This window comes from Aliarcobacter cibarius (assembly GCF_013372265.1).
Lineage (GTDB): Bacteria > Campylobacterota > Campylobacteria > Campylobacterales > Arcobacteraceae > Aliarcobacter > Aliarcobacter cibarius.
Genome location: NZ_CP054051.1, coordinates 403,700 through 519,042, shown reverse-complemented (window position 1 = coordinate 519,042; position 115,343 = coordinate 403,700). Strand labels below are relative to the sequence as shown.

At 27.4% G+C, this 115,343-nt stretch carries 122 protein-coding genes and 3 tRNA genes (2 of these 125 running past the window's edge); 41 read left to right on the top strand and 84 right to left on the bottom strand.

Annotated features, from left to right (window positions below; translation table 11 throughout):
- The 6 genes from pheT to efp all read left to right on the top strand — a co-directional run.
- On the top strand, positions 1–2,303 hold the 3' portion of the coding sequence (gene pheT / locus ACBT_RS02450; protein WP_024775677.1) for a phenylalanine--tRNA ligase subunit beta. Its footprint begins 4 nt before the window's first position; the window shows 2,303 of its 2,307 coding nt (coding positions 5–2,307); its start codon lies beyond the left edge, outside the window; its stop codon occupies positions 2,301–2,303.
- Between the two features lie 15 nt (positions 2,304–2,318).
- Positions 2,319–3,596, top strand: coding sequence for a 3-phosphoshikimate 1-carboxyvinyltransferase (gene aroA, locus ACBT_RS02445; protein WP_024775676.1), 1,278 nt, complete (start codon positions 2,319–2,321; stop codon positions 3,594–3,596).
- A gap of 9 nt (positions 3,597–3,605) precedes the next feature.
- A complete protein-coding gene (locus ACBT_RS02440) occupies positions 3,606–4,442 on the top strand; it encodes a 4-hydroxy-3-methylbut-2-enyl diphosphate reductase (protein ID WP_024775675.1) in 837 nt (278 codons plus the stop codon).
- Between the two features lie 67 nt (positions 4,443–4,509).
- Positions 4,510–6,162: a 30S ribosomal protein S1 gene (locus tag ACBT_RS02435; RefSeq protein WP_024775674.1), complete on the top strand. Its 1,653-nt coding sequence runs from the start codon at positions 4,510–4,512 to the stop codon at positions 6,160–6,162.
- A 14-nt stretch (positions 6,163–6,176) separates the two neighbouring features.
- Positions 6,177–7,763 (top strand): phosphoglycerate dehydrogenase, encoded by a 1,587-nt coding sequence (serA, locus tag ACBT_RS02430; RefSeq protein WP_024775673.1) that lies wholly within the window; start codon positions 6,177–6,179, stop codon positions 7,761–7,763.
- Positions 7,764–7,772: 9 nt separating this feature from the next.
- Positions 7,773–8,333, top strand: a complete 561-nt coding sequence (efp, locus tag ACBT_RS02425) for an elongation factor P (RefSeq protein ID WP_024775672.1) — start codon at positions 7,773–7,775, stop codon at positions 8,331–8,333.
- A gap of 58 nt (positions 8,334–8,391) precedes the next feature.
- Here efp and prfB read toward each other — a convergent pair whose 3' ends face one another.
- From prfB to ACBT_RS02355, 14 genes are all read right to left on the bottom strand, one after another.
- The gene (gene prfB, locus ACBT_RS02420; protein WP_024775671.1) at positions 8,392–9,489 is read right to left on the bottom strand and encodes a peptide chain release factor 2; all 1,098 of its coding nucleotides are present in this window, start codon (positions 9,487–9,489) and stop codon (positions 8,392–8,394) included.
- 78 nt (positions 9,490–9,567) lie between these two features.
- The gene (locus tag ACBT_RS02415) at positions 9,568–10,206 is read right to left on the bottom strand and encodes a c-type cytochrome (protein WP_024775670.1); all 639 of its coding nucleotides are present in this window, start codon (positions 10,204–10,206) and stop codon (positions 9,568–9,570) included.
- Between the two features lie 62 nt (positions 10,207–10,268).
- Entirely contained in the window at positions 10,269–12,620 is a 2,352-nt protein-coding gene (locus tag ACBT_RS02410) for a PD-(D/E)XK nuclease family protein (protein ID WP_024775669.1), read from the bottom strand.
- Entirely contained in the window at positions 12,610–13,170 is a 561-nt protein-coding gene (locus ACBT_RS02405; protein WP_024775668.1) for a hypothetical protein, read from the bottom strand. The genes ACBT_RS02410 and ACBT_RS02405 overlap by 11 nt, the downstream gene beginning before the upstream one ends.
- A gap of 1 nt (position 13,171) precedes the next feature.
- Complete coding sequence (locus ACBT_RS02400) at positions 13,172–13,801, bottom strand: hypothetical protein (protein ID WP_024775667.1); 630 nt, start codon at positions 13,799–13,801, stop codon at positions 13,172–13,174.
- 96 nt (positions 13,802–13,897) lie between these two features.
- The gene (locus tag ACBT_RS02395) at positions 13,898–14,146 is read right to left on the bottom strand and encodes a DUF4006 family protein (protein WP_024775666.1); all 249 of its coding nucleotides are present in this window, start codon (positions 14,144–14,146) and stop codon (positions 13,898–13,900) included.
- Positions 14,146–15,039: a c-type cytochrome gene (locus ACBT_RS02390; RefSeq protein ID WP_024775665.1), complete on the bottom strand. Its 894-nt coding sequence runs from the start codon at positions 15,037–15,039 to the stop codon at positions 14,146–14,148. Before ACBT_RS02390 ends, ACBT_RS02395 begins: the two co-directional genes overlap by 1 nt.
- Before the next feature lies 1 nt (position 15,040).
- Positions 15,041–15,265, bottom strand: a complete 225-nt coding sequence (locus ACBT_RS02385; RefSeq protein WP_024775664.1) for a CcoQ/FixQ family Cbb3-type cytochrome c oxidase assembly chaperone — start codon at positions 15,263–15,265, stop codon at positions 15,041–15,043.
- A 9-nt stretch (positions 15,266–15,274) separates the two neighbouring features.
- Positions 15,275–15,940 carry a cytochrome-c oxidase, cbb3-type subunit II gene (gene ccoO, locus ACBT_RS02380; RefSeq protein WP_024775663.1) on the bottom strand — a complete coding sequence of 222 codons (666 nt, stop codon included), beginning with the start codon at positions 15,938–15,940 and terminating at the stop codon, positions 15,275–15,277.
- A 13-nt stretch (positions 15,941–15,953) separates the two neighbouring features.
- Positions 15,954–17,420: a cytochrome-c oxidase, cbb3-type subunit I gene (ccoN, locus tag ACBT_RS02375; protein ID WP_024775662.1), complete on the bottom strand. Its 1,467-nt coding sequence runs from the start codon at positions 17,418–17,420 to the stop codon at positions 15,954–15,956.
- A 162-nt stretch (positions 17,421–17,582) separates the two neighbouring features.
- A complete protein-coding gene (gene smpB, locus ACBT_RS02370; RefSeq protein ID WP_024775661.1) occupies positions 17,583–18,059 on the bottom strand; it encodes an SsrA-binding protein SmpB in 477 nt (158 codons plus the stop codon).
- Positions 18,056–18,811 (bottom strand): 4-(cytidine 5'-diphospho)-2-C-methyl-D-erythritol kinase, encoded by a 756-nt coding sequence (locus tag ACBT_RS02365; protein WP_024775660.1) that lies wholly within the window; start codon positions 18,809–18,811, stop codon positions 18,056–18,058. Before ACBT_RS02365 ends, smpB begins: the two co-directional genes overlap by 4 nt.
- Entirely contained in the window at positions 18,804–19,670 is an 867-nt protein-coding gene (gene truB / locus ACBT_RS02360) for a tRNA pseudouridine(55) synthase TruB (RefSeq protein ID WP_024775659.1), read from the bottom strand. The genes ACBT_RS02365 and truB overlap by 8 nt, the downstream gene beginning before the upstream one ends.
- A 9-nt stretch (positions 19,671–19,679) precedes the next feature.
- On the bottom strand, positions 19,680–21,734 hold the full coding sequence (locus ACBT_RS02355; RefSeq protein WP_024775658.1) for an ATP-dependent helicase: 2,055 nt from the start codon (positions 21,732–21,734) through the stop codon (positions 19,680–19,682).
- Between the two features lie 115 nt (positions 21,735–21,849).
- Here ACBT_RS02355 and ACBT_RS02350 point away from each other — a divergent pair, with 115 nt between their 5' ends.
- The gene (locus ACBT_RS02350) at positions 21,850–22,746 is read left to right on the top strand and encodes a LysR family transcriptional regulator (protein WP_024775657.1); all 897 of its coding nucleotides are present in this window, start codon (positions 21,850–21,852) and stop codon (positions 22,744–22,746) included.
- 32 nt (positions 22,747–22,778) lie between these two features.
- On the opposite strand, the gene ACBT_RS02345 is transcribed toward ACBT_RS02350, so the two are convergent.
- The 5 genes from ACBT_RS02345 to trxA form a co-directional block, all read right to left on the bottom strand.
- Positions 22,779–23,744, bottom strand: a complete 966-nt coding sequence (locus ACBT_RS02345; protein ID WP_024775656.1) for a TIGR01212 family radical SAM protein — start codon at positions 23,742–23,744, stop codon at positions 22,779–22,781.
- Entirely contained in the window at positions 23,744–25,090 is a 1,347-nt protein-coding gene (gene purF, locus ACBT_RS02340; protein ID WP_024775655.1) for an amidophosphoribosyltransferase, read from the bottom strand. Before purF ends, ACBT_RS02345 begins: the two co-directional genes overlap by 1 nt.
- Positions 25,091–25,103: 13 nt before the next feature.
- The gene (gene dapB / locus ACBT_RS02335; RefSeq protein ID WP_024775654.1) at positions 25,104–25,877 is read right to left on the bottom strand and encodes a 4-hydroxy-tetrahydrodipicolinate reductase; all 774 of its coding nucleotides are present in this window, start codon (positions 25,875–25,877) and stop codon (positions 25,104–25,106) included.
- A 3-nt stretch (positions 25,878–25,880) separates the two neighbouring features.
- Positions 25,881–26,810, bottom strand: a complete 930-nt coding sequence (gene trxB / locus ACBT_RS02330) for a thioredoxin-disulfide reductase (RefSeq protein WP_024775653.1) — start codon at positions 26,808–26,810, stop codon at positions 25,881–25,883.
- Positions 26,811–27,008: 198 nt separating this feature from the next.
- Positions 27,009–27,326, bottom strand: coding sequence for a thioredoxin (gene trxA, locus ACBT_RS02325; RefSeq protein WP_024775652.1), 318 nt, complete (start codon positions 27,324–27,326; stop codon positions 27,009–27,011).
- Positions 27,327–27,513: 187 nt separating this feature from the next.
- On the opposite strand from trxA, the gene alaS reads away from it, so the two are divergent.
- The gene (gene alaS, locus ACBT_RS02320; protein ID WP_024775651.1) at positions 27,514–30,069 is read left to right on the top strand and encodes an alanine--tRNA ligase; all 2,556 of its coding nucleotides are present in this window, start codon (positions 27,514–27,516) and stop codon (positions 30,067–30,069) included.
- A 9-nt stretch (positions 30,070–30,078) separates the two neighbouring features.
- A complete protein-coding gene (locus ACBT_RS02315; protein ID WP_024775650.1) occupies positions 30,079–30,558 on the top strand; it encodes a hypothetical protein in 480 nt (159 codons plus the stop codon).
- Between the two features lie 6 nt (positions 30,559–30,564).
- Here ACBT_RS02315 and ACBT_RS02310 read toward each other — a convergent pair whose 3' ends face one another.
- Positions 30,565–31,281 carry an SIMPL domain-containing protein gene (locus ACBT_RS02310; protein ID WP_024775649.1) on the bottom strand — a complete coding sequence of 239 codons (717 nt, stop codon included), beginning with the start codon at positions 31,279–31,281 and terminating at the stop codon, positions 30,565–30,567.
- A gap of 9 nt (positions 31,282–31,290) precedes the next feature.
- Positions 31,291–31,845: a hypothetical protein gene (locus ACBT_RS02305; RefSeq protein ID WP_024775648.1), complete on the bottom strand. Its 555-nt coding sequence runs from the start codon at positions 31,843–31,845 to the stop codon at positions 31,291–31,293.
- 117 nt (positions 31,846–31,962) lie between these two features.
- Between ACBT_RS02305 and ACBT_RS02300 the strand changes: the two genes are divergently transcribed.
- Both ACBT_RS02300 and ACBT_RS02295 read left to right on the top strand, forming a co-directional pair.
- Positions 31,963–32,556, top strand: a complete 594-nt coding sequence (locus ACBT_RS02300; RefSeq protein ID WP_024775647.1) for an NlpC/P60 family protein — start codon at positions 31,963–31,965, stop codon at positions 32,554–32,556.
- Positions 32,557–32,568: 12 nt separating this feature from the next.
- On the top strand, positions 32,569–33,288 hold the full coding sequence (locus ACBT_RS02295) for a C40 family peptidase (protein WP_084031360.1): 720 nt from the start codon (positions 32,569–32,571) through the stop codon (positions 33,286–33,288).
- Between the two features lie 19 nt (positions 33,289–33,307).
- Here the strand turns inward: ACBT_RS02295 and ACBT_RS02290 are convergent, their stop codons facing one another.
- Entirely contained in the window at positions 33,308–34,588 is a 1,281-nt protein-coding gene (locus ACBT_RS02290) for a hypothetical protein (protein ID WP_024775645.1), read from the bottom strand.
- Between the two features lie 70 nt (positions 34,589–34,658).
- Between ACBT_RS02290 and maf the strand changes: the two genes are divergently transcribed.
- A complete protein-coding gene (gene maf, locus ACBT_RS02285; RefSeq protein ID WP_024775644.1) occupies positions 34,659–35,207 on the top strand; it encodes a septum formation inhibitor Maf in 549 nt (182 codons plus the stop codon).
- 64 nt (positions 35,208–35,271) lie between these two features.
- Here the strand turns inward: maf and ACBT_RS02280 are convergent, their stop codons facing one another.
- The 9 genes from ACBT_RS02280 to gap all read right to left on the bottom strand — a co-directional run bounded on the left by ACBT_RS02280 (position 35,272) and on the right by gap (position 45,497).
- Entirely contained in the window at positions 35,272–36,294 is a 1,023-nt protein-coding gene (locus tag ACBT_RS02280; RefSeq protein ID WP_024775643.1) for a cytochrome-c peroxidase, read from the bottom strand.
- A gap of 123 nt (positions 36,295–36,417) precedes the next feature.
- Complete coding sequence (dxs, locus tag ACBT_RS02275; RefSeq protein WP_024775642.1) at positions 36,418–38,226, bottom strand: 1-deoxy-D-xylulose-5-phosphate synthase; 1,809 nt, start codon at positions 38,224–38,226, stop codon at positions 36,418–36,420.
- Between the two features lie 8 nt (positions 38,227–38,234).
- Complete coding sequence (gene hisC / locus ACBT_RS02270; protein WP_024775641.1) at positions 38,235–39,338, bottom strand: histidinol-phosphate transaminase; 1,104 nt, start codon at positions 39,336–39,338, stop codon at positions 38,235–38,237.
- A gap of 10 nt (positions 39,339–39,348) precedes the next feature.
- A complete protein-coding gene (gene pheA, locus ACBT_RS02265) occupies positions 39,349–40,428 on the bottom strand; it encodes a chorismate mutase (protein WP_024775640.1) in 1,080 nt (359 codons plus the stop codon).
- A gap of 11 nt (positions 40,429–40,439) precedes the next feature.
- Positions 40,440–41,648, bottom strand: coding sequence for a diaminopimelate decarboxylase (lysA, locus tag ACBT_RS02260; protein WP_024775639.1), 1,209 nt, complete (start codon positions 41,646–41,648; stop codon positions 40,440–40,442).
- Between the two features lie 103 nt (positions 41,649–41,751).
- A complete protein-coding gene (gene fabI / locus ACBT_RS02255) occupies positions 41,752–42,576 on the bottom strand; it encodes an enoyl-ACP reductase FabI (RefSeq protein WP_024775638.1) in 825 nt (274 codons plus the stop codon).
- Positions 42,573–43,286 (bottom strand): triose-phosphate isomerase, encoded by a 714-nt coding sequence (locus tag ACBT_RS02250; protein ID WP_024775637.1) that lies wholly within the window; start codon positions 43,284–43,286, stop codon positions 42,573–42,575. The genes fabI and ACBT_RS02250 overlap by 4 nt, the downstream gene beginning before the upstream one ends.
- Positions 43,286–44,488 (bottom strand): phosphoglycerate kinase, encoded by a 1,203-nt coding sequence (locus ACBT_RS02245; RefSeq protein WP_024775636.1) that lies wholly within the window; start codon positions 44,486–44,488, stop codon positions 43,286–43,288. Before ACBT_RS02245 ends, ACBT_RS02250 begins: the two co-directional genes overlap by 1 nt.
- Before the next feature lie 10 nt (positions 44,489–44,498).
- Complete coding sequence (gene gap, locus ACBT_RS02240; protein ID WP_024775635.1) at positions 44,499–45,497, bottom strand: type I glyceraldehyde-3-phosphate dehydrogenase; 999 nt, start codon at positions 45,495–45,497, stop codon at positions 44,499–44,501.
- Between the two features lie 90 nt (positions 45,498–45,587).
- Here gap and nadD point away from each other — a divergent pair, with 90 nt between their 5' ends.
- A complete protein-coding gene (gene nadD, locus ACBT_RS02235) occupies positions 45,588–46,136 on the top strand; it encodes a nicotinate (nicotinamide) nucleotide adenylyltransferase (protein ID WP_024775634.1) in 549 nt (182 codons plus the stop codon).
- Positions 46,129–46,455, top strand: a complete 327-nt coding sequence (gene rsfS / locus ACBT_RS02230) for a ribosome silencing factor (RefSeq protein ID WP_024775633.1) — start codon at positions 46,129–46,131, stop codon at positions 46,453–46,455. Before nadD ends, rsfS begins: the two co-directional genes overlap by 8 nt.
- A 19-nt stretch (positions 46,456–46,474) precedes the next feature.
- Here the strand turns inward: rsfS and argS are convergent, their stop codons facing one another.
- The 10 genes from argS to ACBT_RS02180 all read right to left on the bottom strand — a co-directional run bounded on the left by argS (position 46,475) and on the right by ACBT_RS02180 (position 53,983).
- Positions 46,475–48,064, bottom strand: a complete 1,590-nt coding sequence (gene argS / locus ACBT_RS02225) for an arginine--tRNA ligase (RefSeq protein ID WP_024775632.1) — start codon at positions 48,062–48,064, stop codon at positions 46,475–46,477.
- Between the two features lie 10 nt (positions 48,065–48,074).
- A complete protein-coding gene (gene tatA / locus ACBT_RS02220; RefSeq protein WP_024775631.1) occupies positions 48,075–48,299 on the bottom strand; it encodes a twin-arginine translocase TatA/TatE family subunit in 225 nt (74 codons plus the stop codon).
- A 22-nt stretch (positions 48,300–48,321) separates the two neighbouring features.
- The gene (gene tatA, locus ACBT_RS02215) at positions 48,322–48,543 is read right to left on the bottom strand and encodes a twin-arginine translocase TatA/TatE family subunit (protein WP_024775630.1); all 222 of its coding nucleotides are present in this window, start codon (positions 48,541–48,543) and stop codon (positions 48,322–48,324) included.
- Positions 48,544–48,608: 65 nt separating this feature from the next.
- Positions 48,609–48,995, bottom strand: coding sequence for a fluoride efflux transporter CrcB (gene crcB / locus ACBT_RS02210; protein ID WP_024775629.1), 387 nt, complete (start codon positions 48,993–48,995; stop codon positions 48,609–48,611).
- Entirely contained in the window at positions 48,985–49,671 is a 687-nt protein-coding gene (locus ACBT_RS02205; RefSeq protein WP_024775628.1) for a lysophospholipid acyltransferase family protein, read from the bottom strand. The genes crcB and ACBT_RS02205 overlap by 11 nt, the downstream gene beginning before the upstream one ends.
- Positions 49,658–50,728, bottom strand: coding sequence for a hypothetical protein (locus ACBT_RS02200; RefSeq protein WP_024775627.1), 1,071 nt, complete (start codon positions 50,726–50,728; stop codon positions 49,658–49,660). Before ACBT_RS02200 ends, ACBT_RS02205 begins: the two co-directional genes overlap by 14 nt.
- A gap of 24 nt (positions 50,729–50,752) precedes the next feature.
- The gene (purQ, locus tag ACBT_RS02195) at positions 50,753–51,424 is read right to left on the bottom strand and encodes a phosphoribosylformylglycinamidine synthase I (RefSeq protein WP_024775626.1); all 672 of its coding nucleotides are present in this window, start codon (positions 51,422–51,424) and stop codon (positions 50,753–50,755) included.
- A gap of 1 nt (position 51,425) precedes the next feature.
- A complete protein-coding gene (gene purS, locus ACBT_RS02190) occupies positions 51,426–51,671 on the bottom strand; it encodes a phosphoribosylformylglycinamidine synthase subunit PurS (RefSeq protein WP_024775625.1) in 246 nt (81 codons plus the stop codon).
- 47 nt (positions 51,672–51,718) lie between these two features.
- Positions 51,719–52,672 (bottom strand): phosphoribosylaminoimidazolesuccinocarboxamide synthase, encoded by a 954-nt coding sequence (locus ACBT_RS02185; RefSeq protein ID WP_024775624.1) that lies wholly within the window; start codon positions 52,670–52,672, stop codon positions 51,719–51,721.
- A gap of 12 nt (positions 52,673–52,684) precedes the next feature.
- Positions 52,685–53,983, bottom strand: coding sequence for a S41 family peptidase (locus tag ACBT_RS02180; protein ID WP_034218733.1), 1,299 nt, complete (start codon positions 53,981–53,983; stop codon positions 52,685–52,687).
- 114 nt (positions 53,984–54,097) lie between these two features.
- Here ACBT_RS02180 and ACBT_RS02175 point away from each other — a divergent pair, with 114 nt between their 5' ends.
- Positions 54,098–54,676 (top strand): YfgM family protein, encoded by a 579-nt coding sequence (locus ACBT_RS02175; protein ID WP_024775622.1) that lies wholly within the window; start codon positions 54,098–54,100, stop codon positions 54,674–54,676.
- Positions 54,677–54,684: 8 nt separating this feature from the next.
- Entirely contained in the window at positions 54,685–55,668 is a 984-nt protein-coding gene (locus ACBT_RS02170; protein ID WP_024775621.1) for a hypothetical protein, read from the top strand.
- A gap of 55 nt (positions 55,669–55,723) precedes the next feature.
- Here ACBT_RS02170 and ACBT_RS02165 read toward each other — a convergent pair whose 3' ends face one another.
- Positions 55,724–56,722: a tRNA pseudouridine(13) synthase TruD gene (locus ACBT_RS02165; protein WP_024775620.1), complete on the bottom strand. Its 999-nt coding sequence runs from the start codon at positions 56,720–56,722 to the stop codon at positions 55,724–55,726.
- Complete coding sequence (gene dksA, locus ACBT_RS02160; protein WP_024775619.1) at positions 56,719–57,090, bottom strand: RNA polymerase-binding protein DksA; 372 nt, start codon at positions 57,088–57,090, stop codon at positions 56,719–56,721. Before dksA ends, ACBT_RS02165 begins: the two co-directional genes overlap by 4 nt.
- A 205-nt stretch (positions 57,091–57,295) precedes the next feature.
- Here dksA and ACBT_RS11765 point away from each other — a divergent pair, with 205 nt between their 5' ends.
- The 4 genes from ACBT_RS11765 to ACBT_RS02145 are packed head-to-tail and all read left to right on the top strand — an operon-like array spanning position 57,296 to position 60,146.
- A complete protein-coding gene (locus ACBT_RS11765) occupies positions 57,296–57,430 on the top strand; it encodes a hypothetical protein (RefSeq protein ID WP_266095105.1) in 135 nt (44 codons plus the stop codon).
- On the top strand, positions 57,420–58,517 hold the full coding sequence (locus ACBT_RS02155; RefSeq protein WP_024775618.1) for an ABC transporter permease: 1,098 nt from the start codon (positions 57,420–57,422) through the stop codon (positions 58,515–58,517). Before ACBT_RS11765 ends, ACBT_RS02155 begins: the two co-directional genes overlap by 11 nt.
- Positions 58,514–59,185 carry an ABC transporter ATP-binding protein gene (locus tag ACBT_RS02150; protein WP_024775617.1) on the top strand — a complete coding sequence of 224 codons (672 nt, stop codon included), beginning with the start codon at positions 58,514–58,516 and terminating at the stop codon, positions 59,183–59,185. Before ACBT_RS02155 ends, ACBT_RS02150 begins: the two co-directional genes overlap by 4 nt.
- A complete protein-coding gene (locus tag ACBT_RS02145) occupies positions 59,178–60,146 on the top strand; it encodes a hypothetical protein (protein ID WP_024775616.1) in 969 nt (322 codons plus the stop codon). The genes ACBT_RS02150 and ACBT_RS02145 overlap by 8 nt, the downstream gene beginning before the upstream one ends.
- Positions 60,147–60,172: 26 nt before the next feature.
- On the opposite strand, the gene ACBT_RS02140 is transcribed toward ACBT_RS02145, so the two are convergent.
- The 4 genes from ACBT_RS02140 to ACBT_RS02125 form a co-directional block, all read right to left on the bottom strand.
- Positions 60,173–60,415: a hypothetical protein gene (locus tag ACBT_RS02140; RefSeq protein ID WP_024775615.1), complete on the bottom strand. Its 243-nt coding sequence runs from the start codon at positions 60,413–60,415 to the stop codon at positions 60,173–60,175.
- 113 nt (positions 60,416–60,528) lie between these two features.
- Positions 60,529–60,604, bottom strand: a tRNA-Cys gene (locus tag ACBT_RS02135).
- Positions 60,605–60,644: 40 nt separating this feature from the next.
- A tRNA-Ser gene (locus tag ACBT_RS02130) sits at positions 60,645–60,733 on the bottom strand.
- An 8-nt stretch (positions 60,734–60,741) separates the two neighbouring features.
- Positions 60,742–60,828 (bottom strand) — tRNA-Leu (locus ACBT_RS02125).
- 187 nt (positions 60,829–61,015) lie between these two features.
- Between ACBT_RS02125 and ilvD the strand changes: the two genes are divergently transcribed.
- The 4 genes from ilvD (at position 61,016) to ACBT_RS02105 (ending at position 66,156) form a co-directional block, all read left to right on the top strand.
- Positions 61,016–62,704, top strand: coding sequence for a dihydroxy-acid dehydratase (gene ilvD, locus ACBT_RS02120; protein ID WP_024775614.1), 1,689 nt, complete (start codon positions 61,016–61,018; stop codon positions 62,702–62,704).
- 120 nt (positions 62,705–62,824) lie between these two features.
- Positions 62,825–64,246: a Do family serine endopeptidase gene (locus ACBT_RS02115; RefSeq protein ID WP_024775613.1), complete on the top strand. Its 1,422-nt coding sequence runs from the start codon at positions 62,825–62,827 to the stop codon at positions 64,244–64,246.
- Positions 64,247–64,258: 12 nt separating this feature from the next.
- Complete coding sequence (locus ACBT_RS02110) at positions 64,259–64,936, top strand: response regulator transcription factor (protein ID WP_024775612.1); 678 nt, start codon at positions 64,259–64,261, stop codon at positions 64,934–64,936.
- On the top strand, positions 64,933–66,156 hold the full coding sequence (locus tag ACBT_RS02105) for an ArsS family sensor histidine kinase (protein WP_024775611.1): 1,224 nt from the start codon (positions 64,933–64,935) through the stop codon (positions 66,154–66,156). Before ACBT_RS02110 ends, ACBT_RS02105 begins: the two co-directional genes overlap by 4 nt.
- Here the strand turns inward: ACBT_RS02105 and ACBT_RS02100 are convergent, their stop codons facing one another.
- The 4 genes from ACBT_RS02100 to ACBT_RS02085 all read right to left on the bottom strand — a co-directional run bounded on the left by ACBT_RS02100 (position 66,157) and on the right by ACBT_RS02085 (position 68,517).
- Entirely contained in the window at positions 66,157–66,582 is a 426-nt protein-coding gene (locus ACBT_RS02100; RefSeq protein ID WP_024775610.1) for a hypothetical protein, read from the bottom strand.
- A gap of 17 nt (positions 66,583–66,599) precedes the next feature.
- Positions 66,600–67,286 (bottom strand): SDR family oxidoreductase, encoded by a 687-nt coding sequence (locus ACBT_RS02095; RefSeq protein WP_024775609.1) that lies wholly within the window; start codon positions 67,284–67,286, stop codon positions 66,600–66,602.
- Positions 67,287–67,295: 9 nt separating this feature from the next.
- On the bottom strand, positions 67,296–67,787 hold the full coding sequence (locus ACBT_RS02090) for a transglutaminase domain-containing protein (RefSeq protein WP_169729049.1): 492 nt from the start codon (positions 67,785–67,787) through the stop codon (positions 67,296–67,298).
- A gap of 115 nt (positions 67,788–67,902) precedes the next feature.
- A complete protein-coding gene (locus ACBT_RS02085; protein ID WP_034218724.1) occupies positions 67,903–68,517 on the bottom strand; it encodes a GDSL-type esterase/lipase family protein in 615 nt (204 codons plus the stop codon).
- Between the two features lie 128 nt (positions 68,518–68,645).
- Between ACBT_RS02085 and ACBT_RS02080 the strand changes: the two genes are divergently transcribed.
- The 3 genes from ACBT_RS02080 to ACBT_RS02070 are packed head-to-tail and all read left to right on the top strand — an operon-like array spanning position 68,646 to position 71,188.
- On the top strand, positions 68,646–69,548 hold the full coding sequence (locus tag ACBT_RS02080) for a DASS family sodium-coupled anion symporter (RefSeq protein ID WP_228130314.1): 903 nt from the start codon (positions 68,646–68,648) through the stop codon (positions 69,546–69,548).
- Positions 69,549–69,587: 39 nt separating this feature from the next.
- Positions 69,588–70,637, top strand: coding sequence for an IS630 family transposase (locus ACBT_RS02075; protein WP_151029452.1), 1,050 nt, complete (start codon positions 69,588–69,590; stop codon positions 70,635–70,637).
- Complete coding sequence (locus ACBT_RS02070; RefSeq protein WP_024775774.1) at positions 70,634–71,188, top strand: anion permease; 555 nt, start codon at positions 70,634–70,636, stop codon at positions 71,186–71,188. The genes ACBT_RS02075 and ACBT_RS02070 overlap by 4 nt, the downstream gene beginning before the upstream one ends.
- A 36-nt stretch (positions 71,189–71,224) precedes the next feature.
- On the opposite strand, the gene ACBT_RS02065 is transcribed toward ACBT_RS02070, so the two are convergent.
- From ACBT_RS02065 to ACBT_RS02055, 3 genes are read right to left on the bottom strand one after another with little or no spacing between them, the layout of a single operon-like run.
- Entirely contained in the window at positions 71,225–71,971 is a 747-nt protein-coding gene (locus tag ACBT_RS02065; protein ID WP_024775775.1) for a sulfite exporter TauE/SafE family protein, read from the bottom strand.
- A gap of 40 nt (positions 71,972–72,011) precedes the next feature.
- Positions 72,012–73,793 (bottom strand): protein-disulfide reductase DsbD, encoded by a 1,782-nt coding sequence (gene dsbD / locus ACBT_RS02060; RefSeq protein WP_024775776.1) that lies wholly within the window; start codon positions 73,791–73,793, stop codon positions 72,012–72,014.
- Positions 73,794–73,801: 8 nt separating this feature from the next.
- Positions 73,802–74,164 carry a thioredoxin family protein gene (locus tag ACBT_RS02055; RefSeq protein WP_024775777.1) on the bottom strand — a complete coding sequence of 121 codons (363 nt, stop codon included), beginning with the start codon at positions 74,162–74,164 and terminating at the stop codon, positions 73,802–73,804.
- Positions 74,165–74,297: 133 nt separating this feature from the next.
- On the opposite strand from ACBT_RS02055, the gene ACBT_RS02050 reads away from it, so the two are divergent.
- Entirely contained in the window at positions 74,298–74,660 is a 363-nt protein-coding gene (locus ACBT_RS02050) for a rhodanese-like domain-containing protein (protein WP_024775778.1), read from the top strand.
- A gap of 8 nt (positions 74,661–74,668) precedes the next feature.
- Here the strand turns inward: ACBT_RS02050 and rimK are convergent, their stop codons facing one another.
- The 5 genes from rimK to ACBT_RS02025 all read right to left on the bottom strand — a co-directional run bounded on the left by rimK (position 74,669) and on the right by ACBT_RS02025 (position 79,210).
- On the bottom strand, positions 74,669–75,601 hold the full coding sequence (gene rimK / locus ACBT_RS02045; RefSeq protein ID WP_024775779.1) for a 30S ribosomal protein S6--L-glutamate ligase: 933 nt from the start codon (positions 75,599–75,601) through the stop codon (positions 74,669–74,671).
- Positions 75,602–75,609: 8 nt separating this feature from the next.
- The gene (locus ACBT_RS02040) at positions 75,610–76,023 is read right to left on the bottom strand and encodes an ATP-dependent zinc protease family protein (RefSeq protein ID WP_024775780.1); all 414 of its coding nucleotides are present in this window, start codon (positions 76,021–76,023) and stop codon (positions 75,610–75,612) included.
- A gap of 48 nt (positions 76,024–76,071) precedes the next feature.
- Positions 76,072–76,296: a hypothetical protein gene (locus tag ACBT_RS02035; RefSeq protein WP_024775781.1), complete on the bottom strand. Its 225-nt coding sequence runs from the start codon at positions 76,294–76,296 to the stop codon at positions 76,072–76,074.
- Between the two features lie 61 nt (positions 76,297–76,357).
- Positions 76,358–78,400 carry an EAL domain-containing protein gene (locus ACBT_RS02030; protein WP_024775782.1) on the bottom strand — a complete coding sequence of 681 codons (2,043 nt, stop codon included), beginning with the start codon at positions 78,398–78,400 and terminating at the stop codon, positions 76,358–76,360.
- Between the two features lie 3 nt (positions 78,401–78,403).
- The gene (locus tag ACBT_RS02025; RefSeq protein WP_024775783.1) at positions 78,404–79,210 is read right to left on the bottom strand and encodes a phosphatidylserine decarboxylase; all 807 of its coding nucleotides are present in this window, start codon (positions 79,208–79,210) and stop codon (positions 78,404–78,406) included.
- 113 nt (positions 79,211–79,323) lie between these two features.
- Here ACBT_RS02025 and ACBT_RS02020 point away from each other — a divergent pair, with 113 nt between their 5' ends.
- Positions 79,324–79,566, top strand: coding sequence for a hypothetical protein (locus ACBT_RS02020; protein WP_024775784.1), 243 nt, complete (start codon positions 79,324–79,326; stop codon positions 79,564–79,566).
- Positions 79,567–79,594: 28 nt separating this feature from the next.
- Here ACBT_RS02020 and mltA read toward each other — a convergent pair whose 3' ends face one another.
- The 13 genes from mltA to ACBT_RS01955 all read right to left on the bottom strand — a co-directional run bounded on the left by mltA (position 79,595) and on the right by ACBT_RS01955 (position 93,516).
- On the bottom strand, positions 79,595–80,725 hold the full coding sequence (gene mltA, locus ACBT_RS02015; RefSeq protein ID WP_024775785.1) for a murein transglycosylase A: 1,131 nt from the start codon (positions 80,723–80,725) through the stop codon (positions 79,595–79,597).
- The gene (locus ACBT_RS02010) at positions 80,722–80,877 is read right to left on the bottom strand and encodes a hypothetical protein (RefSeq protein ID WP_157833407.1); all 156 of its coding nucleotides are present in this window, start codon (positions 80,875–80,877) and stop codon (positions 80,722–80,724) included. Before ACBT_RS02010 ends, mltA begins: the two co-directional genes overlap by 4 nt.
- Positions 80,878–81,035: 158 nt before the next feature.
- A complete protein-coding gene (gene dnaK, locus ACBT_RS02005) occupies positions 81,036–82,919 on the bottom strand; it encodes a molecular chaperone DnaK (protein ID WP_024775787.1) in 1,884 nt (627 codons plus the stop codon).
- A gap of 84 nt (positions 82,920–83,003) precedes the next feature.
- Positions 83,004–83,567, bottom strand: a complete 564-nt coding sequence (gene grpE / locus ACBT_RS02000; protein WP_024775788.1) for a nucleotide exchange factor GrpE — start codon at positions 83,565–83,567, stop codon at positions 83,004–83,006.
- Positions 83,568–83,575: 8 nt separating this feature from the next.
- On the bottom strand, positions 83,576–84,367 hold the full coding sequence (locus tag ACBT_RS01995) for a heat-shock regulator (protein ID WP_024775789.1): 792 nt from the start codon (positions 84,365–84,367) through the stop codon (positions 83,576–83,578).
- Between the two features lie 98 nt (positions 84,368–84,465).
- Positions 84,466–85,188, bottom strand: a complete 723-nt coding sequence (gene truA / locus ACBT_RS01990; protein WP_024775790.1) for a tRNA pseudouridine(38-40) synthase TruA — start codon at positions 85,186–85,188, stop codon at positions 84,466–84,468.
- 3 nt (positions 85,189–85,191) lie between these two features.
- Positions 85,192–86,208, bottom strand: coding sequence for an LptF/LptG family permease (locus tag ACBT_RS01985; protein WP_024775791.1), 1,017 nt, complete (start codon positions 86,206–86,208; stop codon positions 85,192–85,194).
- Positions 86,205–86,711, bottom strand: coding sequence for a prepilin peptidase (locus tag ACBT_RS01980; RefSeq protein WP_024775792.1), 507 nt, complete (start codon positions 86,709–86,711; stop codon positions 86,205–86,207). Before ACBT_RS01980 ends, ACBT_RS01985 begins: the two co-directional genes overlap by 4 nt.
- Positions 86,701–87,387, bottom strand: a complete 687-nt coding sequence (locus tag ACBT_RS01975; protein WP_024775793.1) for a di-trans,poly-cis-decaprenylcistransferase — start codon at positions 87,385–87,387, stop codon at positions 86,701–86,703. The genes ACBT_RS01980 and ACBT_RS01975 overlap by 11 nt, the downstream gene beginning before the upstream one ends.
- A complete protein-coding gene (gene coaBC / locus ACBT_RS01970; RefSeq protein WP_024775794.1) occupies positions 87,380–88,600 on the bottom strand; it encodes a bifunctional phosphopantothenoylcysteine decarboxylase/phosphopantothenate--cysteine ligase CoaBC in 1,221 nt (406 codons plus the stop codon). Before coaBC ends, ACBT_RS01975 begins: the two co-directional genes overlap by 8 nt.
- Positions 88,600–89,898, bottom strand: coding sequence for a bifunctional UDP-N-acetylglucosamine diphosphorylase/glucosamine-1-phosphate N-acetyltransferase GlmU (gene glmU, locus ACBT_RS01965; RefSeq protein WP_024775795.1), 1,299 nt, complete (start codon positions 89,896–89,898; stop codon positions 88,600–88,602). Before glmU ends, coaBC begins: the two co-directional genes overlap by 1 nt.
- A 17-nt stretch (positions 89,899–89,915) precedes the next feature.
- Positions 89,916–91,853, bottom strand: a complete 1,938-nt coding sequence (locus ACBT_RS01960; RefSeq protein ID WP_024775796.1) for an ankyrin repeat domain-containing protein — start codon at positions 91,851–91,853, stop codon at positions 89,916–89,918.
- Between the two features lie 49 nt (positions 91,854–91,902).
- Positions 91,903–93,516, bottom strand: coding sequence for a helicase-related protein (locus ACBT_RS01955; protein WP_024775797.1), 1,614 nt, complete (start codon positions 93,514–93,516; stop codon positions 91,903–91,905).
- An 86-nt stretch (positions 93,517–93,602) separates the two neighbouring features.
- Here ACBT_RS01955 and trmA point away from each other — a divergent pair, with 86 nt between their 5' ends.
- Entirely contained in the window at positions 93,603–94,727 is a 1,125-nt protein-coding gene (gene trmA, locus ACBT_RS01950; protein ID WP_024775798.1) for a tRNA (uridine(54)-C5)-methyltransferase TrmA, read from the top strand.
- Between the two features lie 12 nt (positions 94,728–94,739).
- Here the strand turns inward: trmA and mnmG are convergent, their stop codons facing one another.
- Entirely contained in the window at positions 94,740–96,605 is a 1,866-nt protein-coding gene (mnmG, locus tag ACBT_RS01945) for a tRNA uridine-5-carboxymethylaminomethyl(34) synthesis enzyme MnmG (protein WP_024775799.1), read from the bottom strand.
- A 106-nt stretch (positions 96,606–96,711) separates the two neighbouring features.
- Here mnmG and ribE point away from each other — a divergent pair, with 106 nt between their 5' ends.
- Positions 96,712–97,323 carry a riboflavin synthase gene (gene ribE, locus ACBT_RS01940; RefSeq protein WP_024775800.1) on the top strand — a complete coding sequence of 204 codons (612 nt, stop codon included), beginning with the start codon at positions 96,712–96,714 and terminating at the stop codon, positions 97,321–97,323.
- On the opposite strand, the gene mreC is transcribed toward ribE, so the two are convergent.
- From mreC to ACBT_RS01905, 7 genes are read right to left on the bottom strand one after another with little or no spacing between them, the layout of a single operon-like run.
- A complete protein-coding gene (gene mreC / locus ACBT_RS01935) occupies positions 97,313–98,095 on the bottom strand; it encodes a rod shape-determining protein MreC (RefSeq protein ID WP_024775801.1) in 783 nt (260 codons plus the stop codon). The genes ribE and mreC overlap by 11 nt on opposite strands.
- Positions 98,095–99,126 carry a rod shape-determining protein gene (locus ACBT_RS01930; RefSeq protein ID WP_024775802.1) on the bottom strand — a complete coding sequence of 344 codons (1,032 nt, stop codon included), beginning with the start codon at positions 99,124–99,126 and terminating at the stop codon, positions 98,095–98,097. The genes mreC and ACBT_RS01930 overlap by 1 nt, the downstream gene beginning before the upstream one ends.
- Positions 99,127–100,353: an ATP-dependent Clp protease ATP-binding subunit ClpX gene (gene clpX / locus ACBT_RS01925; RefSeq protein ID WP_084031364.1), complete on the bottom strand. Its 1,227-nt coding sequence runs from the start codon at positions 100,351–100,353 to the stop codon at positions 99,127–99,129.
- Positions 100,346–101,149 (bottom strand): acyl-ACP--UDP-N-acetylglucosamine O-acyltransferase, encoded by an 804-nt coding sequence (gene lpxA / locus ACBT_RS01920; RefSeq protein ID WP_024775804.1) that lies wholly within the window; start codon positions 101,147–101,149, stop codon positions 100,346–100,348. The genes clpX and lpxA overlap by 8 nt, the downstream gene beginning before the upstream one ends.
- A gap of 11 nt (positions 101,150–101,160) precedes the next feature.
- Positions 101,161–101,604, bottom strand: coding sequence for a 3-hydroxyacyl-ACP dehydratase FabZ (fabZ, locus tag ACBT_RS01915; protein WP_024775805.1), 444 nt, complete (start codon positions 101,602–101,604; stop codon positions 101,161–101,163).
- A gap of 54 nt (positions 101,605–101,658) precedes the next feature.
- Positions 101,659–102,699 (bottom strand): lipid-A-disaccharide synthase, encoded by a 1,041-nt coding sequence (lpxB, locus tag ACBT_RS01910; protein ID WP_024775806.1) that lies wholly within the window; start codon positions 102,697–102,699, stop codon positions 101,659–101,661.
- A complete protein-coding gene (locus ACBT_RS01905) occupies positions 102,696–103,769 on the bottom strand; it encodes an epoxyqueuosine reductase QueH (protein ID WP_024775807.1) in 1,074 nt (357 codons plus the stop codon). The genes lpxB and ACBT_RS01905 overlap by 4 nt, the downstream gene beginning before the upstream one ends.
- 194 nt (positions 103,770–103,963) lie before the next feature.
- On the opposite strand from ACBT_RS01905, the gene ACBT_RS01900 reads away from it, so the two are divergent.
- On the top strand, positions 103,964–104,239 hold the full coding sequence (locus ACBT_RS01900) for a hypothetical protein (protein WP_024775808.1): 276 nt from the start codon (positions 103,964–103,966) through the stop codon (positions 104,237–104,239).
- 20 nt (positions 104,240–104,259) lie between these two features.
- Here ACBT_RS01900 and ACBT_RS01895 read toward each other — a convergent pair whose 3' ends face one another.
- Positions 104,260–105,459, bottom strand: a complete 1,200-nt coding sequence (locus tag ACBT_RS01895) for an NAD(P)/FAD-dependent oxidoreductase (protein ID WP_024775809.1) — start codon at positions 105,457–105,459, stop codon at positions 104,260–104,262.
- Positions 105,460–105,647: 188 nt separating this feature from the next.
- Between ACBT_RS01895 and nfo the strand changes: the two genes are divergently transcribed.
- On the top strand, positions 105,648–106,493 hold the full coding sequence (gene nfo / locus ACBT_RS01890) for a deoxyribonuclease IV (RefSeq protein WP_024775810.1): 846 nt from the start codon (positions 105,648–105,650) through the stop codon (positions 106,491–106,493).
- A gap of 30 nt (positions 106,494–106,523) precedes the next feature.
- Here nfo and dauA read toward each other — a convergent pair whose 3' ends face one another.
- The 3 genes from dauA to ACBT_RS01875 are packed head-to-tail and all read right to left on the bottom strand — an operon-like array spanning position 106,524 to position 109,444.
- Positions 106,524–108,149: a C4-dicarboxylic acid transporter DauA gene (dauA, locus tag ACBT_RS01885; protein ID WP_024775811.1), complete on the bottom strand. Its 1,626-nt coding sequence runs from the start codon at positions 108,147–108,149 to the stop codon at positions 106,524–106,526.
- Positions 108,150–108,190: 41 nt separating this feature from the next.
- On the bottom strand, positions 108,191–108,832 hold the full coding sequence (locus ACBT_RS01880; protein ID WP_024775812.1) for a tetratricopeptide repeat protein: 642 nt from the start codon (positions 108,830–108,832) through the stop codon (positions 108,191–108,193).
- A complete protein-coding gene (locus tag ACBT_RS01875) occupies positions 108,833–109,444 on the bottom strand; it encodes a tetratricopeptide repeat protein (RefSeq protein ID WP_024775813.1) in 612 nt (203 codons plus the stop codon).
- 119 nt (positions 109,445–109,563) lie between these two features.
- Here ACBT_RS01875 and ACBT_RS01870 point away from each other — a divergent pair, with 119 nt between their 5' ends.
- The 8 genes in view from ACBT_RS01870 to ACBT_RS01835 are tightly spaced (at most 9 nt apart) and all read left to right on the top strand, a layout consistent with a single transcriptional unit that may run on beyond the window.
- Positions 109,564–111,297: an ATP-binding protein gene (locus tag ACBT_RS01870; protein ID WP_024775814.1), complete on the top strand. Its 1,734-nt coding sequence runs from the start codon at positions 109,564–109,566 to the stop codon at positions 111,295–111,297.
- A 9-nt stretch (positions 111,298–111,306) separates the two neighbouring features.
- Positions 111,307–111,696, top strand: a complete 390-nt coding sequence (locus tag ACBT_RS01865) for an NAD(P)H-quinone oxidoreductase subunit 3 (RefSeq protein ID WP_024775815.1) — start codon at positions 111,307–111,309, stop codon at positions 111,694–111,696.
- Entirely contained in the window at positions 111,678–112,187 is a 510-nt protein-coding gene (locus ACBT_RS01860) for a NuoB/complex I 20 kDa subunit family protein (RefSeq protein WP_024775816.1), read from the top strand. Before ACBT_RS01865 ends, ACBT_RS01860 begins: the two co-directional genes overlap by 19 nt.
- Positions 112,184–112,975: an NADH-quinone oxidoreductase subunit C gene (locus ACBT_RS01855; protein WP_024775817.1), complete on the top strand. Its 792-nt coding sequence runs from the start codon at positions 112,184–112,186 to the stop codon at positions 112,973–112,975. The genes ACBT_RS01860 and ACBT_RS01855 overlap by 4 nt, the downstream gene beginning before the upstream one ends.
- A complete protein-coding gene (gene nuoD, locus ACBT_RS01850) occupies positions 112,975–114,201 on the top strand; it encodes an NADH dehydrogenase (quinone) subunit D (protein ID WP_024775818.1) in 1,227 nt (408 codons plus the stop codon). The genes ACBT_RS01855 and nuoD overlap by 1 nt, the downstream gene beginning before the upstream one ends.
- On the top strand, positions 114,198–114,470 hold the full coding sequence (locus ACBT_RS01845) for an NADH-ubiquinone oxidoreductase subunit E family protein (protein WP_024775819.1): 273 nt from the start codon (positions 114,198–114,200) through the stop codon (positions 114,468–114,470). The genes nuoD and ACBT_RS01845 overlap by 4 nt, the downstream gene beginning before the upstream one ends.
- A complete protein-coding gene (locus tag ACBT_RS01840) occupies positions 114,457–115,233 on the top strand; it encodes a hypothetical protein (RefSeq protein WP_024775820.1) in 777 nt (258 codons plus the stop codon). Before ACBT_RS01845 ends, ACBT_RS01840 begins: the two co-directional genes overlap by 14 nt.
- Positions 115,234–115,343 carry the beginning of an NADH-quinone oxidoreductase subunit G gene (locus ACBT_RS01835; protein WP_084031365.1) on the top strand. The gene runs 2,221 nt beyond the window's last position, so 110 of the gene's 2,331 nt are visible here — the first part of the coding sequence; its start codon is at positions 115,234–115,236; the stop codon falls past the right edge of the window.

Here is a 115,343-nt window from a genome sequence, read left to right as displayed (position 1 = left end):
TAATTACAAGAAAATGGTTAGAAGAATTTATAAATATATCGAATATAAGTACAGATGAAATCTGTAAAACTTTAAATAGTATAGGTTTAGAAGTTGATAGTTTAGAAAGAAATACTATTCCTGAAAAAGTAGTTGTTGCAAAAGTTTTAAGTAAAGAAAAACATCCTGATGCTGATAAATTAAATGTTTGCCAAGTTGATATAGGAAATGAAGTTACTCAAATTGTTTGTGGGGCAAGCAATGTAGATGCAGGACAAATTGTTGCTGTTGCAACTATTGGAGCTGTTTTAGGAGAAGATTTTAAAATAAAAGCAGCAAAATTAAGAGGAGTTGAATCTAATGGAATGATTTGTTCTTCAACAGAACTTGGTCTTCCTAAAATAAATGATGGAATTATGATTCTTGATAATTCAATAGGAGAACTCACTTTAGGTAAAGAGTTAAAGGATTATCCTACTTTAAATGATGATATTATAGAAATAGGTCTTACTCCAAATAGAGGTGATTGTTTAAGTATTTTAGGAATTGCGAGAGAACTTAGTGCATTTTATGAAATCCCTTTAAATGAATTAGACAAATATATACATTACAATGAATCAAGTATTGGTCAAAATTTTAAAATAAATTGTGACAATAAAATTAACTCTTCTTTAGTTTTTAAAGCAGCCGATTTATCTGGTTTCAATTTAGATCTAATTAAAAAACTAAGATTATCTACTATAAAAAAATACGAAGAGAATAAAGATATAAAAAATATTTTAAGTTATACTACACACTCTTGTGGTGTTATTTTAAATGCATATCCAAAATCAAAATCTTCTATTTTAGAAATTAAAAAAGATGATAATGGTTTTGATACAATCTATTTTAATTCACAAATTTTAAGTAAACCTTCTGTTTTACAAAATAATTTCGAAGAAGTAGAAAATGAGTTTTTACTTGAAGCATCTTATGTAAATCCAGAGTTAATTTCAAAATTAGTATTTGATAAAAAAATAAAAACTTCAGATGTTTTTTATAAATCTTCAAGAGGAAGTGAACCAAATATTAGCCTTGGATTAGATTATTTGTCAAACCTTATTTCAAAATTGGGTGGAACTTTATATAAAGGTTCTATTGATTATATTGATGATAAAGAAAAGTTATTTGTTGATGCAAATATAAAAAAAATAAATTCTATTATTGGTCAAGAAATTGAAAAAAATGAAATTGAAAAAATTTTAATATCTTTAGGTTTTGAAGTAAAAGAACCAATTGAAGATACACTATCAATAAAAGTTCCATATTATAGACATGATATAAAAAATGTTGCAGATATTACAGAAGAGATAATTAGAATAATTGGTATTGACAATATAAAATCAAAACCTCTTTGTATTGATGAAGTAAATAGAGTAAATAAAACTAGCTTAGATTTACTAAAAAAGAACAAAATTAGATGTAAAGCAGTTGAAAATGGTTTTTTTGAAACTTTAACTTATGTATTTACTTCTAAAGAAAATTTAGTTAAATATGGTTTTAAAACTGTAAAAGAAGATTTGGAAATTGTTAATCCTATTGTAAAAGAATTAAATACATATAGAACTACTTTGTTACTAAATTTAGTCGAAGCTTGTTCAAATAATTTTAAAACAGGTGGAAGAAAAGCTAGTTTCTTCGAAATTGGAACTATTTTTGACGAAAATAGAAAAGAGAGTAAAAAAATTGCATTTATTCATAGTGGTGCTGCTGAACAAGAAGATGTTAGCAATGCTGGTAAGCCAAAAAATATGGATTTTTTCTCTTTTGCTAAAAAAGTTTTAAATACAATTGGTGAGTTTGAATTAGAAACAATGCAAAATATTGATAATAAATTTATACATCCATATCAAAGTGCAAATATAATTATTGATAATAATATTGTAGGATTTATATCAAAACTTCATCCTAGTGTTGCTAATGATTATGATTTAAACGATACATTTGTTGCTCAAATAGATTTTGAAGCAGTTAAAAATGATTTAACAAAAGCTTCTTCATATTCTAAATTTCAAGCTTCAAGAAAAGACCTAAGTATTATAGCTCCTAAAAATCTTGAATTTAAAGAAATTAAAAAAGCTATCAATTCATTAAATATTTCTTTAATTAAACAATTTAATTTAATTGATATTTATAGTGATGAGAAATTAGGAGAGTTTGAAAGTTTAACTATTAGATTTACACTTCAAAGTAATGAAAAAACTTTAGAAGATGAAGATATCAATTTAGTTATCAACTCTATTTTAGATATTTTAAATAAGAAATTAAATATTACATTAAGATAATAAAAAAGGAAAAAAGTGGAAAATTTTAGCATAAAAAAATTATCAAAACCTTTTGATATAACAATAGAAAATATAGCAAGTGATAAATCAATCTCACATAGATGTGCGATGTTTTCACTTTTTTCTAACCAAACATCATATATAAAAAACTATTTAACTGCTGAAGACACTTTAAATACTTTAAAAATAGTTGAACAATTAGGTGCAAAAATTGTAAGAAATGGAAGTGACGTTGAAATAACTCCTATTGACAATTTAGTTGAACCAAATGATATACTTGATTGTGGAAATTCTGGAACTGCTATGAGACTTTTTTGTGGTTTATTAGCAAGTGTAGATGGAAGTTTTGTATTAACTGGTGACAAGTATCTTAGAAGTCGTCCTATGAAAAGAGTTGCAGATCCATTAAGAAGTATTGGAGCAAATATTGATGGAAGAGAAAATGGAAATAAAGCCCCTCTTTTTATAAGAGGAGTAAAAGATTTAACTCCTTTTACTTATATTTCACCTGTAGACTCTGCTCAAGTTAAGTCAGCTATGATTTTAGCCGCATTAAGAGCAAAAGGAATTAGCAAATATAAAGAAAATGAATTAACAAGAGATCATACAGAAAGAATGCTTTGTGGAATGGGAGCCAATATTTTCACAGATAGTGAAGGATTTATAAATATTGAACCACTAAAATCTCATTTAAAACCTTTAAATATAACTGTACCTACAGACCCATCAAGTGGATTTTTCTTTGCTGTTGCAGCCGCTATCTCTAAAAGATCAAGAGTTGTTATTAAAAATGCTTCTTTAAATCCAACAAGAGTTGAAGCCTATATAATACTTCAAAAAATGGGTGCTATTGTAAACTTTATTGAAAAAGAAAATGTATATGAGCCTATTGGAGATATTGAAGTAATTGGAAATGAACTAAATGGCGTTGAAGTAAGTGAAAATATCTCTTGGTTAATAGATGAACTACCTGCTCTTAGTATTGCTATGAGCTTAGCAAAAGGAAAATCTATAGTTAAAAATGCAAAAGAGTTAAGAGTAAAAGAAAGTGACAGAATTAGTGCTGTTGTAAATAATTTAAAACTTTGTGGAGTTAACTACACTGAATTTGAAGATGGGTATGAAATAATAGGTGGAGCATTACATAAAGCTACAATTGATTCTTTTGGAGACCATAGAATTGCTATGAGCTTTTCAATTGCAGGACTTAATTGTGATATGGAAATAAATGACACAGATTGTATAAACTCATCTTTTCCAAACTTCAAAGAAATTTTGGATTCATTATATTAAGGATAAACTTTGAAAATAGAACTTGCTAGTAACTATGGATTTTGTTTTGGAGTAAAAAGAGCCATAGATATTGCACAAAAGTATGAAAATAGTGCAACAATGGGTCCACTAATTCATAATCAAGATGAAATTAATAGACTAAAAAATGATTTTAATGTTGGACTTTATTCAAATTTAAGTGATGTAAAACCAAATGATACTGTAATCATAAGAACTCATGGTATTCCGAAAAATGATTTAAAAGAACTTAGAAAAAGTGCAAAAAAAGTTATAAATGCAACTTGTCCATTTGTTACAACTCCTCAAAATATTGTAAAAAATATGTCTAAAGAGGGCTATTCAATTCTAATTTTTGGAGATTTAGAGCATCCTGAGGTGAAGGGTGTTATGTCTTATGCAGCTGATTTAGAAGATGTTCATGTTGTTTTATCAGTTAAAGATTTAGAAAAAATAATATTTAAAAATAAGAAAATTGCTTGTGTTGCACAAACTACAAAGAAAAAAGAGTGCTATTTGGAAATAATAAATGCTTTAATTCTAAAAAATAAAGAAGTTAGAGTATTTAACACAATATGCGATGCAACTTTTGAAAATCAAGATGCGGCTAGAGAGATTTCAAAAAAAGCTGATGTAATGATTGTAATTGGTGGAAAAAGTTCATCAAATACAAAACAATTACACTCAATTTGTCTAGAAAATTGTAAAGATTCTCACCTAATAGAAAATGAAACTGAACTAGAAAATTCATGGTTTAAAAACAAAGAATTTTGTGGAATAACTGCTGGTGCAAGTACGCCTGATTGGGTTATCCAAAAAGTGATTGATAAAATTGAATCATTCAAATAGAAAATTTAAGCCACATTTTTGTATAATCGTCCAATTTTAAAAAAACTGGTAAACAAGAAGGTATAAAATGCGTATGGATGATATTGATTTAGGTGAAGACTTTGATTTTGAGCAAATGCTTAATGAGTCTTTTGAGCAAGCAGAAAATAATTCTGTAGTTGATGGTGTAATAGTTGAAATTAGTGCTGATAGAGTTTTAGTTGATGTTGGACAAAAAATTGAAGGTTTACTGCCAATATCTGAAATTACAGTTGCTGGAGAAATAAAGTATAAAGTGGGTGATACAATCCCTGTTATGCTTATGGGAAATAGAGGTGAGAGACCTAGTATTTCACATAAAAAAGTTTTACAAAAAGAGAAATTTGATAACTTCATCAAAGCTCATGGAGAAAACTTTGAAGATGTAGTAATTGAAGGTAAAATTGTTGGAATCAAGCAAAGAGGTGGTTTCACAATTGAAGATGCTGATGGTTGTGAATATTTCATGCCACTTGCACAATCTTACATGAAAACTATTGGAGCAATAGGTAAAAACGTTAAAGCTAAAGTTTTAAAAGTAAATAAAAATCAAAACTCAATTATTGTTTCTAGAAAAAAATTAATTGAAGAAGAAAAATCTGTAAAAGATAGTAAGATTTCAGAAATTTTAGAAAACAAATCTACAATAAATGGAACAATCAAAAAAATAACTTCTTATGGAATGTTTGTTGATTTAGGTGGAATTGATGGTTTAGTAAACTACAATGAAATATCATACAAAGGTCCTGTTAATCCTGCAAACTACTACTCTGAAGGAGATACAGTTTCTGTTGTTGTTTTATCATATGATAAAGCAAAACAACATTTAAGTCTTTCTATAAAAGCTGCTTTATCTAATCCTTGGGAAGATATTAAAGATCAATTAGAAGTTGGTGATACAATTACTGTTACTGTTTCTAACTTTGAATCTTATGGTGCATTCGTTGATTTAGGAAATGATATTGAAGGTTTACTACATATTTCTGAATTATCTTGGAATAAAAATATAAAAAATCCAAAAGAGATTTTAAATATTGGTGATGAAATCAATGTTGAAGTAATCGAATTAAATATCGACCAAAAAAGATTAAGAGTATCTTTAAAAAATCTTCAAGAAAAACCATTTACTAAATTTGTAAATGAGCATAAAGTGGGAGATGTTATAAAAGGTAAAATTGCTACTTTAACTGATTTTGGAGCTTTTGTAAGTATTGGAAATGTTGATGGTTTATTGCACAATGAAGAAGCTAGTTGGGAACCAAATGCAAAATGTAAAAACCTATTCAAAAAAGGTGATGAAGTAGAAGTTAAAATAATTAAAATTGATAGAGAAAAAGAAAATATTTCACTTTCTATTAAGGAAATAGCTGAATCTCCTGCTAAAAAATTCCAAGATGCTTATAAACTTGGTGATATTATTACAGGTAATGTAAAAGACATTAAAGATTTTGGTTTATTTATAAAACTTGAAAACAATCTTGATGGATTAATTAGAACTGAAGATTTTGGACCACTAAAAGCTGACGAAGTTAAAATTGGTGATGAAGTTAAAGCTGTGATAATTAATATTGATACTAAAAAAAATAGAGTTAGATTATCAGTTAAAAGATTGGAGCAACAACAAGAAAGAGAGATGTTAAAGTCGGTGAATGATGACTCATCTATGACTTTAGGTGATATTATTAAAGACCAAATAAAATAATTAGGAATATTTTGATGAGTAAACATACAATTGTAGTTTGTGATCATATTCACGAAGCTGGATTAAATATTTTAAAAAACTGTGAAGACATAAATTATGTTTTTGCAGCTGATATTGATAAAGTTAAATTATTAGACGTTATAAAAGATGCTGATGTTGCAATTACAAGATCATCAACAGACGTTGATGAAAAGTTTTTAAATGCAGCTGTTAATTTAAAAGCAATTATTAGAGCTGGTGTAGGTTATGATAATGTTGATATTGATGGTTGTAGTAAAAGAGGAATAATTGCTATGAATGTTCCAACTGCAAACACGATTGCTGCAGTTGAACTTACAATGGCTCATATGCTTTCTTGTATGAGAAAGTTTCCTTATGCTCATAATCAATTAAAAATTGATAGAGTATGGAAAAGAGAAGATTGGTATGGTAATGAACTTTATGGAAAAAAACTAGGTGTTATTGGTTTTGGAAATATTGGTCATAGAGTTGCATTAAGAGCAAAAGCTTTTGAAATGGATGTAATTACATACGATCCTTATATTCCAAGCACTAAAGCTACTGATTTAGGAATCAAATATACAACTAACTTTGATGATATCTTAGCTTGTGATATTATTACTATTCATACACCAAAAAACAAAGAAACAATCGATATGATTAGTTTTGATGAAATTAAAAAAATGAAAGATGGAGTAGTTTTAATAAACTGTGCTAGAGGTGGATTATATAATGAAGAAGCACTAGTAGAAAACTTAAAATCTGGAAAAATTGCAATGGCTGGTATTGACGTATTTAAAAAAGAGCCTGCAATAAACCATCCTTTACTAGATTTACCAAATGTAACTGTAACAGCTCACTTAGGAGCGAATACAAAAGAATCTCAAAAAGAGATATCTATTCAAAGTGCAAATAATGCAATTGAAAGTGCTAGAGGAATTTCATATCCAAATGCTTTAAATCTTCCAATTGATGAAAGTAAAATTCCTACTTTTGTAAAACCATATATTGAACTTACACAAAAAATGGCATTCTTACTAGCTCAAATTAGTAAAAGTGAAATAAGAGCGATTGAAGTTAGTGCAGAAGGTGAATTAGGTGATTATGTAGACTCTTTACAAACTTTTGCAAGTGTTGGAGTACTTAATGTTAGCTCTGGAAACAGTGTAAATTATGTAAATGCAAATTTTATTGCAAAAGAAAAAGGTATTGAATTAAGTACTAAAAGTTCTGCAAATAGTAGCGGTTATAAAAATAAAGTTACGATTAAAATAACAACTCCTAAAGGTGCAAAAACTATTTCAGGTACAGTATTTGGTGAAGATGTACAAAGAATTGTTGAGCTTGATGGTTTCGTTATTGATGTTGAACCAAAAGGTAAAATGATTATTATGAAAAATAAAGATATTCCAGGTGTTGTTGGAAAAGTTGGAAATATCTTAGGAGAAAATAAAATCAATATCTCTGACTTTAGATTAAGTAGAGGAAAAGAAGGAACTGCTTTAGCTGTTATTCTAATTGATGAAAAAGCTAACTCAAAAGTAATTAGTGATCTTGATAGCTTAGAAGCAAGTATAGCTGTTGCTTCTGCAGAAATATAAGGAGTAAATATGGCAATAGGAATGAGTGAATTAAAAAAAGGATTAAAAATCGAAGTAGATGGAATTCCTTATAAAATTACAGAATACCAACATGTAAAACCAGGTAAAGGTGCTGCATTTGTTAGATGTAAAATTAAATCATTTTTAAATGGAAAAGTTATTGAAAAAACTTTTCATGCTGGTGATAAATGTGAAGTTCCAAACTTACAACAAAAACAAATGCAATTCTTATATGATGATGGTGAGTTATTACAATTTATGGACACTTCAACTTATGAGCAAGAAGGTTTGACTTATGAGCAAGTTGGAGATGCTTTTGATTGGATAATTGACGGAATGCAAGTTGACATGATGTATTTCAATGGAAAAGCTATTACAGTTGAGCCTCCAATGGTTGTTGAATTAAAAATTGTTGAAACACCACCAAACTTTAAAGGTGATTCACAAGGTGGAAGAAAGCCTGCAACTTTAGAATCTGGAGCTGTAGTTCAAATTCCATTTCACATTTTAGAAGGTGATGTAATTAGAGTAGATACAAGAACTGGTGAGTACTTAGAAAAAGTAAAATGAGTTTTTGTTTGAAATCTTTTTAAACCCAAATCTTTTTAAGGTTTGGGTTTTTTTATGTCTATTTTGAAGAAGTTGCTATTAAAACATCTTCCATAATTTTTGTAATATCTCCATCAAGTATAGCATCAACATTTGAGTAACCAATATTACTTCTACTATCTTTTACCTGTTGATATGGCTGAAGAACATAAGATCTAATTTGATGCCCCCACCCTATTTCACTTTTATCGCCTGTATCTTTAGAAGCTCTTTGTTTTTCAAGTTCGAATTCATACAATTTAGATTTTAACATCTTAAAAGCACTATCTTTATTTTTGTGTTGACTTCTGTCATTTTGGCATTGAACAACTATTCCTGTAGGAATGTGAGTAATTCTTATAGCACTTTCTGTTTTATTTACGTGCTGTCCACCTGCACCGCTGGCTCTGTATGTATCAATTCTAATGTCTTTATCTTCAATTACAATATCAATATTATCATCAATTTCAGGGCTTACCATAACAGATGTAAATGATGTATGTCTTTTAGCATTTGAATCAAAAGGTGAAATTCTAACAAGTCTATGAATACCATTTTCTGTTTTCATATAACCATAAGCATTTTCACCTCTAATAATAAAACTTACATCTTTTATACCGGCTTCATCACCTGCTTGATAATCAAGTAACTCAACTTTAAAATCATTTCTTTCAGCCCATCTTAAATACATTCTATACAAAATAGAAGCCCAATCCTGTGATTCAGTACCTCCAGCTCCTGGATGAATAGTTACAATAGCATTTAAAGCATCATCTGGATTTGAAAGCATTACTGAAATTTCAGTAGATTTTATTAAATCTTCTAAATCACTAGCTTCTTCATATAAAAGTTCTAATGTATCTTCATCATTTTCACCATAAGCCATTTCATAAAGTTCATTTGTTCCATTTAAAGAATCAAAAGCTTTGTTAAACTTATTTAGTTTTCCTAAAATTCTATTTTTTTCTATTCCTATTTTACTAGCGTTTTCTACATCACTCCAAAAGTTTTGATCTTCTTCAAGTTTAATAATCTCATCTAACCTAGTTTTTAACTCATCTGGTTTTAGAATTCCTTTTATATTGTTTAATTTTGTATTTAATAGTTTTAATAGCTCAGAATACTCGTAAGCGTCCATATTATTCCTTTTGATTTTGAAAGATTTTATAAAAAGAGAGTTTAGATATTTAAATAAAAGGTATATAACCTTTTATTTTTATTGAATACTGTCTAAATAAGCTTTAATACCTTTAATAGTTTTATCATTTAAGAAATTAATATGTGAAGGTCCATAAACAGAGCTTGCTTTTTCTCCAACACCTAATTTATAATCTTTTAAAGCTTCTTCCATCTGTTCAATAGTTAGATCTTTAAGTTTTGAATTACCTTTTCTAACTTCACCTTTTGCTCCATGGCAATTTTGACATTGATTTGTATAGATTCCTTGAGCATCAATTTTTGCTTCTTTAATTTCTTGCTCAACTTTTGCTTTCTCTTCAGCAACTTTTTTTGCTTCAAGCTTAGCCATAATATTTGCTTCCATTTGCTCTTGGCTAATTGAACCACCAGCAACAGCACCACCTGCTACCATAGGAGCAATTTTTGCATGATCAGGAGATTTTAAAATATATATAAAACTCATACCTTTTGGAGTTTGAGTAATTTTAATATCATCTACACTCCATCCCTTTGCTTTCATATCATTTATTGAATACTTTCCAGCACACTCCCCACCATCAAGTGCAATAGATTCAATTGTTGCCATTGAAGAGTGGCTCTCCTTAAAGCACATTGTAGTGCTTGCAAAACTTGATGTTGCTAAAAGTAAAATAGACGAAATAACCGCTTTTTTCAAGATAAAATCCTTTGTTTAAAATACAAAATTTTATCATAAATTTTATTAATAATCTTATAGAGTCATCTATTACAAATAATTTTAAAATTACAATATTCACAAATTGATTTATCATCCGTTTTAACAAAATTTATTTTTGTTTTTGATACTTCTTTAATTTCATCAAATATTGAGCTTAAAAGTTCTAACTTTTTATCTAAAGTAACTTCTTCTTTCAATAAATTATCATATAAAGAAAAATAATATGCTTTTATATTACTTGCTTTATAAAGTTCTTTTGCACCTATATAATAAAATTCCAATTGAAAATCATGACTATTTTCATATGTTTTATCTGTATCAATAGTAAGATTCTTTGATGTTTTATAATCTATTAATTCATAAATATCGTTATTTAAATCTACTCTATCAATAATACCGTTTATAGATATACCATTAAAATTAGTTGCAAATACTTTTTCTAAATCAATAGTTTTGATATTGCTTCTTGTTTCTTCAAACTCTAAAAATTTATAAAGTTTTTCTCTATAAACTTCTAAATCCAAAATCAAAAAAGGATTTGTTTTTTTATATTTCAAAAATAAATTATCTAAATTTTCTACTGTTTTATCTTGGCTTTTAATTAACTCTTCCAATATTTTATGAATTACACTTCCTAACTCAAAATTTTCAGGAATAACCGATATAGAATGTTTTTTGATTTTTAAAATATTTTCTAGATAAAATTTTCTTCTACAATCTAAATATCTTTTCAAGCTACTTGCAGACCATGAAATTTTAGTCAAATCTATATTATCTTCAATAATTTCATCACTATAGTATAAAATATTATTTTTATACAAAATATCTTTATAAGCCTCATCATTTGTTTTTAAATCAATCTTTTTATCAAATAATTCATTTGCAAATCTTGAAATTTGTGAATTTTGTGAATTTACAAAAGATATAAAAACATATTTTGAATTATCTATCAGTCTTTTATAATAGTACTTTTGTAAATTTTCTCTATCAAACTTTGTTGGAAGTTCTGATAAAGATTTTAACTTTGTAGATAAAAACTTATCTTTTGTTGAAATCTTTGGAATATATTCATCATTAAAATCACAAATAATTACCGCATCAAAATTTATTAATCTTGTTTCTAGTACTCCCATTACTGTAATTTTTCCTGAGTTTATATCATCTAAAGTTATTTTTGATAATTTTTGTAAAAATATTTTATAAACATCTTTTAATTTTAATTCAAAATTACATGAGAATAGTACAACTTTTAATTTAAAAATTAATTCATCATATTTTTCAATTAACTCATTATCTATTTCATCATATTTTATATACTCTGCTATTTGTGTGAATTTATCTTCTGAACATTGTTTATTCCAAGATAATTTAATATTTTCTTCAACAAACTCCCTGCTAACTTTTAGAAACTCTAAATTTTCTATGTTTTTTATGTCATCTTCTAATAAAAAATTATATATTACGTTAGCTTTTTGATATAAATTCTTGTTTAAAATATTTTTACCCATGGCAAAATTAAAATATTTTTCATTATCAAAAAGTTCTAACTCTTTTGCAAAATTTTCATCAGGTAATACTACTGCTATATTTTCAGGATTTATCCCCTTATTAGCACAAGAAACAATTGAATGCTTAATATAAGAAATTTGATTTAATCGAGATGCAAAAGCTTTAATATCAATATTTTCATTTATTTTTGTTATTGAATCTGAATACTCTAAAATTTTTTTAGAAAGATTAAATATATATTTATAATTTAGTTTCAAATCTAAATTATAATCTTTAAATATTTGTAATGATTTTTGATTATAGATATTTGAATAAAACTCAATATTTAGATTAACATTTTGAGAAATTTTATTTATAATTTCAAATTCTAATTTTGTAAAATAACCTTCAAAATATATAGTTATATTTTCAAAAAGTTCTACAAAATCTTGATTAATTATATAATTCTCACGTAAATTGACTCTATCAACAAAATTATTAATTTCAAGTAGCTTTTTGTAATTTTCCAGAACTTCATTTAGAATTGATAAATGTTCTAAATAGAATTCATAAGTATCTTTTGTTTTTATATCTTTTATTTCAATATCTTCACTAGATATTTCTAAAAAAAATCTATATATATACTCACTTTGAGATAAAAATTTTGTAAAGTTTGAACTTATACCTAATTTTTTAATATCGACTGTCTTAACAGCTTCACTTAAAAGAAGGGTTCTTTGCTCTTCATCACAATAAATTTTATTTTTGAAGTATATAGATTTTTTTAAGAAATCATCAATTGTCATATAGCTAGGTAAAAGAGTATTTAGACTTTTCTGTTCGTCTAAATAACCCCTTATAGCTCTTTGTGTAGGAAAAATTAAAAGAGTTTTTTTACTTAGCATTTGTTTTTATAAATATAAATCCTGTTTTATCTTCAACTTTAAAACTCCCTGTAATAATCCAGTTTGTTGGTTCAGTTAAATCAAAATTTGTACTATATATATTTTTTTCATTGCTAAAGTTATCATTTTTTAAATTTATATCACTTTCATTAGACATTGTTTTTGTAACAATTAAATCTATATTTGATTCAACTTTTTGATTTGTATTTTTATCTAAAATAAAAACTTTTAATTCATTTTTACCAACATTTAAAATATCTTTATGATTTGAATATTTTTCAATAACTCTTTGTCCATATTTAATATCTTCTGTTGTAAGTGGGAAAACTTTTCCATTTAAATCAAATTGAAGAGTATATTTTTGTAAAAAATCAATGTTAGAATTCATTATATCATTATAATTATCATCAACATATTGATATTTGTGCATAAAACTTTTATCTTCTATAACTGGAGCTTGAGTAGCCTTATATATAGTCCAAATAATCATTGAAAATACAAAGCTAAATATTCCTATAAAAAATAAAGGCCAATAATTTCTTTTGTTCATACTATTTTCTCTTTTTTAAAACTGCATAAGTATATGCTAATAATCCACTTATTACTAAAAAGTAAACAAAAACTCTCCAAATTGTACTAGAAACTTTTCCTTCATTACCTATATTACTTTCTAAAACTATATTTTTAGAATTAGCTAACGCATCTGCAATAGCAGAGTAACCATTTAATGAAGCTGCACTAATTTTTGAAGGCAATGTATTTTTATCTTTTGATGCAAGTAAAGGAACAACATAACCATTTAGTATATCATTTTTATCTATTATATTTTTTAAACTATCACTAAAATATAAATTAACATGAGTTTCTTCTAATGAAACTGTCAAAATAACATAAGGATTTTCAAGATTCTTTATAATATTTTCTTCATATGATTTTATAAATTGTATTTTATCTTTTGTTGGTGTATTTGGTTCTATTCCTAGAGTACCTTTTACGTATAAATATATATTAACACCTAATTTAGATTTTACTTCATTACCAATTTGTAGTATTTTTTCTTTTGCTCTATTGTCAATTAGCCCATCGTCAGTAATTATATAATTTTGTGCAAAACTGTTTGTATATAAAAAAAGTAGAAGTGATACTATCACCCCTACTTTTAAGAAATTTAATCTTTTCATTTAGCCAACATAAACTTTTGCTGCATCAAAATATGCAAAATATAAAGTTAATCCAGCACTAACTAAAAGTAAAACACCAATAATTTTATCCATCTTTTACTCCTTTTTCTCAGAACCAACTAGTTGGTATTGTGTGTGATTGTCAGCACTGTTCATTTTTAAACCATGTAAATCTTTATTTATTTTATAAAAATTTGTTGCTTCTCTATTTTGAACCACAATAGCATTAACTGTTAAATAAGCTAAAATAGAAAGTAATAATGCAACAGCAATAAAATAACCAATTAACCCATGTAAAGAGAAAACACCTCTTTCATTATTATTCATTTGTGTATTTCCAGCCATTATTTATCTCCTAAACTTCTTAAGTATGTAGCAACTGCTTTTTCTTGAGTTTCATTTAATCTTTCATTAAAGCTCGGCATTTGCCCGATAAGACCTTTTTTACCCTCTTTTAATACAGCAGTTACAATAGCATCATCATAAACTTTGATATTTGGACCTACCATAGGCATTCCCTCTCCAGTTTCACCATGGCAACCTGCACAAGTTGCAAATGCTGCTGGTTGCTCACCTTTAAATCCATTTGCAACATAAGCTGAAACATCTGCTATATCTTTATCATCTTGTAACATCATAGGAGGCATTCCTGCTGGAAAAGACTGAGTAAAGTTATTCGCTCCATTTCTTATTACATATTCAACTTGTTCTTTTGACATTCTTTTTGTTAAATTTTGAGCTTTCCCATTTATTCCCTCAGCATCAACTCCATGACAAGGTGCACATTGAACTAAATACACAGATTGACCCATAGCTTTTAAAGTGTCTTCAGATGGATTAACCCATTTTTGTTCAAATTTTTTGTTGTACTCATTTGTCTCTTCATTCCATTGACCAATTTGAGAAAATCCTGTAACTGGATAACCAACAGTCATATACCAGAACATCCAAATTATTGTTCCAATAAATGCTAAAGCCCATCCTGTTGGAACAGAGTTTTTATACTCTCCAATTCCATCCCATCTTTCGTCAGCTAGTTCACCACTTGCTGTATCATTTTTCATCTGATTAACATATTTTAATACAACAAATGTGCTAATTGTAATAATAGCCGCTGCTCCTAAAAACGTTAATGCATTAATATAATCATCACTAATAAAAGCATCACCTGCAACAAAGTAAGTTCCTGCCATTAATGCGATGATAAGAATTATTCCACCTATAACCATAGATTTCATCTTATTTCTCCTTATTACCTATAACTTTTTTTTGTTCTCTTTCTTCAAGAGGGCTAGAAACACTTGAGTCATCATGTACAAGTTTAGAGTATTTCTCAAAATCCCTCTCACCTTTTTTATCTCTTCTATAAATAGAAAAGGCATACGAGTAAAATAGAACAAATACTATTAAAATCAAAAAGAATTTAACATAACCTTGTAAATTTACTAGTGTTTCATAATCCATTTTAATACCCTATTTTAAAGAATTTAAATATGCAATTAATGCAACAATTTCAGGAACTTGACCGTTAGCAACAGCTTGCTTAACTTTCTCATCTTTCATATTTTCTGCAATAACTTTTGCCTCTGCTAATGCAGCTGCTTTAGCTTCTTCCCATGAACCAAGTTTTGGCATACCCTCTTGATCATATGGAGTATTAAATACAGTTTTAACTGTTACAGCCTCTGCGTAAGCAGTTTCTATATCAGCTATATTTGAGAATTGATGTTTGTATGCTGGCATAATACTTCCAGGAACAACTGCTTTTGGGTCCCACATATGGTTTTCATGCCAATCTGTAGTTCTATAGTTACCAACTCTCATTAAATCTGGTCCAGTTCTTTTTGATCCCCATAAGAATGGTCTATCATATGCATACTCACCTGATAATGAATACATACCATATCTATCAGTTTCTGATTTAAATGGTCTAATTAATTGTGAGTGACATGCATTACAAGAATCTTTAATGTAAACATGTCTACCTGCTAATTCTAGAACAGAGTATGGTTTCGTACCAACTGTTGGTCTAGATTGTTTTGCAAAATCTGGAATTACTTCAATAATCCCTGCAAATGCTACAAATACAAATACTAGTACCGCAAAGAAAAACGGTCTTTGTTCAAACCAATGAAACATTTTTTCTCCTTTCTTAAGCAGCTACTGGAGTTGCATTTACTGGCTCTTTATCAAGAACTCTTCCACATCTAATTGTTTTATAGATATTGTAAGCGAAAATAAAGAATCCAATTAGGTATAGTAACCCACCAACCGCTCTAATCGTATAATATGGGTGCAATACAGTAACCGTATCAATAAACGAATAAACTAAAGAACCATATTCATCATAAGCTCTCCACATCATACCTTGTGTAATACCTGCAATCCACATAGATGTAAAGTAAAGAACAATTCCAACTGTTTGTAACCAGAATTGAGTTTCCATTAAAGATTTAGAATATAACTCTCTTTTATACATTCTAGGAACCATATGGAATAATGCAGCCATAATCATGAATACAACCCATCCTAAAACTCCATCATGTACGTGACCTGGGATCCAATCTGTAAAGTGTGCAATAGCATTAACAGATTTAATAGATTGAATTGGACCTTCAATTGTAGATAACATGTAGAATGTTGAAGCTAAAACCATAAACTTAATTAAAGTATTAGATTGTAACTGATTCCACTCACCTTTCATAGTTAAAAGCATATTAATTGCAGATCCCCATGATGGTAAAATTAAAACTACTGACATTACAGAACCCATAGTTTGCATCCAATCTGGAACAGTTGAATAAATTAAGTGATGTCCACCTGCCCATAAATAAACAAATAATAATCCCCAGAATGCAAGAATTGATAGTTTATAAGAATAGATGTTTTGTCCAGACTCTTTTGGTAAGAAATAATAAATCATTGCAATGATAGGTGTAGTAAATACGAATGCAACAGCATTGTGTCCATACCACCATTGAACTAAAGCATCATTTGTACCTGAATACATAGAAACAGAGTGAATCCATGAACCATATCCACTTACTAGTGCAGTTGGAACTTCCATGTTATTGAATAAATATAACATTGCAATAGCAATAAAAGTTGCAATAAAATACCAAATAGAAATATATAAAGTTCTTTCTCTTCTAATACCGATAATACCAAAAATAGAAATACCCCATAAAACCCACCAAACTACAACCATAATATCTAATGGCCACTCTAATTCTGCGTACTCTTTTGATGTAGTAATACCCATAAACAAAGTTACAACAGCTAAAAGAATTGTAATAAAATATAAAACAAAGTGTAACTTAGCAATTGCCATTAAAAAAGGAGACTCTTTTAATGAAACTTTTAATACTCTTTGAGATACATAGTACCAAGTTGCAAAAATACCACTTAGGGCAAAACCAAATGCAACACCATTTGTGTGTAAAGGTCTTAATCTACTAAATGTACCGTATTCTCCTGCTAAATAATTTAGCTCTGGAAAAGCTAATTGAAAAGCAAGTACAACACCAATTGTCATACCGATGATACCAAACAATATTGTTGCAAATGTAAAGGCTTTTGCAACTGAGTAGTCATACTCAATTTGTGCACCGTTTTGCATCAATTTCCTCCTACAAATTTTATATACAAGTCACAAAATGTCACTCATTAGGCAAAATCATAGCTAAGAAAAACTTAAACTAAACAAAAAAATTAACAGTTAATTAACGATTAGTTGCAGATTTGTTATATTTTTTAAAGAAAATTTAAGATAGTTTTTATCTTATTTATATGTTTTGAGAGCTTGTTCAGATTCTCGTTTTAAAGATTTTTCTTTTAAAGTTTCTCTTTTATCATGTAATTTTTTACCTTGAGCAGTTGCTACTTCAACTTTAATCATATTTTTATCATTAAAATATAATTTTGTACAAACTAAAGTTATTCCTTCTTTTGTAACCTTTGCATACATTTTTCCGATTTGTTTTGAATGAAGTAATAATTTTCTAGGTCTTCTTTCATCAGGTCTATAATTAACATTAGTTGTACTTAAGTGTGATATATGAGCATTCAGTAAAAAGACTTCACCTTTTATAATTCGAACAAAACTATCTTTTAAGTTTACTCTACCTTCTCTAATTGCTTTTACTTCACTACCTTCAAGCATAATACCAGCTTCAAGAGAATCTAAAATCGTAAAATCATGGAATGCTTTTTTATTTTTAAATACTAAATTCTTTTTAACTTCTTTTTTTGACATCATAAAACCTTAAAAAATGAACTACCACTACCACTAAAAAACCATTTTTCTTTTTCAAATTCTTTTAAACCTGGATTTAAACTTAAAGCAGATTCATACAAATCATTAGCTTCTTTTATAGAAAAACTTTTTAATATATCTTTTGAATTTGTAGCGAAAAGCTCTTTAGCTTTTTCTTTATCTAATTCTTTATAATAATTTTCTCTAAAAGTTTTGTAAATTAAAGCTGTATTACAAAGAATATTTGGTGTAACAACTTCTATTTTCAAAGGTTCTTCTATAAATTCTTCAACAATTTCACCAATTCCACTAACATTTGCACTGTCATATTCATAAATAAAGAATGGAATATCAGCACCTATTTTAGCACCTATTTTAGATAATTCATCTTTTGTTAAATTTAAATTGCAAATATCATTTACCATATTTAAAAAAGTTGCACAATTTGAACTACCACCACCAAGTCCGGCAAATTCTGGTATTTTTTTATCAATTTTTACAATATATTTTTTAAAAAATTCTCTAACAATTTCATATTTTTCTAATTCTTTATACGCTTTATAAACTGTATTCTTTCCCAAAGAACATGAAAAATCACCTATTAAAGTAAAACTATCTACACTCTTTTCTATAAAACTAACTTCATCATAAAGATCTTTTACGAGAACAAATCTAGATGCTAACAAATGATAATTATCTCTAACACCAACTATTTTTAAAAAAATATTTACCTTTGCAAAAGACTTCTTAACCATTATTTACCTTATATTTTTTTACTTTATTTAATAGATATATAACCTCATCATCAATTATTTCTATTATAGAAAAATAGTTATCTACTTCTATTATATATTTTCCATTTTCTTTAATCTCTAAATAATTCTTTGATATCTTTTTCCCAAAATCTAACCATTCTTTTGTACCAGAATAGTTATTTTTAGGTAAATCTATGTAATCTAAAGGATTTAAATCTTTATGATTTTCAAATTTAAATTTTCCTTCACAAATTCTCTCTAGATAGCTCAAAGTTCCTTTAAACCCTATATTTGATAAAAATATTTGTGCTAGAGATCTTATATAACTGCCTTCACTAACTGTCGCTTCAAATGTTATAAAAGGATGATTATATTGAACTAATTTTATATTAAAAATTTCCATTGAAGAAAATTCTAATTTAAAATCTATTCCTTCTCTTGCTAACTCGTAAGCTTTTAATCCATTAACTCTCTTTGCTGAAAATTTTGGTGGAATGTATTCTATTTGACCTTTAAGTTTTTCTATTTCATTTTTAATAAATTCATAATCTTGTTTTTCTACAAAATCTATCTCTTGAACTCTTTCGATATCAAATGATTCTGAGGTAACACCTAACCAAATAACTGCTTTATAAGTTTTTGGCGTTTTTGCCAAATATTTGAAAAGTTTTGCATATTGACCAAATGCAACAATTAAACACCCTTTTGCAAAAGGATCTAAAGTTCCACTAAATCCTGCTTTTTTATTTTTATAGATTCTTTTAAACTTATTTAAATAAAAATTAGAACTAATAAACATAGGCTTATTTACAACAAAAAGTTTATTTAATTCACCTTTTTCATATACTCTCTTTTGCAAATCTTACCTTTAAACCTTTTCTACAAAAGATGATAATATTTCTCTTTTTTGTCCACCAAAATTAATTGTGAGTTTATAATCTTTACCTGCATTTACAGCTTTTTCAACTCTTCCTTGTCCAAAAATCTTATGATTTACCATATCACCTTTTTTAAATCCAGATTGCTTTTCTATTACTAAACTACCTTTTACTAGTCCACTTTCAACCAAAAATCTACTCTTATTTAGTTGTGTTCTTTTCCCTTTGTAAAATCGAGAATGAACAAATGATAATGTTAAATTATCCATTGCCCTTGTTAAAGCAACATAACCCAATCTTCTCTCTTCTTCTATATCAGTTCCATCTCCAATTATTGGGAAAAAACCTTCTTCTAATCCAATAATAAAAAGATGTTTAAATTCTAAACCTTTCGAAGCATGTATACTCATCATACTAATAGATTCATTAGAGTACTCATCATTTTGACTCTCTAATGCAATTTCATTTAAAAAATCTTTTAAATCTAAATGTGGATTTTGAATAAAATAGTCTCTAATATATCCATAAAACTCATCAATATTTGCTTGTCTTTCAAATCCATCTGGTAAGTTATCATAAGAGGCTCTATAATCAAAAGTGTCTTCAAAGCTATCTAATAATCTCATTCTTGATTCATTCATTATCTCTCTTAAATCTAGAATAGAAGCTTCAAAAACTTTCAATGTTCTAGAATTCTTTTTACCTACTACTGCACTTAACTCATCTGGAGTTGAATCTTGAATTAAATCAAAAATTGAAATATTAAGTTCATTTGCTTTTTCTTCAAGTTTATCTATAGTAGTTGCCCCTATTCCTCTTTTTGGCTTATTAATTACTCTTTTTATAGAAAAGTTATCACTTAAATTTGTCAAAATCCTAAAATATGCTATTAAATCTTTAATTTCAGTTCTTTCGTAAAATTTCATTCCACCAACAAGTTTATAATTTAACCCCGCTTTATTAAATCCTTCTTCTAAAGAACGACTTAGTGCATTTACTCTAAATAATATTGCAATATCTTTTGCATGTTCTCCACTTGCTAAAAGTGATTTTATATCTTCAACTATTTTTCTTGATTCATCATTTTCATCATTTGATTCATAAACTTTTACAGAACTACCTTTATCTTTTGTTCCAACTAATTTTTTACCTAGTCTATCACGATTATGTTCTATTAAAGCATTTGCATGATTTAAAATCGTATCTGTTGAACGATAATTCTCCTCAAGTTTTACTATAGTTGCTTCATCAAAATGCTCATTAAAATTTAAAATATTTTTTATTGTAGCACCTCTCCAACCATAAATTGATTGGTCGTCATCTCCTACAACACATAAATTATTGTGACTTGTACACAATAATCTTAATAGCCTATATTGTAACTCATTTGTATCTTGATACTCATCTACCATAATATATTGATATTTTTTACTAATATCTTTTGCTAATTTTTCATTATTCTTTAATATTTTATATGGGAGAAGTAATAAATCATCAAAATCAACTAAATTATTTTTTAATAAATGCTCTTCATATAAAGCATATATATCTGCAATTTCTGTATATAATTTGCCTTGTGCTTGTGCCTTTACTTCAATTGGAGACATTATTGAATTTTTATATTTTGATATTTCACTTGATAAAAGTGCTGATGGTATATCTTTATTAATAGATTTTAAAACCCTTCTCTTATCATCACTATCTATGATTATAAAATTATTTTTTCTGTCCAACTCACTTATATGAAACTTTAAAAACAACAATCCAAATTTATGAAAAGTACACAAAAGAGGTGGCGTATTTAGTTCCTCTGAATTCAAAAGAGAATAAGCTCTTTCTCTCATCTCATTTGCTGCTTTATTAGTAAATGTTAAAGTTAAAATTGATTTTGGATCTATTCCAATAGATATTAAAAAAGCCAATCTAGTTGTGATTGTTTTAGTCTTTCCACTTCCAGCTCCTGCAAGAATTAAAAGTGGTCCATCAATATGTTGTGCTGCATCTTGTTGAGATTTGTTTAACGAGCTTAATAAATTTTCAGACATTTTTTCTCCAATAAATGTAGATTATACCATAACTTTCATAAATTGATTATTTCTCTTAATTATTCTATATATAAATAAATGTTATTATTTTGCCAATTTATTTTTGGAGACCTTAATGCTTAATGATTTTGCTAAATTAGAGACTTTTTTAACTGTTGTAAGAGAGAAGTCTTTTTCAAAAGCATCAGCAAAACTTGGAATTTCACAACCAGCTGTTACTCAGCAGATGAAATTTATTGAAGATTACTTAGATGTTCAAATTGTAGATAGAAAGAAAAATGGTATAAAACTCACAAAAGAGGGACAAATTCTTCATTCTATTGCTTTAAAAATTGAAAAATGCGTTAGTAATGCTGAAAAAGATCTATTAAAAATTATGAATAAAAGTACTACATTTGTATTTGGTGCTAGTTTTATTATTGGTAACTATATACTTCCTAGATTTCTAAATAATCTTAAAGAAAATATTAGAAATGATGTATCAATTAATGTCTCTGTATCTCATGAAGCAATAGAAGATTTACTTGATAAAAAAATAGATATTGCATTAGTAGAAAACTATATTTCAAATGATGATATTATTTATAGAGAATGGATGGAAGATGAAATAGTTATTTTTTCTAATCAAAAACTTCCAACAAAAGCTAAAGCAGAGGATTTATTATCATACAAATGGGTTTGCAGAAATCCTGAATCTAACACAAGATTATTATTTAAAGATTCTTTAGAAAAAGCAAATTATCCAGATTGTGACACATTCAATGTAACAAGCGAAGTTACAAGTGCAACTACAATTGTTCAAACAGTTCTTCATTCAGATAAAAATGATACTCCTACTGTTTCAATTGTATCAAGAAATGCTATTGAATCATTACTAAAAGCTGGGGCTTTATATGAATCTCGAATTGGTAATCAAAAAATGATTAGAAAACTATATATTGCATATAGAAAAGATAGAAAACACGACGCATTTATAGAAAATGTTGTTGACTACTTATTAAAAATGAAGTAATAAAGGGATATAAAAATCCCTTTCTGATTCTACTAATAATCTAAACCTTCTAGGAACAAAGCTTCTCTTATTTTTTTTATTTGTTTGTGTTTATCTTTACACCACATAGGCGCCAATAGTGTATCATCATCTATTCCAGCAGTTACTCTTTGAACAACTACATTATTAGGTAGGTTAATAATTGATTTTACCACTGTATCTATATACAGTTCTTCACTTATTGGTTCAAACTTTCCTTTTTTGTACTCATTTGTTAAAAGAGTATTTTTTACTACATATAAAGGATGAAATTTTATAGAATCAACATTTAAACTAATAGTCTTTCTAAATGTTTCTAGCATCATCTCTTGAGTTTCATCAGGTAATCCATAAATCAAATGTCCACAAACATTTAAACTTTTTTCTTTAGTTCTTTTAATCCAATATTCCATATTTCCAATACTATCAGCACGATTTATTTTATCTAGTGTAGTTTGAAAAAAACTTTGTATTCCATACTCTATCCAAATCTCTTTGTTTTTAGATTTTTCAACTAAAAAGTCTAAAATCTCATCTGTAACACAATCTGTTCTAGTACCAATACTTAATCCTAATACACCATCAAAACTAAGTGCTTTTTCATAAAGTGCTTTAAGCGTTGAAAATGGTGCATAAGTATTTGTAAAAGATTGAAAATAAACTATAAACTTTTTAGCACCAAATTTATTTTCTAATCTTTTTTTTGTTGCTAAAAATTGCATTTCTAATTGCTTTAATTGATTATCTAAAAAGGGGTTATATTCTATATTTGGATTTAATTTAAACTTAGTTTTTTTTTCTTGTAGATTTGGGCTAAAAGAGTCATTTTCACAAAATGAGCATCCACCATGAGCTTTTGTTCCATCTATATTTGGACATGTAAAACCTGAAATTGAAATAGGGATTTTATATACTTTTTCCCCAAACTTTTTTTTGAAGTACCGACCAATAGTCAATACTTCTTTTAATTTTTCTCTCATTATGCTTTTACGAAATAGTCTCCATCAAAACTTTCAAGAGCATAATGTCTATCATTTCCAATTGCATTTACTAGATCTTCAATTGATAAATACTCTAAACTATCAGCTTCTATAAACTTACAAACCTCATCTTTTGTCATTCTAGTAGATATTAACTCTTCTTTTGTTGGCGTATCAATACCATAGAAACATGGGAATTTTATCTCAGGACTAGCAACTCTAAAGTGTACTTCTTTCGCACCTGCTTCTTTTAACATTTTTACAATTCTTTTTGAAGTAGTTCCTCTTACAATTGAATCATCAATTACTAATAATGATTTACCTTTAATTAATGAACCCATTGGACTTAATTTCATTCTTACTTTTAAGTTTCTCATCTCTTGAGTAGGTTCTATAAATGTTCTACCAACGTAATGATTTCTTATAATTCCATATTTAAAAGGTATTCCACTTTCTGCTGAATATCCTAATGCAGCAGGTACTCCACTGTCTGGAACAGGAACAACCATATCATATTTTATTTTGCTATTAGCATCATTTCTAGCTAAAGCTTTACCCATATTTTCTCTTGTTGTATAAACATTTTTACCATCTATTACAGAATCCGGTCTTGCAAAATATACATATTCAAAAGCACATGGTCTAAATTCTGGTTCAAATAGTTGAACTGATTCTGGTTCTTCAGATTCACTAAATATTAGCATTTCACCCGGTTTTACATCTCTTATAAATTCTGCTCCAACTAAATCAAAAGCACAAGTTTCACTAGCAACTATATATCCACCACTTTTAAGTTTCCCTAAAGACAGAGGTCTAATTCCGTATCTATCTCTTATTGCAAACTGCTTACTTCTACTTTGAACTATAAAACAATAAGCTCCAATCGTTCTAGTAAGTGCTTCAATAATTCTATCTCTTAAACTATCTTTTGTATTTTTAGCAATTAGATGAATTAAATTTTCAGTGTCCATCCCTGTTTGAAAAATTGCACCTTTATCAATTAAATCTTTTCTTACTTCATCTTTATTTATTAGGTTACCATTATGAACAATTGAAATTTCACCTAGTTTATATTTTGCATAAACAGGTTGTGCGTCTAAAACAGAATCACTACCAGCAGTTGCATATCTATTGTGACCTATAGCCATATTACCTTTTAAATATGCTAATGCTTCTTCGTTAAACACCTCAGAAACTAAACCTCTATCTTTTTTTGTATATATTTTTCCATCACATGATGATGAAATACCAGTTGCTTCTTGTCCTCTATGTTGCATTGCAAAAAGCGAAACAGACGCTAATCTAGCTGCATTATCATTACCAAAAATTCCTACTATCGCACACATATTTTATCCTTTATTATAGCCCTAGAGCATCATTTATAGAGTATAGATTTGCATCTTTTGTCACTATCCATTTTGCAACTTTTATAGCACCTTTTGAAAAAGTATTTCTAGCAGTTGCTGTATGGTTTAACTCTAAAAATTCCCCATCATTGTATAATCCAACAGTGTGTCGACCCACAATATCTCCACCTCTTAATGCCATAACTGCAATTTCATCTTTTGTTCTAGCACCAATTTGTCCATCTCTTCCAGAAATTCTAACACTATCAAGATTTAAATTTCTTGCACTTGCAGCATGCTCTGCCAATGTTAATGCTGTACCAGATGGTGAATCAACTTTATGTCTATGATGTTGTTCAACAATTTCAATATCAAAATCTTTTAAAGTCTTAGCAGCAAGAGTTACAAGTTTATTTAAAACTGCAACTCCTAAACTCATATTTGTAGCATATAAAATAGGCACTAGCTTACTAGCTTCAAGAAGCAAGTTTTGTTGATGTTTATTTAAGCCCGTAGTTGCAACTACTAAAGCTTTTCTTTTACCACCTTCAACAACAGCAGTTAAAAGAGATTCCGTACCTACAGGACTTGAAAAATCAATAATAACATCACTCTCATCAAATAATACATTTATATCATTTGTAACAACTGTATCTTGAGGTAAAATTTTCTCAATTTTATCTAAAACATGAACACAAGCCAATTTAGCTTCTTGATCATTTTTTAAATCATCAATTAATAAACTTCCAACTCTTCCTGTACTTCCCAAAATGCCTATTTTTATCATTTATTATCCTAAGTATTCAATTATATCAACAGCTGCCGTTGCACCATCTGCAGCAGCACAAACAACTTGTTTTGCTGCATCAATTCTAATATCACCTGCAGCGTAAAGTCCTTTTACATTTGTTCTCATTTTTAAATCAACTATAACTTCACCATTTTCACTCATGTTACATAAGAATGTTCCATCAGCTTGTTTTAATGGTGCATTTAAAACATTTCTACCAACAAAAACAAAAACACCTGGTGTTGGTAATTCTCTAACTTCACCTGTTTTATTACATTTTACTCTTAATCCTAATACTCCACTAGCATCACCAAATACTTCTTCAACACTAACATTAGTTACTTCTTCAATATTTTCTGTATTTTTAACATGAGCTATAGTACTTGGAGCTGCTCTATAAGTATCTCTTCTATGCACAAGATATACTTTTTTACACATTTTTGATAAGTAATAAGCTTCTTCTAAAGCTGAATCTCCTCCACCAATAACAGCAACTTCTTTTCCTCTATAAAAGAATCCATCACAAGTAGCACAAGTTGAAACACCCCTCCCAAAGAATTCGTTTTCTCCTTTAAATCCTGCTCTTCTAGGAACAGAACCTGTTGCAATAAGTACGGATCTTGCTTCAAATTCTTTATTGTCACTAGTCACAAGTTTAAAATTGTCACCAATTTTTTCAACTTTTGAGATTTCTGCCATTTCGTGTTTTAAACCGAACTTCTGACATTGTTCAGGCCATGATGCCATTAAATCCATACCACTCATAACAGGACCTTGACCTGGGTAATTTTCTATTTCTGAAGATCCAGTAATTTGTCCACCTGGCATTCCCATTTCGAACATAACAACGTTATTTAAACCACCTCTTGTTGCATATAAACCAGCCGTAAGACCAGCAGGTCCACCACCAATAATAGCTAAATCCAACATCTTGACTCCTTTTTTATTTTTATATAAATTCATCTACAAATTTTAGATGATACTAAAATACCTAAAAGTTAAAATTAAACATAATATATTTTAGAGGAAAAATTTTATCATTTAATATTTTATATTTATCTTAATTATGTTTAATTAAAAAAAGGAAGATGAAAAACACCTTCCTTTAAAAACTTTTCCCTTTGCAGATTATAGTAAAGAGTTTATTTTATCAGTGAATGCTTGTTTTGAAGAAGCACCTATCATTTGATCAACAACTTGTCCATCTTTCATAAAGATAATTGTAGGAATTGATCTGATTCCATATTTTACTGCTAAATCTTGCTCTTCATCTGTATTTACTTTACAAATATTAGCTTTTCCTTCAAAATCACCTGCTAATTCATCAATAACAGGAGCAATCATTCTACAAGGACCACACCATGGAGCCCAAAAGTCAACCATTGATACACCTTTACTTGTTATTTCATCAAAATTTGCCGTTGTTAATTCAATATATTTACCCATTTTTAGTCCTTATTTATTAAATTTTTTAAATTACTCAAAACTTTATTGTAAATGTGTACAATTAAAGTGATTTTATTTTAGCGATAAAAAACTTAAATCTTCTTTTATTCTTAAGTTTTTTCACTAATCTAGAGTAAATAATAATTTTGATAAAATAAGAAAAATTTCATAAAACGGAAAAAATTATATGGATATTAGAAAAGAGTATTTAGAATTCTTTAAAAGTAAAGGGCATGCTGTTATATCATCAATGCCATTGGTTCCTGATGACCCAACTTTAATGTTTACAAATGCTGGAATGGTACAGTTTAAAGATATTTTTACAGGAAATATACCTGCTCCAGAAAATAAAAGAGCTACATCTTGCCAACTTTGTGTAAGAGCTGGTGGAAAACATAATGATTTAGAAAATGTAGGTTATACAGCAAGACACCATACACTTTTTGAAATGCTTGGAAACTTTTCTTTTGGTGATTATTTTAAAGAAGATGCAATAGCATATGCTTGGGAATTTGTAACAGTTAATCTTTCACTTCCTATTGAAAAACTTTGGGTTACAGTTCATACAAGTGATGATGAAGCATTTAATATTTGGACAAAGTACATAGATCCTTCAAGAATAATGAGATTTGGAGATAAAGATAACTTCTGGTCAATGGGAGACACTGGTGCTTGTGGACCTTGCAGTGAGATTTTCTATGACCAAGGTGAAGAGAACTTTAATGGACCTGAAGACAAAATGGGTGGAGATGGAGACAGATTTTTAGAGATTTGGAATCTTGTATTTATGCAATATGAAAGAACAAAAGATGGTGAATTAATTCCTCTTCCAAAACCTTCAATTGATACAGGAATGGGACTAGAAAGAGTAATTGCAATTAAAGAAGGAGTTTTAAACAATTTTGACTCTTCAAACTTTAAACCAATTATTGAAGCTCTTGAAAAAATTGCTAATAAAAAAGCTACAAATGATAGTATTGGTTCATATAGAGTAATTGCAGATCACCTTAGAGCCACATCATTTATGCTATCTCAAGGGATTTTATTTGGAAATGAGGGAAGACCTTATGTTCTTAGAAGAATTTTAAGAAGAGCAATAAGACACGGTTACCTAATAGGACTTAGAAAACCATTTATGTCAAAACTAGTAGATACTTTAGTTGGCATTATGGGTGAACATTATGTAGAACTAAAAGAAAATTCAAATTATATAAAAGAGCAATTAACACTAGAAGAAGAAAGATTCTTTAAGACTATAGATTTAGGAATGAGTTTATTTAGTGAAGAGTTAGAAAATACAAAAACTATCTTTAGTGGTGAAGTTGCATTTAAACTATATGATACATATGGATTCCCTTTAGATTTAACAGAAGATATGTTAAAAGATAAAGGATTAAAAGTAGACATAGAAAAATTTGATGAATTAATGGCAAATCAAAAATCTATGGCAAAAGCTGCATGGAAAGGTAGTGGAGATGCCTCAAATGAAGGAGATTTTAAAACTTTACTTGAAAAATATGGAGAAAATAAATTCGTAGGTTATACAAATACTACATACACTTCAAAAATTTTGGCACTTCTTGATGAAAATTTTAAAGAAGTAAAGAATTTAGAAAATCAGATAGGTTGGGTACTACTAGATTCAACGCCATTTTATGCTACAAGTGGTGGACAAAATGGTGATATTGGAGCAATAGAATTTGATGGAAAAAATGCTTTAGTTCTTGAAACTTCAAAATTTCATAATCTTAACTTATCAAAAGTTGATACTCAAGGTACAAAACTTTCACAAAATCAAGTTATAGAAGCGGTTGTTATAAACAGATATGAAGTAGCAAAACATCATAGTGCTACTCACTTATTACAAAGTGCTTTAAAAATGGTTTTAGGAGACAGTGTTTCTCAAGCAGGTTCATTTAATGATTCGTCTAAACTTAGATTTGATTTTACGTATCCTAAAGCTATGACAAATGAACAAATTAACGAAGTTGAAGACTTAGTAAACTCTATGATTACTAGAGGTCTAAATGGAGTTGTAGAAGAATTACCTCTTGAAATTGCTAAAAATAAAGGTGCAATTGCTATGTTTGGAGAAAAATATGGTGAAGTTGTACGAGTTGTTAGTTTTGGTGGAGATGTTTCTATTGAATTCTGTGGAGGAACTCACGTAAAAAATACAGCTGATATAGGAAGCTTTTATATAGTAAAAGAATCTGGTGTAAGCGCAGGTATTAGAAGAATTGAAGCAGTTGTTGGAGCTAGTGCGTTTAAATATATAAAAGAGCAATTAAGTAAACTATCTATGATTCAAACTGAAATTAAATCAAATGATTTAATAAGTGGAATAAAAAAACTTAAAAATGAGATAAAAGAACTTAAAAACGAAATAAAAAATGTACAAAGCAAAACTATTTCTCCTATAAATGAAGAAATGATTGATGATACAAAAGTAGTAGTTAGTGTTATAGAAAATGGTGATTTAAAGAAAATAGTTGATGATATGAAAAATGCGACTGAAAAACTTGCAATTTTACTTTTACAAGCAAAAGATGATAAAGTAATGATAGTTGCAGGAAGCAAAAATACATCTATCAAAGCTGGTGATTGGATTAAAAATATTGCACCAATAGTTGGTGGTGGTGGTGGTGGAAGACCTGACTTCGCAACTGCTGGTGGAAAAGATATAACAAAAATTGAAGAAGCAAGAATTGCAGCGTTAAACTATGCAAAAGAGAATTTATAAGGTTTAAAATTGAGTGAATTTTTTAATAATTTCTCAACTTTAATTATTTTTTTACATGTATTATCTGCTATAATTTGGATTGGTGGGATGATTGTGATTAGATTTGCAGTTCACTACTCTATGCAAGCTATTGAAGAGCCAAAAATAAAATTAGGAAGAACTTTAGAAAACTTAAAAAGATTTTTTTCTATGGTTATTCCATCAATAGTTATACTTTTAATTACAGCTATTACTATGATTTTAGCCTTAGAATTTAAAAATGGGGAGCTTTATAAATTTGTTGTTATAAAAGAAATTATTTGGACAATTATGTCCATTATTTTTGTAGTTATATATGTTAAAAGAGAAAAAGCTCAAAATGCTTTTAATAATGGTGATTTTTTAACAGCAAAAAATCAATTAAATCCATTAGCAAAATATCTTATTCCAACAAACATCATTTTAGGTCTTTTAGCTTTAGTTCTAGGAATAAGATTAAGAGGGTTATAACTCCTCTTAATCTGCTAAATAGTACTCTATTGTAGATACTATTCTAACCTTCTTTATATGTTCACTATTTTTATCACGACTAACAACCTCAAACTGACCTTGAGTAGCTTTTTTAATTTTTCCTAATTTACTATTAGAATCTTGAGCAAATTTTTGTGCAACAGTCCTTGCATTTGAAGTAGCTTCTTCTATCATATTTGGTTTTATATCATTTAAATTTGTATATATATACTCTATTTTCGTATCATAATCATCTGTTTTAAATAAAATACCTTTTTGCGATAATTCTGATAATTTTCCATTCAATGCTCTAATTTTTTCAACTTCGTTACTATAAATATTTATAACTTTTGAAGCTAAATATCTCATAGAAAATTCTTGATTTGAAAATTCGTTTGCCATTTTATCAACTATTGATACTGCACCAAGTGTAATATCTTGATCTTTTAGACCATTATCATTCAGAAATTTAATTATCTCTTTTGTATCCAAATCAATTTTTTGAATTAAAGATTCTAAATCATTACTTGTCTGAGTAATTTTTATAGGCATAATAACTACATCAGCCAAAACTTCTTTCTCTGATAAACCTTTTACAACAACTGTTCTTTCTAAATCTTTTGATTTTAAAAAAGCATCTGATATAAAATATCCTAAGCTTAGCAAACCAATAAAAATAAAAAATCCTAAAATAAATGTTGGTAAAATTCTTACTTTATCCATATATATCCTTTAATTTCTAAAATTTTCACTATCTCTTGAAAAATAGTTATTTATAAAGTTAAACCTAACTAAGCTTTTATCATAATTAAAATCAAGCCTAGGATAATCTTTATAGTTATTAATCTTACCATTTTTTCTCAAAATTTCATCTGTATATATACCACTATAATCAATAATTAATTTATCATCAAAAACACCAAATTCATTTATAAAATCTACATAATATATATCATCTATTATATATGTAAGTATTTCAATATTTTTAAAATCATATTTCTCTACATATTCAAAAGATTTAACTTTTAAATTATCTTTAAATAATGATATAAAGAATCCACTTGCTAGTCCATTCCATTTACAATTTTGATCAAGATTTATATACTCAATAAACAATTTTTTATATTTGATATCTTCAACATTTGCAATATATGAAAATTTTGAACAATAGTCATATGTATTTTGCTTTTTAAGATTACTAAAATTATTATTAAATGAAACATTTTTTGAAGAAATACAAGAATTTAATACAAAAATTAATGGTAAGATTTTTAAAATTTTAAACATTTTAGCCCCCATAAAATAAAAGTTCATTATACTATTTAAATTTTTAGACTTGACATATTTACAATTTTTAACTAAGATAAAGAAATTTTTTCACTAAAAAAAGGGGAGTTAAACTATATGAAAGCCGGTAAAATATTTGTTATTACACTGCTTAGTACCCTGTTTTTCACAGGTTGTTCTTATAAAACAACTGAAGAGAAAGTGGATATTTCGAAGTATCAAAATACTGAAAAACAGGTCTCTATACATCAAAAGGCAACATTTCCTAACAATAAGTTAAATGTGAATAAAGCTAAAAATATTGATGTTTTTAATACAAAAAGTGACTATACTTCAAAACAAGTAAAAATCAATAACAATTTATTTGATTTTTACAATAATTGGGAAGGTGTAAGATACAAAATGGGAGGAACATCAAAGAATGGAATTGATTGTTCTGGTTTTGTACAAAAAGCTTTAAAAGAAAAGTTTAATTTGACTCTTCCAAGAAGTACTGGAGAGCAAGCAAGAATTGGAAAACCAATAAAAAAATCTGAGCTTCAAATGGGTGATTTAGTATTTTTCAAAACGGGTAGAACAAATCATGTTGGTATATATATTGAAGATGGAAAATTTATGCATGCTTCAACAAAAATTGGAGTAACAATTTCAGAATTAGAAAGTGATTACTTCGCAAAAAATTATTGGAAAGCTCAAAGAGTATTCAAATAGTAAGGTAAATTAATGTTAAAGAAAATTTCAATCATAACCACGTTATTTTTATTATTTTTTTCTATACAGGGTAACTTGTATGCGAATCAAAGTAGTAAAAATTCATCTAAAATAGAAAAACAAAAACCTCAACAAAAAAAACAAAATATTCAAAGTAAAAATACAAAAACTAAAACAGATAAAAAATCAAAATCTACTCAGCAAAATAAAATTACAAAAAATAAAGTAGAAAATAAAAAGATTGTTAAAACTAACAATAAAGTAGCTAAAAATAAAAATACAAAATTGCAAAAAATTGCAAAAGTAAACAAAAATCAAAAAAGTGAAAACAATTATTCAAATAGCTACGCATATTTAAATAAAAATGAGAAAGTAAAAGTATTTAATGAATTTTACAACGAAACAAAACATATTAAATACAGAATGGGTGGAACAGGTAAAAATGGGATAGATTGTTCTGCATTCATTCAGAAAATGTTTAAAGAAAAATTTGATTACACACTTTCTAGATCAACAATAACTCAAGTTAATGAAGGAATTGAAGTTAAAAAATCTGAACTTCAACCAGGTGATTTAGTATTCTTTAAAACAAGTAAAGTAGATAAACATGTTGGTGTTTATACAGGAAATGGTGAATTCTTACATGCTTCAATTAAAGGTATACAATATACAAAACTTGATAAACCATTTTACAAAGATTCTTACTGGACTGCAAGAAGAGTTATAAACTAAACTCTTCTGATATAACTTTTTAAATACCTAAAAATTTTGACATAAAAAATAGCAAGATTACGCATATTAAATACATCTTTATTGCATAAAATATATTCAATTTAAATATTTCTTTTGGATCACAATTATATCTAGCACTCATTGTAAGATTTAAACCTGAAATTGGTGATGTCGAAACTGTTGTTGCCCATGCCATTAAAAATGTCATTGCCAGAAGTGTATGATTTGCACTTTGAAAAAAATCACCTAAAATAGATATTGATATAATTGGATGAATTCCTATAAATGCCAAAAGAATGAAAATAAATAAAACAATAGATGCAACTTTATAATCAAAAATAAGAAATGGTAATTTAAAGTTAATTCCTATTAACACACTGCTAGCTAATATACCAAATAGTCCTGCTACTAAGAAAAGTGAAATTTCACTTTTCATTTTTGGTAACTCATCTATTATATGAAATTTTAGAATGTTGATACTTTCTTTGATACCTTTTTTAATTGGTAAAATCAAAATCGTTAATAAAAAAGCAAAAAGTGATATAAGTAAAATGATTTTTAAATCTTTAAAATAGTTGTGTGTTATTAAAACAAAGAAAGATAAAATCAATGGTAGATATAAAGTTTGTAAAGATAATGGATATCCATAAAAATTATCTAAATCAAAATTTCTGCTAGCATCGAAATATGTTATTAAAAATGCTAAAAATGCTAAAACTATTCCAAATGAAATTATTGAATAAGTGTTTAAATTTGGTGCATATGTTAAAGCTGCGGCAAAGGCAACAAAAAATGGTGACCAATAAGCATCACTTGCAAATGAACGTGTCAACACAATAATTTGTAAAGGTGTCAATTTAGCTTTTTTATACATTTTATCTGCTACTAAAAGCAATGCTGATAGATTTATAATAGAACCAAATAAATGAATTCCTATATATGTTTTTATAAAAGATGACTTACCATTTGGTAAATCATCTTTATCTCTTCTAGGGGTTGCTATAAGCTTTAAAAAACCTACAGAAATTAAAAGTGTAAGTAGATATAAATTTACACTTAGTGCTTTTATAAAATCTATACTATATCCTTTTATATAACTATATAAAAAAGATAGCAATGATAAAGAAAGTAGTATTAAAATTAGTTTTTTTGATTTTATTGTAAAAAAAAGTATAGCTGAAGCAATCCAAATAGTACTTACAGAATATATTTTAAAGCTATCATCAATAAAATATGAATAAATTGCAAAAATAAAACTCAAAAATATCAAAAGTCCTGAGAATCTGGAAAGAAGTATCATGATAATCCTAATTTATTAAAATCGTATTATATAAAAACTTAGTATAATTCAACGAAAAAAAGGATGCTTAGTGATAAGACTTGGTTCAAATTCACCGACAAGAGCTAAAATCTTAAAAGATTTTAAAATAGATTTTATTCAAAGTGGTGGTTGCTTCGATGAAGATAGTATAAAAACAACAAATCCAAAAGAATTTTGTTACTTAGCAACAAAAGGTAAATTTAATGAATTATATAGCACTTACGGCATTGAAATACCTTTATTAGTTGCAGATAGTGTTGTAACTTGTGAAGGAAGACTTTTAAGAAAAGCAAAAGATTACCAAGATGCAAAATATATGCTAGAACTTCAAAGTTCTAATAAAACATCTGTAATTACTTGTATGATTTATAAAAGCCTTAATATAGAACTTATAGATATTTCAATTACAGCTTATGAATTTAGTAAATTTGATGAAAAAGATATGATAAATTATTTAGATAGTGGAAAGTGTTTTGGTAAAGCGGGTGCTATTATGGTTGAAGACTTTTGTAAACCTTATATAAAAAGTATTACTGGACTTGAAAGTACAGCTATGGGACTTAGTATTGAAAAATTAATTCCTTTTCTAAAAATATAGATTTTACTAAGATTAAATATTATTTATTATTAATATTAAAAGACTAGGGAATTTTCCCTAGCCTTTAATCAAAAGATGGTTTTGGAGTTTTATCAGTAGACTCTGGTAGTTGTGGATAAACTATAGCTGGTTTATCACCTTTTAATGCTTTTAAGAATGTTACTATTTTAGCTGCATCTGCATCTGTAATAGTTATTCCTAATTGTACAGAACCCATCTCTTTTACTGCATCATTTAATGACCAAATTTGTCCATTATGGAAGTATGGTGCTGTTTCAGTAATATTTCTTAGAGTTGGAGTTTTAACCATTCCATTTTTATCACCTTTAAAATCACCTACATTTGTGAATTTATATTGTTGAGCAACTTGGAATGGTTGCATTGTTCCACCAAGAGCAATTCCTGTATGACAAGCTGTACAACCTTTATCTATAAATGTAGTTAGCCCTTCTTGTTCTTCTTTAGTTAAAGCTTTTGAATCACCACTTAAGAATTTATCAAATCTTGATGGAGTAACAAGAGTTTTTTCAAAAGTTGCAATAGTTTCAGTAATTTTTGCAAAATCAACTTTTACATCTTTTCCATAAGCATTTTTAAATTCATCAACATAAGCTGGAATTGAATTAATTCTTTCCTCAACTAATGCTGGTGGTGCTGCCATTTCTGGACCTGCTTGAACTGGACCTTGTGCTTGATCAGCTAAATGTGGACTTCTTCCATCCCAAAATTGTGCTTTAAAGAACACTGAGTTATAAACTGTTGGTGAGTTTAAATGATGTGGATTTGCTGTCCATCCATGTCCAATTGCTGCTGGAACTCCATCAGCTCCACCAAGTCCAAGGTTATGACATGTATTACAAGAGATTAAATTACTTCTAGATAATCTTGGATCAAAATATAGTTTTTTCCCTAACTCTACTTTTGCATCCGTAATTGGGTCTTTTTTATCATCAATTAATTTCATAAGCTCTGGTTTTGAACTTGGTATTGGCTCTAAACCAGCATTTTTCGCTTTCGTAACCAATTCACTGCTAGCAAATAAACTACTTGCACCTAAAAGTACTACTAAAGAAATTTTTAGTTTCATAATTAAAATCCTCCTATTTGATTTTATTAATCTTAGGATAAAAATTATTAAATGAAAGTTAAATTAATAGTTATTTTTGAATAAAATAATAAAAAAACATATAAAAATAGGATACTATTTGTCCTATTTATCGACTAATAAGACTAATTGTTTAGCTAAAAGTCCTAAAGATTCTTCAACTTTAGTTGTATCTCCATGCTCAATAAAACTATCTTCATATTCAAAAGATTTTATATTTATATTTGTAATTTCTAATTCACTTAAAGCTTCCATTATTGCACTTGCAACACCGCCTTGTTTTTGAGAATCACTAAACACATACCAACTATCATATTTATCACTAAGAGTTTTTAATATATTTTTATCAATTGGTTTTATAAATCTTAAATCTAAAATAGCAATATCTTCTTCATGAAGTTTCTCTACATCTATTGCTTTTGATACACCATTTCCATATCCTATAAAAAGTTTATTTGAGTTACCATCTTTTAATAATTCTGCTTTACCTAATTCAAAATTAGTAGCTTTAAAATCTAGTTCTTTAAAAGAACCTCTTGGATATCTAATAGCACAAGGACTACTTAAAGTATAAGCAAATTCCAATGAATTTTCTAATGTTTCATTATCTCTAGGAGCAAATAAAATCATGTTTGGGATAAACCTTAGAAAATTTATATCAAAAGCCCCTTGATGTGTTTCACCATCATTACCTACAATTCCTGCTCTATCCATAGCAAATACAACAGGTAGATTCATAATAGATACATCATGAATTATTTGATCAAATCCTCTTTGTAAAAAAGTAGAATAAATAGTTATAAAAGGTTTAAATCCTTCTTTTGCCATAGCAGCCATTGAAGTAACTGCATGTTGCTCTGCAATTGCAACATCCCAAAATCTATTAGGATAAGCTTCAATCAATTTATCTACCCCTGTACCACTTGGCATTGCAGCAGTTACACCAACTACATTTTCATATTTTTTTGCAAGATTTAAAAGACTATACGAATAAACTGATGTTGCACTTTTTTGTGTAGATTTTTTAATAAATTCACCATCTTCTACATTAAAAGGACCTACTCCATGCCAATGTTCATGTTGACCTTCAGCTATTTTATAACCTTTACCTTTTACTGTTTTTGCGTGTACAATAACAGGTTTTTGCATAGATTTTGCAATATTTAAAGTATCAATTATCTCTTCAATATCATGACCATCAATTGGTCCAATATAATCTATTCCCATCTCTTCAAACAATATTCCAGGAGTTATTAACTTAATTGAACTTTCTAATCTTTTTGCTAAATATGTTGTACCTTCAGGCATATTATTTCTAATAAATTTATCTACTCTTGCTTTAAAACTTTGATAAAATTTTCCTGCAAGAATTTTTGATAAATATTTTGATATTGCGCCTATTGGCTTTGCAATACTCATTTCATTATCATTTAAAATTATCACGACAGGAAGTTTTAAATCTCCTAGTTCATTTAAGGCTTCATATACCATACCAGCACTCATAGAACCATCACCTATCATAACAACAGGTACTCTATCTTGATTTTTTAGTTTTATTGATTTTGCAGCACCAACAGCAAGAGAAATTGAAGTAGAACTATGACCTGCAACAAAATAATCTGCATTGCTTTCATTTGGTTTAGTAAATCCACATAATCCACCAAACTGTCTTATAGTTTCAAATTCTTCCCATCTATTTGTCAAAAGTTTATGAGCATAACATTGATGAGAAACATCAAAAATAAAAGGATCACTATTTACATCAAATACATAATGCATTCCAAGAGTTAGTTCAACAGCTCCTAAAGTTGAAGAGAAGTGACCACCTTTTCTTGATACCACATCAATAATTCTCTCCCTAATTTTAGAAGCTACCTCTTCTAATTCTTCTACTGATTTTCCTTTTATTTCCATAATATCTACTATTTTAACCCTTCTAAAACTTCATCTAATAATTTAAACAACTTTGTATTTTGATCATTTGTTCCAATAGTAACTCTTATTGCATTTAAACCATACCCTGTTAAATCTCTTACAATCATTCCTCTTTCAAGAAGTTTTTGAGCAACTGTTTTTGAAACAAAATCTTTGAATAATATTGTAATAAAATTTGTATATGAAGGTATATATTCAAATCCTTTTTTAGATGCATACTCTTCGTATCTTTTCATTTCAATAAAGTTTTTTGCAATACACTCTTTTACAAAATCTTCATCTTTTAAAGCTTCAATTGCAGCTGCTAAACTTAAAGTTGTAATATTAAAAGGTGCTCTAATTTTATAGAAAGTTGAAATAATTTCAGGTTGAGCTAAACCATAACCAACTCTCATTCCTCCAAGAGCATAAGCTTTTGAAAAAGTTCCTAAATAAATTGCATTTGGAAATTTAGAGATTAAATCTTTTGGACAAATTCTTTTTTTCTCATCTTTAAAACTTGCATATTCTTGATAAGCACCATCAACTACAACTAATGTATTTTTATCAATAGTTTTTAAAAATTCATAAACTTCATCTTTGTCTAAACATTCACCTAATGGATTATTAGGAATACAAAGAAAAATTACATCTGCCCCATGTTTTTTATATAATTTTGAAAGCTCTTTTAAATTATGTTGGCTACTTTCTGTTTTTATAACATTTGCTCCAACTTGTTTTGAATAAATTTCATACATTGCAAATGTAGTTTTTGCCATTAAAACATTTGATTTCTTTTTACATTTTGCATGGATGCAAAACTCTAAAATTTGATCACTTCCTGAACCAATAATTACATTTTTACTTTCTAAATCAAATTTATTTGCTAATGCTTCTTTTAATTCAAACATAGAATCATCTGGATATAAATACATATTTTTTGCCAAACTCTCTATTTTTGCAACAACTTTAGGACTTGTTCCATATGGATTTTCATTAGAAGCTAATTTTACAACCTCTTTTGGATCTATACCATATTCTCTTACAACTAATTCAATTGGTTTTCCAGCTTCATAAGTTGATAAATTTTTCAATACTTTATTAAATTTCATAATTTTTCCTTTAAATATCTTTTATCTCTTTAACGTAAGATCCTAAAATCTTAATACTTGATTTATGTTTTTCTAAAACTTTTTTAACATTTTCATCATCTTTGTGTCCATCAAAATCTATAAAAAATATAGAATTTCCTTCTACTATATGAGATTTTATTTTTGTTAAATTTATTCCTGCATCATTAAAATCATTTAAAAACTTCACTAGAGATCCTTGTTCATCTGGAAGATTTACTAAAATTGAAGTCTTATCATTTCCACTTGGAGTGTTTTCAAAATCACTTAATATAAAAAATCTAGTTTTATTATTGTCTTTATCTTCAATATTTTCAAATAATATTGGAAGATTATACAATTTTGCAGCAACATGAGGACAAATTGCTGCACTATTTGGTTCAATTGCTGATAATTTTGCAGCTTTGGTAGTAGATTCAACAGGAATTAATTCTACTTCATCTAATCCAAAATTCGTTAAAAACTTTCTACATTGATCAAAAGCTATATCTTTTGAATATATTTTCTTTATATCAGAAATTTTATCACAAGTTGTTGCTAATGTATGATGAATATTTAAAACAACTTCAGCAATAATTTTTGAATTAAAATTTGAAAACCCATTTATAGTATCGTTTACTATTCCATTAGACGAATTTTCTATAGGAACAACACCGTATTTTATCTTTTTTAATTCTAATTCTTTGAAGATTCCTTTAATAGAACTAATTGAAACATAAGAACTCATAGCGCCAAATCTAGCTTCTGCTGCTTGATGTGTAAAACTTCCTTGAGGACCAAGATATCCAATATTTTCTGGTAACTCTATATTTCTTGATATTGCAAAAATCTCTAAAAATAATGCTTCAATAGCATTTCTATTTAATAGACCATTTTTTTCATTATTTATTTTTTCTAATCTATCAATAATTGATTTTTCTCTTTCAGGTCTGTAAATAGCTCCACCACTTTTTGCTTTTAGAGCGCCTACTTTATGAACCAATTTCATTCTATTATTTAGTAGATCTAGAATTTTGTTATCAATACTATCTAATTGTTCTCTTAGTTCTAATAATCCATCTTCATTTGCCATATAAACTTACCTTATTTAATGAACTCTTCTTCTAAAGCAATTAAATCTTCAAAAGTTTCTCTTCTTCTAATTAATCTATCAATCCCATTCTCAACAGCAATTTCAGCAACTCTTCCTCTTGTATTATAGTTACTTGCCATTGTGAAACCATAAGCTCCTGCACTATAAATTGCAACTAAATCGTTGTGAGTAGTTTTTGGTAATTCGATATTCTTTGCAAAAAAATCTCCACTTTCGCAAACAGGTCCTACAATATTACAATCACTAAACTCTTTATTATCATTTAACACTTCAATTCTATGATAAGCATTATATAAAGCTGGTCTAATCAAATCATTCATTGCACCATCTACAATAACAAATCTTTTATTACCATTTACTTTTTCATATAAAACTTTTGTTACAAAAACTCCAGAATTTCCCACAATAAATCTTCCTGGTTCACAAATAACTGTTAAATCAAGTCCAAACATAGTATCTAAAATAGATTGTGCATATTCATATGTATTAATTAGTGTTTCATCTTTGTAAACTATTCCTAATCCTCCACCAACGTCCATAAATGATAACTCTATTTTTATTGCTTTTAAATTTCTAACTAAATCCGCAACTATTTTTATAGCATCTTTAATTGGTTGAAGTTGAGTAAGTTGTGAACCTATATGACAATGAATTCCTGTTGGTTCTAAAAATTCACTATTTTTACATTGGATATACATTCTTTTAGCAGTATCAATATCTACACCAAATTTGTTTTCATGAAGCCCTGTTGAAATATAAGGATGTGTTTTTGGATCAATATTTGGATTTACTCTTATTGAAATTCTTGCAATTTTATTTAATTCTTTTGCTATTAGTTCAACTCTATTTAACTCTTCAGCACTTTCAACATTTATAAGTAATATATCTAATTTTAAAGCTTCTCTAATCTCATCATCACTTTTTCCAACACCTGAAAAAATTATTTTATATGAAGGGATTCCTACTTTTAAAGCTCTTTTAACTTCTCCTATACTTACACAATCTGCACCTGCACCAAGAGTTGCAAGATGTTTTATAACGCTTAAATTTGAATTAGCTTTAACGGCATAAGCAATTAATGATTTTCTTGCTCTGAAAGACTCTTTTAGTTCTGTATATTGCGCTGTAATATGATCAAAATCATAAACATAATAAGGTGTTTGATATTTATTTGCCAGTTCTTTAAAATCTATATTCATTTAATAATCCTCTTGTTAAAATTTTAAATTTAAACTCTTATTAAGTTTAAATCTAAAATTTTATATAAAAAAAGATAAGAAAAAATTCTTATCTTTCTAAAACTTACTTGTCAGTTCCATTCCAAGCAATTTTTGGTTTTCCATCTTCAAACTCAACAGCTGGCATTCCCATAATATTAAATCCACTGTCAACATGATGAATTTCTCCAGTAACTGCACTACTTAAATCACTAAGTAAATACATACCTGAATTTCCAACTTCATCAATAGTTACATTTTTCTTTAAAGGAGAATGTGCTTCATTCCATTTAAGCATAAATCTGAAATCTCCAATTCCTGCAGCTGCAAGAGTTTTAATTGGTCCTGCACTAATTGCATTTACTCTAATTCCATCTCTTCCTAAATCTTCAGCTAAATATTTTGTAGTCATATCTAAAGCTGCTTTTGCAACTCCCATTAAATTATAGTTTGGAATATATTTTTCTCCACCATAATATGTTAATGTTAAAATTGAAGAATTTTTTGAAAGTAATGGTTTTAATTCTTTTGTTATCTCTATTAGTGAAAATACTGATACATCCATTGCTATATCAAATGCTTCTTTTGAGATATTATGAAATCTACCACTTAATCCCTCTTTTGGAGCAAAAGCAATAGAGTGAACAATAAAATCAATTTCTCCTAAATCTTTTTGTAAAGATTCTCTTAATGCAACTATTTCTTCAGGCTTTGAAACATCACAAGGATAAACTAAATTTTCACTACCAAATTCAGCTGCAATTGGCTCAACTCTTTTTTTAAGTGCATCATTTAAATAAGTAAATGCAATTTGTGCACCTTGTTCTGAACATGCTTTTGCTATACCATATGCAATTGATTTATCATTTGCAACACCTAAGATAACACCTTTTTTACCCTTCATTATCATTTCAAATCCTTTGTATTTTCAATTATTTTTATAAAATCTTCTATTTTCCAAGAAGCTGTTCCTATTAAAGCCCCATCAACATTTTCTATCTTGCAAATTTCTTTTACATTTTCAACTTTTACACTTCCACCATAAAGTAAAGGCTTGTTAATCTTTTCTTTAATAGCTTTATGAACACTTCCTATGTCATCATTTGTTGCAGTTACACCCGTTCCAATTGCCCAAACAGGCTCATAAGCTAAAATTAGATTAGAATAATTTGTATCTATATCTATAAATTGTTCATAAATATATTCTAAAGTTTTTTCTAATCCAGCATTTTTTATCTCAAGAGGTTCCCCAATACAATAAATTATTCTAAATCCTAAATTTTTATAAAATTCATATTTTTTTGCAATTTCTTCTTGAGTTTCACCTAAGATATGTCTTCTCTCACTATGACCAATTAAAATTGTTTTTATATCAAACTCTTCAAGCTGTTCCAAACCAATCTCTCCTGTAAAAGATCCATTTTTAGCTGGATAAGCATTTTGTACACCCAAAAGTAAATTAGAAACTGTATTAAATGAATCTAAAGATGTTGAAGTAGGAAATACATAAACTTCATCTTTAATATCATTTGATTGTAAATAGTTATTTAATTTTTCAATAAATAATGATGTACTTTTTCTTGTGTGATTAGTTTTAAAGTTGCTTGCAATAATAGGCATTAGTTATCTTCCTCGATAACTAATGCTTTAACACCTGGTAAAATTTTTCCTTCTATTAATTCTAAAGAAGCTCCTCCACCAGTACTAATAAATGTCATATCAGCTTCATCTCCAGTAATTCTTACTAAGTCTGCCGTATCTCCCCCACCTACAACTGTTGTTGCATATGAACTTGCTACTGCATGAGATATTTTTGTACTACCTTTTGCAAATTTTTCCATTTCATAAACACCCATTGGTCCATTCCATAAAATTGTATTTGCATCACTTAAAACTTCACTAAATAAAAGAGCTGTTGCAGGACCTATGTCTAATCCCATCCAAGATTTTGGCATCTCTTGAACCGGAACAATTTTAGCAATCGCTTCAGAATCAAATGCTTCAGCAGCAACAATATCAACAGGTAAGTATAATTTTACACCTTTTTGTTTTGCTAAATCCATTATTTTTAAAGCTTCAGGAATTAAATCTTCTTCAACTAATGATTTACCAATTTCATGTCCTAATGCTTTTAAGAATGTAAATGCCATTCCTCCACCGATAACTATTTTATCAACTTTTGGAACTAAATTATATAAAGCTTCAAGTTTTCCTGATACTTTAGAACCACCAACAATTGATACAAAAGGTCTTTTTGGATTTTCAACTATATGATGAAAAAATTTAATCTCTTTTGCAAGTAAAAATCCAGCTGCTTTATGATTTTCATCAAAATATTTTGCAATTCCTTCAACAGATGAGTGAGCTCTATGAGAAACACCAAAGGCATCATTTATATAAACATCTGCCATAGAAGCTAATTTTTTACTAAGTTCTTCATCATTTTTTGTTTCACCAGCTTCAAATCTCATATTCTCTAAAAGCATAATTTCACCAGCTTTTAGTTCTTTTGCCATTTTTAAAGTTTGGTCACAAACAACACTTGGAGCTAATTTTATATCTTGTTTTAATAGTATATGTAATCTTTTTGCAATTGGCTCTAAAGAATATTTCTCTTCAAATCCACCTTTTGGTCTTCCAAAGTGACTAGCCAATATTACTGAACAATCATTATCAATACAATATCTAATAGTATTTAAAGCACTTCTTATTCTTCTATCGTCTGTTATATTATTATATTCATCAACTGGAACGTTAAAATCACATCTTATAAATACTTTTTTACCAGCAATATCAATATTTTTTATCTCTTGAAGTTTCATATAGTTCCCCTTATTTTTTAGCTACATAAGCAGCTAAATCAACAAGTCTAGCTGAATATCCCCACTCATTGTCATACCAGCTCATAATTTTTATCATATTTCCACCAATTACTTGAGTTAAATCTGTAGCAATAATTGTTGAATTTGTGTTTCCTATAATATCACTTGAAACTAACATATCATTATCAACTGCCACTATTCCAGCTAACTCTTTTGATTTTTGAGTAAATAGTGCATTTATTTCTTCTTTTGTTGTATCTTTTTTAACTACGAAATTAACATCTACCATTGAAACATTTGGAGTTGGGACTCTTACACTTTGTCCATGTAATTTACCTTCAAGTTGAGGCATAATTAATTTCATAGCTTTAGCTGCACCAGTACTTGTAGGTATCATGTTTTGAGCACCAGCTCTTGCTCTTCTTTTATCAGATTTATGTTTTACATCTAGAATATTTTGGTCATTTGTATATGAATGAATTGTAGTCATTAAACCTTTTTCTATTCCAAATGCATCATCAATAATTTTTGCTACAGGTCCTAAACAGTTTGTTGTACAAGATGCATTTGAAATTATTTTCTCACCATCATAAGTATGTTCATTTACCCCAACAACATAAGTTTTTGTATCATCTTTTGCAGGTGCACTCATAACAACTTTTTTAGCACCGTTTTTAATATGAACTTCGCAAGATTCTTTTGTTAAATAAGCTCCTGTACACTCTAAAACTACTTCAGCTCCACAATCTTTCGTAAAACTTAGTTCATTAGCATCTCTAGTTGAATATAATTTAGCATTTATTTTCCCCATTTTTAAGAAACCATTTTCAACTTTTACATCACCTTCAAAAGTTCCATGAACAGTATCGTATTTTGTAATATACTCAAGCATATCTGGTTTTGCTGTATCATTTATTGCAACTAATTCAACATCATCTCTATTAGCAATAATTCTAGCTACACATCTTCCTATTCTTCCAAATCCGTTTATTGCAACTTTAATAGCCATTTATTCCCTTTATATAAATCTAAAATAGCAAATATTTTATCCAAAAATTGCTATAATAATATTTAATTATAAAATAAAGGTGCAAAATAATTGAAAATTGCAGTTTTTGGTGGCAGTTTTGATCCTGTACATATAGCACATAAAGCTATAGTTGAAAAAGCTTTAAAAGAACTTGATATAGATAAACTAATAATAGTTCCAACTTATTTAAATCCCTTAAAAAAAGATTTTTTATTTGAACCAGAAATTAGATTTGCACTGTTAAAAAAGGTTTTTGAAGACAATCCTAAAATAGAAATTAGTGATTTCGAAATAAATCAAAAAAAACTAAGCTATACTTATGAAACAATAAGATATATTAAGTCATTACATAAACCTTGTAAAATTTATTTTATAATAGGTGAGGACAACCTCAAATCTCTTCATAGGTGGCATAATATTGAAGAACTAAAATCTAGTTTAGAATTTATTGTCGCTAAAAGGGAAGGTTATAATCTAGCAACTAATGAATATAAAACTCTTGAAGTAAATATAGATATTAGCTCTACTAGACTAAGAGAAAAACTAGATTTAAATTTTGTACCAAAAAATATTTGGGAAGATTTAATAAATTTACAAAAAAAGGAAAAATTTGAATAGTAGAATAGAAAACATTAAAACTATTTTAGAAGATAAGAAAGCTGATAACGTTGAAATATTTGATTTAACATCTAAAGATTATTTAGTTGATTATGTTGTAATTGCTTCAACACTAAATCCTAAACATGCAAATGCATTATTGGATCATTTAAAAATTGATTTAAAACCTAAAGGTGAAGAATTTTTAAGAGTTGATGAAGATGATAATTGGACTGTAATTGATTTAGGTGATATTTTTGTTCATTTAATGAGTGAAAAATATAGAGAAAAATATAATATAGAAGAATTTTTAGAAAGCTTTCAAAAAGTAAAAAGTTAATTCATAATTTCAAAAGAGATTACATAATCTCTTTTGCTTCTATTCCCAGAAGTTTCAATCCTACCCTTAAACTTAATTTAGCAATACTTAAAACTTTTAGATAACTTTTTTCTTCACTGCTTCCTATAATTTTATGTTCATTATAGAACTTATGTACACTAGAAGCTAAATTATATAAATATTCTGTAATTTTTTGCATATCTCTTTTTGTAAATGCTTCATTTAAAATAGATTCTAATAAAAGTGATTCATAAACTAAATTTAAAGCTTCACTATTTAAGTTATCAAAACTTACATTTACTATATCATCAAATTTTTGCTCTGATTTAATAAAAAGTTGATTTATTCTTGCATGTGCATAATTTATATAAAAAATTGGATTCGAAGAATCTTGATTTTTTAACATATCTATATCAAATTCTAAGTGAGTATCACTTTTTTTAGTTAAGAATACAAATCTTAGAGCATCACTTCCTATTTCAGCTGTAATATCAGACATAAGAATAACATTACCGGCTCTTTTACTCATCTTGTATGGTTGTCCACCTTTTAAAAGCTGTACCATTTGTGATAAAATTACTTCTAACTTTGATGAATCATTACCTAAAAATTCAATAGCAGCTTTAACTCTAGTAATATATCCATGGTGATCAGCTCCCCAAATATTTATATACTTATCAAAATCTCTATCAAATTTATTTTTATGGTAAATGATATCTCCTGCAAGATATGTTGGGATTCCATTATCTCTTACAACAACTCTATCACTATCATCGCCAAATTGTGTAGATTTTAAATAAATTTTATCATCTTTAGGATACAAAGAGCCATTTTTTTCTAATACAGCTTTAGTATCATTCCAAGAACCATATAATGACTTTTCAGAAACAAAATTATCAAAAGTTATTCCTAAATCAGCTAAGTCTTTAACTATAATTTCCATTACTATGTCTTTTGCAAAAATAGCCATCTCTTCAAATCTAGACTCATCATAGATTATATCTTTTCCATATTTTTCTATAACTTTTTTGGCAATATCAATTAAATATTCACCTCTATAATAACTCTCTGGATATTCTACACTTTCATTAAAAATAAAATCTCTTGCAGCTAAACTAACTGAAACTCCAAGAAGTTGCATTTGAGCACCAGCATCGTTTATATAGTACTCCGTTGTAATATCATAACCTAAGTATTTTCCAACTTTATATAAAGTGTCTCCAAATACAGCACCTCTTGCATGCCCAATATGAAGTGGTCCAGTTGGGTTAGCACTTACATATTCTAAAAGAATTTTCTCATTCTTTATATTACCTTTTGCAAAATCATCTTTTGCTTCTAAAGCCACATTTGCAAGTTTTTCTATAAAAGTATTTGAAAGAGTAAAATTAATGAAACCTTTTACAGCTTCTACTTTTTCAAATAAATCTTTATTTTCTAGTTTTAAAACCAAATCTTCGGCTATTTGCATTGGAGATTTTTTAAGTTCTTTAGCTAATGAAAAAGCAGCTGGAGTAGCAAAATGTCCTAAAGAGACATCTTTTGGTTTTTCCAAAACGATATCTCTATTTAATATCTTTTCTATATACTCTTTAATAATATTCTGCAATTTATTTCTCTTATGAATTTTTTATTTCTTGATTTTGTACAGGTGCTTCAGGTTTTTTTTCTATTTCATCACTTTTTTTAGCAACCACTTCTTCTTCATCTTCTTTCACAGCTTTTTTGAAGTTTCTAATACCACTTCCTAACCCTTTTGCAAGTTCTGGAATCTTTTTACCACCAAATAAAATTAAAACAATTAGAACTATTATTAATAATTCCATACCGCTTGGCATACTCATAAAAATCCTTTATTTATTAAAATTAAACCTTTTTTGTTTCACTTACTTTTGAATCAGCTTTTTTTTCATTATCTTCAATTTTAGATGCAGTCGCAACTTCTTCTTCATCTTCTTTTACAGCTTTTTTGAAGTTTTTAATACTACTACCTAAACCCTTTGCTAATTCTGGTATTTTTTTACCACCAAATAGAATTAAAACAATTAAAACAATCACCAATAACTGCATACCGCTTGGCATACCCATCATCTATCCTTTTTTTGATATGAAAATTATTATAACTAAAAAAACTTAAAAAATTTTGACTAAGGTCATTTCATAAAAAGCAGAGTTATCTTGAAACCAATCATAACTAAAAATATTGATCCAAATAGATTCAAAGCTATATTTAATATTGCGAAATTTAACGAACTATTAAACAGTAAATAAGTATCTAATGCAAAAGTTGAAAATGTAGTTAATCCTCCCAAAAATCCAGCAACTAAAAATGCTTTAACCGCTGTTGAGATTTCTTGAGTTGAAAAATATGCATATAATATGCCTATTATTAATGAACCTACTAAATTTACAAATAGTATTCCTATTGGAAAACTATTTATTCCTAGTTTATGTATATAATCTACAGCATAAAATCTCAATATTGATCCAAGTGCTCCACCTAAACCAACTGAAAAAATAATCTGCAAATTATTTGACATAATTTTTATACTCTTTTTCGAAAACTTCTCTCATATTTTTTTCTGTATCTTCATACCATGAAGTATCTTTACTAGCTTGAACTGGTTCTAAATAAACAACTTTAACAACACCTGGTGCAGCTTCAGCTTTTTGTGAATTTACTATATTTCTAGTATTAAACATAACTACTGGTTGAACTTTTAAGTTAAATTTATTTCCAACCATTTTAGCTCCAGCTTTAAATTCTCCCATATAAGTTCCATCACTTCTTGTTCCTTCTGGGAACATTGCTATTGGTCGACCAATTTCTAATCTATTTTTCACATCAGATAAAAGTTTAATTAATCCTGCTTTATTTTCTCTATCTACACTTATCATTCTTGGAGCTTTTATTATATGTCCAAAGAAAAATAGATCTGCAATCTCTTTTTTTGCAACCCAAGCAATATTTCTACTATGAATATGTTCCATTATTATAATATCAAGAAGAGATTGATGATTAATTATTATTAAATCACAACTCTCATCTAATTTTCCTTCAACTTCTAATTTTATTCCTAAAAAAAACATTTGAACTTTCATCCAAATTTTTATTACTTTATGTGCATGATTTCTAAATAGATACATAAAAAAAACAACAATTGCAACAGTTATTGAAAATTGAATAAATACAAAAATTCCTCTAATTTTTCTCAAAACTATCCTCCTTTATCCAACCTATAAATCCATCTTCAACACCTAAAACTTTAATAAATTGTCCTTTTTTTTCCAACACTTCAACTTCTAACTCTTTATCTGCTTTAAAAAATACTGTTGAATTTTTTGTCGGTAAAATATATACAAAAGAATCTGTTTGTATTTTCCCTTTATCATTTGGAAGATTGTATATTAAGGCAAAAATAAATGTTATTACAACAAATGGTATTAAATATTTTTTTCTTTTCCAAATAAACAGAATCAATAAAAATATACAAACTATTGTAGACGCTACTTTTTTATATTTTTCAAATGTTGAATCATTTGGATTTAAATCTGTTTGTGTACTTACAAGCTCATTTTGTAATATTAAAGGAACTCTTACTTCTTTAAATGAGTTTGATAATGAATTAAAGTATGTAAAAGTAAGATTCTTATCGTAAATTGGTGTTACAACATAATAAACTAAATTTTGAATATTTTCCCACTCTTTAATACTTGAAACACCTTGTTCAACTACATTGTCTAAATTAAAATCTTCTAAATTAGAATTAACTGCATCAATATCAATTATTGTCAATGCTTCTTGATTGTTATACTGTTTTGTTTTATATGCTTTTAGTATTATATTATCAGCAATAACTTTAGAAAATCTATCATCATTTTTTCCAATATTTGAAAAACCTATATTTCCAGTTTCAATTGTGCTAATATCAATAAGAGAATTAGAATTCCAAAGCTTTACCTCAATAATAGGTAATTTGAAATTTGAAGATTTTACCTTAAAATAAAAACTATTTTCATAAGTATCATCTGAAATCTTTTTCCAAGGTGAACTTGGATTCATAACAGTAATATTTGATTGATTTGAAAAATTTGTTGTAAGAGAAGTAAAATCAGTAGTTGTAACTAAAGCTTTAACTTTTACTTCAAATTTTTGATTTTTATGTACACTTGTAGGTTCTTTTAGGATACTTAGATATAGATTTTTTGCTGCAAACAAATTAACTGCAAAAACTGTTACTATTGATATTAAAAGTAATATTACTTTTTTCATTTTACTTAAAATAGAAGAGTACTTCTATTTTAAAAATCCTTTCAACATATTAACACCATCAGTTGAACCTAAAATGTCTTCAATAGCACGTTCTGGATGTGGCATTAAACCAAAAACATTTTTCTCTTTATTACAAATTCCAGCAATATTAGAAACACTTCCATTCATGCTAACTAATTCTCCATCTTTTGAACAATATTTTAATAAAATTTGGTTATTCTTTTCAAGCTCTTTTAATCCAGCATCATCAATATAATAATTTCCATCATGGTGTGCAACAGGTATATTTACAACATCACCAACATTTAAAAGTTTTAAAAAATCATTATTATTATCTATAACCTTTAGGTGATGATATTTTGAAATAAAATGTAATGTATCATTTCTTTTCATTGCACCTGGAAGAAGTCCAGCTTCAAGTAAAATTTGGAATCCATTACAAATTCCTATAACTTTTCCACCATTTGATGCAAATTTCTTTACATCTTCCATAATAGCTGCAAATCTAGCAATAGCTCCACTTCTTAAATAATCGCCATAAGAAAAACCACCTGGAACAACAACTAAATCTGTACCTTCAGGAAGCTTACCTTCTTTATGCCAAACAACTTCTACATCACAACCTAATTTTGAAAATGCATACTTTGCATCAAATTCACAGTTTGTTCCTGGAAATTGTAATACTGCTACTTTCATATTAACCTACTATTTCAACACTATAATCTTCGATAACAGTGTTGGCAAGAAGTTTCTCACACATTTTTATAACTTCTTCTTTAGCTTTTTCTTTGTCTGTTGAATTAAGCTCAATAATAATTTGTTTACCAACTCTAACATCAGAAATCAAATCTTTAAATCCTAAAGTTCCTAAAGCATGATTAATAGCTTTTCCTTGATCGTCTAGAACACCTTTTTTTAATCCAACATTTACAACTGCTTTCATATTTTCCATACCTTTTATTATATTTTTTGCTGATTATATCTAAAAATTTATTTGCTTAATCTTTCTAAAATAGTCTTGTATCCATTTAAAATTTTATCTTTTATCTCTTGTGGTACATTTACTTGAAGTTTTTCTCCAGCTTTTAAAGATTTTGATTGTTCTTTCCAATTCTCTTTTTTACCAAAATCTCTTAAAATTTGTTTATCCATAGAGATAAAATTGCCTTTTTCAAAATCTTCTAAGGCAATAAATCTTGAACTTTCTGGAGTTAAAACTTCATCACCTAAAACCCATGAACCATTTTTATCTACAAATATTTCAAACTTTGTATCAACAACAACAATACCTCTTGTTTTTGCAAAAGCTGTAAAATCATTAAATAGTTTTTCTAAACTTGAAATAATTTCAGGAAATTTTTCTTTTACACTACTAGTTTTTAATGGCTCGTCTTTAATACCTTTAGTTGTAGGAGTAAAAATAGCACTATCAAATTTATGCCATTCAGTTAAATTTGAAGGTAAATTTAATCCATAAGGATCTAAACCATTTTTAATAGCTTCAAATAAAGAACCTGTTAAATAATTTCTAAAGATTAATTCAAATTGAACTACTTCACCTTCAATTTCAGCCTCTAAAGGTTTACATAGTTCCATCATTTGACATCTTTCAAATTCCTCTACATCACTTGAAACATTCTCATCTAAAATTGCAGTTCTTATACCAGCTTTTTTTGCAAAACTTGCACCAAAATTTGAAATAGCAGTTTGAATTTTTCCTTTACCTTCTATTTCTAAATTTAGTGGTATATCAAATACAGAAGTTCTATCACTTCTTACAAGTAATACTTTTGCTTCATCTCCTGGACAACTATATAAATCAGCATTTTTACCTATGTAAAAAAGGTTATAACCTAAATTTTCAAGTTCTGCTAAACCTTTATTTGTTGTTGTTTTTTTACTATCTGGCCAAAGTCCTAAAGCTTTAATGTTTTCAATATTCATCTATTCTTCCTATTATTTATTCATTATTATTAAACTTTTTAAAATTGCTAAAGATGTATTTAATTGATTATCTTCCATCAAATCATCTTTTGAAATAACTTTTTTATTCTCATCTTTTATAGCTTTTTCTTCTGCTTTAATTTTTTCATCAACCTTATTTAACTCACCTTCTAAATGTTTTTTAAGGTCTGCTTCTTTAATTTTTATAGTATTCTCATCACTTTTTGTAACTTTACCCGCACTTGCAATAATATCAGGTGTTACTCCCTCAGCTTGAATTGTTCTTCCACTTGGTAAATAATATTTTGCAATTGTAAGTTTGATATTTTCTGTTTTTTCATTATCTATTGGAAGTACAGCTTGAACTGAACCTTTTCCAAAAGTTTTTTCTCCTATAACAACTGCTCTTTTGTGATCTTGTAAAGAACCACTTACAATTTCTGATGCCGATGCTGAACCTTCATTAACAAGAACAACTAAAGGTAAATCTGTCTTAAATCCTAATTTATTCGCTTCAAATTTTTCCTCATCTGCAACATCTCTTCCTTTTTGAGAAACTATAACTCCATTTTTAACAAACATATCAACAACGCTAATTGCTTGATTTAGGAGTCCTCCAGGATTATTTCTTAAATCTAAAATAATACCTTTTGCATCTTTATTTTCTTTGATTGCTTTTTCTAGCTCAGTTGCAACTTTTGTATCAAAACTTGAGATTCTAAGATATAAAATATTTTCACCTTCAAGTTTTTTTGCAAAAACAGATTGAACTTTTATAACATCTCTTTTCATTTTTACTTCGATTGGTTTTGGGTCACCTTTTCTAACAAGAGTTAGCTTTATATCAGTATTAGGCTCTCCTCTCATCATATTTACAGCTTCATCCAATGTCATTCCAATAGTCGAAGTTTCATTTATCTTTAAAATAATATCAAGTGATTTAACTCCTGCTTTAAAAGCTGGTGTATCATCAATTGGAGAAATAACAGTTAACGCACCATCTCTCATTCCAACAGTAATCCCTAAACCACCAAACTCCCCTTGAGTTTGAATACTCATTTCTTTACTAGCTTTTTTATCTAAATAACTAGAATGGGCATCTAATTCTTGCATTAAACCTTTTAATGCTTTATCAACAATTTCTTGTAATTTTATATCATCAACATAGTATTTTTCAACTGTTCCAATAACTTTTGTTAATTTTGACAATGATTCAAATCTTGTTTGTGTAGGTTCCTCTACTTTTTCTTTTGCAAATAAGCTTGAACTTAACACAAATGCAATAGAAGTAGCAACTAATAATCTATTCATAATTTTTTCAACCTTTAAAATTTATAGCCCATTATTATACAAAAAATTTCATAAAAGTATTATTTTATTAAAAATTTTGTAATATATCAGTTAGTTTTAAAAAAGGTTAATTAAATGAGCATAAAAGAGAATGTTGATTATATAAAATCTGAATTAAGTAGTGAAGAAAAACTTCTTGAAGGTTTTGTAAAAAGTGAGAGATTTTTTAAGAAATATAAAAATCTACTTATTGCTTTGGTTGTAGCTATTGTTCTTGGTTCGATTTTTTATGTTGTTAAAAAAAGTTTTGATGAATCAAACAAATATGAATCAAATTTACTTTTAAATAGTTACTTAGAAAAGGGTGATGAAAAAGCACTTGAAGATTTAAAAAATAAAAATAAAAATCTTTATGAAGTTGCTTTGTATTTAAAAGCGAAAAAAGATGAAAAATCAGTTGAAATATCTTTACCTATTTTAAAAGAACTTTTAGAATTTGAACTTGCTAAAAAAGATAGTAATCTTGAAGCTTTAGACAAGCTAAGCATGAAAGGTGATTTTTTACTAAAAGATTATGCACTTTTTAACAAAGCTCTTATTTTAACTAATGAAAAAAAATATCAAGAAGCTAAAGATACATTAGCAAAAATATCAAATGATTCAAGAACTATTGAATTAGTTAATTTATTAAACCACTATCTACTTACAAAATAAGGAAAAACATGAAATCTATATTAATTTCAACTCTAGCTTTAGTTTTATTTACAGCTTGTTCTGGTAAAAAATATTATGAACCAAAAGAAACAAGTGACGACATTGAACTAAACAAAAGCTCAATTGGTTCATCTATTAAATCATTTAATAGAATTGGTGGAACGTTAGAAGACAATAAGTTTATTACAAAAGCAGGTGTTTCAAATACTGAACTTCCAGAAGGATTTCAATTTTTAAATACAACAGAAGATGGTAAAATTATTGCAACAAATTATATTGATAAGATTTTAATTGGTAACGAAGAAAAACCAATGAAAGATCCAATTGTTGCAGCTTCAGTTAAAAACAATAAATTGGCAGTTATTCATTCAAATAATACTATGGAATTAATTGATTTAACTAGTAATAAAACCCTTTTCAAAGAATATTTACCAATATCTTTAGCGAATGATACAAGAATTGCAAATCCATTATTTTTTGGAAACCTTATATTATTCCCAACTTTAAATGGTAGAGTTTTAATAGTTTCTTCAACAAATAATGAACAAATTAAAAATATAGCTGTTGATCATGAACATGAGATAAATAATATAATTGAGTTAGGTGTAATTGAAAATGAACAAACATTAATTGTTGCTAGTTCAAATAAAATAGTATCAATATCTCCAAAAGAGATTTTATCAAAAAACTATAGAATAAGAGATGTTGTTGTTTCAGGAAAAGATATTTATGTTGCAACAATAGATGGTCAATTAATAAAATTATCTTCTAGTTTAGAAGAAGTTGCTAAGAAAAAATATAAGTACGCTAAATTCCATACTTTAGCATTTACAAATTCTTTATATGCTGTTGAATCTCAAGGTTTCTTAATAAATATTGATAAAGACTTTAAAAAAGATACAGTTTATGATTTTAGTTTCGATAATGAAGAAAGAATGATAGCTATCGGAAATACAATTTACTACGGTTCAGATAAAATAATACTTCCTTAAAAAATTAATTTAGATTTAGTGAGACTATGTTCTCATTAAATCTAAAACCTCTACATTAAGAAAAATTTCTATTAGCTAAGAATTCAACTAAAACTGTTGCATATGATCCTTTTGGTAGAGTAAAATCTAAACTACACATCTTTTTCTCTAAATCATATTTACAAGTTATATTTTTGGGAAAAATTATAGCTTCTCTTCTATATCCTTTTTCACTAATTGCACTGTCATCATATTTTTGTTCTATTTTTAATGCTTCTTCTCTTGCTTTATAAACATCTCGTCCAGGAAGTAATCCAGTTGGAGTTATTAAATGCTCTTTAAAATCAGCTAAAACTTTTTCGCTTATAGATTTTGGAGTAAAAAGTTTATCATTTTTTATATCATAAAAAATATCACCATTTAAAAGTTTAAAACTATTTTTATCTAATTTCAATCTCTCAACTAACCAAGCATTAAAAAAAGTACTTTGATATGCACTCATTAACATTTTCGCAACTTTTTTATCTTTTACTTTTCCATCTCCGAAAAGTAATTCTTTGGCTTTTTCTAGGTTATCTTTTACATCTTTTCCAAATCTTTGATAACCAAAATAGTTTGGCATACCAAATTTTGAAATAATTTTTAGTATTTTTTCTATATGAAAAATATCAGCTTTTTCAACTTCATGTAAATTAATTTTAAATCTATTACCTTCTAAATCACCAATGTTTAATTTTTTATTATGCAAACAAAGTTCTTTTATTTCAATTTTTTTTGATTTAAAATTTTTTAATTCTTTTGAATATTTTTTTGGAATAGTAATATATTGAATTGTCGTTGCTCTCTTATCTTTAAGACCAGCATAACCTATTTCATTTGAAAATACACCTAAAAATTTAGATAATCTATCTAATAATTCCCAAGTATCACAATTTTGTTTTTTTATCTCTAAAACTACAAAGTTCCCAGAATTTGAGAACTTTATAGGTTGCTCTTCTACTATAAAATCTTCTTCATTTTGTAAAAATTTAAAGTTTAAAGTTTTATCATTTAATGGATAAACTCTTCTTATCAAGCTTTTGCTCTTTTTGAATTCTCTTGCTCAAATACAGTTCTACACTCTGTACAAAATCTTGCAAAAGGTTTTGCTTTTAATCTTCCTATTGGAATATTAATTCCACACATATCACAAATACCGTAAGTTCCTTCTTTTATCTTCTTTAGAGCCTCTTCAATTTGTTTTAGCTCATCTAATTGGTGATTTGCAATCATCCCTTCAGTAAATGAATCACTCACAAAATCTGCATAGTCAAGGTCATCATTAATATCTTGATCTTTTAACTGATCAATACTATCAATACTACTATGTATATTTTGTGAAAGACTATCTTTTCTTTGAAGTAAAATTGTTTTTAATTCATCAATTTGATTCTTATTTGCCATAAACTCTCCTTAAAAATTCGTGCGATTATACCCTTTTTTAATAGTTACTTAACTTAAAATTGCTAAAATTATTATATTTCATAAGGAGTCTATTATTAGAGCTTATACACTTTTTTCAATAGTTACCATTGTAAGTTTTTTAATATTTCTTACATTTTTACTATTCGTTTATAAAAATTATCCTAATCAATATAAAACTTTAGAGATGACAAAACTTTCAAATTTTGCATATTCTACTAAAGATTATAATCAAAGATTTAAAGACTATACAATTTCAAAAAAAGAGTTAAGCGACTTAAATTTTAAAAGTAACTATATGGATTTTGTCTATGCAAACTAGTGTTTTTCTTAATTTTGTTTTTCTACAAATTTATAAACATAAATCTAGACATCTAGCAATATTTATTCTTTCAATATTTATTGTATTTCTTTGTTGTTCTACACTTTTTATAAAAGACTCTTTACAAAATAGTCTTTTTAAAACATTAGAAAATCATAGTGATTTTATAATTCAAAATAAATTTAATAAAAATATAGATTTGGAAATTATAAAAAAATTAGAAACTATAAGAGGAATTTCAAATATTGAAGAAAGAGTTTATGGACAATATAAATTTATAAGTGACAATATCTATTTTACAATTGTTGGAATTTCTAGTAAAGATTTAGAAAAAGATTCAATTATTGTTGGTCAAGGAGTAAAAAAACTTCTTGAAAAATATCAATTCATAAATGAATTTATAATAGAAAATAAAATTTTCAAAATCCAAAAAAGCCTTAAAGGTGAAGAAAATTTAGTTGCAAATGATTTAATAATAATGGATATAAATTTAGCTAAACAAATTTTACAAATAGAAAATAATCATGCTACAGATATAACTTTTAATGTAAAGAATGAACTAGAAAGAGATAATATAAGAGAAAAAGTTTATAGATTAGACAATAATATAAAAGTTATAGAAAAAGCTGAAATAAAAAAGAATTATGAAAATATTTTTAACTATAAAGGCGGATTTTTTCTAACACTATTTATAGTTGTAATTTTTACTTTAAGCTTAATCATTTTTCAAGTATATTCTCAAATTAGCTCAAATGAAAAAAAACAGATTGCTATATTAAAAGCTTTGGGATTTAGCATAAAAGATATTATCAAATTAAAATTCACTGAAAATTTTATAATCTCATTTGTTGCATTTATCTTAGGGACTATTTTTGCATTTATTTTTGTTTTTATTTTACAGGCTCCTGTTTTAAAATATATTTTTATTGGATTTAACAATTTAGAAAATAATTTTCTATTAGATACTTACTTTAATGTTTCATCAATATTTACTATATTTTTATTCTTTATGATTCCTTTTTTAAGTGCAGTTTTAATACCTGCATGGAAAACATCAGCAATAAATCCATTTGAAAGTTTAAAATGATAAAAATAGTAAATCTAAATAAAATATTTTATAAAAATACAAATAAAGAGTTTTATTCGCTAAAAGATATAAATTTAGAGATAAAGAAAGGTTCTTGTACAGTTCTAAAAGGTGTTAGTGGAAGTGGTAAATCAACTCTTTTATCAATAATATCAACTATGCAAAAACCAACAAGTGGTGAAGTATATTATAAAGATGAACTAATCTCTAAATTTCCAGATATTCATTCAAGTAATTTTAGAGCAAAAAATATAGGATTTATTTTTCAATTTTTTAATCTTTTTAATGAATTTAATGTAAGAGACAATGTATCAATTCCATTAATTCCTTTAGGATTCTCCCAAAAAGAGATTGATATTAAAGTTGAATCGGCTTTAAAACTAGCGAATATTTATCATAAAAAAGATGAACTAATTTTTAATCTTTCAGGTGGAGAAAAACAAAGATGTGCAATTGCAAGAGCTTTAGTTAATGAAGGTGAACTTATTTTATGCGATGAACCAACAGCATCTTTGGATTATGATAACTCACAAAATTTTATAAATATTATTAAAAATCTCAAAGATTTAGGAAAAACTATAATTATTGCTAGTCATGACCCTATATTTTTTAACCAAAATTTTGTTGATTTAGAAATAGAACTAAAAAATGGAACTATTCATGAATAATTTATTTTTATCAAACGAAATTATTATTCTACTTTTTTCTCAAATAGTGATTTATTTTTTACTTTTTATATCTTTTTTTATTTCTATTCAAATTCTTAAGAATTGGGATTATACTAAAAGTAATTCTTTACAATACAATCTAGAAAAAAAAGCCTATTTAGTTATATTAATAATTTCATTTGCTCTTTTTTCAAAAATATTCACTTTTTTCTACTTTATATATAGTATAGATTCTTTAACTTTTTTAGTTCATGGAGCAATGTGTGCTGCAGGAATTTTTTCTTCAAATGATTTTGGGAATTTTTCTCTTGTTTTAAAAGTAATAAATCTATTTTTCATTGGATTTTGGATTATTCTTAACTATTTAGATTTAAAGCAAAAAGATTATAAATACACAAAATTAAAATTTTCTTTTTTTATTATAATATTTGTTCTTTTTAGTGTAGAACTCATTTTAGATTTATATTTTTTAATAAATATACCAACTAAAGAGCCTGTAGAATGCTGTTCTATAATATTTGGAGTAAGTAGTGTATCTACGAATATTCCTTTTAATTTAAATATTCCAAATTTAATCACAATTTTTTATTTATTATACATACTAACTGTTATTTCAAGCTTACAAAAAAAGTCTCTTTTACTTCTATTTTCTAATATTTTATTTACTTATTTAGCTTATTTTAGTGTAACTTACTTTTTTTCAACATACATTTACGAACTTCCAACTCATCAATGTCCTTTTTGTATGCTACAAACTGAGTATAATTTTATTGGATACTTTATATGGAGTAGTTTGTTTTTAGGACTCTTCTTTTCTATCTGTACAAATATTTTTTCAAAATTTGAAGGATTAAATAAGGGGAAAATCTACAAATTGTCTTTAATCTTTAATTCAATATTTGTATTATTGGTTAGTTTTTATGTTGCAAGATACTATATTTTAAATGGAGTTTTATTATAAATCCGTGAAAACACGGATTTATTTAATTATTTTTTATCTTCTGCAGGAGCAGTTACTGCTTCTTTTACTTCTTGAGCAGCATCTTTAACTGCAGTTGTTGCTTCTTTAGCTTCTTGTTTTACTTCTGCTGTTGCTTCTTTTACAGCTTCTACTGCTTTTGCAGTTTCTGTTTTAGGAGCTTCCACTTTTGTTTCTGCTGGTTTTTTATCTTCTGTACAACCTGTAAATAATGCCACTGCTACAGCTGATGCTAATAAAATTTTTTTCATTTTGCGTTCCTTTTTTGTAATATTTTATTCTTTTGAAATAAAGTGCGGAATAATACCAAATTAATCGTGAAATAATTGTTGTGAAAGTCTAACTTGAAGAAAATTAAATAGATTGGAGGAGGTAGTCGGACTCGAACCAACGCATGTCGGATTTGCAATCCGAGGCATTACCAGCTTTGCTATACCTCCAACAAAGACAAATCAAAAAAGTAAAATTTGATTATTTAAGTGGCAGAGGACAAGGGATTCGAACCCTCGGAGGCGTGAACCTCGCCGGTTTTCAAAACCGGTACAATCGACCAACTCTGTCAATCCTCTACTCTTAGTGGTGCGAATGGTGAGAATCGAACTCACACTCCGAAACCGGAACGGGATTTTAAGTCCCGCGCGTCTACCTATTCCGCCACACTCGCATTTTTGTTAAGAACCCTTTTAAGTTTTTACTTAAATTGGACTGGAATTATAGTGGCTTTTTTTATATTTGTCAAGAGTTTTTTAATTTTTTTTTGAAATTATAAAATTACTCTATTTTTAATGTAATCTGAAAATGAATATTTGTATAATCAAAAAGTATTTTTTTAAATTTTTATAAGGACTAATATGAGAAGTGATGAGATAAAAAAAGGGTTTGATAGAACTCCCCATAGATCTTTACTTAGAGCAACTGGATTAAAAGATGAAGATTTTAATAAACCGTTTATTGGTGTTGCAAATTCATTTATTGAGTTAATTCCTGGACATTTTTTCTTAGATAAAGTATCAACTATTATAAAAGATGAAATTAGAAAAAATGGATGTGTTCCTTTCGAATTCAATACTATTGGTGTTGATGATGGAATTGCTATGGGACATGATGGAATGTTATTTTCACTACCAAGTAGAGAGTTAATTGCAAACTCTATTGAAACTGTAATGAATGCACATAAATTAGATGCTATGATCGCTATTCCAAACTGTGATAAAATTGTTCCAGGTATGATTATGGGAGCATTAAGAGTAAATGTTCCAACAGTTTTCGTAAGTGGTGGAGCTATGCAAAAAGGTTATACAAAAGATGGTACTCCAATAGATTTGGCTACTGCTTTTGAAGCTGTTGGAAAATTTGAAGCAGGTGATATTAGTGAAGAAGAGTTAAAAGATATTGAGTGTAATGCTTGTCCAAGTGGAGGTTCATGTTCTGGTATGTTTACTGCTAACTCTATGAATACTTTAATGGAGGCCATGGGTATTGCTTTACCAGGAAATGGAACTATTTTAGCTTTAACAAAAGAAAGAGAAGAGTTATATAGAAAAGCTGCAAGAAGAATTTGTGAAATCGCTCTTGATAGAGCATCATTAGAAAAATTTAAATTAAAAAATATTTTAAATGAAAAAGCTGTAAGAAATGCTTTTGCTGTAGATATGGCAATGGGTGGAAGCTCAAATACAGTTTTACATATGCTTGCTATTGCAAAAGAAGCTGGTGTAAATTTCAATCTTGAAGACATAAATAAGATTTCAAAAAGAGTTTCACATATTGCAAAAATTTCTCCTTCTCTAAGCACTGTACATATGGAAGATATAAATAAAGCTGGTGGAGTAAATGCTGTTATGAAAGAGATGTCAAAAAGAGGAGATGATATTCTTTTAGACAATCTTACAATTACAGGTGAAAGTCTTTTAGAAAGAATAAAAGATGCTTACATAAAAGATACTAACATAATTCATACTATAGACAATCCATATTCAGAAGTTGGTGGATTAGCAATTTTATATGGTAATTTGGCTGAACAAGGAGCAGTTATTAAAACTGCTGGTATTACAGGAAGTAGAGTATTTACTGGGAAAGCTGTTTGTTTTGATGGGCAACCTGAAGCTATTAAAGGAATTATAAGTGGTAAAGTAAAAGCTGGAGATGTTGTAGTTATTAGATATGAAGGTCCAAAAGGTGGTCCTGGAATGCAAGAGATGCTAGCTCCTACAAGTCTTATTATGGGAATGGGTCTAGGAGATAAAGTTGCACTTATAACTGATGGAAGATTTAGTGGTGCTACAAGAGGAGCATCTATTGGTCACGTTTCTCCAGAGGCTGCAGAGGGTGGAATGATTGGTTTATTAAAAGACGGTGATGAAATTCATATCGATGTTGACAAATATATTTTAAGTGTAAATTTAACATTTGAAGAAATTGCTCAAAGAAGAGACGAATTTGTACCTGTTAAAAAACCAATTAAATCTTCATGGTTAGGACAATATAGAGCTTTAGTTACAAATGCAAGTAGTGGTGCTATTTTAAAAACTGATCTGTAATTTAAAATAGGCTTTTTGCCTATTTTAAATTTACTCTTGATTAACTTTTTATTGTAAAATAGTTTACATTGATTTGCTATATTTCTTGTATTATAAATTTTTATATTTAAGGATTCTAATTTGAATAAAAAACTATTTTTTACATCTATTGTATTGGCTACTTCACTTTTTGCAAAAACTATTGAATTTGAAGAGGTGGATAAAAGTCCACAGAGAATAGCCCCAAACTCTACTTCTGAAATTTTATCTTTTAATAATAGTATAAAATCATCCGTAAATTCTATTGTTAATATCTCAGCAAAAAGAAGTGTAGATTCAAATATTGATAATCTTCCTATGCAAATGTTCGATGACCCATTTTTTAGAAAATTTTTTGGAGAAGAGTTCTCAAATCAATTTAAACAAAATAGAGTTCAAAGATCACTTGGTTCTGGAGTTATTGTTACAAAAGATGGATACATTGTAACAAATAACCACGTTGTTGAAAATGCAGATGAAATAAGCGTAACAATTGGGGATGATCCTACAGAATATTCTGCAAAATTAATTGGAAAAGATGGGGATAGCGATATTGCTGTAATAAAAATTGATTCTAGTAAACCACTAACTCCTATAAAATTAGCAGATTCTAACTCTCTTCAAATCGGAGATGTAACTTTTGCTATTGGAAATCCTTTTGGTGTTGGTAATACTGTAACAATGGGTATTATCTCCGCTTTAAATAAAGATAAAGTAGGAATTAATAAATATGAAAACTACATTCAAACTGATGCATCTATAAATCCTGGAAATAGTGGTGGAGCATTAGTAGATAGTAGAGGGGCACTAATAGGAATAAATACTGCAATTTTATCAAAAAGTGGTGGAAATGATGGAATAGGATTTGCAATTCCTGTTGATATGGTAAAAGATGTAGTAACTAAACTTGTAGTAGATGGTAAAGTTGTAAGAGGTTATTTAGGAGTTGCGATAGGTGAACTTGAAAAAGATTCTAAACTAGTATATAAAAGAAAAGAAGGAGCTGTTGTTTTAGATATATCTAGTGATACACCAGCTGCTAAATATGGTTTAAAAAGAGGAGATTTAATCTACTCTATAAATGGTAAATCAATAAAAGATAGAAATGCATTACAAAATACAATTGCATCATTTAAACCAAATGAAAAAATCAATTTAGAAATTGAAAGAGATGGAAAAGATATAAGTTTAGATATAATTTTAGGAGATAGAACTAGCTTGGTTGGAGTTCAAACTGAAGTTAATACTTTGCTTGGTGGATTAAAGCTAAATAATATAACTAATGAAGTTATAAAGAAGTATAGACTTTCTCCAGATGCTAGTGGTGTTTTAATAACAGATGTAGAACCGAAATCTAAAGCTGAAAAGGCTGGTTTCTTAGCTGGAGATATAATTATACAAATAGAAGATGTAGAGGTTAAAAACTTCACAAATATTGAAACAGCACTTAAAAAATACAATGATAAACATAAAAGAATTTATGTAAATAGATATGGACAAACTATAATGTTTGTAATTAAATAAAAAGGATATATCATCATTAAAATACTTATGATAGAAGATGATTTAGAATTAGCTCAAATCATTACGGATTATTTAAGATCATTTGATATAGATGTTACAACTACAGATAGCCCTTATAATGGGTTATCTATGCTTGATTTAAACAAAGATTATGAATTATTAATTCTGGATTTAACTCTTCCTGAAATAGATGGATTAGAATTGATTCCAAAAATTAGAGAAAAATCAAATATTCCTATAATAATAAGCTCTGCAAGAGATGACATCTTAGATAAAGTTATGGGATTAGAGCGTGGAGCTGATGATTATTTACCAAAACCTTACAATCCAAGAGAACTTCAAGCTAGAATTAAAACTATTTTAAAAAGAGTTGATTCGAAATCAAATAGTAATAAAAATCAAGAGGATCAAATTTTTGAACTAAGAGAGAGTGACTTACAAATCATATTCAAAAATGTTGCATTAAATTTGACTCTGGCGGAGTATGATATTTTAAAACTTTTAATTCAAAGAAATCATGGTGTTGTATCAAGAGAAGATTTTATTTACACAAGTGATAATATAGAAGATGATTCATCTTTAAAAAATATCGATGTAATAATTTCTAGAATAAGAACAAAATTATCAAATATTGATGATAGCAGACAATATATTAGATCAGTTAGAGGTATTGGTTATCAACTAATATGATAAAAAATATCTCTATCAATACTTTTGTAAATATTATCTTTACTCTGGCTTTTATATCTATCTTTGTTACATTTGCAATGTTTATAAGATATGATAAAGAAAGACATGATTCTAATTTACAAAATAGATATGAGATGATTGCTGAAAATTTCTTAATACTTTTCCAAGATCATCCAACAAAAGAGAGACTCGTAGATTTATATAAAAAGTTTAATATTAGACCTATTGATAATAGAGACAGAATATTAGAAATTATAAATAATGCTCAAGAATTAACTATTACGCAAAATTATTTGGGTACATATAGAGTTTATAAATATGATGAAACATTTTATATTTATGTACAACAATATGGTTACAATATTATGCTAAAAGATACAAAATATCATAATTATAGTATTGCTTTTATATCAGCTGGATTTATTTTAGCACTTTTAATATTTTTAATTTTGTATGAAATTTTAACTAGAAAACTAAAACCACTTAAAATTCTAAATAGACAAATTATTGAATTTTCAAAAGGTAATAAAGATATAAAGCTAAATTATACTGGAAATGATGAAATTGGAACAATTGCAAGAAGTTTTAATGAAGCTATAAATATTATAAATAATCAATCAAAATCAAAAGATTTATTTATGAGAAATATGATGCATGAGTTAAAAACTCCTATAACAAAGGCTATGTTCATAGCAGAAACCTTAGAAAATGAAAAAACTAGAGATAATCTTCAAAAAGCTTTTAGAAGAATGGATGATATTATAAAAGAGTTAGCAACTGTAGAAAAACTTACTTCAAAAAACACCATGATTTATAAAGAAGATGTTGATTTTCTTACAATATTTGATAAAACTATAGATTTAATGCTAATTAATCCTAACAATATTGAAAAAAATATAGAAAATTTCACATTCAATGTTGATATTTATATGATGTCTATTGCTCTAAAAAACTTAATAGACAATGCACTAAAATTTAGTACAGATAAAAAAGCGAAAATTGAAGCCAACAACAAAAGTATAAAAGTTGCTTCAAAAGGAGAAGCCCTTAAAAATAGTTTAGATTATTATACTGATGCATTCTATCAAGAAGAAAAAAGAAGTAATGGATTTGGACTAGGACTTTATATTGTTAAAGCAATTGTAAATCTTCATAAATATAAATTAGTTTATAAACATAAAGATGGATACAATTACTTTATAATAGATATGGAAAAATAGTTATTTACTTCTAACATCTTTCATAATTTCAAACCAATTTCTATGAAAATTCTTTTCTATATATTTTCTTTTATGTGGAACTATACAATCTGAACAATTTTGATGAATATAGTTATCACCCACATATTCACTTCCTTTTTTAGAATTTATGCTACAAACTGAATAAAGTACTTTTCCATCAGGATTTTTTTTAAATCCATTATCATCAAATCTAAAATGAGGGCAAGCACATAAATAACAATTTAAATCTTCCATATCATGGCATTTCTTATTATCTTTATACAAAGGACAAAAATCTGGTTCATTCTTAACCATATTTTCAAATCTAAAATATTCAATTATCTCTTGTTTAGTATTCCCTTCCAATTTTTTCATTACATTTGCATGCAATTCTCCTTGTTTTAAAAACCACTCTTCATAAGTCATCTATTACCTTTATAAAATTAAACATAAATCATTTTTTTTGTCATTCCACCATCAACAACAAAATTACTAGCAGTTATAAAACCTCTATTTTTCAATAAAAAATTAACTACATCTAAAATATCTTGTGCATCACCTACTCTATTTGTAGGATGCTGTTCATTATCTAGTTTTGTTGGTTTATAATTTTTATCAACATTTATCCATCCAGGAGTTATTGAATTTACCTTTATTTCAGGAGATAAGGATATCGCTAAAGAATGAGTTAATGAACTAATACCTCCTTTTGAAGCACTATAAGCTTCTGTACCCTCTTCACTCATAATTGCTCTAGTTGAAGAGATATTTATGATATGTCCTTTTGATTTTTTTAAAAGTTCTGCAAACTCTTTTGATAGTATATAAGGTGCCGTTAAATTTATAGAAATTATATTTTCCCACTCTTCTATACTTTGTTCGCTTATATTTTTTTGTGTAAATTTTGCTGCATTATTTATAATTGCATAAAGAGAATCTATACTATTTTTTATTTTTTTTATAGTTTCTAAAAGCTCAAACTTATTTGATAAATCACATTTGTGAAAAGCAACTTTATCTATATTATTTTCAATAATATCAATATTTATAATATGATACTTATTTCTTAATTTCTCAGCTAAAACTTTCCCAATACCATTTGAAGCACCAGTTATTATAATAGTTTTCACTTTTTTCCTCTACTTATAATCTAATTTATCTATAATCAATTTTTTATTTATAAATGGATCAATCACAGCTTCAATTTCATCTAATTTATATTTCAAATCAAATCCAATTTCTGAATTTGTTGCTGTACTTTCTAAAATATAAAATTTTTTATCATTAATATATAAAGTTGGTTTACCTAAATTTATATTTTGAAGATTTACTATGACAAATATATGTTCAGGAACTAATACAAAATAAGCTTCATAATCTTTTTGTCTTAAAAGTGATATTAACAAATTTGATTTATCATCACAATCTCCAAAATTTTGTTCTACAACTTTTTTTGGAGTTCTTGCAATACTATCATTTATTTTATATGGTATATTTGTTACAAAGTTTAATATATTTTTAACTTCACAAACCTGATCTTTATTACAATCTTTTGTTAAATGATCACTTAGATTTTTAGTATATTCATCAACTCTAACTTGATTTACATAAGTTGAGTCTCCTATATCCATAAACTGATTTTTAACTACAAAAAATGATATGTAAATTAAGTAGAGTAGATAAATTATGAAGAAAAATGATATAAAAAATGATAAAAATTTTACACCACTACTTTTTATTAACATACTACTTTATCTCTGCTATCCAAAGTTTATAAGCATCTCCATTTAAATGTAAATCATCTTTTGTAAAATCTGCTTTCAAAACTTTATTTGATGATAAAATTTGATTCAAATCTATAAATCTTATATTGTTTTGTTTAGCAAATAGTTTTAATTTTTCATTTAATTTTTCAACTTCTACATTGAAATCTTTTTTTCTACTCTCACCTATGTATAAAGTAGATTGAATATTTACTTTAATACCTTTTTTTTGGAAGAATTGAACTATCTTTTCATAGTTTAAATATACATCTTGCGCTTTTGCACCACGCATAATATCATTAACACCTATCATTATATAAACTTCTTCTATACTTGGACTAATTGTATAAAGTCTATCTAAAACTCCACTAGTAGTATCTCCACTAATACCCCTATTTTGTACAACTTTACCCCATAACTCACTCCATTCACCCTCATCAGTAATAGAGTCTCCAAGCATCACAATTTTAGCATCACTTTTATCTTTTAACATTTCAAATTGTGTGACCTTATGTTTATAATATGGATCATTTTGTATTTTCCATTCATTTGCAAATAATTCTATAAATATTAAAGAAAATAATAGTATTACTTTCATTATTACCCTCCATAAATTTTAATAAAGTATATCAAAGATTTGTTAAATAACTATTTTTTAATATCAACTTAAAATTATTTATTAGAAAATTATATTATAATAATTTAATATTTTTATTAGGAGGATTTATGTCTACAAGGAGTTTAAAATTATTAGCACCTGTGCTAGTAGTTCTAGTTTTATGGTTTATACCTGCTCCAGAAGGTTTGTCACAAAATGCATGGCATTTTTTAGCAATATTTTTAGGAGTAGTTATTGGGTTAATTCTTGAGCCTGTACCAGCAGCTTTAGTGGGATTTACTGCCATTTCAGTAGTTGCACTTTTAGGTTTAGTTGGAGATTCTAAAGAGAGTGTAAAATGGGCACTAAGTGGTTTTTCAAATAGTGTTATTTGGCTAATTTTTGCAGCATTTATGTTTGCAGAAGGTTATAAAAAAACAGGTCTTGGAAAAAGAGTATCATTACTTATGGTTAAATATATGGGAAAAAGTACTTTAGGATTAGGATATGCTGTTGCTTTCTCTGATTTAATTTTAGCTCCATTTATGCCATCCAATACAGCAAGAAGTGGAGGAAGTATATATCCTGTAGCTATTAATATTCCACAAATTTTCAACTCTTTACCAGATAATGAACCAAGAAAAATTGGTGCTTATATATCTTGGGTTGCAATTGCATCAACTTGTGTAACAAGTTCAATGTTTTTAACAGCTCTTGCTCCGAACTTACTAGCAGTTGATTTGATTGCAAAAAGTACTAGCCATGCTATAACATGGATGGAATGGGCAACAATAATGCTTCCATTAATGATTCCAATGTTTTTATTAACACCTTGGCTTACTTATGTTTTATATCCACCAACACAAAAAAGATCTCCAGAAGCTCCAACTTGGGCAGCAGAAGAATTAAAAAAATTAGGTTCTGTTACATTTAAAGAATATTTAATGGCTGGACTTGCAACTGTTGCTTTAGTTCTTTGGATATTTGGAAAAGAACTAGGAGTTGATTCAACAATATTACTACACCGATAAATTAAACTAATATTATGGATATTGTTGGTACAATTTCTAATGGAAAAATTAGATAAAAATGATGCAAGAAAAGTAGATTCAAAAACATTGCAATATCTTCGGGATAGAGCAATAAAATTAAGAGAGAGTGGTGTTAGTAATATTGAGACAGCTAGTATTTTAGGTTTATCAAAAATTACAACTTCAAGATGGTATAGTAAATACAAAAAAGATGGACAAAAAGCTCTTAAAGTTCAAAAGACAGGTAGACCAAAAAAGAGTGGTAAACGCCTTAGTGATGAACAAGAATCAAGAATTATTAGTATGCTAATAGATACAACACCAGAACAGCTAAAATTTAAATTTGCCCTATGGACAAGGGAAGCAGTAAAACAATTGATTTTGAGAGAACTTGATGTTGATATGCCAATATCAACTGTTGGAGATTATTTAGCTAAATGGCAATTTACATCTAAAAAGCCAATAAAAAGAGCTTATGAGAGAAAAGATAGTGCTACAAAAGCTTGGCTTGAAATAGAGTACCCAAAGATAAAAAAAGAAGCAAAAATAAATAATGCTGATGTTTGGTGGGCAGATGAAACAGCTTGTGTTTCATTGCCAAGTAATCTAAAAGGATATGCACCAATAGGAAGTAAAATAAAACCAATATTAACTCATACAGCTAAAAAGTTTAAAGTTAATATGATAAGTGCTATTACTAATACAGGTAAATCAATGTTTGCACTTTATGATGATTCAATAGCTACTGATAATTTTATAGATTTTTTAGAAAAAGTAATAAAGTCAAATGATAAAAAAGTATTTATGATAGTAGATAACCTAAGAGTACATCATGCTAAAAAAGTAAAAGAGTGGGAAGAAGAGAATAAAGATAAAATAAAACTATTTTATCTACCACCATACTCTCCTGAATTTAACCCAGATGAATATTTAAATCAAGATTATAAAAGTAATGTACATAAAAATGGTCTGCCAAAGAATCAAAAAGAATTGAAAGAAAACACACAAAATTATATGGAGAGTTTACAAAGAAATCCACAAAAAGTTGCAAATTTCTTTTTACATCCTAGTGTGAAATATGCTAGTTGATAAAATTAACTCTGTTTATTGGGGGAGTAATAACTGCAATTAGTATTGTTTCTATAATGATTTTATCAGGTATTATTACTTGGGATGATTTACTTTCAGATAAAGCTGCATTCAATGTATTTATTTGGTTTGCTACTTTAGTTGCACTAGCAGATGGTTTAAAAAAAGTAGGTATATTAGATTTTATAGGTAAAAATTCTCAATCAATGCTTGCTGACTTAAGTCTAACATCACTTATTATTGCTTTAATACTGTTGTTCTATGTACTACACTACTTTTTTGCTAGTACAACAGCTCATGTTACTGCATTAGTTCCGTTATTTATGGTTATTGCATCTACATTTATACCTGCAGATCAATTGCTTACATTTACTATTCTTTTAGCTGGAAGCTTGGGAGTTATGGGAATTATTACTCCTTATGGAACAGGACCTTCTCCTATTTGGTATGGAGCAGGATATATTTCTCAAGGTAAATGGTGGGCTTTAGGAGCTATTTTTGGTCTTATTTATTTAATTCCAATCATTATCGGAGTATTTATATTTATGTAAAATATTAGAAGATGGGTTAATTACCCATCTTCAATTTTATAATATTGTTTGGTAAATCAAAGCTAATGCCATTAAAAGTAAAAAAGCTTTAATCATTTTAAAATAACTTTCGGAAGCTATCTTTTTTCTTAAATTAAATCCTATAATTATACAAATAGCAACTATTAATAAATTATATAAAGATGTTTCTAGTATCTCTTGGGTAAAAGAACCATGAACTGCAAAAAGTATAACTTGAATAATCTTTCCAAACATAAAACAAAGATTTGTAGATTGAATTATCTCTTTTTTAGTATGTCTTGCTTCTAAAGAATAGATAATTAAAACCAATGCCATAACATTTGTTAATCCTCCAATAATTCCAGCACTCAAACCAAAAATAAAAGTTGATAAATTAGGTTTTTGCCTAACCCAAGGCATTTCAAAAGATATTTTTTGGCTAAATAGATAAAATAGTATTGAGACTGCTAAAAGAAATTTAAATATTTCAGAGTTACTATAAAGTAAAATTTGAGTACCTATAGCACTACCAATCATTGCCATAAGAGCTAAAGGATAAAATCTTTTTATAGTTTGTAAAAAATTTCCTTCACTAATTAACGCGCTAATATTTAGTAACAAAGTTGGGATAGCAACATATATAACAGCTGTTTTCATGTCAGTCATCATGGCAAGAAGAGGAGTTGCAATCATAGGAAAACCAAATCCAATGGTTGCTTGAACTAAAGCAGATAAGAATACGACAATAGAAGCAAAAACTAAAAATTCAAATGTAAATTCCATAATAAATCCTAAAAAAGGATTTATTATATATCAAAAATATTTAATTCTTGAAGTTTTTATCTAAAACTTCTAAAAACTCTTTTGGATTTTTATATCCAACTATTTTTGCACTTTTTACCTCTTGTTTATTTGTATCCCAAAAAATTAATGCAGGTGGTCCAACAATCCCAAATCTTTTTTGTAACGCTTTATCTTCATCACTATTTTGAGTAACATCTGCTTTTAAAAGTGTAAAATTTTGAAGTTTTTTAATAACTTCTGGGTCTTTAAAAGTAATTTCATCTAACTCTTTACATGAAACACACCAAGTTGCCCAAAAATCTAGAATTACAGGTTTTGAAGATTTTGAAATTGCATCTTCAAGTTGTGTTATATTTTGAATTTTTGTAAATTTTAATTCATCTTGTTTTACAGATGATACACCATTATTTATAAACTTATCAAGTGGTTTTAATGGATTTGTTGCTCCACTTACTGCTCCAACAATCATAATAACACCAAAAATAAATATTACAGTTGATATAAGCTGTGAAATGATATGTTTATAAACTCTTAAATAAATAGCTGTTCCCAATAATAAGAATGCCCATAAGTAAATAGCTACTGTTGGATTTATTACTCTATCAAGTAACCAAATAGCAACACCTAGCATAATTAATCCAAAGATTTTTGTTACGCTTTCCATCCAGCCACCTGGTTTTGGCATAAATTTACCAGCTCCAGCTCCAATTATTAAAAGAGGAACTCCCATTCCTAAACTCATAACAAATAAAGCTATACCTCCAAGAATTGCATCTCCAGTTTGTCCAATATAAACTAAAGCACCTGCTAATGGTGGTGCAACACAAGGACCAACAATTAAAGCAGATAAGAATCCCATAATTGCAATTCCTAATACTCCTTGTTTTTCTTTTCCTTCTGTTGTTTTATTTATTTTTGTTTGGATTGCACTTGGAAGTCTAATTTCAAAATATCCAAACATTGAAAAAGCTAATGCTACAAATATAAGTGAGAAAGCTACCAATACATAAGGATTTTGTAAAGACGCTTGTAAGTTTGCTCCAAAAATTCCAGCAATAACCCCAGCGATTGTATAAGCAACACTCATAGCAAGCACATAAATTAAAGACATAAAGAAACCTTTTTTTGCATTCATCGTCTCATTTTGCGAAGCTTTTACAATAATAGAAGATAAAATTGGAATCATTGGGAAAACACAAGGAGTAAATGATAATAATAAACCAAATCCAAAGAATGTTGCAAGAACTAATAGTGTACTAGAATCTTTTAATGCAGCAGCTATATTATCTGTTTCACTTAGATTTTCATTTTCTGATTTTAAATTAACTTCATCTTTTTGTTGTGCATCTTCTTTAATAGGTTCAACAACTTGTTCTTTTACATCAGCTTCAAAAAATACAACTTGTTTTTCACTCATTGGAGCATAACAAAGTCCTGCTTTTGAACAACCTTGGAATTTAATCTCAATTTCGTACTTATTTGAATCCAGTTTAGATTTTAATAAGCTATATGGAACATCAACATTTAAATCATCAAAATGTACTATAAAACCATCATAAGGAACAGGTTTTGGTAAAGTTAATTCTTTTACAAGCTCAACTTTTTTCGGCTTAGTAATATTTATTTGTATTTTATCATCATATAAATATATATCTTTTCCCAAATTTATTTTAATATTTAACCTATCTTCTTCTTTTGTGAAATTTACTTTAAATGCTTCTTCTGGTTCAAGAACTTTATTATTCAATTCCAATGAAAATGAATAGATAAAAAGCATTAAAAATAGAATGATTTTTTTCATGAATATCCTTAATTAAACTCTTTTTTACTTGTTTCTAAAAGTTCTTCAACACTTCTTATACCAAACTCTTGTTTTACCTCTTTTCCATCTTTAAAGTAAACTATAGTTGGAAGTTTTTTAACTTTATATTTTTTTGCAAGCAAAACCTCATTATCAATATTTACTTTAAATATTTCAACATTATCTGGCTTTTGAATTTCAAAATCCTCTAAATTATTTGCCAGAACTTTACAAGGTGGACACCAAGGTGCATAAAAGTCAATAATCACATTTTTACCTTTTATTTTCTGGTCAAAATTATCAGCTGTTAATTCTTCGTAAGAAAACAATGCTGTAATTGTCAACAAAGTTACAAAAAAATATTTTCTCATATAATCCTCTTTTAAAATTTTTGCCTATTATATTTAATTTTTGTAAAGAATTCGTTTATTAGTATTTATTATATTTTATTTTAATTAAATTATAATTTTTTATGATAATATTCCATTTTTAAAGGAGTATATTGTGAATAAATTAATAAATTTGTATCCAAATGAAGTAGAAAAACTTATTGATAAAAATATTATAATGATAGATGTAAGAAGAGAAAGTGAATTTTATAGTACAGGAATTATAAAAAATAGTATTCCTCTTACATTTTTTGATGATTTTGGTAACTACGATATAGAAAATTGGATGAATGAATTCCAAAAATATGTAAAATCAAAAGATCAAGAATTTGTTTTAATATGTGCACATGCAAATAGAACAAGATCTATTGGAAATTTCTTAATAGACCAAGGATATACAAACGTATCACATTTATATGGTGGAATAGCATATTGGTTAGACGAAGGAAAAGAGACTTTAGCTTATAAAAAAAGCTAAAGTCTACTTTACGCGCCTATAGTATCTTTTTTAATTTTTCTTTTTACAGTACTTGTTGAATCACTAGGTTTTATATTCTTTTCTATGTAATCCATAATTTTAGCTGCTACATTTATATTTGTAGATTTTTCTATTCCCTCAAGACCTGGAGATGAGTTTACTTCCATTACAAGAGGACCTCTTTTTGAAATTATCATATCAACACCACAAACTCCAAGTCCCATTGCTTTTGCTGCGGCAATTGCTGTTACTTTTTCTTTTCTATTTAATTTATAAATTGTAGCATTTCCACCTTGATGAAGATTTGATCTAAAATCTCCTTCAGCACCTTGTCTTTTCATAGCTGCAACAACTTCTCCATCTACTACAAAAACTCTAATATCACTTCCGCCTGCTTCTTCTATATACTCTTGTACAAGTAAATTTACATCCATTCCATAAAATGCATCAAGAACTGACTTAGCAGCTTTTTTACTATCAACTAAAACTACACCTACACCTTGCGTACCTTCTAAAATCTTTAAGATTAAAGGTGTTCCTCCACTTAAAGCAATAACATCTTTTGCATTTGATTTATTTGAAGCAAAAACTGTTCGTGGTAAATCTACTCCATTTTTAGAAAGAACTTGAAGACTTCTTAACTTATCTCTACTTCTTGTAAGTGCTAAATTTCCAGTAGTTGAAAAAACATTTTGCATTTCAAAGTGTCTTACCATCGCAGCACCAAAAAATGTTCTACTTGCACCTATTCTTGGAATTATTGCATCTGGAACTTTTAGTATCTCTCCTTCATAGTTTACAACTAACTCATTTTTCATTATCTCTATTGTACATTTCAAATAATCAATAACTCTTACTTCCCAACCTTTATTATTCGCTTCCTCATACAATCTTTTTGTAGAATATAACTCTTCATTTCTTGATAAAATATAAACTAACATCTTTTTTCCTATTTAGATAAATTCTTTTTTGAAACATCGACTAAAAAACGATTTTTTAGAAATTTTCTTCCTATTAACATAGGGTACTTCATATCAGCTCTTGATGTCAATGAAATAACAGTTTTATAAATTTTATTTGCAAATTTTACATTTACTTGAATAAAGGCCCTTTTTTGAATTATTCCATTTGAACTCTTTACTCTTTTTTCTTGATAAAGTGGGATTTTTATTTTTTTATTATGATACGAAGGATGTACTTTATCCAAAAGTCTAAAAGTTACAAAACCATCTTCAACAGTTATATCATCACAATGTAGAGAATTTGAATAAGCACCTGTATCAATTTTTGCATCTAAATCAAAAAGTTCTAAATCTAAAATTGAAATAGGTTCAATTCTTCCTATTATAGACAGTTGTGACATAATAAGCCTTTTTTTGCTTAATTATATCACAAGATTGAATTTTTAAAATTACTTTTTAAGCTCTTTTGCTTTTTGTAAAGCTTGAATTACACCATCAATATTTTCATATGGAATATGTGCTTTCCATTGAATATCTTCCCCATTTAATGCTATTGCAATACTTACAACATCATCCGTATCTTTTCCATAAGGTTCTGCTACATTTGAAACAATAATCTTACCTTGTTTTGTACCAGCTAATTCAAGCTCAGTTATTTTCGTAGTTTGTGACATAAATTCTCCTTAGTATTTGATTTATAAATTCTTACTAAAATTTACTTTTTATTCTATTAAATTATTCAATAGTTGCTTCAGGTCTTCCTAAATAAAAACCTTGGAATTCATCAACTTTTAAATCCAATAATCTCTTATAAACTTCTGCATTATGAACAAACTCTGCTGTAATTTTTATGTTTAAAGCTTTAGAAAAATCTATTATAGATTTAACCATTTCACTTGAGTTTTTATCTGTTGTAATATTTTTAATTAAGGAACCATCAATTTTTATAAAATCAGGTCTAATTTTTAAAATATGTGCAAAATTTGAGTATCCTGTTCCGAAATCATCAATAGCTATTTTAATTCCCTGTTTTCTGTATTTACTAACAAAATCATCTAAAATTTGATATTCACCTATAGAATTACTTTCTAAAATTTCAAATACTAATTTAGCTTTATTTTCAATATCTAATTTATCAATATACTTATCTAACATATCTATAAAATCATTATTCATAATATCTTCAAAACTTATATTAAATGATATATATTTTTGCGTAGTTGGTAAAAGATCTATTATTTTTCCCAACATTTGATTAGCAAGTGATATATACTGTTTTGTTTTAAATGCTGTATCTAAAAATAGATATGGTAAATGGTAAATCTCTTTTCCATGTATATCAAAATCTTTTATTCTCATTAATGCTTCATACTTAATAATTTGATTTTCTGTATTATATATTGGTTGAAAAAATGGTACTACACAATCATTGTTGATAGCCTCTTTTATTTTCTCTCTCCAATGAATAGAATTTTTAATTGACTCTTTTGTATCAATTTCTGTGTTATATACAAAAAATCTTTTACTAGATTTTTTTGCTCTATTTAGTGCAATTGTTGCAGTTTTTATTGGTTCTTCTTGAGCAATAGATATACCTAATGTAACATTTATATAAAGTTCTAAATTCTCTTCCTCAATAAATAAAGCATTCTCTTTAAATACTTTTAAACTTTCATTAATAAACTCATCATACTTAGAAAAATTCATCATTGTAGTATTTACAAGTGCAAAAACATTTCCATACAATCTGTATGCAGTTACACCAAATTTTTCTGAGAAATTATTCAAAATTTTTGCTGTCTCAATTAATACTAAATCTCCTACTTTAAATCCATAAAGTTCATTTATATCTGCAAAAGAGTCTATATCTATTAAAACAATAGATACAAATTCACACTCTTTTATATCATCTTCTAAGGCTACCCTATTTTTAATTCCAGTTAAAGAATCTATGTAAAGTCTATCTTTAAAAACTCTTTCTTGAATCTCAATATTTTTTCTATTTGTTTCAACTTCATCAACCAAAGTATTGAACTGCTTAGAAAGATAAACTATTTCATCTTTTGATTTAGTTGTTTTATCAGTTTTATCTAAATTTGATACAACATTTATTTTATTTACTTCCATCAACATTTTATTAATAGGTGAAACTATTTTAACTGTAATAAATATTCCAATTAAAGTTAAAACCATGAAAAGAAGAATTGAAATATTTAAAATTAAAGAATTAACACCTTCAGTAAAATTATGAAAATTCTCTTTATATACATTAGAAGCTATATACCAATTAAATTTATCATTATGAACAATCCATGATATTTTTTTATAAGTATAATTATACGGGTCATAAATTCTATTCCACTCGTATTCTAAAGCCTCTTTAGCAAGAGCATGAGCTTTCATCTCTTCATAAAGATACTTTTTGCCAACCCCTGGAATTATTACATCTTCTAAAGATTTAGAAGCAAACTCTCCACTTGGATCAAAAATAACTTTTCCATTTGCATCAAAAATAAAAATATAACCAGCTTTCCCTAATGTTAAACTAGAAACTATTAATTTCACTTGCTCAATTAACTGATTTTCATCTTCATATTTTTTTGATTCAATATTTATTGCCTGTGCAATTTTTTCAAATTGTACTTTTGATATTTCTAACTCTATATTAGATAAATAATCATTTATTTTTGGAGATAAAAAGAAAATTACAAATATGATATAAAATAATAAACTGACAACAAGTAACCATGCAATTTTGAAAAAAAGTTTTGTATTCATTTTCTATCTTATATTTGAAATTTTTTGACCAAACCTAACATTTTTATTTAAAAGATTTTCTAATTCTACAAAATCTTTTTCCCAAAGCATAACTACAGTAGAACCCATTTTAAAGTATCCTAAACACTCAGCTTTTGATATCTCAATATTTTCATAATTATAAACTTTAATCTCTTTTGTATCACAATTTGTTTCAACAGATTTTTCAAATTCAAATACCATTTGACCTACATTTAACGCACCTACAAAAACCATATAAAACAACTTACCTTCAGCTTCACACTCTAAAATAACTCTCTCATTTTGTACAAAAAGTTCAAATTCTTTATTTAAATATTTTAAATTTACAGGATAAAGTTTTCCTGGAACATGAATCAACTTTTTCAATCTAAAATCTATTGGGGCATGATATCTATGATAATCTTTTGGAGATAGATAAAAATTCATAAACTCACCATCTTCTAATTTATTAAAATTTGAACTACAATAATAAGTTAAAAGTTCTTCAACACTATAAGACATACCTTTAATTTGTAAAGCTATATCTTTTTTTAATTTTCCACATTCTGTAATTAAACTATCTGTTGGTGATATAAAAATATTTGGTGAACTATCAATTTCTCTATTTATAAGTAACTCTCTTGTAAAAAGTTCATTTAAAGTTTTATAATGTTTCGCGTTTTTAAACTCTGTCATATCAAGCTTCATAAGCTTTACATAACTTGAATTTATAATTTTTTGAATAAAAGATGGAAACCTTCTCTTTGCAAATTTACCAAAGTATTGTGATAGAAGATTTGTTATATGCATTGCTTTCCTTTAAAGTTTAACTAAATTATACCCTTTTTTCTTATTTATTTGCTTTAAAAAGTAAATTTAGATAATATTTTGCCTTTAATTTTTATTATTTAAAGGTATTTTTTATGTTTAAAGTTATTGTACAAGACCAATGTGGTTGTTTTAAAAGAAGTAATTTACAAAATGATTTAAATTTTTCTTCAAAAGATGATGCTATGTTAAAAGCCATTGAAATGAAGAATATAATGAATAAAACATTTTGTAGAAAACATGATTTTCAAATTCAAGAAATGTTTAACAATTTAGTTATTAAATTTTATAAGGATGAACCAGTAAATTCATGTTGTGGAAATGGTTGTTGTATGTAAATACAACAGCCATCTTAAAATAGATTAATTAATATTTAGGCTTTAATATATACATTTTGCCTTTTTCTTTCATTCTTCCAGCATAATGAAAGGCATCATCTCCAAATCCCCAGAAAAAATCCGCTCTAATCTCACCTTTTATAGCCCCACCGACATCAGCTGCAACCATTAATTGATTTAAAGGTTCTTTTGTAACAGGATTTTTTGTACTTAAGAATACTGGCATCCCTAAAGGAATATAACTTCTATCAACAGCTAAATTTCTTTTAGCAGTTAAAACTGTATTTAAAGCTCCTGTTGCACCATTTGGTGAAACTCTAAAAAATATATAACTAGGATTTGAGTTAAAAACTTCATCCATTATTTTAGGATTAGCTTTAAAAAAATCCTTCATTGCTTGAACACTCATCTCGTCTTTTGTAATATAATTTTTTTCTATTAAATATGAACCTATACTAAGATATGGCCAACCATTTTGTTCTGCATATCCCACATTTATAATTTCACCTGTATCAAGTTTTATTTTCCCACTACCTTGTATATGCAAAAAGAATAAATCAAATTTATCATCAACATAAGCAATTGGCTCTAAATTTTTATTTTTTGGATTCTTTTCTATTTGTTCTCTTGTATCATAAGGAACAATTTTGTTTTTTACAATTTTTCCTCTTTTGCTTCCATTTGAATTTAGTCTATCTGTAATTATTAAATTTTTAGGTGTTTTATAAATAGGATATTTGTATCTAGCACTTTTTTTCAAGCTACCATATAATAATGGCTCATAATAACCTGTAATTGTTCCTTCATCTTTAGCTTTACTATCAAAAAGTTTATATGGTTCAAAATTTAACATAAAAAATTTTCTTCCATCTTTTTCAAATTCTGCTTTCTTACAAACATTTCTGAATTCATCATATTTTTTTGATTTTTTACAATCTTTCTTAAAAACTTCTAAAGCATGATTTAAATCATCATCAAAAAAACCATCAATTTCTAAAAACGATACTTTCTGCATTCCATTTTCTAAATTTTCATTTTGTTCTTCGATTACAACTTCTTTATCTTTTTCTACTATAGGTGCTTGAGGAATTTGTTCTTGTTTTTTTGAACAACCAGTTGCTAAAAATATAGCTAAAATTATAAGTATCAAATTTTTCATATGCTGCAACCCATTTGAGAATTTATAGAGTGTATCTCTTTTAAATCACAACTCTTACAAGAGAATTCAACCTCTTTTACTCCTGAACATCCATGATCTCTTAAGATTCTAGATTGAATTACTTCTTGAGTAAACTTTGTATTTGTATTCATATCGGAAAAACTCTTTTTTGTTTCTAGACAACTAGGACAAGTGCCATTTAAAAGTTTTTCTAATCGACTTTGTTTTGATTTAAAAAAAATATATATTAGTAATACTACTATAAGGAAAGTTAAAAATAAGAAAAGAAGAGTTTGCATAAGGTAGAGTTTTACTCTACCTCTGCATCAATAACGTCATCGTCATCTTTTTTTGCTTTTTGATTTGCTGCACCAGCTCCTTGCTCACCCTCTTTTTTATACATAGCTTCAGCTAATTTGTGAGATTTTTCAGTTAAAACTTTTAGTTTTTCTTCAATTTGCTCTTTTGTTGCATTATCATCTTTTAATAATTCTTCTAAATCTGCTGCTGCATCAATAATAGCTTTTTTCTCATCTTCAGAAATTGCATTTTCATTTTCTTCTAATGTTTTTCTTGTACTATGTAACATAGCATCAGCTTGATTTCTTGTTTCGATTAAAGCTTTTTTCTTAGCATCAGTTTCTTTATTTGCTTCTGCTTCAGCAACCATTTTTGCAATTTCATCATCACTTAATCCAGAACTTCCAGAGATTGTAATTTTGTTCTCTTTCCCTGTTCCTTTATCTTTTGCACTTACATTTAATACACCATTTGCATCAATATCAAATGTTACTTCAATTTGAGGAACACCTCTTGGAGCTGCTGGAATATCTGAAAGTTCAAACATACCTAAAGATTTATTATCTTTTGCAAATTCTCTTTCTCCTTGACATACATGAATAGATACAGCTGGTTGATTATCATCTGCTGTAGAGAATACTTGAGATTTTTTAACTGGAATTGTTGTTCCTTTTTCAATAAGTTTAGTCATAACTCCACCTAAAGTTTCAATTCCTAAAGATAATGGAGTAACGTCCAATAAAAGAACATCTTTAACATCTCCTCTTAAAACTCCAGCTTGAACAGCGGCTCCAGCAGCAACAACTTCATCTGGATTTACACCTTTATTTAAATCTTTTCCAAAGAACTCTTTAACTACTTGGTTTGCTTTTGGTAATCTTGTACTTCCACCAACCATAATAACTTCATCAATATCACCTTTTGCGAGTCCAGCTTCTTTTAAAGCAACTTTAATATGACTTAATGTTTCATCAATTAAATCTTCAGTCATTGACTCAAATTTTGCTCTTGTTAAAGATTTTACTAGGTGAACTGGTCCTGCTTGTCCCATAGAGATAAATGGTAAGTTAATCTCTGTTGATTCAGCAGAAGACAACTCTTTCTTAGCATTTTCAGCAGCATCTTTTAATCTTTGAAGTGCCATTTTGTCATTTTTAACATCAAATCCATTTTCATCTTTGAACTCTTTTGCTAACCAATCAATAATTCTATTATCAAAGTCATCTCCACCTAAGAAAGCATTTCCATCCGTACTTAAAACTTCAAAAGTTCCATCACCAATTTCTAAAACAGTAACGTCAAAAGTTCCTCCACCTAAATCATAAACTAAAACTTTTTCCTCACCTTTTTTATCAAGTCCATACGCTAATGAAGCAGCAGTTGGCTCGTTAATAATTCTTAATACATTTAACCCAGCAATTGTTCCAGCTTCTTGAGTAGCTTTTCTTTGTGCATCATTAAAGTATGCAGGAACTGTAATAACAGCATCTGTAACTTTTGCTCCTAAATACTCTTCCGCATCAGCTTTTAATTTTCCTAAAATTTTTGCAGAAATTTCTTGTGGAGTATAAACTTTTCCACCGATTTCAACTGCAGCAGCTCCACTTCTATCAACAATTTTATACCCTACTTTACTTTGAGCAGCTTTAGCATTTGGCTCATTCATCATTAGACCCATAATTCTTTTAATAGAATAAATTGTTTTTTCAGGGTTTGTAATAGCTTGTCTTTTTGCTGGATCTCCAACTAAAATTTCACCTTTATCTGTAAATGCAACTATTGATGGAGTTGTATTTTTCCCTTCTTTATTTGGGATAATTTTTGCTTCACCATTTTCATAAACTGCAACACAAGAGTTTGTTGTTCCTAAATCTATACCTATAACTTTACTCATTTTCTTATCCTTTTATTAAATTTCATTTTTAAATTTGTAAATCATTTTAAATTCTATAGTTTAATGACATTACGGTCAATATTTTTAGTTAGCGATACTAACCATTGAAGGTCTTAATAACCTATCTTTTAACATATAACCTTTTTGTAATTCACTTACAATTTGACCTGTTTCATGATCTGAACTATCTACTTGCATAACCGCATTGTGCACATTTGGATCAAACTCCCCATCTGTATCAACTTTTGTAATATTGTGTTTTTCGAAAGTTGTGATAAAACTTTTAATAGTAAGCTCTATTCCTTCTTTTAACTTTGGTAAAAGCTCATCTGCACTCATATTAACACTAGCTGATTTTAATGCCATTTCTAAAGTATCAAGAGGTGTTAATAAATCTTTTGCAAACTTTTCACTTGCATAATCTATCGCTTGATATTTTTCTCTCTCTAATCTTTTTTTAATATTCTCAAAATCTGCATGAACTCTTAAAAATTTCTCTTCACTTTGTCTTAATTCTTCTTCAAGCCTAACAATAACATCTTCTAAGCTCTCTTCTTTTGTTGCTTCACAACATTTTTCTTCATTGCAACACTCTTTATTATTTTCAATCTCTTCAGTTATAACTTCTTCTTTAATATTTTCGCTCATTTTTTCTCCTAAAAATTTGTAATTTGTTCAAGAAAGTATTCATAATCTTTTGATAACTCACCAATAATAAACATCTTTACATCTTCATTATTGATTTTGCAAAATTTACATATTCCAATATAGTTCTCTGGTAAAAAGCCATCAAAGTACAAACCTTCTTTTAGCTCATCCATAATATTACCTTTTAAAAATCTATTTATTGTAAACTCATCAAAATCATAGTTTAAAGCAAGATTCAAAAACTCTTTATAATTGAATATATCAAAATCACTGTTTTGTAATGTTTGATTTATAGCACTATAAAGTTCATAAGCTCCAACATCTTTTGAGACCTTTAAAATATCTTCTAAAGAAGTTTGCTTCAAATCATTCAAAAATCTGTATAAAGCTGAACTAAATTTTATATTAACAGCAAAACTAGAAAACTCTAAAATTATATATTTATTCTCAACGTTTATCAAGTTTTGTAAAATTTCACTTTTCTCTTTTTTTAAAAAGACCGTTAATCCAATTTTATTAGCTAAATATTCTAAAGCTTTAATATTTATACCAGATAGTTTAAAATTTAACTTTCCTATCCAATACTGTTTTAAAGCTTCATTTGTAGGAGTTCTTCCACTACTTATATGCTCTTGAGCTAAAAAACCCTCTTCTCCTAACTTTTTAAAATAACCTCTGATTGTTGCAGCTGAGTACTCTAAATCATACATAGACTTTAATTGCGTTGAACCAATTGGCTCAAGATGTTCAATGTATGCTTTAATAATAGATTGTAATAAAAACTCTTTTTTATCTATCATAAATCCAACTCTCTTTATTCTTTAGCACTCTATATCTTAAACTGCTAAAGAATTATAGCTTATTGAGTCAATGTTTGTCAAGTCTTAGTAAGTATTTTTTAATATTTTATTTGTGCTAAATAAAGACCATTTGCTAAAATAGGTGTTTTAAAGATATGATTTTGAAGATTTAGCTGTTGTTTTAAATCAGTAATAGTTAATTTTTTTTCATTTATTGCTAGTAAAAATCCTACCATGAGTCTAATCTGAGATCTTAAATAAGAGTTTGCTTCAAATCTAAAAACATAAATATCTTTATATTTATAAAATTTTGCATTAAAAATCTCTCTTTTTGTATTTTCTTTTTCACTTCCTGTTTTAAAGAAATATTTGAAATCATAAGCACCTATAAACTCTTTTATGGCTTCTTTAATTATATCTTCATCTATTTCTTTACAATGTAAAATATATTTTTGGTTAAATGGATTTGTCTCTTTTTGAGTAATTAAATATCGATAAACTCTTCTTTTTGCACTAAATCTAGAATGGAAATCATCACTTACTTTTTCAATTTTGTGTATTTTTATACTTGGGTTTATTCTTTTATTTAAAATTGTTTTGAATTTTTTTAAATCAGTCCAATAAGATGGTATTTCACAATTAAATACCTGTTTTGTGGCATGAACATCTTTATCTGTTCTTCCACTTAAAATTATTTTTGTATCAATATTAAAAGTTTTGAATACTTTTAAAAGTTCATCTTCAACTGTATTTTTATTTGGTTGCTTTTGACTTCCAAAAAAAACACTTCCATCATAAGATATTGTAAACTTTAAATTCAAAGCTTAATACTCTTTTTTAGTAGTTTTACTATATAAAATATAACTTCCTAAAAGCCAAATAATTGGAATTATATAAATAGAGTGAATCAACAATCTATCTCCAATATATTTTATTAATACATAATAAACCACAACTGCTAAAATTGAGTATGCTACAGTTTTATTTTTTTCATATCTTGGATTAAAATATCCAAAAGTTATAATAAGGAATAGTGAAATTAGTGGAAAAATAGATGTTAAGATATAAAAAGTTATATCATCTAGATCTTTATTTTGCTTAAAATTATCCTTCCAAAAAGTATAACTATCTAAAAATTTATCTTCTTTATCATCAGCAATTGAATCATTTATAAATAATCTATCATATTTTATTTGGCTAAATTCTTTATTATCAACAATATAAACTGTTCCATCGTCCAATCTAAAACTTAAGAAACCTTTTAAATTTTCAAGAACTGCCTCTTTACTAATCACAAATTGATCTCTATCTTTATCTGTTTGAAGAAGTTTTAAATCTTTAAATATATTGTTCTCTTTACCATCAATATAAATAAGCCAATCTCCAAATTTTTGTCCAAATTCACTCTCTTTTATATTGAAATTTGCCTCTTTTTTCTTTATTTCAATGAATTGTTTAGATAAATATTTTGCTTTTGGTATCAACCCAACAGATACTACTAAAAGAAGAAGTGTCAAAATTGCTGTAATGGGGAAAAAGATTTTTAATATTTTTTCTGGATTTAAACCAAAAGATGTTATTACTGTTAGCTCATATTCACTAGATAGCTTAGATAAAGTTATTGCTAAAGATATAAAAAATGTTATAGGTAAAGTAAAAAAAATAATTTGAGGAATTGAATATGAAAATAATTTGAATAATTCAAAAAAATTCATAGTAATAATCGATGTTAAACTAGCAATTTTTACCAAAAATACCATAGAAGTAATAAAAAATAATCCCAAAAATATAGGGAAAAATGTAACTGCAAATTGTGAATGTAGATAGTTGTTTAATCTCAATAAAAATCCTTAATCATTGTTGATACACTAAAAAAATACTCTATAAAAAATCCCACAACCAATGATGGAATAAATGGAATTTCATTCTCTTTTTTAGAAAACTTAAGATAAATTGCATGTATTATAGCAATAAATGCACTTAAGAATATAGCAAAAACTGTAGCTTGTAAACCTAAAACAACTCCAATAGAAGCAATAAGAGGAATATCACCCTCTCCTAAAGCAGTTTGAGTTTTAAGAGTTTCATCTTTTAAAATTCTAGATTTTATATTTTGTATATAAAATGTAACAATAAAATTTAATAAAACTATCGCTCCAGTACAAATAAATGCATTTTTTAATGCCTCAAAGAAATCAAATTTAGTAACAAAAAAAGATGTAATTAAAGCTATTAATAAAAGATAATCAGGTACTGCTCTAAATTTTAAATCATAAAAAGATAAAGCTAGTAAATTTATAATATATACTACTAAAGCTACTGCCCAAACAATATCAAATTCCACCAAATCGCCTTTGTCTTTTATTGAAATCATCGATTATATCATCTAACTCATTTGATGTAAAATCAGGCCACAATGTAGATGTAAAAAACATTTCAGCATAAGCATTTTGCCAAAGTAAATAGTTAGAAAGTCTTATTTCTCCACTCGTTCTTATTAATAAATCAACCTCACTAAATCCGGCTGTATCTAAACAAGATTCAAAATTTTTCTCATTTACCTCAAGATTATTCTCATTAAGTTTTTTTATAGCTCTTAAAATTTCATCTTTTGAACCATAATTTAAAGCTAATACCTGAGTAAGGCCTGAATTATTTGATGTTTTATTCTCTATATCTTTAATAGTAATTTGTAAAGATTTGGAAAATTTACTTAAATCTCCTATTGCTTTAAATCTAATATTATTTTTTAGAAATGTTTCAATTTCATTTTTTAAATATTTTTCTAAAAGTTTCATAAGATATTCAACTTCTAGTTTTGGTCTTGACCAATTTTCAGTAGAAAAAGCATATAAAGTAAGATATTGAACACCTATTTTTGAACAGTGTTTTGTAATCTCTCTTACAACCTTAGCTCCTTCTTCATGCCCAGCTGTTCTTTTAAGACCTCTTTCTTTAGCCCATCGTCCATTTCCATCCATAATTATCGCAATATGCTTAGGGGAATTTGAGTTATTCATGAGCTTCAAACTTTTTTTCTAGATTTTCTAAAATAGAAAATGAAATATCTAACTTATTTCCACTAAAATTTTTTGATTCATCTTTAAAAATTAGTTCAATAATATTATTTTCATCTCCAAATTTATTATTTTCATCTAAAATATTTAAACAAACTGCATCAAGATTTTTATTTATCAACATATTCTCTGCATTCGTTTTTGCATTTACTTTGTCCATTTCAGCTTTAAAACCAACAGAAATAATATTGTTTTTTTCTATGCTAGCCAAAATATCTATATTTTTTTTAAGTTTCAAATTCCAAGTCTCCCCTAAAGTCTCTTTTTTTATCTTTCCATCAACTTTTAAACTAGGTACATAATCACTAATAGCAGCTACCATAAATAAATATGTTTTTTTAGAATTTTGATTTAGTTTTAACTCTTTTTCTAAATTCTCTTTAAATTCTAAAGTACTAAAAATTTGAATTCTATTTATACCTTTTGGTGCATATTCTAATCCCCTAGAAGCTACCAAAGATACATCTGCCCCTAAATAATAAAGAGCTGTTGCTAGGCTTGAAGCCATTTTCCCACTTGAAAAATTTGATATATATCTTACATCATCTATTTTTTCAATTGTTCCTCCACCACTAAGAACAACTTTTCTATTTTCCCAATAAAAATTTCTTAAAAGTTCTCTACAAGTTTTATGGAAAATATCAATTGGCTCAGCCATCGCTCCATTTCCAACATCTTTACAAATAAGCTCTTTTGTTTGTGTACCTAAAATTTCAAAACCCAATTTTGTTAAATTTTCCAAACTTTTTTTTGTAATTGAATTTTCAATCATATTCGTATTTGCTGCTGGGCTTAAAACAATAGCTTTTGTATAAGCCAAAGCTGTTTGAAGCAATAAATTATCAGCAATTCCACTTGATAATTTATTTATAGTATTTGCACTAGCAGGTGCAATTATAAATATATCACTCCATTTTGCAATATCAATATGATTATAATCTTGTGATTTATCCCAATTCTCACTACTTTCATCTAAAATTTTATTTTGTGAAATTGCTTCAAAAGTAATTGGATTTATAAATTTTTTTGCAGCATCTGTCATAACAACTCTTACAGCTGCTCCTGCTTTTATATATAATCTTATTAATTCTAAAGCTTTATAAATAGCTATTGAACCAGTAACTCCTACAAGAATATTTTTATTTTTTAAAAGCATTATTTTTTCTTACTTTCAAAATGTTTGTAAAAATAACCATCAATAGTTTTTACTTTTGCTCTTGTTAAATACAATTCGCCTTTTTTTACATTCCCAGTTACACAAGAACCAGCACCTATAAGTACATCGTCCTCAACAGTTACAGGAGCAACAAATTGTGTATCACTTCCAACAAAAACATTTTTTCCTATAATAGTTTGATGTTTATTTACTCCATCATAGTTACAAGTTATTGTTCCACAACCAATATTTGTTCCCTCATTAATAGAACAATCTCCCAAATATGATAAGTGTCCAGCCTTTACACCATTTAATTTAGCTTTTTTTGTCTCTACAAAATTTCCAATATGTGTTTTATTTAGTTCACTTGCTGGTCTTATTCTTGCCATTGGCCCAACATCACTATCAATAATAACTGAATCTTCAACTACTGAATTTGTTTTTATATGTGAATTTATAATTTTTGAGTTTCCAAGAATTGAAACACCATTTTCAATAATAGATTCTCCTTCTATAACAACTCCCTCTTCTATGTAAATAGTATCAGGTAATCTCATAATCACACCTGCTCTTAGGAACTCTTTTTTAATTCTATTTTGATGAATTACCTCAGCATCAGCCAATTCCACTTTAGAATTTACACCTTTAAAATTCTCTTCATTTACAATTAAAGGTTTTAAAACTTTTCCTTGATTTATAGCCATTTCAACTAAATCTGTTATGTAATACTCTTTTTGAGCATTATTGTTATTTAATTTTGGTAAATTTTCAAGTAAAAATTTTGAACAAAACTGATAAATTCCTGCATTTGCAGTTCTAATTTTAAGCTCTTCAATACTTGCATCTTTTTGCTCAACTATTTTTTTTACATTTCCATTTTCAATAATTACTCTTCCATATCCATCAGCACTTTCTAATTCTAAAACTGACATAACAATAGTTGCATCTATATCAAATTTTTCTAATTCACTTGCTTGAATAAGGGGCATATCACCATTTAAAACTAAAACTTTTCCATATTTTGGTGTTATTCCCATAACTGCACCACCAGTTCCTGGATAATTTTTGTGATCTTGAATTACAAAATTTATATTTGTAAAATATTTTTCTATTTCAGCTTTAACTTTTTCAAATTGATGATATAAAACTACAGTAATATCATCACTTAATTTTAAAGCCTCTTTTATAGAGTAATAAAGCATTGGTTTTCCAGAAATTTTATGTAATACTTTTGGAGTATCTGATTTCATTCTAGTACCTTGACCAGCTGCAAGTATTATTATTGATTTATTAAACATTTTATTCCTTATATAATTTATTGAGCTAAAGCTTCATTAACCTCTTTTTTTAGATTCTCTACAACAGATTCCAAAGTACTTTTCACGTAACCATCAGTAGAATTTTCTAAAATCATTTTATCGAGATTTTTCTCTCTATCTTTAAAAAATTGTGCAACTTTTCTATTTTTTGAATTTTTGTTGTACATTAAAACTCCAGCAGCAACTAAAGTCATAATCAACTTTGCATGACCAAAAATAGCCGCATAATTTAAGATTGTAAATCCACTACTATCAGGTTGATTAATATCTGCACCTGCTGCTATTAACCATCTAGCTATTTGGAAATTTCCTTTCCACTGTGTATGATGAAGAGCTGTTCTTCCATGTATATCTTTTAAATTAAGATTGGCCTTTTTTGTAAGAAGCTTTTCAACTACAGCAATATCATTTGCTATAACTGCTTTATGAATTACCGTTCTTCCTTCATTATCTTGAATATCAACGTTAACTCTATACTTCAAAAAATTTACAAGTCTTTCAAAAAAACTCTCTTTCTCTTTTTTCTCTCTAATATTTAATCCATCTTCAACCATAAAAGCTAAAGGAGTTCTACCACTTTTATCTTGAGTATTTAAATTGATTCCATAATTTATAATAAGTTTTAAAGTTTCAAAATCATTATAAAGTACTAAATCAAATAAAACATTTGTTCCATCAAGTCTTGATATGTTTATATTTGGTTTACAAGTAAGAACTTTTTTAAGTAAAATATCATACTTTTCCCCCTCTTTAAATATAGTTGCAAGTTGAGGAGTTAATTTTTTAAAATTTTTTGTAACAGCTATTAATTCAACAATTACATCAACTACACTTCTTTCATCAATATCTTTAATATCAATATTTGAGCCTCTAGCTACTAAAAAATCTATCATTTTATAATTTGAATATCCTTTTAATATCTCATTATAAATGATATTTCTATTATTCTCATCAGTAACATTTACATTCGCACCACATTTAATTAAAAAATCTGCATTTGCAAAATTCTTATTTTCTATCTCTTTTTGCAGTGTAGTTTTTCCATTAATATCTAAAATATCAATCTCTAAACCATTTTCAATAAACAATAAAGCAAGTGATAAATAATCTCTTTTTGAAGATATAAGCTTATATCTTCCCTCTAGATTTTTTTCATCCCTTGCTTGTAAATCAACAATAAATAACAGTTCATCAATAATATTTCTATTTTTATTATCAACAATATTCATATTTATATTTTTTTTGATTAAAGCTTCAATAACAGGAATATTTATTTCACCTTGTATTATTGCGTTGAATAAAGCATTTTCTCCTGTTTTATCCAAAAAGTTTACATTTATTCCGTGGTTTATTAAAGTTATTGCTATTTCTGGATTATCTTTTAAAACAGCATAAAATAATGCTGTTTGATAATTGTTATCTAAAGAATTTATATCTTCAATATTATTTACAACATCTCTTAAAATGTTTAAATTTTTACCTTCGATAGCATGAAAGATAACTGTTTTACCTTCCGCATCTTTAATATTAAAATCTGGTTTATATGTCATTAAAACTTGGAAAATCTTTTCATTAGATAAGATTGCAGTACTTTGCAATATAGTTCTTCCTATTGAATTTTTAGCATTTATGTCATAGCCATTTTCTAGTAAAAATCTAACCATTGCTCCATCTGATTTCTCACAAGCCTCATCTAATGGAGTTTTTTTAAATTTATTTTCTAGATATTTATCAACTCCATTACTTAAAAGTAGTTTTATGGCATCATATTTTTTAGCAGATACAAGTAAAAATAGTAAACTATTACCATTTTCATCCTGTTTATTTATATCCACACCTTTTTTAATGATTTTGTCTAATTTTGTAACATCAAACTTATCAGAAAACAACTCTTTATAAAAAAGATTCTCATCAACTTTAAAAAAATTAAACACCAAAAACCTTTATATTTTGTAAAATTCTAATATTTTATCTAAATTTGAATTAAAAAGTTTTCCTGCTTCTTTTTCTAAAACCATTCGCTTTTTTATCTCTATTTTCTACATCTTTATTGTACTCTTTTGTTTTAGTTCTATCATTTTTCTCTTTTCTAAATCTACTTTCAAATCTTTTTTCTACGAAGCTATCATCACTTATAAGTGTTCCTTTTAAAGATTTTTCTATAAAGCTATTAAAAGAATTTCTCAAAATGTATGCTTTATCATGATCAGGAAAAAGATTTGGTAGCTTATATGAAAGCCAAAGATAAAGAGATATTTTTTTAACCTCATCTTCAACCAAGAGTAAATCTTTTTGTGTAATTGCTTTTTGTGGTAAAGTAATTGATGGTTTATAATGATTTGGTCTTTTTTTAACAACACTTGCAATATAAGAGTTATATGCTTGAAGAATAATTGTTGATTTTGTAGTTATTGGTGCTTGAGCTAAAAGATATTTTTCTTCAAGAGTTAAACCATCTTTTGAATCTACTATTCTTGAAGCTTCTAACATACTTGATAAATTTGCTGCTTCAAAAGGACCATTAAATTTCATATTTAATGCAAAAAAGTTTAAAACTTTTCCTAAAGACTTTGTCTTTAAATGCATTGAAAGTGATTCAAGTTGAGAGTTATTTATTTTTACTTTAAAAGGTGGTTTTATAGTTCTTATTGGACTTTGAAACTCTTCTTCTATATAATTTAAAATATCTCTTCTAGTAGCTCCTAAATATCCTGCTTCAAAAAGTCCAAATCTTCCAGCACGACCAGCAATTTGAACTATCTCATTTACAGTTATTTTTCTTTTTGACACTCCATCAAATTTTGTATCATTTGTAAATAAAATTGTCTTAATAGGAAGGTTTAATCCCATAGATATAGCATCTGTTGCTATTAAAATTTGACTTTTTTTCTCTCTAAATCTTCTTGCTTCATCTCGTCTTACTTCAGGAGACAAATTCCCATAAATAACAGAAACTGTATATTTTTTTTGAAGTTTTTGTTTAAGCTTTAAAACTTCAGCTCTTGAAAATGCAATTAAAGCTGTTCCATCTTCAAGTTTATCAAGAGAAGTCCATTTATCTAAAATTTTTAACTCATTTTTTCTTTTATGCTTTACAATTTCTAACTCTTCATCTAAATATTGAGCAATCTTTTTTACAGCATCAAGAGCATTTACACTTCCTGTCATAATTACTCTTTTTGCAGGAACTCCAATAATAGCATTTACCCAAGCCCAACCTCTATCATCATCTTCAAGCATTTGTACTTCATCAATAACTGCTACGTCAACTTCTAAATCAAAATCAATCATCTCAATAGTTGAACAAATATGTGCAGCATCTTCATTTAGCTGTTGCTCTTCACCAGTAACCAATGAAGCTTCAATATTTGACTCTTTTAAATCTTCATAACCTTCTAAAGCTAAAAGTCTCAAAGGTGCCAAATAAAGTCCACTATTTGCCTCTTTTAATTTTTTCATAGCATTATAAGTTTTCCCACTGTTTGTAGGACCCACATAAAATTCTAACTTTCTATTCATACTTCTTGCTAATGGATAAAGCGTTTTTAAATCACAATTCAATAATATTTTTAAATCTTCTTGCCAACTATTTTTCATATATCTTCTTTTTATAAATTCACAAATTATATCTACTTTTACCAATATTTCCCTATAATACAGCTTTTAATAAAGGATTAGATTTTATGACTTGTAAATATTTTGGGCTATGTGCCTCATGTACTTTGTATGACAAAACTTATGAAGAACAGCTAGATTTTAAAACAAACAGAGAAAAAGATAGATTTTCTAATTTCACAAATATCAATTTTGATATTATAAAAAGTAGTGATGCAAATTTTAGAAATCGTGCTGAATTTAGAATTTGGTGGGAAAAAGATGAAAACAATGAAAAAGATGTTTTATCTTATGCAATGAGTGATACAAAAAAAGATATTTTACAAATAGATTCTTGCTCAATAGTAAGTCCTCAAATTGCTGAACTTATGCCAAAACTTCTTGCAGAGTTACAAAGTGATATGATTTTATCTTTTAGACTATTTGGTATTGAATTTTTAGGAAGTTCAACTTCTGATATGCTTGTAACTTTACTTTATCATAAGAAATTAGAAAAATATTGGGAAGAATTAGCGAAACAAATTGAAAATAAATTTAACATAAAAATTATTGGTAGAAGCAGAAAACAAAAAATTGTTTTAAGCAGTGATTTTATAAATGAAAATTTAAATATCAATAATCAAAGTTTTAAATTTACTTATGAAGAAAATGGTTTCACTCAACCAAATACAAATGTAAATAAACAGATGATTGAATGGGTTTTAAACAATACAAAAGATTCAAAAAAAGATTTATGTGAACTTTATTGTGGTGGTGGAAACTTTACAATTCCTCTATCAAAAAAATTCAATAAAGTATTAGCTACTGAAATCTCAAAAACTTCTATAAAATCAGCTTTAAGAAATTGTGAACTAAATGATATAAAAAATATTGAATTTATAAGAATGAGTGCTGAAGAGTTTGTAGAAGCTTTAAATGAAGTTAGAGCATTTAATAGATTAAAAAATGTAGATCTAAAATCATATGATTTTGATACAATTTTTATGGATCCGCCAAGAAGTGGACTTGATGATACAACTAGAAATTTATCAAAAAATTTTGAGAATATTATCTACATCTCTTGCAATCCTGAAACTTTACATAGAGATTTAGAAGAATTAACTTTAACTCACGAAATTGTAAGATTTGCTCTTTTTGACCAATTTGCATATACAAATCATATTGAGTGCGGAGCAATTTTAAAAAGAAAATAGAAGATAAATCTTCTATTTTCTTGTAACTAAATTTAAATTTAGATGAATAATATCAAGAGCTGCTGGTGTAATTCCTGATATCAAACTTGCATTATAAAGTGTTGGTGGTCTGTGTTTTTCTAACTTCTCAATTACTTCATTTGAAAGACCTGGAAGTCCTCTATAAGAGAAATTATCAGGTATAGAAAGTTTTAGCATTTTCTTCATTTTTTCTATTTGTTTTTGTTGTTTTTGGATATATCTATAATATTTTGCTTCAATAATTATTTGATTTTTTAAATATTCATCCAACTCTTTTAAACTAGGTACTAAAACATCGAATTTTTCAATATCAATAGTGTTTCTTCCAATTAAATCTATTAAAAGAACTTTATCATTGATTTTCTCTTCGCCAATAGATTCTAAAAGTTCTAAAGTCTCTTTTTTAGAAGTTATCCAAGTAGATGCCATAAACTCAACTGCTTCTTCTAAAGCTTTTCTTTTAGCCTCAACTTTAGCAAAAGTTTCATCATCTAAAAGTCCTAATTTATGCCCATAACCTGAAAGTCTAATATCAGCATTTTCTTCTCTTAAAAGAAGTCTATACTCAGCCCTACTTGTAAACATTCTGTATGGTTCTTGAGTTCCTTTTGTAACTAAATCATCTATTAAAACTCCGATATATGCTTCATCTCGTCTAAGAATAAAAGGCTCTTTTCCATCTATAGCTAAAGATGCATTTATACTTGCCATCAATCCTTGAGCTGCTGCTTCTTCATATCCTGTTGTAGCATTTATTTGACCAGCATTATAAAGATTTTTTATCTTTTTTGTTTCAAGACTATGTTTAAGTTCAGTTGGATCAACATAATCATATTCAATAGCATATCCATATCTTATAATTCTTGCATTTTCTAAACCTTTTACAGAGTGAATCATTCTTTTTTGAACTTCAATTGGAAGAGAACTTGACATTCCATTTATATAATATTCAGTACATTTTGATGTTTGAGGTTCTAAAAATAGTTGATGTCTCTCTCTTTCACTAAATCTTTTTACTTTATCTTCAATACTTGGACAATATCTTGGACCTGAACCTTGAATTTGCCCTGTGTAAATTGGTGCTCTATGAAAATTTGAAGAAATGATATCGTGCGTATCCAAATTTGTGTATGTTACATAGCAAGGATACTGTGTTGGACTAAATGTTTTTTTATCTGTTCTAAAAGAAAAAGGTGCAGGTTTTATATCTCCTCCATGCATATCCATAACTGAAAAATCAATAGAATTTGCATCTAATCTTGAAGGTGTACCTGTTTTAAGTCTTCCTACATTTAAACCTAACTCTTTTAATTGTATAGACAGAGTAGATGACGGTAATTCCCAAGCACGTCCAGCTTCATAAGTATTTTCACCAATATGAATCAATCCTCTCATAAAGGTTCCCGTCGTAAGAATTGTTTTTTTAGATTTAAATTCTTCACCAAGTTTTGTTTTTACTCCAAGAACTTCATCATTTTCAACTATCAATGAAGTTACTTCATCTTGATAAATATTTAAATTAGGAGTATTATGACAAACTTTTCTCATATATTCTCTATATTCATCCATATCAATTTGAGCTCTTGTTCCTTGTACAGCTGCACCTTTTGAATCATTTAAAATCCTAAATTGTATTCCTGTAGCATCTGTACAAAGTCCCATTTCTCCACCAAGAGCATCTAATTCTTTTACTAAATGTCCCTTTGCTAAACCACCAATAGCAGGATTACAACTAGCTGCTCCTATTTGTTCAACAAGCATTGTGATTAATAATGTTTTTTTCCCTAACCTTGCACCTGCAAGTGCTGCTTCTATACCAGCATGTCCCGCACCAACAACGATAATATCGTATTGCATTAACTTTCCTTTTTATAAAGAGTATCAGATTTTTAAATATTAGTAAAAATTAGCTTCTTATGAATTTTTGGCTATTATAACCAAATTTTATCTAAAGGTTTTTTAAGTGTTTACAGGACTTATAAGAGAGTTGGCAAAGGTTGAAAGTTTTTCAAATAATATTTTAACACTAAAATCAAATTATAAACCAAAAATTGGTGATTCAATAGCAGTTAATGGTGCATGTTTGACTGTAGTTAAAATATCAAATAACTCTTTTAGCGTAGAGTTATCTCCAGAAAGTACAAAAATTTTAGCTTTAGAAAACTATAAAAATGAAGTTCATATGGAACCTGCTATGCAAATGGGTGATAGATTTGAAGGTCATATTGTTCAAGGTCATGTTGATTGCATTGGTACTATAAAAAAAATAGATAAAAGTGGTAATTCCACAGATTTTTATATCTCTTTACCAAAAGAGTTTATTAAATATGTTATTCCAAAAGGAAGTATCACTATTGATGGTGTATCACTTACAGTAAATGATGTTTTTAGTGATTCTTTTAGACTTACAATAATCCCACATACAATTGAAAATACACTTTTTAAAAAATATAAAATTGGCAGTAGAGTAAATATTGAGACTGATATGTTCGCTAGATATATTTATAATATGTTCAAAAATAAAAAAGAAGATTTATCTTGGGGAGATGTTGAAAGAATAATGGCTAGTTATTAGTCATTTTTTCTGGCGCTTGACTTCCATAAAGATAAAAATATCTTTTTTTACTTGCATTTATATATGGTTTAACTTTAGCGATTCTCATATCAGCTAAGTTTATAACTTCCGTTACAACTCCAACTTTTAAGCCTTCATAAAATATATTATCCATTCCAGATGTAATAACTTCATCGCCTTCTTTTATTTCAGCTAAAACTGGAATAAATTTTATTTGAAGGCTATCTTCATTTTCACCTGCCATAATAATTCCAGGACTTTTTTGTTCTCCTATAAAGACTGAATATGAACAATCTTTATTACCATTTAATAATCCAATTGCTCTATTTTGTTGATTAACTACTATTCCAGCTGCGAAATTATCAGAAATAAGCCCTAAAATCTTATCACTTTGTAAATCTTTAGCTAAAGAAACTTTTGTGAAATCATTGAAGCTTAAATATGAGATAACTTTTACCAGTTCAACATGAGAAGTTGTTTGTGGTACATTTAAATTCTTTAAGAACTCATCTTTTACAGCTAACTCTTGTTTTGCAATATCATACAAAACTTTATAATCTCTTAGCTCTTTATTTTCTTGTTTGAGTTTTTCTATAGTTTTTGCCTGATTGAAATATTTATCAAACAAGCTTGAGACATCTAAAACATTTTTTACATAAAATGTTTTGATATCACTTAAAAATGTAAAATTCTTTACAATTAATTCATCTACTTTAAATATGTAAGATAAAATAGCTATTATAAAAAATGCTACAAAAATTAGCTTTCGCATTAGTTATTTGTAATTAATTTTAATAATTCTGGTTGTTCTAATACTTGGCTTGTTCCATAAGCAACAGATAAAAGTGGATCATCTGCAATTTGTACTGGAAGTTTTATAATATCAGCTAGATATTTATCTAAACCTCTAATTAATGCTCCTCCACCTGTTATAATTACTCCATTGTCAACAATATCACTTGCTAAATCTGGTGGCATATTTTCTAAAACACTTTTTATTGCAGAAGCTATTTCTCTTAAAGGTTCTTTGATTGCTGTTCTTACACCTTCACTTCCAAATTCAATAGTTGAAAGAAGTCCAGAGTTATCTCTTCCTTTTACTTGCATTTTTAATTCTGTTTCAAGTTTTATTGCTGCACCAATTTCAATTTTAATATTTTCAGCAACTCTTTCACCAATAAATAGATTATAATTTTGTCTTACATGCTCTATAATAGCTTTATCTATTTTATCTCCACCAACTTTGATAGATCTACATAATACTAAACCACCTAAAGATGTAACACCAATTTCAGTTGTTCCACCACCAATATCAACTATAACATATCCAGATGGTCCAGAAACATCTATTCCAGCTCCTATAGCAGCAGCCATTGGCTCTTCAACAAGAAAAACTTCTCTTGCCCCTGCACTCATAGCTGATTCTTCAACTGCTTTTTTCTCAACTTGTGTGATTCCATAAGGAATACAGATGATTACTCTAGGTCTTATAAATGATTTTCTTGAATGAGCTTTTTCAATAAAATATCTAATCATTCTTTCAGTCATTTCAAAATCTGCAATAACACCATCTTGCATAGGACGAACCGCTTTAATATTTAAAGGAGTTTTTCCAATCATCTGTTTTGCTTCTTGTCCAACTGCTAAAATTCTATCTTTTCCATGTTTTTCACTTTGAATTGCAACAACTGATGGCTCATTTATAATTATCCCTTTTCCTCTTACAGAAACAACTGTATTAGCTGTTCCTAAGTCTATTGCCATATCATTTGAGAAAAAACCTATTAATTTATCTACAATCATCTATTTATCCTTTGCTATAACTTTTGGCTGATCAGTTTTTAAAACAACTTCTTTTGTAATAATAATTTTTTTATTTTTATATTTTGGAAGGTCAAACATAATATCAAGCATAATATCTTCTAAAATTGATCTAAGTCCTCTTGCACCAGTTTTTCTTTTAATTGCTAAATCAGCTAATTCTAAAAGAGCATCTTTTTCGAATTCTAGAGTAACTTTATCCATTTCAAAAAGTTTTATATACTGTTTTATTAATGCATTCTTTGGTTCTGTTAAAATATGAACCATATCTTCTTTTGTAATCTCATTTAAAGTTGCTATCATATGAAGTCTTCCAATAAGTTCAGGAATAAGCCCATATTTTACTAAATCATCTGTTTCAACTTTAGAAATAAGTTTTGATTCATCATTCTTTGATTTCTTCTCGTGATTAAATCCTAAAACATTTGAACCTTGTTTTCTTTTAATGATGTCTTCTAAACCATCAAAAGCTCCACCACAAATAAATAATATATTCGATGTATCAACTTGTAAAAGCTCTTGACTTGGATGTTTTCTTCCACCTTTTGGAGGTATATTTACTAATGCACCTTCAACAATCTTTAATAAAGCTTGCTGAACTCCCTCACCTGAAACATCTCTAGTTATACTTCTATTTTCACTCATTCTAGCAATTTTATCAATCTCATCAATGAAAATAATTCCTCTTTCAGCTTTTTCAATATCTCCACCTGCTGCTTGAACAAGTCTTGTAACAACATTTTCAACATCATCTCCAACGTATCCAGCTTCAGTTAAACTAGTTGCATCTGCAATTGCTAAAGGTACATCAAGATATTTTGAAATAGTTTGCGCAAGAAGTGTTTTACCGCTTCCTGTTGGTCCTATTAAAAGAACATTTGATTTATTTAACTCAATATCACCCTCAAGTTCATCTTTTCTAAATATTCTTTTATAATGGTTATAAACAGCTACACTTAAAACTTTTTTAGCTCTATCTTGACCTATAATATACTCATCTAGAATCTTTTTTAACTCTGCTGGAGTTTTTATTTTCACATCTTTTGGTTTTTTAGAATTATTAGATGTCTCATCTAATATAATTTCACCATTCATAATATCGTAAGCTGCACCAACACAAGATTTACAAATGCAGGCATTATCACCAGTTATAATAGGGTTTGCTTTAGTATCAGCTGCTCCACAAAAATCACAAATTATTTTACTCATCATTACTCTTTAATTTTCTTTCAAAAGGAATTCCTCTTTTTGTATTTAATACAAAGTTTGCTAATTCCTTAACATATTTATTTTGATCATTTTCAAATAAATCAAGTGCAGCATCTTGAAGAGGATTTCCCATATTAAATAAACCTTTATACGCATGTTTTAAAGCATCTATATCTTCTCTATTTTCTAATCTTCTTCTTAATCCAACTAAGTTTAATCCCTTAACAGTAGCTTTGTTACCCTCAGCTAGGCAAAATGGTGGAATATCTTGAGCAACAGCACTTGCTCCTCCAATCATTACACCAGTTCCTATCTTACAAAATTGGTGAACAGGAGTTAATCCACCAATAACCACAAAATCTCCACACTCAACATGCCCTGCAAGTGTTACACCATTTGCAAAAATTGAATTATTTCCAATTACACAATCATGTGCTACGTGTGTATATCCCATAAATAGGTTATTATCTCCAATAACTGTTTTTCTATGTCCTGTTACAGTACCTGGATTAAATAATGTGTATTCTCTAATTTTATTATTATCTCCAATAATTAATTCTACATCATCACTTGGATTAAACTTTAAATCTTGAGGAATTGTTCCAATTGATGCATGTGAAAAAATATGATTATTCTTTCCAATTGTTGTTTTACCAACAATTACTGTGTGGGAATCAATAACTGTTCCATCACCAATTTTTACATCTTTTCCTATTATTGTATAAGCTCCAATTGTTACACCGTCACCTAAAATTGCACCATCTTCAATAATGGCAGTTTTGTGAATATTATTCATTTTAATCCTAATTATTTATCAACAATCATGGCTTTAAATTCAGCTTCAGCTGTAAGTTTTCCATCAACATAAGCTTTTCCCTCAAGCACCATTAGAGTACTTTTCATTTTAACTGCAATTAATTCATAATCTAGTCTATCACCAGGACGAACAGGATTCCTAAATTTTGCTTTGTCTATGCTCATAAAATATATAACTTTATCTTTCATTTGCTCATCACTTAATCCTGAGCTTTTTAGAGCTAAAACCCCCCCACATTGTGCCATACCTTCAAGTATTAAAACACCTGGATAAATTGGATGTCCTGGGAAATGGCCTTGAAATGCTGGTTCTGAAATAGAGATATTTTTAAAACCTTTTATAGATTTAGATAATTCCATTTCTGTAATTCTATCAACTAATAAAAGTGGGTATCTGTGAGGTAAAATCTCTTGAATTTGTATAATGTCAAACATATTTTAATCCTGAATAAAAATTTGTTAAAGTTGAAGATTATATCTAAAAGTAGTTTAGTTTTTTATAATCCTTGCTACATTCTCTGAACTACCGTGTTTTAGATACTCTCTTAAAAGCTTTGAATTGTTAAAAAAATCTTCTTTATTCATATTATTATAATCATTTAAAAGATTATTTACAGTAACATCATTTTGTAAAAATTCACTATGCAGTTGACTTTTTTTCATTTTTTCAAAAAATATATTTGCAAGTCCAACAAATTGGAGTTTTACAAAAGTTTTTCCTATAAAAAAATCTAATTTTTTTGCAATATATGAAAGAGTAAAAGGTGTACCTATAAGTGCTGCTTCAAGTGTTGCTGTACCTGAACAAATAAATGCATATTCTGCTTGATAAAGTGCCTCATGAGAATTTTTTGATATAGTAAAATCTTTTATATCACCATAAATCTTTTTTATATATTCATCGTCAAATTTTGAAGGAATTACTAAAATATACTCTTTTTCTGGTATTTTTTTTGTAAGCTCTCTAAAAATTGGCATAAGATTTGTAATTTCTGTTTTTCTACTTCCTGGCATAAAAACAATTTTATTTGAAGTAGTTAAATTTTCTTTAAAATTTTTTATCTCGTCTAAAAGAGGATGCCCTACATACCTGATTTTATTTTTATCATTATAAATTTCACTTTCAAAAGGTAAAATTGAACACAACTTCGTGCAATATTTTTCCAAAGCAATTACACGTTTTCTTTTCCAAGCCCAAGCCTGAGGTAAAATATAGTAAATAATCTCTTTATCCGGATAAGTATGTCTTAGTTTTTTTGCTAAAGGTAGATTAAATCCAGAGCTATCTAGTAGTAAAACTTTGTCACAATCTTTTGCTAAATCTACAAGCTCATCTCTTAAACGAAAAAAGAATCTTAATTTTTTAAGAGCATCAACAAATCCCATAATCGCTAAAGAACTTAAATCATATAAAGGTTTACCCAACTCTTTGTCAAATACTCCAACAAATTCAACATCATCCAAATATTTTTTTAACTCTTTTAAATGAATATTTGATGAAGCTTCCATTGCACTAACTAAAATTTTCATACAATTTCCTCTTTTATATCTTCATAAGTTACTGCATTAATAAAAATTTCATACTTAGCATCCATAACCTCATCAAGAACGATTAAAGCACTTAAATCAAAAGGATTTTTTAAAATATCTGCTCTTAATTTTATCTCTTCTTCAAAGCTCATAGATTTAAATATAAGCTCTTTTGTACTAGCATAGTTAGTTTTTGCAAGTTTGTTGAAAGTTTCTAAAGTTATTATTTTAACTTCATCTTTAGCAAGATAGTTTATACCATCTTTTTGATATTCAATTTTTGAACTAGTTTGATTTCTATTAACAGTGGAATATACAAATATATATGAAGGTATCACCTCTTTGTTTACAACAACTTTTCCACTAAGTAGTCTATAATTTAAAAATCTTTGTTTAATTAATTTATACTCTTTATTTTCATCTTCAAGAGTATTTCTTTTTTTGTAAAGCTCTAATCTTTGTTCTATTGATTCTGGCATTATTTGATTTGAAATTGGATTAAACATCTCATCCATTATTTTCTTTTGATGTTCTCTTTGAGCTGATAAACCAAATAAACAACCACAATAATTTTGTCTATAAAGACTATTTTCTTTTACTCTTAGTCCTTGAATTTCAGCACCATTACCACTTCTATAATCTCTAAAAATAAATTCTACTCCAGTTTTTTTAAAAAGATTATTTCCTATAATCTCTAATTTTTCTTGGGATTTTTTTGGAGAAATTAATAAAGTTGTAGTGAACTTATCATGACCCAATTCTAAGGCTTTTTGAACACTATTATCAAGTCTATCATCATAGCAAACTGTACAACGATCTCCTTTCTCAGGTAAATGTTCCATTCCTTTTACTTTTTTTAACCATTCTTCAAGGTTATAAGGCCCTTCAAGTAATGGAATTCCTAATTTCTTACAAGAGTATTCAACATCCAAATATCTAAGTCTATATTCACTATATGGATGAATATTAGGGTCATAAAAATAACCTACAAGTTTTTCTTCTGGATACTCTTCTTGGATTTTTTCTAAAAAATAGTGGCTATCAACTGCACAACAAATATGAACTAACAATAAAATTCCTTTTTATAAAATATATTCAATTTTTTAAAATAAGGTATAATTATAGTTAAAATTTTTTAAATAAAGGATTTCCAATCAAAAACATATTATTTATATCGATTCTACTATTCTTAATAACTGGATGTAGCCAAAAAGAGCCTCAATTAGCTTCAAACAGCGCAACTATTTTATTTAAAACTCCTAAAATGAAATTTCACGATAAAGGTTTCATTTTTAAATATAAAGATTATACTCAAGTTCAAATATTTAATGCAGGTGTTGCCATTTTAGATATGAAAATTTATGAAGATAAAGTTTGTAAAAGTACTTTTAAATGTCAAGATATAGAGACATTTAATAACGAAAACCTAAGTTCTACTTATCCAAAACATTTCTTAAAAGAGTTATTTGACAAAGAAGGAAAAGAGATTATTCACCGAGATAATGATAATGGTGTTTTAATCAAAATTATAAGAGATTAAGAGTTATAGAAATTTAATTTCTATAATCTTTTAAGTTTTGCATAACCTTTTTTAATTAATTTTAATAAAGGTCTTCTATATGAACTAAATACATATTTTTTAATTTCATAAGCTAATCTTCCTTTTACAGTTAAAAGCCCATAAATATCTCCAGCTGCAAATTTTCCACCAAGAGCAATTAAAATACCATCTAGTTTTGGATTACATTTAATTAAAGGTCTTCCATCCATTAATCTTAAAACATTTATACCTGCATTTGCTCCACTAATTCTTGCAATCGTAACATTTGGAGGCATTATTTCACCTGCACTATTTTTAATCTCTGCAATATCGCCAACGGCAAAAATATTTTCATATTTATCAGTTTGCATAAACTCATTTACAACAATTTGTCCTCTTCCATTTCTTGCAACATCTAGTTCACTTGATACTGTAGAAGCCTCAATTCCTCCAGTAAATATTACAAAAGAGTGCTGTATTCTAGTTCCATTTGAAAATTTACAGTAACCTTCACCAACTTCTTGAAGTTTAATTCCAGTAATTACATTTATTCCTAAATCTTTTAATCTTTTTTGAGAGATATTTATTAAATCTTGTTTTAATCCTGGAAGAATAGAAGAAGAACTACTAATTAACGAGATTTTTAAGTTATCACAAGAGAAATTACCTCTTTTGAAAAATTTATTTGAATAATATGCCATTTCAGCTGCAATTTCAACTCCAGATAAACCAGCACCAACTACTACAATATGAGTATCAGCACATTGTTTTACTTCATCTCTAACTTTTTCAAAAAGTTGTGTTTCAAAACTTTGTTTAAACGTAATTGCTCTGTGTAATTTTTTTATGTCATCCGCATTATTAAGCCCAGGGATTGAACTTGGGAAAAATGTTCTAGTTCCTGCTGCTAAAATTAAATAATCAAACTCAACAATTTCTTGCTCTTCTGTATAAATCTTTTTTGCTTGTTGATCAATTTTTCTAACTTTTAAATTTTTAAAATCCAAGTGATCATGATCAAATCCTTTACAAAGAGTCGTTAAATCTATCGTTACATCAGCAAAAGTTGAATTATTTGCTATTAAATCATAAACCTCAGGTTGCAAATTATGATATGTATGTTTATCAATTAAAGTAATTTTTATATTCTTGTTTCTTACCAATTCACCTAATGCATAAATCCCTGCATATCCTCCACCGATTATAACGACTCTCTTCATTTTAAGATAAACCTTTTACTTTTGATTTTTTTGATTTTTAGTACAAATTCTTGTAATAATTTGGACAGAATTTTATTTTTGAATTCTATACTTAGCTGTTTTAGGATATGATAAAAAGTAACAAATATGTATCAATTTCTTTTTTAGAGTGTTTACATATGTTACTTTTTGAAATAATAGGAATATAAATGAAATATTTTGGAGCTCACGTAAGTGCAAGTGGTGGTGTTTATAACGCGCCATTGAATGCAATTGAGATTGGTGCAAAAGCATTTGCACTATTTACAAAAAATCAAAGACAATGGAGTGCAAAAGCTTTAGATAATAAAACAATCGATTTGTGGTTTTTAAATCTTGAAAAAAGTAAAATCTTAGCAAAACATATACTTCCTCACGATTCATATCTTATAAATTTAGGACACCCAGATAGTGAAGCTAGAGAAAAATCTTTAAATAGCTTTATTGAAGAAGTTCAAAGATGTGAAATTCTAGCTCTTGATAGATTAAATTTTCATCCAGGATCACACTTAAGAGAAATAAGTGAAGAAGAGTGTTTAAATAATATTGCAGAATCTATGAATAGAGTGTTAGATAAGACAAGTGGAATAAAACTTGTTCTTGAAAATACTGCTGGTCAAGGAAGCAATCTTGGATATAAATTTGAACATCTTGCTTATATCATTGACAAAATAGAAGACAAAAATCGTGTAGGTGTTTGTATAGATACTTGCCATATGTTTACAGCAGGGTATGATATAAGAACAAAAGAAGCCTATGATAAAACTTGGGATAAATTTGAAAAAATAGTTGGATTCAAATATTTAAGTGGAATGCACATAAATGACTCAAAACCAGAACTTGGAAGCCGTGTTGATAGACATGACAGTCTGGGAGAGGGTAAAATTGGTTGGGATACTTTTAAATATTTAGCGAATGACCCAAGAATGGATGATATCCCTCTTATACTTGAAACTATTGATGAATCAATTTGGGCAAAAGAGATAGAAACACTTTATAGTTTTATAGAAAAGTAAATTCAAATCTACTTTTCTATCAGAATTTTATTAATGCATAACATTTTTTATATGTTTTGCATACTCTATTGCATCATGCATATTTGAGAAAGTTGTAACATAATCTATTTCAGCTCTTTCTAATTTCTTTAACACTCTTTGATTAAGTCCAGAAAAAATAAGTTTTTTATCTTTTGATTGAAAATTCTCTACAATAGATTTTAAAGCAACAATAGCTGTCATATCCATCATTGATACATTTTTCATATCAAGTATTACAATGTTTTTTTCATCATTTATATTTAACAAAGTTTTTAAAGCTTTTTGAGCAGCCCCAAAAAACATAGGACCATTTATGTCATATATCAATATGTTTTTTGGTAAATCTATATGCTCTTCTAAATTGCTACTTGATAGTTCAATTGAATATAAATCAATCGTTCTTTTAATAAACAACACTGATGCCAAACCAATTCCAATAGCAACAGCAACTTGCATATCTATTAAAACTGTCAAAGAAAAACATGTAAGTAATACGTAAATATCATCTTTTGGAGCAGTTTTTAATATATTAAAAAAGTGTTTAACTTCACTCATATTCCAAGCAACCATAATTAAAAGCGCAGAAAGTGCTGCCATAGGAAGATATGAAATGTATGGAGCTATAAATAATATTGAAGATAAAATAAATAAAGAGTGAACAATCGAAGATAACTTTTGTGTTCCACCAGAGTTTATGTTTGCAACTGTTCTTGCAATTGCAGCTGTTGCTGGTATTCCTCCAAAAAATGGTACAGCAATATTTGCAATTCCTTGACCTATTAACTCTTTATTTGGATCTGTTTTATTTCCAGTCATTGCGTCACTAATAACAGCACACAATAAAGATTCTAAAGCACCTAAAATAGCTATTGCAATAGAGTGAGGGAGTAGTTTTAATAGCAAATCAATATTTATTTGTTCAGGTGGTAAAAATCCCCAAGGTAAAGAAAATTGTAGAGGAATAGGAGGTATTCCATTTCCACTAATTCCATTTATATCGTATGTAAAAGTTGAATTTATCGTTGAAATATTTAATCCAAATTTATAATTAAAATATTCAACAGATATTGTTACAAATCCTAAAGCAACTAATGCTGCTGGTACTTTACTTTTTGTTTTTCTCCAAATAATCAATATAGCAAGTGTAGCACTAGCTGTTAAAAATTCATAAAGATTAAAAGTGCCAAAAGAGTTGAATAGTAAAACTATTTTATCTACATAACTTCCACTAAAGTTCTCAATAGTTAATCCAAAAAAATCTTTTATTTGAAAAGTTGCAATTACAACAGCAATTCCTGAAGTAAAACCAACAGTAACAGGATAAGGTACCAATTCTATTAAATTTCCAAGCTTCAAAAGCCCTACAAATATCAATATAATACCTGACATTAGACCACATAAAAGAAGTCCTGTTATTCCAAATTCTTGAACTATTGGGATGAGTATAACTATAAAAGCAGCTGTTGGACCAGATATATTTACTTTACTACTTCCAAAAATAGCAGCAAAAACACCTGCAACTATAGCTGTATATAGTCCTAATTGAGGGGGAACTCCTGTTGCAATAGCTAAAGCCATAGATAATGGTAAAGCTATTATTCCAACAGTTAATCCAGAAAAAATGTTACTTTTCATATTTAATTCTTTAAATAAAATTGGCGACCTTATTTAAGATATTATAAAACATAAATTTTGTGATTATTATCTTCTACATTATTTTTAAGTTTATTTTGCCAAAACTCATATTTTACTTTATCTTTTGGCTGATCAAAAAGTCCTGTTTTATAAATATTTGAAAGCATATCTTGAGCTTGTCTTACACCTTTTTGTCCAGCAAAATCAAGTAATTCAATTCCTTTTTCTACATCAACTTTTGTATTTATCCCTTGAAGATAAAATCTTGATAATTGATATGCAGCTACTGGATCAACACTACTTGATTCATTTAACAACTCAAAAGATCTATTTATATCTTTATTTACACCATCACCTTTATAATATAAAAATGAGATTGGAAGATTTGCATAAATATTTCCATTCTCTTTTGCCATATTTAAATATTTTGTAGCATTTTTATAATCTTTTTTATCAGCATAATATGTACCCAATCTTAGTTGTGCAAAAGAGTTTGTATTTTCAATTTTTTTATAACAAGCTAATTTATCATTATCTCTTTCCATCTTCTGACAAATATTTGCTTCTTTTAAAGGTCCTTCATATTTATCACCTGATTCAAAACTCAATACATCAGGCACTTTAAACGAACATGCTGTAAACATAAAAGCTATTATAGCTGTACTTAAAATTTGTCTTTTCATTTATCTTCCGTAAACATCTTTCATAAAATCTTTCTCATTTTCATCTAATTTTGATTGCCAATATGTACTTTTTTCAAAGTTTGGTTCAAAATATTGAGAATTTGAATAAAGAATAGTTAATTGATTTTGTGCATCTTTTACACCATTCTCACCAGCAAACTCTAAAAGTTCAATCGCACTATCTACATCCCCATCTCTTAAATAGAACATAGCTAACTTATAAGCTGCAATTGGATCTACTTTTCTTGTATCTTTTAAAAGTGAAATTGCCTTATTTTCGTCCATATCAACACCAAATCCATTTATATAAAGCTCCGCTATTAAAGCATTTGCATAAAAATTTCTCTGATTTTTTGCTATTTCAAATCTATCTTTTGCTTCTTTAAAATTACCTTTATATTGTGCATCAATTCCTAATCTTAACTGTGCAAAACTATTTTTATGTGAAATCAAATCATAACAATCCAACTCCACATTAAAGTTTTGATTTTTACACTCATTTGCAACTGTCTTTTCATTATCCATTGCTTCAAGCACTTTTGGACTAGTTGAACAAGCACTTAAGAAAAGCACTATAAAAGTAAGTGTTAATGGTTTTAAAATTCTAGTCATTTTCCCTCTTTTATCTCTTAGTTATTTGAAATGTGGTTATTTTATCATTTTTTTATTCATTTGCAGTTAAGAGATAAAAAGATAATATATATAGAATAAATATAAATATCTGAGGTTAAATGATAGAAGTAATTGAGTTTTTAAAAGCAAAAAACGTAGAAAAAACAAAATTTTATGAGCAACTAAAATGTACTATTGATGAAGCAAAGGTTCTACAGTACCTTTCAAAAGAGTATATCAATGGAAGAGATATTTTAAATGTTATTGATGTTTTAGGTCAATTTTATAATGTTGAAAAATATGAGCATTTAGAAAAACTAGATATTATAAAATCTCTTTTAGAGTATGGCTGGATTGTTCAAGCATCTTTTGACCAAGTAAAACTAAATGAATCTTCAAAGCTAGAGTTAATTAACTCAAATATTACTCTTTCAAGTTCTTATTTAAAAATGCTAGAAAGTGGTAGTAGTGATTTTATTTTACCTGAAATTAAAAATTATGGTGACCATCTGGAGTATTTACAAGACCAATTTCTAAAAATCGATTTAGCTCAACAATTAAATATTGTAAAGAAAAATTTTGATGCAAATAGCCCTAGTTTTAATAGATTAAAAGCAAAACAAGCTTTATTAGAAAATAGAATAAAAGATAGAATAAAAGCAACTACAAATCCTATTATGCTTGAAGATTTTTTTAAAGACAACAACTTAACAATTCAAGAACAAACTCTATTCTTAGCTCTTTTAAAAGAAGAGTATAGTGGTGGAGATGGAACGCTAAGAGAGATGAACTATTTAATAGATTTAATCTCAAATGATGATTATGAGAAAATTAAATATAGAAGCCTACTTGAAGAGAGTTCAACTTTAATTTCAAAAAATTTAGTTGATTATGATGAAGTTTTAACGCCATTTGGAGGAATTAATAGAAATTTTTATATTCCTGATGAAGTTTTATACAAAATTTCACATCCTACAAAAAAAGGTTCAAGTGTTGCAAAAATAAAACTAGAAAGTATTATAAAAGAGCAAGAGATTTTTGAGCTCATTAATACAACAAAAACACTTGATGATGTTGTTCTTGCAGAAAAAACAAAAGAAACATTAGATGCTCTTTTAAAACAAGTAGATAAAAATGTAATCAATAGACTAAAAGCTTGGGGGATAAAAGATAAAAAAAGAGGAATTGATGCAAAAATAATCTTCTATGGAATTGCTGGAACAGGTAAAACACTTACTGCTTTAGCATTAGCAAAATCTCTTAAAAAAGATGTTTTAAGTTTCGATTGTTCAAAAATTTTATCTATGTACATTGGAGAAAGTGAAAAAAATGTACGAAATATTTTTGATAAATACAATGAAATTAAAGAGCAAACAAAAACGGAACCAGTTTTACTTTTAAATGAAGCTGATCAATTTTTAAGTTCAAGAAGTAGCGGAACTGCAAGTAGTGCTGATAAGATGCACAATCAAATGCAAAATATATTTTTAGAGCAAATAGAAAGATTTGATGGAATTTTAATAGCTACAACAAATCTATTAGAAAATCTTGATAAGGCATTTTCTAGAAGATTTAACTATAAAATTGAATTTTTAAAACCAAATAAAGATCAAAGAATTGCTTTATGGAAAAAATTGCTTCCTGCAAATTTACCTTTAGAAAAAGATTTTGATATAGAAAAAATTGCAAAACATGAACTAACTGGTGGACAAATAGAGTTAGTTATAAAAAATACAGCCTATAAACTTGCTATACAAGAAAATGCTGTATTTAAACTAAGTGATTTCGAAGAACAAATAAGTAAAGAGAAAAAAGGTCAATTTGATAATGAAAACAAAGTTGGATTTTTTTAGGGATAGATTATGACTCATATAGATTTTGCTCATCCATATTTTGGTGCTTTTATGATGTTTATTTTTAGCTTTGCTATTTTTGGTAGTGCTTTAGCACTATCAAGATTTATTAGTAGAAAAATAGCTAGATTAAATACTGAAAAATTAAAAACAACAATTTATGAATGTGGAGTAGAAGTTACAAAACAACCAAATAAAATATCAACTCAATTTTATTTAGTTGCACTTTTATTTATACTTTTTGATGTTGAGATTATATTTATGTTTCCTTGGGCTATAAATTTCAAAGCTTTGGGTTGGTTTGGATTTATAGAGATGCTTATGTTTTTACTAATTTTAGCTATTGGTTTTTTATATGCTTGGAAAAAAGGAGCCTTAGAATGGCACAGCATAAAGTAAATTATTTTCAAGACAATGGAACTGCCATTAAATTAACAACTATCGATAAAATAGTTAATTTTGGAAGAAGTAACTCACTTTGGCCAATGACTTATGGACTTGCATGTTGTGCTATTGAAATGATGGCAACAGGCGGTTCAAGATATGACTTTGATAGATTTGGAACAATTTTTAGAGCAAGTCCTAGACAATCTGATGTTTTGATTATTGCTGGAACTTTAACAAAAAAACATGCAGAATTTTTAAGAAGATTGTATGACCAAATGCCTGATCCAAAATGGGTTATTTCTATGGGAAGCTGTGCAAATACAGGCGGAATGTTCAACACTTATGCAACAGTTCAAGGAGCAGATAGAATTATTCCTGTAGATATTTATCTTCCAGGATGCGCTCCAAGACCCGAAACATTACAATACGCTTTAATGATGCTTCAACAAAAGATTAGAAAAGAATCAATTTTTAGAAATATAAAAAATAAGAGGCTTATATGAGAGAGTACAGTAAAAAAGATGATGTACAAAGAAAATCTTACTACAATGATAGATTTTTTATAAGTCCAACTCAAGAATATATTAGTGTAGAAAATGATGAAATTTTTTATAAAGATTTACAAGAATTAGAAAAAACTTGTAAGATACAAAAATTGTATATATGCCATGCTCATTTGATTTTAGAAATATCAAAAAATGAAGTATTAAATATTTTAGAAAAACTAAAAACTTTAGAATATGATATGTTAGTTGAACTATCTTGTGTTGATTATTTAGCTCAAAATAACTCTTTTGAAATTTTCTATGAACTGCTTTCAATCTCTAAGAAAAAAAGAATCAGAGTAAAAACAACAATTTTACAAAATGAAAATATAGAATCTGTCTCAAAAATCTTTAAAAGTGCGAACTGGAGCGAAAGAGAAGTTTATGATATGTTTGGAGTGAAATTCATAAATCATCCAAACCTAAAAAGAATTTTAATGCCTGATGATTGGTATGACCACCCTTTAAAAAAATCTTATCCTCTTCAAGGTGATGAAGTAGCTTCTTGGTATGAGGTAGATAAAATCTTTGGAAAAAGTGCAAGAGATATTATTGGTCCTGAAATTAGAGATAGTGCAAGTATAGATAGATATGATACTACAAGATTTTCAAGACTTGGTCACGAAGTTCCTTTTGGATTTAAACCAACAAATGAAAGCACAGATATAAAATATCAAGAAGAAAATCAAAGATTAGTAAAGAATCTAGACCCAAATAAATCAAAAACTTTGGAAAGAAGAAAATAATGCAAACAGCGAATAGACTTAAACCATTTTTTGAAAATATTCACTTCCAAAGAGAAGATAATACTATGACTGTGAATTTCGGTCCACAACATCCATCTGCGCATGGACAATTAAGATTAGTTTTGGAATTACAAGGTGAAGAAGTTGTAAAAGCTAGACCAATGATTGGTTATTTGCATCGTGGAATGGAAAAAATGGCAGAAAATATGATTTATAACGAATTCTTGCCAACAACAGATAGAATGGATTATATAGCAGCAACTTCAAATAATTATGCTTATGCAAAAGCTGTTGAAGAACTTTTAGGTTTAGAAGTTCCAAGACGTGCTGAATGTATTAGAGTTATTTTATTAGAACTTAATAGAGTAGTTTCTCACCTTTTTTGGCTAGCAACACATGCACTTGATGTTGGTGCAATGTCTATGTTTTTGTACTGTTTTAGAGAAAGAGAGTACGCTCTTGATTTAATAGAGGATTACTGTGGAGCAAGATTAACTCACAGTGCTATTAGAATTGGTGGAGTTCCTTTAGATTTACCAGAAAACTGGATAGAAAACTGTGCAAAATTTTTAAATAATTTAAAAAAAGAGATAGATAACTACGAAAAACTATTAAATGAGAATAGAATCTGGAGAATGAGACTAGAAAATGTTGGAGTAATCACACCACAAATGGCCAAAGATTTTGCTGTTTCAGGAGTTGCATTACGAGGAAGTGGTATAAAATGGGATTTAAGAAAAGAGATGCCTTATAGTATATACAACGAACTTGAATTTGATGTTCCTATTTCAAATAGTTGTGACTCTTATGGAAGATATAGACTTTGTATTGAAGAGATGAAAGAATCTATAAAAATAATAGAACAAGTTTTTCCAAAATATTATGAATCAGACACTCAGCTTATGAGTAATAATCCTTTATATGTAAGTCCAACAAAAGAGGATATTATGACTCAAAATTACTCCTTGATGCAACATTTTGTATTAGTAACTCAAGGGTTTAAACCACCAGTTGGAGAAGTTTATGTAGCAACTGAATCTCCAAAAGGTGAACTTGGATTTTATATAAAAAGTGATGGGAAAGAGTATCCATATAGATTAAAAGTAAGAGCTCCTAGCTATTTTCATACGGCACTTCTTGAAGAGCTTTTAGTTGGTTGTCAGTTAGCTGATGTGGTTACTATTATTGGAAATTTAAATATTGTTTTTGGTGAGATTGACAGATGAAAAGAGTTGATTTAAGGCACTTAAAAGATAATTTTTATGACAAAATGCTTGAGATTTTAAAATCTTTACAAAATGAAGAAGTGGTTATTTTTCTATTTAAAATAGGAGATTTTTCTCATATTCAAAAAGTTGCTGATTTTGTTTATGAAAATGAGTTTACGCTTATGAATTCACTAAAATTCAATGAAAAAGATTGGACAATTGTAGTAAAAAATATAAAACCAGAAATTAAAAAATTAGAAGAGGAGATAAAAAATGAAGAGGATTGAAGAGTTAAAAAATAGTGATTTTATTGTTTCACTTGGAACTTTTTGTGAAGATGAGAGTTTAAGAAAAATCGTACTAAATAGAGGAAAAAATGTAAACTTTGTCTATATGTCTCCTATTGATAATCCACTATTAAAAAATAGTTACAATCAATTTATAAAATATGAAGCAGGAAGTGAAGAAGCAGTTATTGCACTTTTATTAAATACTTTTGCTAATCATTTAGATGACAAAACAAAAACTTATTTAGATGAACTTGACCTTGGATATTTATCTGCTGAAAGTAGCGCAGGAGAAGAAGAGTTTGAAGAGGCAAATGATTTAAGCTTTGAAGCTTCAAATAAAGTTTTAATTGTTGGGAATGATTTAAAAAATCATTCAAGAGTTGAAAATATTGCAAGATTACTTGGAAGAGTTGAGAAGTTAACAGAGCTTTCAGTAATTATTTTAGATGAAGAGTTAGAAAAAAAAGTTGAACATTTTAAAGATGAAGTTTTAGAAGATATTGATAATTTAAAATCTTTTAATGGAACTGTTGTTTATGAAATTTTGGGAGATGAAAAATATTTAATTACTAGCCAAACTTTTTTAAATATTGCAAAAATAAAAGATGGTGACCACGTTGAAATATTTACAAAAAATCAAAACTACAAAAGAGTTGCCAAATTAGATTCTAATCTTCTTGGAACAATTGCTCTTTTAGAAGTATCAAATTTTTCAAAAGAGTACAGATACAAACAAGCAAAAATAGAAAAGAGTGAATAAATGAGCGAACAAATAAAGCTTACAATAAATGGCAAAGAATTTACAGCAGAACCTAGTGAGACAATTTTAAATATAGCAAGAAGAAATAATATATTTATTCCTGCAATTTG

Coding starts and splice junctions, on each gene's coding strand:
- ilvD (WP_024775614.1), top strand. CDS start 61,016: ATGAGAAGTGATGAGATAAAAAAAGGGTTTGATAGAACTCCCCATAGA.
- serA (WP_024775673.1), top strand. CDS start 6,177: ATGAGTAAACATACAATTGTAGTTTGTGATCATATTCACGAAGCTGGA.
- lpxA (WP_024775804.1), bottom strand. CDS start 101,149: ATGAATAATATTCACAAAACTGCCATTATTGAAGATGGTGCAATTTTA.
- rimK (WP_024775779.1), bottom strand. CDS start 75,601: ATGTTAGTTTATATTTTATCAAGAAATGAAGAGTTATATTCTACAAAA.
- ACBT_RS02245 (WP_024775636.1), bottom strand. CDS start 44,488: ATGAAACTTCAAGAGATAAAAAATATTGATATTGCTGGTAAAAAAGTA.
- ACBT_RS01840 (WP_024775820.1), top strand. CDS start 114,457: ATGAAGAGGATTGAAGAGTTAAAAAATAGTGATTTTATTGTTTCACTT.
- hisC (WP_024775641.1), bottom strand. CDS start 39,338: ATGAAATTTAATAAAGTATTGAAAAATTTATCAACTTATGAAGCTGGA.
- dsbD (WP_024775776.1), bottom strand. CDS start 73,793: ATGAAAAAAATCATTCTATTTTTAATGCTTTTTATCTATTCATTTTCA.
- ACBT_RS02085 (WP_034218724.1), bottom strand. CDS start 68,517: ATGAAAGTAATACTATTATTTTCTTTAATATTTATAGAATTATTTGCA.
- ACBT_RS01875 (WP_024775813.1), bottom strand. CDS start 109,444: ATGACTAGAATTTTAAAACCATTAACACTTACTTTTATAGTGCTTTTC.
- ACBT_RS02350 (WP_024775657.1), top strand. CDS start 21,850: ATGCTTAATGATTTTGCTAAATTAGAGACTTTTTTAACTGTTGTAAGA.
- smpB (WP_024775661.1), bottom strand. CDS start 18,059: ATGATGTCAAAAAAAGAAGTTAAAAAGAATTTAGTATTTAAAAATAAA.
- dksA (WP_024775619.1), bottom strand. CDS start 57,090: ATGGCAAATAAGAATCAAATTGATGAATTAAAAACAATTTTACTTCAA.
- ACBT_RS02100 (WP_024775610.1), bottom strand. CDS start 66,582: ATGACTTATGAAGAGTGGTTTTTAAAACAAGGAGAATTGCATGCAAAT.
- ACBT_RS02250 (WP_024775637.1), bottom strand. CDS start 43,286: ATGCCTATTATTGCAAGCAACTTTAAAACTAATCACACAAGAAAAAGT.
- ACBT_RS01975 (WP_024775793.1), bottom strand. CDS start 87,387: ATGAATAACTCAAATTCCCCTAAGCATATTGCGATAATTATGGATGGA.
- dauA (WP_024775811.1), bottom strand. CDS start 108,149: ATGAAAAGTAACATTTTTTCTGGATTAACTGTTGGAATAATAGCTTTA.
- purF (WP_024775655.1), bottom strand. CDS start 25,090: ATGTGTGCGATAGTAGGAATTTTTGGTAATGATAATGCAGCTAGATTA.
- lpxB (WP_024775806.1), bottom strand. CDS start 102,699: ATGAAAATTTTAGTTAGTGCAATGGAAGCTTCATCAAATATTCATTTA.
- purQ (WP_024775626.1), bottom strand. CDS start 51,424: ATGAAAGTAGCAGTATTACAATTTCCAGGAACAAACTGTGAATTTGAT.
- ACBT_RS02290 (WP_024775645.1), bottom strand. CDS start 34,588: ATGATACTTCTTTCCAGATTCTCAGGACTTTTGATATTTTTGAGTTTT.
- ACBT_RS02155 (WP_024775618.1), top strand. CDS start 57,420: ATGCAAACTAGTGTTTTTCTTAATTTTGTTTTTCTACAAATTTATAAA.
- ACBT_RS02140 (WP_024775615.1), bottom strand. CDS start 60,415: ATGAAAAAAATTTTATTAGCATCAGCTGTAGCAGTGGCATTATTTACA.
- ACBT_RS02200 (WP_024775627.1), bottom strand. CDS start 50,728: ATGAAAAAAGTAATATTACTTTTAATATCAATAGTAACAGTTTTTGCA.
- grpE (WP_024775788.1), bottom strand. CDS start 83,567: ATGAGCGAAAATATTAAAGAAGAAGTTATAACTGAAGAGATTGAAAAT.
- trxA (WP_024775652.1), bottom strand. CDS start 27,326: ATGGGTAAATATATTGAATTAACAACGGCAAATTTTGATGAAATAACA.
- ACBT_RS02090 (WP_169729049.1), bottom strand. CDS start 67,787: ATGGATATAGGAGACTCAACTTATGTAAATCAAGTTAGAGTTGATGAA.
- coaBC (WP_024775794.1), bottom strand. CDS start 88,600: ATGCTTTTAAAAAATAAAAATATTCTTGTAGGAGTTACTGGTTCAATA.
- ACBT_RS02020 (WP_024775784.1), top strand. CDS start 79,324: ATGTTTAAAGTTATTGTACAAGACCAATGTGGTTGTTTTAAAAGAAGT.
- ACBT_RS02355 (WP_024775658.1), bottom strand. CDS start 21,734: ATGTCTGAAAATTTATTAAGCTCGTTAAACAAATCTCAACAAGATGCA.
- glmU (WP_024775795.1), bottom strand. CDS start 89,898: ATGTTTAATAAATCAATAATAATACTTGCAGCTGGTCAAGGTACTAGA.
- tatA (WP_024775631.1), bottom strand. CDS start 48,299: ATGAGTATGCCAAGCGGTATGGAATTATTAATAATAGTTCTAATTGTT.
- ACBT_RS02055 (WP_024775777.1), bottom strand. CDS start 74,164: ATGAGAAAATATTTTTTTGTAACTTTGTTGACAATTACAGCATTGTTT.
- tatA (WP_024775630.1), bottom strand. CDS start 48,543: ATGGGTATGCCAAGCGGTATGCAGTTATTGGTGATTGTTTTAATTGTT.
- clpX (WP_084031364.1), bottom strand. CDS start 100,353: ATGAGTAAAATAATTTGTGATTTTTGTGGAGCAGCTGATACTAAAGCA.
- ACBT_RS02365 (WP_024775660.1), bottom strand. CDS start 18,811: ATGGTTAAGAAGTCTTTTGCAAAGGTAAATATTTTTTTAAAAATAGTT.
- ACBT_RS02295 (WP_084031360.1), top strand. CDS start 32,569: ATGTTAAAGAAAATTTCAATCATAACCACGTTATTTTTATTATTTTTT.
- ACBT_RS01955 (WP_024775797.1), bottom strand. CDS start 93,516: ATGAAAAATAGTTGGCAAGAAGATTTAAAAATATTATTGAATTGTGAT.
- trxB (WP_024775653.1), bottom strand. CDS start 26,810: ATGTTGGATTTAGCTATTATTGGTGGTGGACCTGCTGGTCTTACGGCT.
- ACBT_RS02170 (WP_024775621.1), top strand. CDS start 54,685: ATGAAATCTATATTAATTTCAACTCTAGCTTTAGTTTTATTTACAGCT.
- ACBT_RS01880 (WP_024775812.1), bottom strand. CDS start 108,832: ATGAAAAGACAAATTTTAAGTACAGCTATAATAGCTTTTATGTTTACA.
- pheA (WP_024775640.1), bottom strand. CDS start 40,428: ATGGCAAATGAAGATGGATTATTAGAACTAAGAGAACAATTAGATAGT.
- ACBT_RS02395 (WP_024775666.1), bottom strand. CDS start 14,146: ATGGCTGGAAATACACAAATGAATAATAATGAAAGAGGTGTTTTCTCT.
- dxs (WP_024775642.1), bottom strand. CDS start 38,226: ATGGAAATAAAAGGAAAATCAGTAGAAGAATTAGAAGAGGTAGCTTCT.
- ACBT_RS01900 (WP_024775808.1), top strand. CDS start 103,964: ATGAAATTTCACGATAAAGGTTTCATTTTTAAATATAAAGATTATACT.
- ACBT_RS02345 (WP_024775656.1), bottom strand. CDS start 23,744: ATGAGAGAAAAATTAAAAGAAGTATTGACTATTGGTCGGTACTTCAAA.
- gap (WP_024775635.1), bottom strand. CDS start 45,497: ATGGCTATTAAAGTTGCAATAAACGGATTTGGAAGAATAGGAAGATGT.
- ACBT_RS01995 (WP_024775789.1), bottom strand. CDS start 84,367: ATGATAGATAAAAAAGAGTTTTTATTACAATCTATTATTAAAGCATAC.
- prfB (WP_024775671.1), bottom strand. CDS start 9,489: ATGGACGCTTACGAGTATTCTGAGCTATTAAAACTATTAAATACAAAA.
- ACBT_RS02175 (WP_024775622.1), top strand. CDS start 54,098: ATGAGCATAAAAGAGAATGTTGATTATATAAAATCTGAATTAAGTAGT.
- ACBT_RS02010 (WP_157833407.1), bottom strand. CDS start 80,877: ATGAATACAAATACAAAGTTTACTCAAGAAGTAATTCAATCTAGAATC.
- ACBT_RS02390 (WP_024775665.1), bottom strand. CDS start 15,039: ATGAAATCTATGGTTATAGGTGGAATAATTCTTATCATCGCATTAATG.
- purS (WP_024775625.1), bottom strand. CDS start 51,671: ATGAAAGCAGTTGTAAATGTTGGATTAAAAAAAGGTGTTCTAGACGAT.
- ACBT_RS02080 (WP_228130314.1), top strand. CDS start 68,646: ATGTCTACAAGGAGTTTAAAATTATTAGCACCTGTGCTAGTAGTTCTA.
- ACBT_RS02400 (WP_024775667.1), bottom strand. CDS start 13,801: ATGAAAAGATTAAATTTCTTAAAAGTAGGGGTGATAGTATCACTTCTA.
- ACBT_RS02030 (WP_024775782.1), bottom strand. CDS start 78,400: ATGAATACAAAACTTTTTTTCAAAATTGCATGGTTACTTGTTGTCAGT.
- ACBT_RS02035 (WP_024775781.1), bottom strand. CDS start 76,296: ATGTCACAAACTACGAAAATAACTGAGCTTGAATTAGCTGGTACAAAA.
- trmA (WP_024775798.1), top strand. CDS start 93,603: ATGACTTGTAAATATTTTGGGCTATGTGCCTCATGTACTTTGTATGAC.
- alaS (WP_024775651.1), top strand. CDS start 27,514: ATGGATATTAGAAAAGAGTATTTAGAATTCTTTAAAAGTAAAGGGCAT.
- dapB (WP_024775654.1), bottom strand. CDS start 25,877: ATGATAAAAATAGGCATTTTGGGAAGTACAGGAAGAGTTGGAAGTTTA.
- ACBT_RS01870 (WP_024775814.1), top strand. CDS start 109,564: ATGATAGAAGTAATTGAGTTTTTAAAAGCAAAAAACGTAGAAAAAACA.
- fabZ (WP_024775805.1), bottom strand. CDS start 101,604: ATGTTTGACATTATACAAATTCAAGAGATTTTACCTCACAGATACCCA.
- ACBT_RS02435 (WP_024775674.1), top strand. CDS start 4,510: ATGCGTATGGATGATATTGATTTAGGTGAAGACTTTGATTTTGAGCAA.
- ACBT_RS01865 (WP_024775815.1), top strand. CDS start 111,307: ATGACTCATATAGATTTTGCTCATCCATATTTTGGTGCTTTTATGATG.
- ACBT_RS02040 (WP_024775780.1), bottom strand. CDS start 76,023: ATGTCACAACTGTCTATAATAGGAAGAATTGAACCTATTTCAATTTTA.
- ACBT_RS01860 (WP_024775816.1), top strand. CDS start 111,678: ATGGCACAGCATAAAGTAAATTATTTTCAAGACAATGGAACTGCCATT.
- fabI (WP_024775638.1), bottom strand. CDS start 42,576: ATGATAATGAAGGGTAAAAAAGGTGTTATCTTAGGTGTTGCAAATGAT.
- nfo (WP_024775810.1), top strand. CDS start 105,648: ATGAAATATTTTGGAGCTCACGTAAGTGCAAGTGGTGGTGTTTATAAC.
- mreC (WP_024775801.1), bottom strand. CDS start 98,095: ATGCGAAAGCTAATTTTTGTAGCATTTTTTATAATAGCTATTTTATCT.
- ACBT_RS02105 (WP_024775611.1), top strand. CDS start 64,933: ATGATAAAAAATATCTCTATCAATACTTTTGTAAATATTATCTTTACT.
- ACBT_RS01930 (WP_024775802.1), bottom strand. CDS start 99,126: ATGATTGTAGATAAATTAATAGGTTTTTTCTCAAATGATATGGCAATA.
- ACBT_RS02405 (WP_024775668.1), bottom strand. CDS start 13,170: ATGAACAAAAGAAATTATTGGCCTTTATTTTTTATAGGAATATTTAGC.
- nuoD (WP_024775818.1), top strand. CDS start 112,975: ATGCAAACAGCGAATAGACTTAAACCATTTTTTGAAAATATTCACTTC.
- lysA (WP_024775639.1), bottom strand. CDS start 41,648: ATGAATATAGATTTTAAAGAACTGGCAAATAAATATCAAACACCTTAT.
- ACBT_RS02075 (WP_151029452.1), top strand. CDS start 69,588: ATGGAAAAATTAGATAAAAATGATGCAAGAAAAGTAGATTCAAAAACA.
- ACBT_RS02385 (WP_024775664.1), bottom strand. CDS start 15,265: ATGGATTATGAAACACTAGTAAATTTACAAGGTTATGTTAAATTCTTT.
- ACBT_RS02280 (WP_024775643.1), bottom strand. CDS start 36,294: ATGAAACTAAAAATTTCTTTAGTAGTACTTTTAGGTGCAAGTAGTTTA.
- mltA (WP_024775785.1), bottom strand. CDS start 80,725: ATGAAAAATTTGATACTTATAATTTTAGCTATATTTTTAGCAACTGGT.
- ACBT_RS02065 (WP_024775775.1), bottom strand. CDS start 71,971: ATGGAATTTACATTTGAATTTTTAGTTTTTGCTTCTATTGTCGTATTC.
- ACBT_RS01855 (WP_024775817.1), top strand. CDS start 112,184: ATGAGAGAGTACAGTAAAAAAGATGATGTACAAAGAAAATCTTACTAC.
- ACBT_RS02300 (WP_024775647.1), top strand. CDS start 31,963: ATGAAAGCCGGTAAAATATTTGTTATTACACTGCTTAGTACCCTGTTT.
- ccoO (WP_024775663.1), bottom strand. CDS start 15,940: ATGTTTCATTGGTTTGAACAAAGACCGTTTTTCTTTGCGGTACTAGTA.
- ACBT_RS02410 (WP_024775669.1), bottom strand. CDS start 12,620: ATGCTAAGTAAAAAAACTCTTTTAATTTTTCCTACACAAAGAGCTATA.
- ACBT_RS02305 (WP_024775648.1), bottom strand. CDS start 31,845: ATGTTTAAAATTTTAAAAATCTTACCATTAATTTTTGTATTAAATTCT.
- ACBT_RS02145 (WP_024775616.1), top strand. CDS start 59,178: ATGAATAATTTATTTTTATCAAACGAAATTATTATTCTACTTTTTTCT.
- dnaK (WP_024775787.1), bottom strand. CDS start 82,919: ATGAGTAAAGTTATAGGTATAGATTTAGGAACAACAAACTCTTGTGTT.
- efp (WP_024775672.1), top strand. CDS start 7,773: ATGGCAATAGGAATGAGTGAATTAAAAAAAGGATTAAAAATCGAAGTA.
- ACBT_RS02025 (WP_024775783.1), bottom strand. CDS start 79,210: ATGCATATAACAAATCTTCTATCACAATACTTTGGTAAATTTGCAAAG.
- ccoN (WP_024775662.1), bottom strand. CDS start 17,420: ATGCAAAACGGTGCACAAATTGAGTATGACTACTCAGTTGCAAAAGCC.
- ACBT_RS11765 (WP_266095105.1), top strand. CDS start 57,296: ATGACAAAACTTTCAAATTTTGCATATTCTACTAAAGATTATAATCAA.
- ACBT_RS01895 (WP_024775809.1), bottom strand. CDS start 105,459: ATGAAGAGAGTCGTTATAATCGGTGGAGGATATGCAGGGATTTATGCA.
- crcB (WP_024775629.1), bottom strand. CDS start 48,995: ATGTCAAATAATTTGCAGATTATTTTTTCAGTTGGTTTAGGTGGAGCA.
- ACBT_RS01845 (WP_024775819.1), top strand. CDS start 114,198: ATGAAAAGAGTTGATTTAAGGCACTTAAAAGATAATTTTTATGACAAA.
- ACBT_RS02180 (WP_034218733.1), bottom strand. CDS start 53,983: ATGAATAGATTATTAGTTGCTACTTCTATTGCATTTGTGTTAAGTTCA.
- ACBT_RS02150 (WP_024775617.1), top strand. CDS start 58,514: ATGATAAAAATAGTAAATCTAAATAAAATATTTTATAAAAATACAAAT.
- ACBT_RS02185 (WP_024775624.1), bottom strand. CDS start 52,672: ATGAATATTGAAAACATTAAAGCTTTAGGACTTTGGCCAGATAGTAAA.
- mnmG (WP_024775799.1), bottom strand. CDS start 96,605: ATGCAATACGATATTATCGTTGTTGGTGCGGGACATGCTGGTATAGAA.
- ACBT_RS02310 (WP_024775649.1), bottom strand. CDS start 31,281: ATGGATAAAGTAAGAATTTTACCAACATTTATTTTAGGATTTTTTATT.